At 51.5% G+C, this 114,565-nt stretch carries 117 protein-coding genes, 2 pseudogenes and 1 riboswitch (1 of these 120 cut by a window edge); of the genes and pseudogenes, 97 read left to right on the top strand and 22 right to left on the bottom strand.

Features of this window, described 5'->3' with window-relative positions:
• The 15 genes from PDUR_RS22805 to PDUR_RS22735 all read left to right on the top strand — a co-directional run.
• On the top strand, nt 1–103 hold the 3' portion of the coding sequence (locus tag PDUR_RS22805) for an SDR family oxidoreductase (protein ID WP_042208322.1). It extends 683 nt beyond the left edge of the window; only the last 103 of its 786 coding nucleotides appear in the window; its start codon lies beyond the left edge, outside the window; its stop codon occupies nt 101–103.
• Nucleotides 100–1,281, top strand: a complete 1,182-nt coding sequence (locus tag PDUR_RS22800; RefSeq protein WP_052410359.1) for a M20 family metallopeptidase — start codon at nt 100–102, stop codon at nt 1,279–1,281. The genes PDUR_RS22805 and PDUR_RS22800 overlap by 4 nt, the downstream gene beginning before the upstream one ends.
• A gap of 19 nt (nt 1,282–1,300) precedes the next feature.
• The gene (locus tag PDUR_RS22795) at nt 1,301–2,503 is read left to right on the top strand and encodes a pyridoxal phosphate-dependent aminotransferase (protein ID WP_052410358.1); all 1,203 of its coding nucleotides are present in this window, start codon (nt 1,301–1,303) and stop codon (nt 2,501–2,503) included.
• 17 nt (nt 2,504–2,520) lie between these two features.
• Entirely contained in the window at nt 2,521–3,420 is a 900-nt protein-coding gene (locus PDUR_RS22790; protein WP_042208321.1) for a dihydrodipicolinate synthase family protein, read from the top strand.
• A gap of 202 nt (nt 3,421–3,622) precedes the next feature.
• Complete coding sequence (locus PDUR_RS22785; protein ID WP_052410357.1) at nt 3,623–3,946, top strand: ArsR/SmtB family transcription factor; 324 nt, start codon at nt 3,623–3,625, stop codon at nt 3,944–3,946.
• A gap of 91 nt (nt 3,947–4,037) precedes the next feature.
• The gene (locus PDUR_RS22780; protein WP_042208320.1) at nt 4,038–4,382 is read left to right on the top strand and encodes an ArsR/SmtB family transcription factor; all 345 of its coding nucleotides are present in this window, start codon (nt 4,038–4,040) and stop codon (nt 4,380–4,382) included.
• 15 nt (nt 4,383–4,397) lie between these two features.
• On the top strand, nt 4,398–5,693 hold the full coding sequence (locus PDUR_RS22775) for an arsenic transporter (protein ID WP_042208319.1): 1,296 nt from the start codon (nt 4,398–4,400) through the stop codon (nt 5,691–5,693).
• A gap of 21 nt (nt 5,694–5,714) precedes the next feature.
• Complete coding sequence (arsC, locus tag PDUR_RS22770; protein ID WP_042208318.1) at nt 5,715–6,134, top strand: arsenate reductase (thioredoxin); 420 nt, start codon at nt 5,715–5,717, stop codon at nt 6,132–6,134.
• A gap of 57 nt (nt 6,135–6,191) precedes the next feature.
• Entirely contained in the window at nt 6,192–6,554 is a 363-nt protein-coding gene (gene arsD, locus PDUR_RS22765) for an arsenite efflux transporter metallochaperone ArsD (protein WP_042208317.1), read from the top strand.
• A gap of 17 nt (nt 6,555–6,571) precedes the next feature.
• Complete coding sequence (arsA, locus tag PDUR_RS22760) at nt 6,572–8,356, top strand: arsenical pump-driving ATPase (protein WP_042208316.1); 1,785 nt, start codon at nt 6,572–6,574, stop codon at nt 8,354–8,356.
• 25 nt (nt 8,357–8,381) lie between these two features.
• Nucleotides 8,382–8,813 (top strand): protein-tyrosine phosphatase family protein, encoded by a 432-nt coding sequence (locus PDUR_RS22755; RefSeq protein WP_042208315.1) that lies wholly within the window; start codon nt 8,382–8,384, stop codon nt 8,811–8,813.
• A 224-nt stretch (nt 8,814–9,037) separates the two neighbouring features.
• Nucleotides 9,038–9,496 carry a nuclear transport factor 2 family protein gene (locus PDUR_RS22750; protein ID WP_042208314.1) on the top strand — a complete coding sequence of 153 codons (459 nt, stop codon included), beginning with the start codon at nt 9,038–9,040 and terminating at the stop codon, nt 9,494–9,496.
• 69 nt (nt 9,497–9,565) lie between these two features.
• On the top strand, nt 9,566–10,150 hold the full coding sequence (locus PDUR_RS22745; protein WP_042208313.1) for a TetR/AcrR family transcriptional regulator: 585 nt from the start codon (nt 9,566–9,568) through the stop codon (nt 10,148–10,150).
• Nucleotides 10,151–10,320: 170 nt separating this feature from the next.
• Nucleotides 10,321–11,745 (top strand): MFS transporter, encoded by a 1,425-nt coding sequence (locus tag PDUR_RS22740; RefSeq protein ID WP_042208312.1) that lies wholly within the window; start codon nt 10,321–10,323, stop codon nt 11,743–11,745.
• Between the two features lie 232 nt (nt 11,746–11,977).
• Nucleotides 11,978–12,376 carry a MerR family transcriptional regulator gene (locus PDUR_RS22735; protein ID WP_233277422.1) on the top strand — a complete coding sequence of 133 codons (399 nt, stop codon included), beginning with the start codon at nt 11,978–11,980 and terminating at the stop codon, nt 12,374–12,376.
• A 56-nt stretch (nt 12,377–12,432) separates the two neighbouring features.
• Here the strand turns inward: PDUR_RS22735 and PDUR_RS22730 are convergent, their stop codons facing one another.
• Entirely contained in the window at nt 12,433–13,458 is a 1,026-nt protein-coding gene (locus tag PDUR_RS22730) for an aldo/keto reductase (protein ID WP_042208311.1), read from the bottom strand.
• 222 nt (nt 13,459–13,680) lie between these two features.
• Nucleotides 13,681–13,774: riboswitch (cyclic di-GMP riboswitch) on the top strand.
• Between the two features lie 57 nt (nt 13,775–13,831).
• Between PDUR_RS22730 and PDUR_RS22725 the strand changes: the two genes are divergently transcribed.
• From PDUR_RS22725 to PDUR_RS22690, 7 genes are all read left to right on the top strand, one after another.
• Nucleotides 13,832–15,823: an S-layer homology domain-containing protein gene (locus PDUR_RS22725; protein ID WP_169744936.1), complete on the top strand. Its 1,992-nt coding sequence runs from the start codon at nt 13,832–13,834 to the stop codon at nt 15,821–15,823.
• Entirely contained in the window at nt 15,820–21,957 is a 6,138-nt protein-coding gene (locus tag PDUR_RS28955; protein WP_042208309.1) for a DUF6531 domain-containing protein, read from the top strand. Before PDUR_RS22725 ends, PDUR_RS28955 begins: the two co-directional genes overlap by 4 nt.
• Entirely contained in the window at nt 21,957–22,412 is a 456-nt protein-coding gene (locus PDUR_RS22715; protein ID WP_042208308.1) for a hypothetical protein, read from the top strand. The genes PDUR_RS28955 and PDUR_RS22715 overlap by 1 nt, the downstream gene beginning before the upstream one ends.
• A gap of 463 nt (nt 22,413–22,875) precedes the next feature.
• Entirely contained in the window at nt 22,876–24,258 is a 1,383-nt protein-coding gene (locus PDUR_RS22710) for an RHS repeat domain-containing protein (protein WP_169744935.1), read from the top strand.
• A 147-nt stretch (nt 24,259–24,405) separates the two neighbouring features.
• Nucleotides 24,406–24,948 carry a lysozyme gene (locus PDUR_RS22705; RefSeq protein WP_156130581.1) on the top strand — a complete coding sequence of 181 codons (543 nt, stop codon included), beginning with the start codon at nt 24,406–24,408 and terminating at the stop codon, nt 24,946–24,948.
• A gap of 12 nt (nt 24,949–24,960) precedes the next feature.
• Nucleotides 24,961–25,239: a hypothetical protein gene (locus PDUR_RS22700; RefSeq protein WP_042208306.1), complete on the top strand. Its 279-nt coding sequence runs from the start codon at nt 24,961–24,963 to the stop codon at nt 25,237–25,239.
• Between the two features lie 426 nt (nt 25,240–25,665).
• Nucleotides 25,666–27,240, top strand: a complete 1,575-nt coding sequence (locus PDUR_RS22690) for an IS5 family transposase (RefSeq protein WP_042208304.1) — start codon at nt 25,666–25,668, stop codon at nt 27,238–27,240.
• Between the two features lie 552 nt (nt 27,241–27,792).
• On the opposite strand, the gene PDUR_RS29945 is transcribed toward PDUR_RS22690, so the two are convergent.
• Nucleotides 27,793–27,942, bottom strand: coding sequence for an IS110 family transposase (locus PDUR_RS29945; protein ID WP_233277595.1), 150 nt, complete (start codon nt 27,940–27,942; stop codon nt 27,793–27,795).
• Between PDUR_RS29945 and PDUR_RS29940 the strand changes: the two genes are divergently transcribed.
• Nucleotides 27,871–28,101 (top strand): hypothetical protein, encoded by a 231-nt coding sequence (locus PDUR_RS29940; protein ID WP_233277605.1) that lies wholly within the window; start codon nt 27,871–27,873, stop codon nt 28,099–28,101. The genes PDUR_RS29945 and PDUR_RS29940 overlap by 72 nt on opposite strands.
• 180 nt (nt 28,102–28,281) lie before the next feature.
• On the opposite strand, the gene PDUR_RS29935 is transcribed toward PDUR_RS29940, so the two are convergent.
• A complete protein-coding gene (locus PDUR_RS29935; RefSeq protein ID WP_052410354.1) occupies nt 28,282–28,602 on the bottom strand; it encodes an IS110 family transposase in 321 nt (106 codons plus the stop codon).
• Nucleotides 28,603–29,089: 487 nt separating this feature from the next.
• On the opposite strand from PDUR_RS29935, the gene PDUR_RS22680 reads away from it, so the two are divergent.
• The 11 genes from PDUR_RS22680 (at nt 29,090) to PDUR_RS28300 (ending at nt 37,063) form a co-directional block, all read left to right on the top strand.
• The gene (locus tag PDUR_RS22680; protein ID WP_042208303.1) at nt 29,090–29,647 is read left to right on the top strand and encodes an RHS repeat domain-containing protein; all 558 of its coding nucleotides are present in this window, start codon (nt 29,090–29,092) and stop codon (nt 29,645–29,647) included.
• Between the two features lie 141 nt (nt 29,648–29,788).
• Nucleotides 29,789–30,289 (top strand): hypothetical protein, encoded by a 501-nt coding sequence (locus tag PDUR_RS22675; RefSeq protein WP_042208302.1) that lies wholly within the window; start codon nt 29,789–29,791, stop codon nt 30,287–30,289.
• Nucleotides 30,290–30,536: 247 nt separating this feature from the next.
• The gene (locus tag PDUR_RS28950; protein ID WP_156130579.1) at nt 30,537–30,896 is read left to right on the top strand and encodes a hypothetical protein; all 360 of its coding nucleotides are present in this window, start codon (nt 30,537–30,539) and stop codon (nt 30,894–30,896) included.
• Nucleotides 30,897–31,453: 557 nt separating this feature from the next.
• Nucleotides 31,454–31,903 carry a hypothetical protein gene (locus PDUR_RS22665; protein ID WP_042208300.1) on the top strand — a complete coding sequence of 150 codons (450 nt, stop codon included), beginning with the start codon at nt 31,454–31,456 and terminating at the stop codon, nt 31,901–31,903.
• A 577-nt stretch (nt 31,904–32,480) separates the two neighbouring features.
• Nucleotides 32,481–32,780 carry a hypothetical protein gene (locus tag PDUR_RS22660; protein ID WP_042208299.1) on the top strand — a complete coding sequence of 100 codons (300 nt, stop codon included), beginning with the start codon at nt 32,481–32,483 and terminating at the stop codon, nt 32,778–32,780.
• A gap of 11 nt (nt 32,781–32,791) precedes the next feature.
• Nucleotides 32,792–33,310 (top strand): hypothetical protein, encoded by a 519-nt coding sequence (locus tag PDUR_RS22655; RefSeq protein ID WP_042208298.1) that lies wholly within the window; start codon nt 32,792–32,794, stop codon nt 33,308–33,310.
• A 144-nt stretch (nt 33,311–33,454) separates the two neighbouring features.
• Nucleotides 33,455–34,198: a hypothetical protein gene (locus tag PDUR_RS22650; RefSeq protein WP_042208297.1), complete on the top strand. Its 744-nt coding sequence runs from the start codon at nt 33,455–33,457 to the stop codon at nt 34,196–34,198.
• Nucleotides 34,199–34,500: 302 nt separating this feature from the next.
• The gene (locus PDUR_RS22645) at nt 34,501–35,037 is read left to right on the top strand and encodes a hypothetical protein (RefSeq protein WP_042208296.1); all 537 of its coding nucleotides are present in this window, start codon (nt 34,501–34,503) and stop codon (nt 35,035–35,037) included.
• A gap of 47 nt (nt 35,038–35,084) precedes the next feature.
• Nucleotides 35,085–35,726, top strand: coding sequence for a hypothetical protein (locus tag PDUR_RS22640; RefSeq protein ID WP_156130577.1), 642 nt, complete (start codon nt 35,085–35,087; stop codon nt 35,724–35,726).
• A gap of 63 nt (nt 35,727–35,789) precedes the next feature.
• Nucleotides 35,790–36,605: a hypothetical protein gene (locus PDUR_RS22635; protein WP_042208294.1), complete on the top strand. Its 816-nt coding sequence runs from the start codon at nt 35,790–35,792 to the stop codon at nt 36,603–36,605.
• Between the two features lie 134 nt (nt 36,606–36,739).
• Nucleotides 36,740–37,063 (top strand): NUDIX hydrolase, encoded by a 324-nt coding sequence (locus PDUR_RS28300; protein ID WP_081949946.1) that lies wholly within the window; start codon nt 36,740–36,742, stop codon nt 37,061–37,063.
• A gap of 95 nt (nt 37,064–37,158) precedes the next feature.
• Here the strand turns inward: PDUR_RS28300 and PDUR_RS22625 are convergent.
• A pseudogene (locus tag PDUR_RS22625) lies at nt 37,159–37,410 on the bottom strand (integrase core domain-containing protein); the annotation flags it as partial.
• Nucleotides 37,411–37,611: 201 nt separating this feature from the next.
• Between PDUR_RS22625 and PDUR_RS22620 the strand changes: the two are divergent.
• The 3 genes from PDUR_RS22620 to PDUR_RS22610 are packed head-to-tail and all read left to right on the top strand — an operon-like array spanning nt 37,612 to nt 40,334.
• Nucleotides 37,612–38,148, top strand: a complete 537-nt coding sequence (locus tag PDUR_RS22620) for a DUF6431 domain-containing protein (RefSeq protein WP_052410173.1) — start codon at nt 37,612–37,614, stop codon at nt 38,146–38,148.
• A 40-nt stretch (nt 38,149–38,188) separates the two neighbouring features.
• On the top strand, nt 38,189–39,541 hold the full coding sequence (locus PDUR_RS22615) for a DDE-type integrase/transposase/recombinase (protein WP_042205201.1): 1,353 nt from the start codon (nt 38,189–38,191) through the stop codon (nt 39,539–39,541).
• Nucleotides 39,534–40,334, top strand: a complete 801-nt coding sequence (locus PDUR_RS22610) for an ExeA family protein (RefSeq protein ID WP_042205200.1) — start codon at nt 39,534–39,536, stop codon at nt 40,332–40,334. Before PDUR_RS22615 ends, PDUR_RS22610 begins: the two co-directional genes overlap by 8 nt.
• Before the next feature lie 85 nt (nt 40,335–40,419).
• Here the strand turns inward: PDUR_RS22610 and PDUR_RS28295 are convergent, their stop codons facing one another.
• Both PDUR_RS28295 and PDUR_RS28945 read right to left on the bottom strand, forming a co-directional pair.
• Nucleotides 40,420–41,001, bottom strand: coding sequence for an IS3 family transposase (locus PDUR_RS28295; RefSeq protein WP_169744934.1), 582 nt, complete (start codon nt 40,999–41,001; stop codon nt 40,420–40,422).
• Nucleotides 41,002–41,020: 19 nt separating this feature from the next.
• Nucleotides 41,021–41,314, bottom strand: coding sequence for a transposase (locus PDUR_RS28945; protein WP_042205154.1), 294 nt, complete (start codon nt 41,312–41,314; stop codon nt 41,021–41,023).
• Between the two features lie 342 nt (nt 41,315–41,656).
• Here PDUR_RS28945 and PDUR_RS22595 point away from each other — a divergent pair, with 342 nt between their 5' ends.
• Both PDUR_RS22595 and PDUR_RS28940 read left to right on the top strand, forming a co-directional pair.
• Nucleotides 41,657–42,004 (top strand): hypothetical protein, encoded by a 348-nt coding sequence (locus PDUR_RS22595; protein WP_042208292.1) that lies wholly within the window; start codon nt 41,657–41,659, stop codon nt 42,002–42,004.
• Between the two features lie 213 nt (nt 42,005–42,217).
• A complete protein-coding gene (locus tag PDUR_RS28940; RefSeq protein ID WP_156130573.1) occupies nt 42,218–42,838 on the top strand; it encodes a hypothetical protein in 621 nt (206 codons plus the stop codon).
• A gap of 64 nt (nt 42,839–42,902) precedes the next feature.
• Here the strand turns inward: PDUR_RS28940 and PDUR_RS22580 are convergent, their stop codons facing one another.
• Complete coding sequence (locus PDUR_RS22580) at nt 42,903–44,009, bottom strand: GerAB/ArcD/ProY family transporter (protein ID WP_042209626.1); 1,107 nt, start codon at nt 44,007–44,009, stop codon at nt 42,903–42,905.
• Between the two features lie 125 nt (nt 44,010–44,134).
• Between PDUR_RS22580 and PDUR_RS22575 the strand changes: the two genes are divergently transcribed.
• From PDUR_RS22575 to PDUR_RS22565, 3 genes are all read left to right on the top strand, one after another.
• The gene (locus PDUR_RS22575) at nt 44,135–45,538 is read left to right on the top strand and encodes a spore germination protein (RefSeq protein ID WP_052410352.1); all 1,404 of its coding nucleotides are present in this window, start codon (nt 44,135–44,137) and stop codon (nt 45,536–45,538) included.
• Nucleotides 45,535–46,671, top strand: a complete 1,137-nt coding sequence (locus tag PDUR_RS22570) for a Ger(x)C family spore germination protein (protein ID WP_081949624.1) — start codon at nt 45,535–45,537, stop codon at nt 46,669–46,671. The genes PDUR_RS22575 and PDUR_RS22570 overlap by 4 nt, the downstream gene beginning before the upstream one ends.
• Nucleotides 46,672–46,828: 157 nt before the next feature.
• Nucleotides 46,829–47,863, top strand: a complete 1,035-nt coding sequence (locus PDUR_RS22565; RefSeq protein ID WP_042208288.1) for an NADH:flavin oxidoreductase/NADH oxidase — start codon at nt 46,829–46,831, stop codon at nt 47,861–47,863.
• Between the two features lie 97 nt (nt 47,864–47,960).
• Here PDUR_RS22565 and PDUR_RS22560 read toward each other — a convergent pair whose 3' ends face one another.
• From PDUR_RS22560 to PDUR_RS22550, 3 genes are all read right to left on the bottom strand, one after another.
• Nucleotides 47,961–48,164 carry a hypothetical protein gene (locus PDUR_RS22560; RefSeq protein ID WP_042208287.1) on the bottom strand — a complete coding sequence of 68 codons (204 nt, stop codon included), beginning with the start codon at nt 48,162–48,164 and terminating at the stop codon, nt 47,961–47,963.
• A gap of 268 nt (nt 48,165–48,432) precedes the next feature.
• Entirely contained in the window at nt 48,433–49,638 is a 1,206-nt protein-coding gene (locus tag PDUR_RS22555; protein ID WP_052410351.1) for an N-acetylmuramoyl-L-alanine amidase family protein, read from the bottom strand.
• A gap of 25 nt (nt 49,639–49,663) precedes the next feature.
• The gene (locus tag PDUR_RS22550) at nt 49,664–50,761 is read right to left on the bottom strand and encodes an LLM class flavin-dependent oxidoreductase (RefSeq protein ID WP_042208286.1); all 1,098 of its coding nucleotides are present in this window, start codon (nt 50,759–50,761) and stop codon (nt 49,664–49,666) included.
• Nucleotides 50,762–50,939: 178 nt separating this feature from the next.
• Between PDUR_RS22550 and PDUR_RS22545 the strand changes: the two genes are divergently transcribed.
• The 9 genes from PDUR_RS22545 to PDUR_RS22505 all read left to right on the top strand — a co-directional run bounded on the left by PDUR_RS22545 (nt 50,940) and on the right by PDUR_RS22505 (nt 60,921).
• Entirely contained in the window at nt 50,940–51,713 is a 774-nt protein-coding gene (locus tag PDUR_RS22545) for a Cof-type HAD-IIB family hydrolase (RefSeq protein WP_042208285.1), read from the top strand.
• A 42-nt stretch (nt 51,714–51,755) separates the two neighbouring features.
• A complete protein-coding gene (locus PDUR_RS22540) occupies nt 51,756–52,619 on the top strand; it encodes a fumarylacetoacetate hydrolase family protein (RefSeq protein WP_042208284.1) in 864 nt (287 codons plus the stop codon).
• 349 nt (nt 52,620–52,968) lie between these two features.
• Complete coding sequence (locus tag PDUR_RS22535) at nt 52,969–54,291, top strand: outer membrane protein assembly factor BamB family protein (protein WP_042208283.1); 1,323 nt, start codon at nt 52,969–52,971, stop codon at nt 54,289–54,291.
• Between the two features lie 239 nt (nt 54,292–54,530).
• Nucleotides 54,531–55,757 (top strand): methionine adenosyltransferase, encoded by a 1,227-nt coding sequence (metK, locus tag PDUR_RS22530; protein ID WP_042208282.1) that lies wholly within the window; start codon nt 54,531–54,533, stop codon nt 55,755–55,757.
• Nucleotides 55,758–55,821: 64 nt separating this feature from the next.
• Nucleotides 55,822–56,688 (top strand): nucleotide-binding protein, encoded by an 867-nt coding sequence (locus PDUR_RS22525; RefSeq protein WP_042208281.1) that lies wholly within the window; start codon nt 55,822–55,824, stop codon nt 56,686–56,688.
• Nucleotides 56,689–56,699: 11 nt separating this feature from the next.
• Nucleotides 56,700–58,103, top strand: a complete 1,404-nt coding sequence (locus PDUR_RS22520) for a nitrogenase component 1 (RefSeq protein ID WP_042208280.1) — start codon at nt 56,700–56,702, stop codon at nt 58,101–58,103.
• 1 nt (nt 58,104) lies between these two features.
• Nucleotides 58,105–59,532, top strand: coding sequence for a nitrogenase component 1 (locus tag PDUR_RS22515; protein WP_052410350.1), 1,428 nt, complete (start codon nt 58,105–58,107; stop codon nt 59,530–59,532).
• A 183-nt stretch (nt 59,533–59,715) separates the two neighbouring features.
• Nucleotides 59,716–60,387, top strand: a complete 672-nt coding sequence (locus PDUR_RS22510; RefSeq protein WP_042208279.1) for a Na-translocating system protein MpsC family protein — start codon at nt 59,716–59,718, stop codon at nt 60,385–60,387.
• A 141-nt stretch (nt 60,388–60,528) separates the two neighbouring features.
• Nucleotides 60,529–60,921, top strand: coding sequence for a response regulator (locus PDUR_RS22505; RefSeq protein WP_042208278.1), 393 nt, complete (start codon nt 60,529–60,531; stop codon nt 60,919–60,921).
• Nucleotides 60,922–61,112: 191 nt separating this feature from the next.
• Here PDUR_RS22505 and PDUR_RS22500 read toward each other — a convergent pair whose 3' ends face one another.
• Nucleotides 61,113–61,745 (bottom strand): GGDEF domain-containing protein, encoded by a 633-nt coding sequence (locus PDUR_RS22500; RefSeq protein WP_042208277.1) that lies wholly within the window; start codon nt 61,743–61,745, stop codon nt 61,113–61,115.
• 158 nt (nt 61,746–61,903) lie between these two features.
• Between PDUR_RS22500 and PDUR_RS22495 the strand changes: the two genes are divergently transcribed.
• Nucleotides 61,904–63,340 carry an amino acid permease gene (locus tag PDUR_RS22495; RefSeq protein ID WP_042209622.1) on the top strand — a complete coding sequence of 479 codons (1,437 nt, stop codon included), beginning with the start codon at nt 61,904–61,906 and terminating at the stop codon, nt 63,338–63,340.
• A gap of 30 nt (nt 63,341–63,370) precedes the next feature.
• Here PDUR_RS22495 and PDUR_RS22490 read toward each other — a convergent pair whose 3' ends face one another.
• A complete protein-coding gene (locus tag PDUR_RS22490; protein ID WP_042208276.1) occupies nt 63,371–64,003 on the bottom strand; it encodes a LysE family translocator in 633 nt (210 codons plus the stop codon).
• 483 nt (nt 64,004–64,486) lie between these two features.
• Between PDUR_RS22490 and PDUR_RS22485 the strand changes: the two genes are divergently transcribed.
• The 9 genes from PDUR_RS22485 (at nt 64,487) to PDUR_RS22445 (ending at nt 74,873) form a co-directional block, all read left to right on the top strand.
• A complete protein-coding gene (locus PDUR_RS22485; RefSeq protein ID WP_042208275.1) occupies nt 64,487–65,566 on the top strand; it encodes a bifunctional 3-deoxy-7-phosphoheptulonate synthase/chorismate mutase in 1,080 nt (359 codons plus the stop codon).
• 158 nt (nt 65,567–65,724) lie between these two features.
• A complete protein-coding gene (locus PDUR_RS22480; protein WP_042208274.1) occupies nt 65,725–65,973 on the top strand; it encodes an HPr family phosphocarrier protein in 249 nt (82 codons plus the stop codon).
• Nucleotides 65,974–66,336: 363 nt separating this feature from the next.
• Entirely contained in the window at nt 66,337–67,167 is an 831-nt protein-coding gene (locus tag PDUR_RS22475; protein WP_081949944.1) for a prohibitin family protein, read from the top strand.
• A 231-nt stretch (nt 67,168–67,398) separates the two neighbouring features.
• Nucleotides 67,399–68,076, top strand: coding sequence for a deoxyribose-phosphate aldolase (gene deoC / locus PDUR_RS22470; protein ID WP_042208272.1), 678 nt, complete (start codon nt 67,399–67,401; stop codon nt 68,074–68,076).
• A gap of 204 nt (nt 68,077–68,280) precedes the next feature.
• Nucleotides 68,281–69,585 (top strand): homocysteine synthase, encoded by a 1,305-nt coding sequence (locus PDUR_RS22465; protein WP_042208271.1) that lies wholly within the window; start codon nt 68,281–68,283, stop codon nt 69,583–69,585.
• Nucleotides 69,586–69,906: 321 nt separating this feature from the next.
• Nucleotides 69,907–70,878 (top strand): hypothetical protein, encoded by a 972-nt coding sequence (locus tag PDUR_RS27505; protein WP_052410349.1) that lies wholly within the window; start codon nt 69,907–69,909, stop codon nt 70,876–70,878.
• A gap of 526 nt (nt 70,879–71,404) precedes the next feature.
• Nucleotides 71,405–73,456, top strand: a complete 2,052-nt coding sequence (locus tag PDUR_RS22455; protein ID WP_042208270.1) for a heavy metal translocating P-type ATPase — start codon at nt 71,405–71,407, stop codon at nt 73,454–73,456.
• A 176-nt stretch (nt 73,457–73,632) separates the two neighbouring features.
• Nucleotides 73,633–74,574 carry a thioredoxin-disulfide reductase gene (trxB, locus tag PDUR_RS22450; protein WP_042208269.1) on the top strand — a complete coding sequence of 314 codons (942 nt, stop codon included), beginning with the start codon at nt 73,633–73,635 and terminating at the stop codon, nt 74,572–74,574.
• Between the two features lie 62 nt (nt 74,575–74,636).
• Nucleotides 74,637–74,873: a glutaredoxin family protein gene (locus PDUR_RS22445; protein ID WP_025690422.1), complete on the top strand. Its 237-nt coding sequence runs from the start codon at nt 74,637–74,639 to the stop codon at nt 74,871–74,873.
• 86 nt (nt 74,874–74,959) lie between these two features.
• Here PDUR_RS22445 and PDUR_RS22440 read toward each other — a convergent pair whose 3' ends face one another.
• Nucleotides 74,960–75,160: a hypothetical protein gene (locus PDUR_RS22440; RefSeq protein ID WP_042208268.1), complete on the bottom strand. Its 201-nt coding sequence runs from the start codon at nt 75,158–75,160 to the stop codon at nt 74,960–74,962.
• A 350-nt stretch (nt 75,161–75,510) separates the two neighbouring features.
• Between PDUR_RS22440 and PDUR_RS22435 the strand changes: the two genes are divergently transcribed.
• Nucleotides 75,511–76,635: a transglutaminase domain-containing protein gene (locus tag PDUR_RS22435; RefSeq protein WP_042208267.1), complete on the top strand. Its 1,125-nt coding sequence runs from the start codon at nt 75,511–75,513 to the stop codon at nt 76,633–76,635.
• A 205-nt stretch (nt 76,636–76,840) separates the two neighbouring features.
• Here PDUR_RS22435 and PDUR_RS22430 read toward each other — a convergent pair whose 3' ends face one another.
• A complete protein-coding gene (locus PDUR_RS22430) occupies nt 76,841–77,980 on the bottom strand; it encodes a virulence factor (RefSeq protein ID WP_042208266.1) in 1,140 nt (379 codons plus the stop codon).
• A 269-nt stretch (nt 77,981–78,249) separates the two neighbouring features.
• On the opposite strand from PDUR_RS22430, the gene PDUR_RS22425 reads away from it, so the two are divergent.
• Nucleotides 78,250–79,875: an ABC-F family ATP-binding cassette domain-containing protein gene (locus PDUR_RS22425; RefSeq protein WP_042208265.1), complete on the top strand. Its 1,626-nt coding sequence runs from the start codon at nt 78,250–78,252 to the stop codon at nt 79,873–79,875.
• A gap of 108 nt (nt 79,876–79,983) precedes the next feature.
• Here PDUR_RS22425 and PDUR_RS22420 read toward each other — a convergent pair whose 3' ends face one another.
• Nucleotides 79,984–80,601 carry a cyclase family protein gene (locus tag PDUR_RS22420; protein ID WP_042208264.1) on the bottom strand — a complete coding sequence of 206 codons (618 nt, stop codon included), beginning with the start codon at nt 80,599–80,601 and terminating at the stop codon, nt 79,984–79,986.
• A gap of 155 nt (nt 80,602–80,756) precedes the next feature.
• Entirely contained in the window at nt 80,757–80,939 is a 183-nt protein-coding gene (locus PDUR_RS22415) for a hypothetical protein (RefSeq protein WP_042208263.1), read from the bottom strand.
• Between the two features lie 274 nt (nt 80,940–81,213).
• Between PDUR_RS22415 and PDUR_RS22410 the strand changes: the two genes are divergently transcribed.
• The 10 genes and pseudogenes from PDUR_RS22410 to PDUR_RS22365 all read left to right on the top strand — a co-directional run bounded on the left by PDUR_RS22410 (nt 81,214) and on the right by PDUR_RS22365 (nt 89,926).
• A complete protein-coding gene (locus PDUR_RS22410) occupies nt 81,214–82,038 on the top strand; it encodes a cation diffusion facilitator family transporter (protein WP_156130760.1) in 825 nt (274 codons plus the stop codon).
• Between the two features lie 184 nt (nt 82,039–82,222).
• On the top strand, nt 82,223–83,038 hold the full coding sequence (locus PDUR_RS22405) for a C40 family peptidase (protein ID WP_042208261.1): 816 nt from the start codon (nt 82,223–82,225) through the stop codon (nt 83,036–83,038).
• A gap of 191 nt (nt 83,039–83,229) precedes the next feature.
• The gene (locus PDUR_RS27500) at nt 83,230–83,847 is read left to right on the top strand and encodes a hypothetical protein (RefSeq protein WP_052410348.1); all 618 of its coding nucleotides are present in this window, start codon (nt 83,230–83,232) and stop codon (nt 83,845–83,847) included.
• 235 nt (nt 83,848–84,082) lie between these two features.
• The gene (locus PDUR_RS22395; protein WP_042208260.1) at nt 84,083–84,583 is read left to right on the top strand and encodes a DUF948 domain-containing protein; all 501 of its coding nucleotides are present in this window, start codon (nt 84,083–84,085) and stop codon (nt 84,581–84,583) included.
• A gap of 222 nt (nt 84,584–84,805) precedes the next feature.
• Entirely contained in the window at nt 84,806–85,966 is a 1,161-nt protein-coding gene (locus PDUR_RS22390; protein WP_042208259.1) for a PP2C family protein-serine/threonine phosphatase, read from the top strand.
• A 105-nt stretch (nt 85,967–86,071) separates the two neighbouring features.
• Nucleotides 86,072–86,941 (top strand): CheR family methyltransferase, encoded by an 870-nt coding sequence (locus tag PDUR_RS22385; RefSeq protein ID WP_042208258.1) that lies wholly within the window; start codon nt 86,072–86,074, stop codon nt 86,939–86,941.
• A gap of 18 nt (nt 86,942–86,959) precedes the next feature.
• A pseudogene (locus PDUR_RS22380) lies at nt 86,960–88,159 on the top strand (ATP-binding protein); the annotation flags it as partial.
• A gap of 190 nt (nt 88,160–88,349) precedes the next feature.
• Complete coding sequence (locus PDUR_RS22375) at nt 88,350–88,688, top strand: STAS domain-containing protein (RefSeq protein WP_042208256.1); 339 nt, start codon at nt 88,350–88,352, stop codon at nt 88,686–88,688.
• An 18-nt stretch (nt 88,689–88,706) separates the two neighbouring features.
• A complete protein-coding gene (rsbW, locus tag PDUR_RS22370; protein WP_042208255.1) occupies nt 88,707–89,159 on the top strand; it encodes an anti-sigma B factor RsbW in 453 nt (150 codons plus the stop codon).
• A complete protein-coding gene (locus PDUR_RS22365; RefSeq protein WP_042208254.1) occupies nt 89,156–89,926 on the top strand; it encodes a sigma-70 family RNA polymerase sigma factor in 771 nt (256 codons plus the stop codon). The genes rsbW and PDUR_RS22365 overlap by 4 nt, the downstream gene beginning before the upstream one ends.
• Nucleotides 89,927–90,004: 78 nt before the next feature.
• Here the strand turns inward: PDUR_RS22365 and PDUR_RS22360 are convergent, their stop codons facing one another.
• Nucleotides 90,005–90,337 carry a DUF5665 domain-containing protein gene (locus tag PDUR_RS22360; RefSeq protein WP_042208253.1) on the bottom strand — a complete coding sequence of 111 codons (333 nt, stop codon included), beginning with the start codon at nt 90,335–90,337 and terminating at the stop codon, nt 90,005–90,007.
• Nucleotides 90,338–90,481: 144 nt separating this feature from the next.
• Complete coding sequence (locus tag PDUR_RS22355; RefSeq protein ID WP_330217221.1) at nt 90,482–91,192, bottom strand: YtxH domain-containing protein; 711 nt, start codon at nt 91,190–91,192, stop codon at nt 90,482–90,484.
• 377 nt (nt 91,193–91,569) lie between these two features.
• Here PDUR_RS22355 and PDUR_RS22350 point away from each other — a divergent pair, with 377 nt between their 5' ends.
• Nucleotides 91,570–92,571: an asparaginase gene (locus tag PDUR_RS22350; RefSeq protein WP_042208252.1), complete on the top strand. Its 1,002-nt coding sequence runs from the start codon at nt 91,570–91,572 to the stop codon at nt 92,569–92,571.
• Between the two features lie 89 nt (nt 92,572–92,660).
• On the opposite strand, the gene PDUR_RS22345 is transcribed toward PDUR_RS22350, so the two are convergent.
• Nucleotides 92,661–92,882, bottom strand: coding sequence for a DUF1128 domain-containing protein (locus PDUR_RS22345; RefSeq protein WP_042208251.1), 222 nt, complete (start codon nt 92,880–92,882; stop codon nt 92,661–92,663).
• A 181-nt stretch (nt 92,883–93,063) separates the two neighbouring features.
• On the opposite strand from PDUR_RS22345, the gene yyaC reads away from it, so the two are divergent.
• On the top strand, nt 93,064–93,594 hold the full coding sequence (yyaC, locus tag PDUR_RS22340; protein ID WP_042208250.1) for a spore protease YyaC: 531 nt from the start codon (nt 93,064–93,066) through the stop codon (nt 93,592–93,594).
• Nucleotides 93,595–93,687: 93 nt separating this feature from the next.
• Nucleotides 93,688–94,479, top strand: coding sequence for an alpha/beta fold hydrolase (locus PDUR_RS22335; protein WP_042208249.1), 792 nt, complete (start codon nt 93,688–93,690; stop codon nt 94,477–94,479).
• Nucleotides 94,480–94,519: 40 nt separating this feature from the next.
• On the opposite strand, the gene PDUR_RS30360 is transcribed toward PDUR_RS22335, so the two are convergent.
• Nucleotides 94,520–94,762 carry a GNAT family N-acetyltransferase gene (locus PDUR_RS30360; protein ID WP_081949623.1) on the bottom strand — a complete coding sequence of 81 codons (243 nt, stop codon included), beginning with the start codon at nt 94,760–94,762 and terminating at the stop codon, nt 94,520–94,522.
• 145 nt (nt 94,763–94,907) lie between these two features.
• On the opposite strand from PDUR_RS30360, the gene PDUR_RS22330 reads away from it, so the two are divergent.
• The 4 genes from PDUR_RS22330 to PDUR_RS22315 all read left to right on the top strand — a co-directional run bounded on the left by PDUR_RS22330 (nt 94,908) and on the right by PDUR_RS22315 (nt 100,788).
• Nucleotides 94,908–95,582 (top strand): DUF6483 family protein, encoded by a 675-nt coding sequence (locus tag PDUR_RS22330; protein ID WP_042208248.1) that lies wholly within the window; start codon nt 94,908–94,910, stop codon nt 95,580–95,582.
• Nucleotides 95,579–96,385 (top strand): PhzF family phenazine biosynthesis protein, encoded by an 807-nt coding sequence (locus PDUR_RS22325; protein WP_042208247.1) that lies wholly within the window; start codon nt 95,579–95,581, stop codon nt 96,383–96,385. The genes PDUR_RS22330 and PDUR_RS22325 overlap by 4 nt, the downstream gene beginning before the upstream one ends.
• Nucleotides 96,386–96,464: 79 nt before the next feature.
• Nucleotides 96,465–97,652, top strand: a complete 1,188-nt coding sequence (locus PDUR_RS22320; RefSeq protein WP_042208246.1) for a class I SAM-dependent methyltransferase — start codon at nt 96,465–96,467, stop codon at nt 97,650–97,652.
• 541 nt (nt 97,653–98,193) lie between these two features.
• Complete coding sequence (locus tag PDUR_RS22315) at nt 98,194–100,788, top strand: O-antigen ligase family protein (RefSeq protein WP_042208245.1); 2,595 nt, start codon at nt 98,194–98,196, stop codon at nt 100,786–100,788.
• Here the strand turns inward: PDUR_RS22315 and PDUR_RS22310 are convergent.
• Both PDUR_RS22310 and PDUR_RS22305 read right to left on the bottom strand, forming a co-directional pair.
• Nucleotides 100,767–101,420, bottom strand: coding sequence for an SdpI family protein (locus PDUR_RS22310; RefSeq protein ID WP_042208244.1), 654 nt, complete (start codon nt 101,418–101,420; stop codon nt 100,767–100,769). The two genes, PDUR_RS22315 and PDUR_RS22310, sit on opposite strands and share 22 nt — an antisense overlap.
• Nucleotides 101,421–101,451: 31 nt before the next feature.
• Nucleotides 101,452–101,772, bottom strand: a complete 321-nt coding sequence (locus tag PDUR_RS22305; RefSeq protein WP_042208243.1) for an autorepressor SdpR family transcription factor — start codon at nt 101,770–101,772, stop codon at nt 101,452–101,454.
• A gap of 250 nt (nt 101,773–102,022) precedes the next feature.
• On the opposite strand from PDUR_RS22305, the gene PDUR_RS22300 reads away from it, so the two are divergent.
• From PDUR_RS22300 to PDUR_RS22220, 17 genes are all read left to right on the top strand, one after another.
• Nucleotides 102,023–102,640 carry an undecaprenyl phosphate transporter UptA gene (locus PDUR_RS22300; RefSeq protein WP_042208242.1) on the top strand — a complete coding sequence of 206 codons (618 nt, stop codon included), beginning with the start codon at nt 102,023–102,025 and terminating at the stop codon, nt 102,638–102,640.
• Nucleotides 102,637–103,203, top strand: a complete 567-nt coding sequence (locus tag PDUR_RS22295; RefSeq protein ID WP_042208241.1) for a thioredoxin family protein — start codon at nt 102,637–102,639, stop codon at nt 103,201–103,203. Before PDUR_RS22300 ends, PDUR_RS22295 begins: the two co-directional genes overlap by 4 nt.
• A gap of 4 nt (nt 103,204–103,207) precedes the next feature.
• The gene (locus tag PDUR_RS22290; RefSeq protein ID WP_042208240.1) at nt 103,208–103,834 is read left to right on the top strand and encodes an MBL fold metallo-hydrolase; all 627 of its coding nucleotides are present in this window, start codon (nt 103,208–103,210) and stop codon (nt 103,832–103,834) included.
• 183 nt (nt 103,835–104,017) lie between these two features.
• A complete protein-coding gene (locus PDUR_RS22285; protein ID WP_042208239.1) occupies nt 104,018–104,302 on the top strand; it encodes a hypothetical protein in 285 nt (94 codons plus the stop codon).
• Nucleotides 104,303–104,379: 77 nt separating this feature from the next.
• Nucleotides 104,380–104,916 carry an RNA polymerase sigma factor SigY gene (gene sigY, locus PDUR_RS22280; protein ID WP_042208238.1) on the top strand — a complete coding sequence of 179 codons (537 nt, stop codon included), beginning with the start codon at nt 104,380–104,382 and terminating at the stop codon, nt 104,914–104,916.
• Nucleotides 104,903–105,310: a YxlC family protein gene (locus PDUR_RS22275; protein WP_042208237.1), complete on the top strand. Its 408-nt coding sequence runs from the start codon at nt 104,903–104,905 to the stop codon at nt 105,308–105,310. Before sigY ends, PDUR_RS22275 begins: the two co-directional genes overlap by 14 nt.
• Nucleotides 105,301–105,510 carry a hypothetical protein gene (locus PDUR_RS22270; RefSeq protein ID WP_233277421.1) on the top strand — a complete coding sequence of 70 codons (210 nt, stop codon included), beginning with the start codon at nt 105,301–105,303 and terminating at the stop codon, nt 105,508–105,510. The genes PDUR_RS22275 and PDUR_RS22270 overlap by 10 nt, the downstream gene beginning before the upstream one ends.
• A gap of 61 nt (nt 105,511–105,571) precedes the next feature.
• Complete coding sequence (locus PDUR_RS22265) at nt 105,572–105,760, top strand: PLD nuclease N-terminal domain-containing protein (protein WP_042208236.1); 189 nt, start codon at nt 105,572–105,574, stop codon at nt 105,758–105,760.
• Nucleotides 105,760–106,680: an ABC transporter ATP-binding protein gene (locus PDUR_RS22260; RefSeq protein WP_042208235.1), complete on the top strand. Its 921-nt coding sequence runs from the start codon at nt 105,760–105,762 to the stop codon at nt 106,678–106,680. The genes PDUR_RS22265 and PDUR_RS22260 overlap by 1 nt, the downstream gene beginning before the upstream one ends.
• Nucleotides 106,677–107,459 carry an ABC transporter permease subunit gene (locus PDUR_RS22255; RefSeq protein WP_042208234.1) on the top strand — a complete coding sequence of 261 codons (783 nt, stop codon included), beginning with the start codon at nt 106,677–106,679 and terminating at the stop codon, nt 107,457–107,459. The genes PDUR_RS22260 and PDUR_RS22255 overlap by 4 nt, the downstream gene beginning before the upstream one ends.
• A gap of 153 nt (nt 107,460–107,612) precedes the next feature.
• The gene (locus PDUR_RS22250; RefSeq protein ID WP_042208233.1) at nt 107,613–107,996 is read left to right on the top strand and encodes a hypothetical protein; all 384 of its coding nucleotides are present in this window, start codon (nt 107,613–107,615) and stop codon (nt 107,994–107,996) included.
• 232 nt (nt 107,997–108,228) lie between these two features.
• The gene (gatC, locus tag PDUR_RS22245) at nt 108,229–108,516 is read left to right on the top strand and encodes an Asp-tRNA(Asn)/Glu-tRNA(Gln) amidotransferase subunit GatC (RefSeq protein WP_042208232.1); all 288 of its coding nucleotides are present in this window, start codon (nt 108,229–108,231) and stop codon (nt 108,514–108,516) included.
• Nucleotides 108,517–108,541: 25 nt separating this feature from the next.
• Nucleotides 108,542–109,999: an Asp-tRNA(Asn)/Glu-tRNA(Gln) amidotransferase subunit GatA gene (gene gatA, locus PDUR_RS22240; protein ID WP_042208231.1), complete on the top strand. Its 1,458-nt coding sequence runs from the start codon at nt 108,542–108,544 to the stop codon at nt 109,997–109,999.
• A gap of 29 nt (nt 110,000–110,028) precedes the next feature.
• Nucleotides 110,029–111,468 carry an Asp-tRNA(Asn)/Glu-tRNA(Gln) amidotransferase subunit GatB gene (gene gatB, locus PDUR_RS22235; RefSeq protein ID WP_042208230.1) on the top strand — a complete coding sequence of 480 codons (1,440 nt, stop codon included), beginning with the start codon at nt 110,029–110,031 and terminating at the stop codon, nt 111,466–111,468.
• An 82-nt stretch (nt 111,469–111,550) separates the two neighbouring features.
• A complete protein-coding gene (locus PDUR_RS22230) occupies nt 111,551–112,021 on the top strand; it encodes a GNAT family N-acetyltransferase (RefSeq protein WP_042208229.1) in 471 nt (156 codons plus the stop codon).
• 35 nt (nt 112,022–112,056) lie between these two features.
• Nucleotides 112,057–113,973 carry a DUF4097 family beta strand repeat-containing protein gene (locus tag PDUR_RS22225; protein ID WP_052410347.1) on the top strand — a complete coding sequence of 639 codons (1,917 nt, stop codon included), beginning with the start codon at nt 112,057–112,059 and terminating at the stop codon, nt 113,971–113,973.
• Between the two features lie 132 nt (nt 113,974–114,105).
• The gene (locus tag PDUR_RS22220) at nt 114,106–114,537 is read left to right on the top strand and encodes a Fur family transcriptional regulator (protein WP_025690305.1); all 432 of its coding nucleotides are present in this window, start codon (nt 114,106–114,108) and stop codon (nt 114,535–114,537) included.
• Nucleotides 114,538–114,565 lie beyond the last annotated feature (28 nt).

Here is a 114,565-nt window from a genome sequence, read left to right as displayed (position 1 = left end):
GGATGAATTCGCCCGCGTGGTAGCCTTTCTCTGCTCCGACGGAGCGAGCTATGTAACGGGCCAGACGCTGCTGGTCGATGGCGGGATGGTGAAATCGCTATGAGTGAAGACGTTCGCATAGTGGAGCCGGTCATTCACCCCGAGCGAACGGTTGAGATACTGGCCGATCTGATCCGCTTTCAGAGCGTGAACCCTAGCGGTACGGAGGAAGAAGCGGCTGCTTATGTCGCCCAAGTCATGCGGGAAGCGGGCTGTGAAGTCGAGCTTCAAGAAATCGAGCCGGGACGGCCGAATGTGATCGCCCGCCTGAAGGGTACGGGCGGCGGGAAGACGATTATTCTGAATACGCATATGGATGTCGTGCCGGCCGGCGAAGGCTGGAGCTCCGATCCGTTCACCATGCTCCGCAAGGGTGACCGGGTCTACGGCCGGGGCGTCATGGATGCGAAGGGACCTTTGGCCGCCATGATGGCTGCCGTCGAAGCGATTGCCGCATCCGGCGCGCAGCTTCCGGGGGACATCGTGCTTGCGGCGGTCGTGGATGAAGAGGCGGCGAGCCTAGGAGCCCGCAGGCTTCCGGATGATCTGCACGGTGATCTGGCGGTGATCGGCGAGGCTACTGATGGCAGCCTTGCGATCGCGCACCGGGGCAGCATACGCCCGGTTCTCCTCGCCGAAGGGGTTTCGGCCCATTCGTCAACGCCTCATCTTGGCGTCAATGCCGTGTCCCTTATGGCGCGGACGCTTGTAGCGCTTGAAGACTTCGCCGAACAGGAGCTGACGAAACGGATTCACCCGTTGACGGGACAGTCGACCTTGTCTGTCACGATAATTAACGGGGGAATCAAGGAATCGATGATCCCGGACCGCTGCGAGGCGCTGATCGACCGCCGGCTTATTCCCGGCGAAGCGGAAGATGACGCTCTGCGGGAGATCGAGCAGATCATTGCCGGTCTGCCCGCGCTGGACGGCCGGGTCCGCATCGACCGGCTCGTTCTGACAACCGGGGTGGCGTCGGAAACCCGTCCCGATCACCCGATGGTCGAGCTGGCTTCCGCCGCGATCGAACGGGTATACGGACGTAAGCCGGAGCTTACGGGACTTACGGCCAATTGCGATATGACCCACTTCGTCAAACGGGGAATTCCGTCCGTCATCTACGGGCCAGGAGATTTCAGCGTGGCTCATAAAATTGACGAATGGGTGACATTGTCAGAACTGGAGAATGCAACACGGGTCTACACCTCCATTGCGGTGGAAGTCGCAGGCTCGTATAGATAAATAGAAGAGGTGATGGACGTTGTTGAACCAACATGTTCAGTTGGCGGATTGGGTGGAGCGCGTCCTGCCGTCCCCGACTGCAATGCTGGAGTCCACGGTGGCGCAGTACCAGCGGGAAGGCCGAACCGTGTACCGCTTGGGCCTCGGACAGCCGGACTTTCCAACGCCTGACCGGGCCAAAGCGGCCGCGATTCAGGCGATTCAAGATAATTTCACGGGATACACCGATACGAGCGGCATCCTGCCTCTGCGGGAAGCGATATGCAGAGCGCTTCACCGGGATATGGGACTCAGCTATGAGCCGGGGGAGATTGTAGTTACCGTTGGAGGCAAGCATGCGTTGTTCAACGCGATTTGCACGCTGTGCCGTCCGGGGGACGAGGTGCTGATCCCGGTTCCGTATTGGGTGTCGTTTCCTGAGCAGGTTAAATTCGCCGGCGCCAAGCCGGTCTTCGTTCAGACCGATGCTTCCGCCGGATACAAAGTGACGCCGGAGTCGCTCGCACCGTTGGTGAATGAGTCGACCCGTCTGCTGATTCTCAACCAGCCGAATAATCCTTCCGGCGCGGTATACAGCGCAGAGGAGCTGCTCAGGCTAGCCGAGTTCTGCCGCGAGCGGGATCTTTGGGTCATCAGCGACGAGGTGTATTCCGCGTTTGTGTTTAAGCCGGAAGGCTATACGAGCATCGCATCATTTCCCGGTATGCGGGAGCGGACTGTCGTGATCAACGCAGTATCCAAGTCGTACGGAATGACCGGTTGGAGAATCGGTTATTCGGCCGCACCGGCGGCTGTTACCGGGGCGATGCTTCGTCTGCAGTCCCATACGACGAGCAACCCATCATCCATTGCCCAACAAGCGGCGCTGGCCGCTATTGATGGCCCCCAGGACGATCTGACGGATATCCGGGACGAATACGCGGCACGCCGCGACATTCTGGTTGAAGGGGTTCGGCGGATCAAGGGTCTGGAGTGCAGCGTGCCGGACGGCGCCTTCTATGTATGGGTTGACGCCTCCGCCTGGCGCGGTCAAGCCTTGGAGGGACGAACCATATCCACCGCCGACGATCTGGCGGATATCCTGCTGACGAAGGCTGGAGTCGCGGTGATGCCGGGAACCGGGTTCGGCAGCCCGTATCATATCCGCCTGTCCTATGCCGTTTCCCGGGAAGAAATGGAGAACGGAATCGCGGCCATGGAATCGATTCTAGGGAGCAAATAAGGGAGGAAGTTTAAGACATGTCCACAACTGATTTGAAAGATAAGCTTAAAGGAATTTACGTGCTCGCCATCACTCCGATGACGGAAACGCTCGCCTTCGACCCGGACGCGCTGCGCCGGAATATCGACCACTATATCGCCTCGGGCGCTCACGGCGTTATTGTTGGGGGCACCTACGCGGAGTATCCAAGTCTGACGATCGACGAACGGAAGCAGCTGTTCACCGCCGCTGCGGACGCGGTAGCCGGCCGGGTTCCGCTGCTGTGCTGCACGGCGGCCAGCGGCACCGACGAAGCCAGCGAGCTGGCACATGCGGCCAAGCTGGCCGGAGCCGACGGCGTGATGGTAACTCCTCCGTATGTATCCGAGGTGCGGCCACAGGATATTCTGTATCACTTCCAGCTGCTGAACGAAGCGGCCGAATTGCCGATCTTCATCTACAACAGCGCGAGCATCGGCGTCCATCTGTCGCCGGAAGAAATCGCCGAGCTGGCCAAGCTGGACAACGTCGCGGGAGTCAAGCAGGGTGCTACTGATTTGCATGCGCTGGTGCGGACCGTCGCATACGCCGGTAAAGACATCTCGGTTATGTGCGGCTCGGACGGCCTCATTCTGGGCGGGCTGGCTTCCGGCTTGCCTGGCTGCACATCCACGAACGCCAACTTCATGACTTCCGAGTTTGTCGCGCTCTACAACGAATTCCAGCAAGGCGAAAATGCCCGTGCCATTGAGCGGTACTACCGCTGGCAGCCGATCCGGGATTTGGCCCGCAAATACGGACAACCCGCGATGGTCAAGGCCGCGCTGGACATTATCGGCCTGCCTTCGGGGCCGGTCCGGGCGCCTTTCCGCACGCTGGGGGAGGAAGCCAGAGCGGATATCGCGCGCACCCTGCAGCAGACCGGCATCATAGCATAAGCACCGGCATAGGAACCTCGCCGAAAAGCCATTCGAGCTTTCGGCGAGGTTTTTTGCCTTATACTTTTACGAGAAACCGAGGCCTCCCCTAAAGAGGACGGCGCAGCCGTTTCGTCTTACCTTTCTTGATTTTAAATGAAATGAATTTTAGTATATTATTATATTTTTATGCAGCATTACGTTCGTACTCTCGAGAGGACATATGTTCAATATGGAAATATCCGACAAACTCAAATTATTAGGCGACAGAACCAGACTGACGATCCTTGGACTGCTAAAAGACAAAGAATGGTGCGTCTGCGATTTGGTCGAAATCTTAAATATGTCGCAGCCAGGCGTGAGCCAGCACTTGAGAAAGTTAAAAGCTCAGGGCATTGTCAATGAGACGAGACGCGGGCAGTGGGTGTACTACTCCTTAAATGTGGAGGATAAACCCTATATTCAAGCCGTTCTTGATGAATTGCCGGATACTCAAACCTTGCTGTCCCTGTTAAAGCCAAACTATACCCCGGCCGATTGTGATTGAAGCCAAACTCTAGACCGGAGACAGCCTGTATATTAGTCATTGTTTATATAAGCATATAGTTATATAATGATGAGGTGAAAGGAGGCGGAGCATGAGTTTTGATCTGAAGGAGTTAGACGAAGTATCGCAGACGCTGAAGCTTTTGGGAGATAAGACAAGGCTGACGATCATGAAGCTTCTGGAGAAGCAGGAACGCTGCGTATGCGAGCTCGTTGAGTTTTTTAAGACGAGTCAGCCGTCAATCAGTCAGCATTTGCGGAAGCTGAAGGATGCGGGGCTGGTTAAGGAGAATCGGAAGGGCCAGTGGATTTTTTATTCGATTAATCCAAGCAATGCTCAGTATGAGCTCATTCAAAAATTAATTGCCTTCGTTCCTTCACAAGATCATGCACTGGAAGAGCTGAGTATGAAAGGCATGAAAATTTCATGTGATTAATTGGAGGTCGGCGGATTGGTTTCAGTATTGTTAGCGGGTTTTATTTTTGTTGTTACTTTAATCTTTGTCATTTGGCAGCCCCGGAATTTATCGATTGGATGGTCGGCATGCGGCGGGGCGGTTTTGGCTCTGCTTGCGGGTGTAGTGACTTTTAACGATGTGCTCGATGTGACCCTGATTGTGTGGAATGCCACGTTAGCTTTCATTGCGATCATTCTCATTTCCTTAATCCTTGATAAAATCGGGTTTTTCGAATGGGCTGCCCTACATATGGCGAGAGCGGCGCGCGGGAATGGAATCCGGATGTTCATTTATGTCACCATTCTTGGTGCGGTTGTGGCCGCCTTTTTTGCCAATGACGGTGCGGCGCTCATCCTGACTCCGATTGTGCTGGCTATGGTGCGTGCGCTCCATTTTGATGAGAAAAAGGTGTTTCCATTCATCATCGCCAGTGGATTTATTGCCGATACAACCTCGCTGCCCCTCGTCGTCAGCAATCTGGTCAACATTGTGTCCGCTGATTTCTTCGGGGTGACCTTTATGGAATACGCGGGGCATATGATTATGCCTACCTTGTTTTCCCTGGCGGCCAGCATCTTGGTTCTGTACCTCTTTTTCCGCCAAAGCATCCCGAGACAGTTTGACGGCTCACAGCTAAAAAATCCCGAAGAGGCTATCAAAGACAAGAAAATGTTCAAGCTGTCCTGGATTGTCCTTGCGGTTCTGCTGGCCGGGTACTTCGTCAGTGAGTTCCTGAATATTCCCGTTTCCGCTATAGCCGGGGTGATCGCGATCATTTTCCTGCTTATGGCAAGAAGAAGTCCTTTCGTACCTGCAATGGAAGTGGTTAAAGGGGCGCCTTGGGCGATCGTGTTCTTCTCCATCGGGATGTATGTCGTGGTGTACGGGCTGCGAAATGCCGGTCTCACGGATGTCCTGGCTGACGTGATTCAAGGCGCTGCCGGTCAAGGGCTGTTTGCCGCGACGATGGGGATGGGCTTTATTGCAGCGGTCATTTCATCGGTGATGAATAACATGCCTACGGTTATGATTGACGCGCTGGCCATAGATGCTTCGCATGCCACGGGACTTATTAAGGAAGCTTTGATTTACGCGAATGTCATCGGTTCGGATTTAGGGCCGAAGATTACGCCGATCGGTTCGCTCGCCACACTGCTGTGGCTGCATGTGCTTTCGGCCAAAGGTGTGAAGATCTCTTGGGGGACGTATTTTAGAACAGGCATCATCCTGACGATTCCTACCCTGTTTATCACCCTTTTGGGCCTCTATTTAAGGTTAACCCTATTTTAAATTTAAAGGAGATAATTACCGATGGACAAGAAAACCATTTACTTTTTGTGTACAGGAAACTCCTGTCGAAGCCAGATGGCGGAAGGCTGGGCAAAGAAATACCTCAGTGACGGGTGGAATATTTATAGCGCCGGTATTGAGGCCCATGGCCTTAATCCGAAAGCTGTACAAGCTATGAGTGAAGTGAGCATTGATATCTCGGGGCAGACCTCTGATATTATTGATTCTGAGCTGCTGAATAACGCCGATCTGGTCGTTACGTTATGCGGAGATGCCGCGGACAAATGTCCGGTTACCCCTCCGAAGGTGAAACGTGAACACTGGGGATTTGACGATCCCGCCAAGGCGCAAGGAACGGAAGAAGAGAAATGGGCGGTGTTCCAGCGGGTCCGTGATCAGGTTGGAGCACGCATTAAACAATTTGCCGAAACCGGCGAATAATGAAAAGTCAGGCTGGGAGAGATCCCGGCTTTTTTCAAAGAAGGGAGACCCGTGTTTATGAAATCCATAGAGATTTATGATCCGGCCATGTGCTGTTCCACTGGAGTTTGCGGCCCTGTCGTTGATCCGGAATTAATCCGTATCTCTGCGGTGGTTCATAATTTGAAGAAGAGAGAGTTTAGCGTATCCAGATATAATTTGACCAGTGAGCCGGATGCCTTTGTGGCCAACAATGTGATAAGACAATTGCTTGCTGATGAAGGTCCGGATGTATTGCCTGTAATTATCGTAGATGGACAAGTGGTTAAAAAGCAAAGATACCCCTCGAATGAAGAACTGGAAGAGTGGACGGGGTTCCCGGCATCCGAACTCATACAGAAGCCTAAAGTGCGTCTGCCGTTAAAGGTGAAATCACTATAAGGGAAGGAGAGGGCGGCATGTCCATCCGGTTTGATCCGCTTAATATCCTGAGCACCCCATATTTGTTCTTTACAGGCAAAGGAGGGGTAGGCAAAACGTCAACAGCCTGTGCAGCGGCGGTAGCGCTGGCCGACTCGGGTAAACGGGTCCTGCTTGTTAGCACCGATCCCGCCTCCAATCTGCAGGATGTCTTTGGTATGGAGCTCTCCAATCATCCGGCATCAATTGAGGGTGTTCCCAATCTTTTTGCCGCCAATTTAGACCCGGAGTCAGCTGCGGAAGAGTATAAAGCGAAGGTGGTCGCTCCCTACCGGGGTGTCCTGCCTGATTCGGTTATCTCCACTATGGAAGAGCAGCTGTCAGGCGCATGCACGGTAGAAATCGCTGCTTTTGATGAATTTACGACACTTCTGACCGATGCACATGTAAAATCCCAATTTGATCATATCCTGTTCGATACCGCACCTACGGGCCATACGCTGCGTCTGCTGCAGCTTCCCGCGGCGTGGAGCGGATTCCTGGATGAGAGTACACATGGCGCATCTTGCCTGGGTCCGCTAGCCGGTCTGGAAGCTAAGAAAACATTATACCAACAGGCCGTTCAAACCTTGTCGGATGATGAACAGACCACGCTGATTCTTGTTACCCGTCTGGAACACTCTCCCTTAATGGAGGCGGCCCGCGCGTCATCCGAGCTGAAGAGCACCGGGATTGAGAACCAGATTCTGGTAATTAATGGTTTGCTCTCTTCATGCACCGAAGAAGATCCTGTATCCAAAGGATTTGTTAAGAGGCAGGTACGGGCTTTAGAGCAAATGCCGACTGAACTCCTAGCGATGCCAATGTACCACATTCCATTAGCTCCTTTTAACGTGACCGGGATTAAGAGCCTTCGTGATTTTTTCAACCCGACTCCTGCAGCTGCCGAAAATAATGCATCCGCAGATATTGGCAGTTCGATCCCGCCGCTTGGAACCCTGATTAATGATCTGGACACCGATGGTATCCGAGTCATTTTTACAATGGGAAAAGGCGGTGTAGGAAAGTCAACGATTGCATGTGCCATTGCGGTTGGGCTTGCCGAACGCGGACACCGGGTTCATCTGAGCACGACTGATCCTGCTGCGCATTTGCAGCATGTTTTTGGTGAGACTGCGGATAGGATCACCCTCAGCCGGGTCGATCCCAAGGTTGAACTGGAAAGATACCAGAATGAAGTCTTGAGCCAAAATGCCGATTCACTCGATGAAGAAGGGCTCGCCTTTTTGGAAGAGGATTTAAGATCCCCATGCACAGAAGAAATCGCTGTATTTCGGGCATTTGCCAATTTGGTGGAGCATTCCAAGGAAGAAATTGTAGTAATAGATACGGCGCCGACAGGTCATACCCTGTTATTGCTGGATGCGACCCAGGTGTATCACAAGGAGATTGCCCGTTCCTCCGGCTTGATTCCGGATTCGGTTCAGCATTTGCTGCCAAGGCTCCGTGATCCGAAGGAAACGAGTGTTGTTATCGTCACGTTAGCGGAGGCCACCCCTGTCTATGAAGCCTCGCGTCTGGAAAAAGATCTGAAACGTGCTGGTATCCCTACAAATTGGTGGGTGATCAATCAAAGCTTTGCCGCAGCAGGAACAACGGATCCAATCCTTAGCGGGCGTGGTTATGCCGAGCTGGAATGGATCAGGATGGTTAATCAAGTTTCTGACGGCCATGCTGCAATTATTCCTTGGGAACCGAATGAAGTTGCGGGTTATGAACAACTGAAGATGCTTGCTGAAAGTATTCCTGGACAGAAAGACTAATAATAACGCATAGGAGAGAACTGCAATGGCAAATTATCATGAGCTTGTTCAAGGCAAAGTATATATTGGCGGGGAGAATGGGCTGCTTGAGGCTCTGCAGGAACAGGAGATTTCAGATGTTTTTGATTTGAGAGATAACGGAACAGAGGCGGAAGGCTTTCCGGTACAAGTAACCCGTCATCATTATCCGATTGTGGAGGATCAAACCGGCCAGGAGGGTTCTGTGCATGCGGCCATACAGGCTGTAAAAGAAGCCGTGAATAGCGGGAAAACGGTGTATTTTCATTGCTCAGGAGGACGAAACCGGACAGGAACAGTAGCCACTGGTCTATTACTGGAATTGGGTTTGGCTGCTACCGTGGAAGAGGCGGAAGGCTTTGCCAAAGAAAAGCGCCCGGATATCAACATTAAACAAGAAATGCGTGATGTGCTGAAGGGCTTGTATCCATCCAAGTGATCACATATGAAGCTGAGAGACTGTTCCTCATGGGAATGGTCTTTTTCTTAAGGCAGAAAATCATTTAAAAATAATTCTTGACCAAACGATCTGGAAAGTGTAAGATGAAATCACAAGGAGGTGGTCAACGATAATCACAGTAGGGAATTTTAATACTTAATGGAAGATGTTATTTTTTTGAACATTACAGACTGAATAGTCTAAATTAAAAGGAGGAAAATAAAATGAACAACAACAAACTTACAGCAGGAGTCATTCGCGAGCGGGCACAGGAGACATTTCGGAATCATTTGAAATATTTGTCGGGTGGAGATATTGAAGCGTGGATCAGCCTTTGGCACAAAGACGGTATCCTGGAATTCCCTTACGGCCCGGCAGGATTTCCTGAATATAAACAAGGTAAAGCCGACATGTACGAATATATGCTGAACTTCCCGAAACACTTCGAGGTGCAATTTACAGATCTCGAGTTCCATCCGGCCGTTGACCCCGAGCTTGTGATTGCGGAATTCAAATCCGCCGGGAAGCACAGAGAGACGGGGAACCCTTACAATCAGACGTACATTAGTGTCGTTGAAACGAAAGATGGCCTCATTACGCGCTACCGGGACTTCTGGAATCCGCTGGTGGCGATTGAATCGGTTGGCAGTATGAATGAAGCCGTTGAATTCTCCGGGGTTTAAAAATAATATTGACTGAATAATCTGGAAAAGATAATATAAATGTCACAAGGGAGGAGTGTTCGTTAGGCAATGGCAAGAAGCAAGGAATTCGATACAACGCTTGTTCTGCACAAGGCTATGGAGGTATTTGGGCATTACGGTTACGAAGGCACTTCGCTGCAAAATTTACTCGATGGGCTAGGGATAGCGCGCCAAAGTCTGTACGATACCTATGGTACCAAGCGGGATCTCTTCATCAAGGCTGTAAAACATTATGTAAATGAGAAATCGGATGCAGTCATTTCGTATTTGGAACGCTCAGATTCGGTAAAAAAAGCGATTGCTGATATTTTTCATGAAATTGTGGCCGTTCTGCAAGATGAGCTACGCCGCAAGGAATGCTTCATTATGCATAGCGCCATTGATCAGGTTCCTCATGATCCGGAAATCGCAGCGTTTTTTGAACGGGATATGACACGTTTGGTACAAGCCTTTTATGAAGCGCTGGTTCGCGCCCGAAATCAGGGTGAACTAAGCGGAGACCGTGATTTGCTTGCTCTTGCACGGTATTTGTACCATGAAAGATATTCGCTGACCCAAGTGGCTAAATTAACCACCGATCCTAAAGTTTTGGATGATATTGCTGCCGTTACACTTTCTAAGCTGGATAATTAATGGAGCGCATAAAAGACGCTTCATTATATTTTCGGATTTTTAGATCGATTGGTCTGGAATTTGACGGGCTCTTATGTAGGTGGAATTCGGGGGTAGAGTCGACCATTTGTTGACCCTATTCCCGCTGTATTAATTAGACTGAAAGGTCTGATAAAAAAGGAGTGGATTTCATGAATTCGACTAGACACAAAGGATTGGCTTTGACGATTCTTGCTTTATCCCAATTAATTTTGGCTCTTGATTACACGATTATTTTTGTAGCTCTGCCTTCCCTTGCAGCAGACTTGGGCTTTAGTGCGAACCAGCTGCAGTGGGTCATCAGCGCGTTTTCCCTGGCCTTTGGAGGATTCCTCCTTATCGGCGGAAGATTGTCTGATTTGCTGGGCAGACGGCGGATGTTCATTATTGCCATGGGGATCTTCGGTTTAGGCTCTCTGCTTGGCGGTCTCGCAGACTCTCAGCTGTTCCTCATTATTGCAAGGGGACTCCAAGGCCTAGGCGGAGCGCTGCTGTCACCGGCTACGCTGTCACTGATCATGTCCAACTTTGAAGAAGGCCCGGAACGCAACCGTGCATTAGGCATTTGGGCGGCAATGGGTGGAGTGGGCATGTCCATTGGGTTATTGCTTGGCGGCGTGTTAACCAGCTTTATTGGATGGGAAGCCACCTTTTTTGTCAATGTGCCAATAGCTATTTTCGTTATTATCCTCGCTCCGATCACGCTTTTGGAGAGCAAGGCGGCATCTGTAAAACGCCATTTTGACGCAGCAGGCGCTATCTCCGTAACGGCCGGCATGATCTTGATTGTAAATTATCTTATTCAAGCCCCGGTCGTTGGCTGGCTTCATCCATCAGCTATTATTCCTGGCATTATCGGCGCTATTCTGCTACTGCTGTTCGTGGTCATTGAAAATCGTACAAGAGATCCTTTGATCCCCTTCAGACTGTTTCGGATACGGAGTTTGACTGGGGCCGCGATTACCGCAGCGTTGTTCTCCGCATCATTCGGTACGCTATACTACTTCCTCACGCTATACACGCAAGAGGTACTGCATTACTCTGCCATTCAATCCGGCTTAAGCTTCCTGCCGCTGACCATTAGCGCTTTTATAGGTGCGAAGCTGATTAACAAAATGCTGGCAACCGTAGGTACAGCCGGTACCATTGCAAGCGGTATGGGACTTGGCGCGATTGGTTTTATGCTGCTCACCCAGCTCTCTGAACACGGATCGGCATGGGGGATCATTCCGGGTACCGTTATCATCGGTATTGGTCAGGCCTTTATTTTTACAACGATGTTCATTGCGGCAAGCACAGGAATTGATATGAAAGAACAGGGGGTTGCATCCGCTATCGTCTCTACCGGGCAGCAAATTGGCGGAGCGATCGGATTGGCTGTCATCATGGCCATTATCTCGGCAAGCCTCGGTACTAACGCTACTCTGGAAACGATGGAGCCCTCGGATTTAACCGGAGCGATTCATATGGCCTTTATTATTGACGCTGTGATTGCGATTATTGGCATTCTCGTATCGTTTATTGGGCTTAAGCAAAAAAAGGCCGCTGTTATGGAAGCGAAATCGCTGCGCGAGTAAAAGGGTGCTTAAATGACAACATTTTTTCAATGATCACAAAAGGCCATGAATGTCTGCGCGAGTAGAGTTCAAGGCCTTTTTCGGCGCAAGCCGGCAAGGGAAGACTGCGATGGGTATTGACCAGCCCGCCGCCCCCCATTGGAAGCTTGACTTCGATCTTACTCTAGGACCTATAATGAAGATAACGTACCTGAATCCAAGGTTCACCTAAAATAAGGCGGAGGTCAAACCAATGAGCCTCAAAATGCAGTATACGATCGGCCAAGTGGCAGAGAAGTCCAATTTGTCGATCCACACCTTAAGATATTATGAAAAAGAGGGCATTCTGCCGTTCATCAAACGCAACGAAAGCGGCATCCGCATTTATGAAGATGAGCATATCGAGTGGCTTAAATTCATATGCTGCCTCCGCGAAACGGGCATGTCCATTTCACAGCTGAAGGAATTTGTCGAGCTTACCGTGCAGGGCGACGCAACCACTGAAGAGCGTATACAAATGCTTGAGCTGCAGAAGAAAACCGTTCAAGATCAGGTCAACACCCTGATGTCCTACATCGGGATGATTGACTTCAAGATCGATATGTATTCCAAGGAAAAAGACGGAATCAAAAGCACCGGACAACCAGGTTAATCTAAGCTAAAAGGGACGAACCGAAGTATTTCGGCCCATCCCTTTTTTTCTGCTGCTTAGTTCTGATTCGGGTAACGATCCTCAATATAAACGCTGGGGTTCCATAATGGATACTCCGGCTGCAGACGGCTGACTTGATCAAGACGGGACAATTCTTCCTCGTTCAAAATGATACCGGATGCCCCAAGATTGTCCTGAAGCTGGTCAGGCCGTTTGGCTCCAACAATAACGCTCGTCACGGCAGGTTGATTCAGCAGCCAGGCCAGGGCGATTCTGGCGACCGAGGTTTCCCGCGCCTTTGCGATTTCCTGCAAGACGTCAATCAGGACATAGCCTTTCTCCCGGTCAACCGGAGGAAAATCAAATTTGTTGCGCCGGTCATCCGCCCCGCCTTGATTGCCCCGCGTATACTTGCCCGACAGAAATCCACCGGCCAAAGGACTCCATACGAGGAGGCCCATCTTCTGATCCTGAAGCACAGGGATAATATCCCGCTCAACATCGCGCCCGGCCAGCGAATAATAAGATTGGGTTGTTTGGAAGTCATGCAGGCCTAGTTGCCGGGAAATGCCGTTCGCCTTCATCATCTGCCAGCCCTGCAGGTTGGAGCAGCCGATATATCGAACCTTGCCGCTGCGAACGAGATCGTCCAGCGCACGCAAGGTCTCTTCCCAATCCGTAAGCGGATCGGGGCCGTGAATCTGATACAGGTCGATGTAATCTGTTCCAAGACGCTTGAGGCTCTCTTCCGCTTGCTGGATAATATGACCCCTCGATAATCCTACCTGGTTCGGACCCGGTCCCATCCGGAATCTTACCTTGGTCGCGATCACCGCTTCATGCCGCTTGCCTTTAAGCGAACGTCCCAAAATCTCTTCCGACTCACCCACGCCGTACACATTAGCGGTATCAAAAAAATTAATGCCTGCTTCGAGCGCTTCATTCACAAGCAGCCCAGCCGCCTGCTCATCAAGAGCCCCCATTACAGAACTCATCGGATCATTTTTGCCGCCGAACGTCATAGTGCCGAGACAGAATTCCGATACCATCAGACCTGTGCCGCCTAGCTGTTTGTATTTCATGCTTCATCTCTCCCTTGCTGGTTGATTATGTCCTAGCAAAATCATCATAATACCTAGAGTTCACTCTAGGTCAAGGCTAGTATTTTGGCGTTCATCCCTTCTGGTAATAAAGTATTATTTTCAGGAAAAAGGCATGCAAAAATTTGTAACCTATTGTACAATTTTGGGGAAAGTCAGACTTTTTGACTACATATAAAGCACTAGTCACAAAGAAACCAAGTGCTTGAACAAAGGCAAACCCGTTCGAAAGTCGGGGACGCAAAGCCACGGGCCTTCCGTCATGATCCAATCATGACCTGGCAGCCGGGTTGCTCAAGAGGCTTGGTTTTTTGTTGTCGTTAGTGGGGGGGATTGGAGACTTATGAGGAACGGCTTGAAAAAATGGGTGGCAGGATTACTGGTCATGGGATTAATGGCGGCAGGGACAGTATCCTCCGGGCAGCAGGTATCCGCTGAGACGGTCTACACCTACAAGGATGAATTGACCTCGTTCACTGTTGAGGGAAGCAATGTCCGGATATCGGGGACACATGTGGTCTGGCGGTCCAATGCCGCAAATTATGCCGGACAAATCTATTACGGCAATAGAGGTACCGGTCAACAGCTACAGATAACGAGCCATGGCAAACCAACCGATACGCCTGTCGTCGGCGTTAATGGAAAAGGGGAGCCAATCGTGGTATGGGCCGACAAAAGAGATCAAAACGACGGCGCCGGCAATCTGAACTGGGATATCTACAGCTACAATGTCAGTACAAAAACCGAGTCCAAGCTAAATACGGATGCCGGCCAGCATCGCATACCTTCCATAGACGGCAATTATGTTGTCTGGCAGACAAATCCTCAATACGAAATGTACTTGTATGACCTGGCGAATGGTACCTTGAAGGATTTAGGGGAAGGGCGAGACCCGGTTGTTGGGAAAGGGCGCATTGTCTACAAAGGGGCTTTGGACGGCGATCTGTATGAATACGGGATTTCGTCCGGGACGAGCCGGAAGCTTCTTGACCTGCCGGGCACCTCTTATGTAGAGCGGTTCGTATTCAATGGCGAAGAAATTCTGTGGAAGCAGCGTGATTTGGATGGAAATGGAAAGTATACGTTTCTTGATCTGGGAGTAAGTAATCCGCAGCCGGTGGATTTGACCCAGCCGGTTCCGCTAGGCAAAACCGAATACGCGGAAATGAGTATTTCGGGCGGAACGGCAGCCTGGCTGGAGGCTAGCGGCGACAAGGCAATTGTGCGGAGTGCGGATTTAGCGACCGGGAACCTGTACAGCTTGGGCGTCATCGCGCCGTCGCAATTCATCGGCTTCAATGGAGAAGAGCTTGCTCTTATTGCGGGCGGCAAGCTGATTAGCCGGGAAATCGTTCGGAGCGAATCGGCTGCTTCGACGCCTGGAAGCATTGGGGCTGCTGCGCTTCAGCAGGAAGGCGATCTAATTGGTCCGGGCGGCGGAGTGGCCGCAGGAGGACAAGCCGCACGGCTCGTGTTCGAACCGGGAACCTTCGGCAGGGAGTCACGAGTCGTATTGAAGCCAAGCGGAGCGGTCACAGCGCCTAATAAAGAAATGACATGGCTTGGAGTAGCCTGGACATGGACGTCCGAAGCGAAGCTTGAAAAGCCGGCCCTGCTTACCATTGAATTGGAGCAAGCCGCCGCAACGGCTGGCCGTGCTAACCGGACAGGCATTTACCGTTATAACGGGGATACCGGAAAGTGGATTTATGCCGGCGGAACATTCGACGTCTCTTGGCGGAACATTCGGACCCAAGTTCAAGAGCCTAGTTTGTACGCTCTGTTCCTATACGAGCCTTCATTCACGGATATGAAGAGCCATTGGGCAAAAGACGAGGTCGAAGTGCTGGCATCCAGATGGATCGTGAATGGCATGAATACAGGACGCTTCGAGCCCGGACAATCGGTTACGCGCGCCCAGTTTGCCAAGATGCTGGTTGAAGCTGCGGGTCTCAAAGGCCCAACGCAGGGGACAGCCTCATTTAAAGATGTTCCTGCGGGCCACTGGGCGTCAAATGCCGTGGAACAAGCGGCAGCGGCGGGCTGGATCAAAGGCTACGAAGGAAGTTTGTTTAAACCGAACGCCTCCATCACTCGTGAGGAAATGATGATCATGCTGACGAATGCCGCGTCACTACGGAAGGAAGAGGCAGGCGAAGCGTTGAACGCCTACGCCGATGCTGCCAAGGTCCATTCATGGGCCCAGCCGTCTGTATTGGCTGCGATCAAGAGCGGACTTATTCAAGGCAGCGGCGACCGGTTGAATCCAAGAGCTACATGCACAAGAGCAGAGGCTGCAGCCGTTATTTACAGATGGCTGGGTAAGAAAGGGGAAGTGTTTCAATGACTAAGAGAAGGTATGGAAGAAGCGTATTACGGAGGCGGGTCAAGCGTCTTGGTCCGGCAATGAGATATTTTCTGTCCGTTATTATCGTGCTGACAGGATTGCCGCTGCTGCCGAGTCAAGAACTGCCGAGAGCCTATGCGGACACTTCGCTGCAGATTAACCCTGCCAGCTTTAGTTCGGTTTATGGCGGACAGACAGCGGTAAATTTCCGTTTTGACAATCCTGATCCGACGGATCCAACGCAGGCATCCCATGATACGGTCATCAAACTTGAGCGTAGCGGTTCCACGGTGGCTACACTAAATTCCAGCAGCTATCCGACCGAGACGAATAACACCTTTGTTTGGAACGGCAAGATAAGCGGCGAGCCCGCACCGGAAGGCAGCTATACGATTCGAGTAGCGCCCACCCGGTTTCCCAATAACGGCAATTCGGGACAGGTTGAGGTTGTCAATCCGAATCCGCCGGCGCCCAAAGGCTTGCAGGTTATTCCAAACCCGGCAAGTGAGACGCATATCATCCGCGGCATTGCCGAGATCGGCACCAAAGTTGAGCTCAAGATGAAGCGGATTCGGCGGGAAGGCAATAATACGACCGTTGATGACGGCCGGGTGGAGACCTTGGTTTCGGGAGTTGAGGTTAAGCCCCGAACGTCTTCCTGGGCGCTGGACATACCTGCTGACATGACTTACTTTGGCGAGGGTGTGTTCCCGGAACGGGCGGACAACCCGGCCTCAAAATATATCGGGGAGTGGGAAATAGAGGTCAAGCTTCCCGCGTACGAGATTGCGGAGATTCAGGCCTTTGCGGTAAGGGATTTTGACAACAAACGGTCAGCAGGATCGGAGACGCTTCGTGTGCTTCGTTATCCCGCTCCTTCCTGGGGCATCAACTGGGCTGTTGTAGCGAGCTATTATTATAATGTAATCGAGAAGAACGATATCGTGCGAAAAATCGGCGATATTGCCAGCTTCAACGGCTTCCCGGTTGAGGACTGCAACGATCAGATCTGCTACGGTCCAATTGATGAGGGCGTTAACCTGTTGATCATAGACCCGCAGCAGGCGGGGGAGATCGGGCGTAAAGACGATGAGCGAATAAAAGAAGAGTTTGCAAACCGAAACGGATATCCGATCTCTGACGCGTTTGACCCGGTTAACCTGGCAACAGGCGACTTTGTTTTCACACAGACGAATATCAGCGTACAAGCGGTCATGCCGCTTGACATGACGCTTACCTACCACAGCAGGGAACGGTATGACGGTGATTTTGGAGTGGGCTGGCATCACACCTATGAGCGTAAGCTCGAATTCCGGGAGAACGGCGTGCTGTATGTCGTATCCCCGGAAGGTGCAAGCCACCGGTTCGACCCGCTCGGTGACGGTCATTACGAAGGACCGGATGACTTGTACGATACCCTTGTCCATAATAGCGACGGTACTTATACACAGCAAACGCCGGATAGGCTTACGTATACCTATCGCAGAGACGGGAAACTGTACCGTATCGAGGATAGCAACGGGAACCGAATTCAGCTGTCTTATCATGGCAGTCTGCTTACCGATATCGCCACGGAGGGCGCGAAGCTTACGCTCACTTACGGATCGGGCGGCAAAATCGTCCGGGTAACCGATCACACGGGCCGGCACGCAGACTATGAATACGACGCCGTAAATCATGATCTGACGGCGATGATTTTACCGGACGGCGCCAAAATCGCCTATACCTACGATGAGAAGCACCGCATGACAGGCATCAAGAACCCGAATGAAACGTCGGAGCTGCTTAACGAGTACGACGATCAGGACCGGGTTGTGCGGCAGCGGGATTTTGCCGGCGTCTGGGGAGACATGCAATATATTCCTGATTCCAACAAGACAGTAACAACGGATGCGCTTGGCCGAAAGACCGTATACGAGTATGACGAGCGGTATCGTAAAACATCGGTAACCTATGACGATGGCACGACCGAGCGGTTCCAGTACGACAAGAACGACAACGTGACTCGAATGACCGACCGCAACGGTTCGGAATGGGATTACCAGTATGATGGAAACGGCAATCTTATTCGAGCGCAGGACCCGGAAGGCTATCAGACGGAAATCCGCTACAATGCCTTCAATCTTCCAGAGGAGATTGTCGACCCGCTCGGACGCAAGACAGTAATGGCCTATGACGGAAAAGGAAATCTCACCGCCATCACCGATGCACTCGGTGGTGTTTCCAAGATCACTGTCGGTGATAAGGGAGTTGCGGAATCAACCATTAACGCCAAGGGCGAGACGACATCGATTCAGAACGATCCGAACGGATTCGCCAGCCTGATTACGGACCCGCTTGGCAATCGGCAGGAGTTGGTGCGTGACCCGCTTCACCGGGTTACCGAGATCATGGATGCGCTCGGGCACCGGACGAAGCTCCAATACGATCCGAGGGACCGGGTTACGGCACGGATTGATGCGCTGGGACATACGGAGCGATATGAGTACGATAAGGACAGCAATCTTATCGGCTATACCGATGTTGGCGGTTCCCGAACCGCATACGGCTACGATAGCTTTACCAGGCTCTCGTCCGAGACCGATGCCCTGGGGAACACGACCCGTTATTCGTATGATAAGGTCGGAAATATGATCGAACAGACGGATGCAGCAGGCTCGAAGACAGTTTATGAGTATGATTCGAGCAACCGGATCGCGTCCATGACTGATCCGGAAGGGAATGTCAGCACATATGAGTACGATGGCAACGGGAACGTAATTGTCGTAAATCAGCCTAATGACAGCACGATCCGGATTGAATATGACAAACGAAATCTGCCTGTGAAGATGACCGATGCGGCTGGCGGAGTAACCACCTTCAGCTACGATGCGGCAGGCCAGCTAACGCAGGAGATCGACCCGCTCGGTCACGGAGTGCACTATGCTTATGACGCATTGGGACGGCTGACCGAGGAGAAGGACGCGCTGGGCCAAGTTACGTCCTATGGATATGACGAAGCCGGCCAGTTGGTTCGAACTGTGAAACCGAACGGTGCGGAATGGAAGCTGGATTACGATGCCCGGGGCATGCTGGTGAAGGTTACCGATCCTCTTGGCCAGACATCGACAATGAATCGTGATGCATTGGGCCAAGTGACCGGACTGGCCGATGAAGCCGGCAAGGTAACGTCTTATGAGTATGACGCGCTTGGCAGGGTAACGAGACTTGTTGACCCTCTGGGACATGCAACGGAACTTACCTATGATGCCCGTGGACAACTGACAGGTCTGAAGGATGTCAAGGGACAGTCGACCCGATATGGCTACGATGCGCTGGGCCGCCTGCTTGAGGTAACGAATGCGCTTGGTCATACGACAGCCTATAAATATGACGCGCTAGGCAATATTACATCTAAGACGGATGCTTTGGGCCGGGTCACCACATATGGTTATAATCGCCGCAGTGAACTGACTCGTGAAGCGGGTCCGTTGGGACGTATAACGGAACTTGCCTACGACAGTATGGGCAACATGACCGGTATGACATCGCCGGATGGTAAGCTAACCAGTTATGCTTATGACAAATTGAGCAGATTGACGGGTATTGCATACCCGGATGGAAAACAAGTCGGTTACGAGTATGACGCTGCCGGCCGCAGAACTCGGATGACGGATGAGCTGGGAACGACAACGTATGCTTACGATGCCCTGAACCGTCTGACTCAGGTTACAGATTCTAACCAGAGAACGATTAAGTATGACTGGACGGCAACCGGTCAGCGGAGCCAGATCGAATATCCGGATGGCACTTCCGTCACCTACCAGTATGATCTGCTGGACAGAATGACCGGCGTGACCGATGCTGAGGGCCGGACGACGACCTATGACTACGATGCCCGGGGATTGCTTGTTTCCAAGAAGCTTCCGACTCTGGGAGAGAGCACCTACACCTATGACGACGCTGGACAGCTGCTTCAACTGACACACAGCAATCAATTCCAGAAGGTCATGGAGCAGCTGACGTATTCGTATGATCCTGTTGGCAACCGTATACGGAGTGAACGGAAATCAGACGGCAACGATGAAGAAGATTCTGATGAAAATGACAGTGAGGAACGAATCGTAACGGATTATGCGTATGATGCGCTGAACCAACTGGTTGAGGTACAGACGCAGAATCCGCAGGCCGCCGGTCTGTCTGCAATCACTCATTATGATTATGATGCTGTGGGGAACCGGATGCAGAAGACAAGCCAGTGGGGCGAATTGGCGCAGACGGAATCCTACACCTATGATCAGGCGGATCGTCTGACGGAGCTGGCAACCGATGACGAGATTAATAACTACCTGTATGACCCACGCGGCAATCTGCTTGAGGTCCTGCAGAAGCGCCTGCAGCTGCCGGAGGTTAACCCAGAAAGTGATGAGGAGAATCCTTCGGTAACCGATGACGTTTATGAAGCGCCGTCCGACACGGCCGCCGAGGAGACGGGTACTGACCCGCTTCTTGCCGCTGAGGACGCTGAGTCTTGGTCGGAACCGGAAGCCATCGAGCAATATGTATGGAACGGAGCCAACCGGCTGATCCAGCAGACCAATGCCAAAGGCGACATTACCCGCTACGCCTACGACGGCGATGGCAACCGGATGAAGATGACCATCGACTACGTCCACGGCGGAACAGGGAATGGCAACGGAAATGGTAATGGCAACGGCAAAGGTAACAATGGAAACGGAAATGGCAACGGTAATGGTAACAATGGAAACGGAAACGGTAACGGTAATGGGTGGGATAACTGTAAAGTCGTACCGCCAGGCTTCATTCCACCAGGGCTTGCTAAGAAGTGCGGTCAGACGGATGAGGAATATCCGGATCTGCATCCGGGCGGACCGCGGGACGGATGGGAGAAGCAGTATAAGAAAGAGCATTGGGAACTGAACTTCACCAATGACGTCAGTCTGGCGCTGCCTGAGCCGCTTCAGGTCACGGAAGCAGACAGTAGTAAATGGAAACAGTCCTATGTATACGGAGCCGAGGGCGAGCGCCTCAGCATGACCTACCTGCCGGCTTACGATGATAACAACGGCTGGGAACCGACACCGGGTGATGGCGGAGCCGAACCGGGCGTACAGCCGAAGACGCTATGGTACATGCAGGATGCGCTTGGCAGCACCTTGGGCCTTGTGGAGAAGGACGGGCGTGTATCCTCCCGCTACCATTACGACGAATTCGGCGTGCCGCTGGACGCGAAGAAGTTCGATCTCAACTGGCCGGGGCCGGATAACCTGTTCGGTTATACGGGACTGGGTTATGATTTTACCAGCAGCAATACGTATGCCAGAGCGCGCTACTACGAGCCTGAGATTGGCAGGTTTGTAAGTGAGGATACGTATAGTGGCACTTTGGGGAATCCACAGAGTCAGAATCTTTATGCGTATGTGGAGAATAATCCTCTTCGATATATTGATCCAACAGGAAACACAAAATATCAAATCGGAGGACTTTCCTTAAAACCTAAATTTCGCTTCGATAGTGATTTTACTTATGATCCAAAAGCCAAAGCAACCTTTAGTGATCGAGCGAATTGGGTTAAGTGGGGAGTTTTTCAAAAGGGAGCTTATTTAAAAATTGGAAAAGATGCTGCCAGATCCTATGGCCATTATCGTTCAGGTTCAGGGGAAAAATTGGAAATAAACTACGAGAAAGCTTATAAAGACGATAGTATTATAAGGAAATATATTGATGCTGAAATTGTCTTCGCTCAGAAGAGTGCAGAGGGTTATTTTGGAAAAGGCGTTGGAAATAGCTTTGAGATGATAAGTGATTTAATAGGTATTCCAAATGGAAGTTCTGAAAATTGGCAAAAGACGATTGGTGCACATTATGTTTATGCTCATTCTCAAGTGAGTACTAACCAGCAAACTGGCATGGCAACAATGGTTATAACTTTTTATATGGAGGATATGTATAATTTTAATAAAGGTATGAGTGACATAGCATCAGGGACCCCTGATGATGTGAATGGTCGGTTCGCTGAATTGGGTTGGGCAAAAGAGTTTTTAACGGTTGGTTCTATGACTAGGACAGTAACATGGTCAATAGGAGATATATCTGGTTCATCAACTGTATCGGGCGGTGGTGGAAGAAATTAATGGATAAAAAAAGAATCTTTAGTATAATACTAGTGTTATTATCTATTATCATTATTATTCTCGTAGTGAAAGTTAATGTATTAAATTCTGAGTCGAATAATCAATATAAAACAGAGATACAACCAGTAGTTGATAGATTCCCACGATTGGAGATAGTAGAGAAAGTTTACTGGAAAGCTGAAGTAATTGGTGACCACGGTTTTGGACCAAGCTCATACTGGATGAAGGGGTATGTACATCTTAACAATGAGGTGATGGAGAGATTTAGAAGTTCTTATACTTGGAAAGATGTATCTAACTTTAAGCCGTATTTCAATTTAGATTTCGATCAGGAACATGAACCAAGTTGGACATTTAGTGAGGAGTTTAATAACTATATTAAGTCTTCAAGTTTCATTGGGAAATTTTATCTCGATGTAAATAATGGACTATTTTATTTTGAAGTTGAAAAATAAATATGAATTGAAAAATTAATTTTTCTGCCACAATGCGATAACCTCGTATTGTGGTTTTCTTTTTGTTAGCGCGGCGGATTCAGTAAGAGCATAACGTTGGATATACCTTCACAAACAGCATCCTACAATGGTCTTCATCGACTGTTAGAATCAGCGACTAGGAGAAATTTAATTCCGATTTTAATACAAATGAGATTATAGAAAAAGATCAATCCAGAAACAGGGTTATCAAGCCCGTTAAATTGTTCCAACAGGAAGATACACCAATCTTACAGTTGTATAGTTTAGTTGTAGGTTATGAATCTTTGATGTATTAAATAGAGAAAGGAAGAACCAAGAATGATATTTACAAAAAATAGTTGGATTAGGTGGAAACATTTGAATGAAATCATAATAAATTCACGACGCTGGCCAGCTGCTTCAGCTGACACACAGTAATCAGTTCCAGAAGGTCATGGAGCAGTTGACGTATTCGTATGACCCTGTCGGCAACCGGATACGGAGTGATCGGAAATCAGATGGCAACGATGAAGAAGATTCCGATGACAATGACAGTGAGGAACGAATCGTAACGGATTATGCGTATGATGCGCTGAACCAATTGGTAGAGGTGCAGACGAAGAATCCGCAATCCGCCGATCTGCCTGCAATCACTCATTATGAGTATGATGCTGTGGGGAACCGGATGCAGAAGACAAGCCAGTGGGGCGAATTGGCGCAGACGGAATCCTACACCTATGATCAGGCGGATCGTCTGACGGAGCTGGCGACCGATGACGAGATAAATAACTATCTGTATGACCCGCGCGGCAATCTGCTGGAGGTCCTGCAGAAGCGTCTGCAGCTGCCGGAGGTAGAAGGTGATGATGAACATCCTTCGGTAACCGATGACGTTTATGAGACGCCGACCGGGACGGCCGCTGATGAGACGGGTACTGACCCGCTTCTTGCCGCTGAGGACGCTGAGTCCTGGTCGGAACCGGAAGCCATTGAGCAATATGTATGGAACGGAGCCAACCGGCTGATCCAGCAGACCAATGCCAAAGGCGACATTACCCGCTACGCCTACGACGGCGATGGAAACCGGATGAAGATGACCATCGACTACGCCCATGGCGGAACAGGGAATGGCAACGGAAATGGTAATGGCAAAGGTAACAATGGTAACGGCAACGGAAACGGTAAAGGTAACAATGGTAATGGAAATGGCAACGGTAACGGTAACAATGGAAACGGAAACGGCAATGGGTGGGATAATTGCAAAGTCGTACCGCCGGGCTTCATTCCACCAGGGCTTGCCAAGAAGTGCGGTCAGACGGATGAAGAATATCCGGATCTGCATCCGGGCGGACCGCGGGACGGATGGGAGAAGCAGTATAAGAAAGAGCACTGGGAACTGAACTTCACCAATGACGTCAGTCTGGCGCTGCCTGAGCCGCTTCAGGTTACGGAAGCAGACAGCAGTAAATGGAAAGAGTCCTATGTATACGGAGCCGGGGGCGAGCGTCTCAGCATGACCTACCTGCCCGCCTACGATGATAACAACGGCTGGGAACCGACGCCGAGTGATGGCGGAGCTGAACCGGGTGTGCAGCCGAAGACGCTGTGGTACATGCAAGATGCGCTGGGTAGTACCCTGGGACTTGTGGAGAAGGACGGACGCGTATCCTCCCGCTACCATTACGACGAATTCGGCGTGCCACAGGACGCGAAGAAGTTCGATCTCAACTGGCCAGGGCCGGATAACTTGTTCGGTTACACGGGACTGGGTTATGATTTTACCAGCAGAAATACGTATGCCAGAGCACGGTATTATAAGCCTGAAATTGGCAGGTTTGTAAGTTAGGATACGTTTAGAGGGGATATTTGGAATCCGAAGAGTTTGAATTTGTATACGTATGTGGAGAATAATCCATTATTGTATACTGACCCTACTGGACACTATACGTTTAAAGACGATCCCAGTAAGCCGGCTGTAGTACAAGGTTATATAGTGAGCAGTCAGTATGAAGTTAGTGACGATCTAGTAGCATTTATTGCAGAATATGAGAGATTTCATGCTACTGCATACCGAGGGCAGGATAATCTAAATCAAACTATCGGATATGGGCATGTTATTCAACCAGGCGAATATTTCAGTAATGGAATTACCAAAGAAGAGGCGTTAGCATTACTGAAGAATGAGTTGAACGGAAAATATGCAGATGCTGTTAGGAATTGGATGGAGGATAATAATATCACTTTAACCCAACAGCAATTTGATGCGCTAGTTTCTTTTTCATATAATGCAGGTGAAGATGCATTAAATCAAGCAACCACTTTAACAAATTTACTTAAATCTGGGGTGACTTCACAAGAAAAAATTAAAGGAGCCTTTTTATTATGGGTTAAGGTAAAGGTAAAAGATAAAGATACAGGTAAAGTTTATCGAGTCAACTCAAAAGGCTTGTATAGAAGAAGAATGGATGAGTGGCAGATGTTTACATTTGGAGATTATAGAAGAGATTATCCAACTGCACCTAAAGGTTATCAATAATAGGATAGAAGTATGAGGGTTCTGAATGCGATCGGAATATTAATCATTGTATCACTGCTTAGTTCCTCTTGTGTAAATAATGTGGGCAATAATAATATAACTCAAACTGAAATGGCAGAAAGTAAGGTGACTGAAGCTAAAGCAGTGAATGACGAGGAGTTTTTTGGGGATTGGAAAATTGATTCTGTTGCCGCATATGGAAGAGTTTCTACACTGGAAGACATTGCTATAAACGAATTACTTGGAAAAAAGCTAACATATAGTTCTCAATCAATAATATTCAATGATTAGAGTCGTTCTTGAGGAGCCTGTGTATAAAAAAACAACTCTTTCAGAACAAGATTTCTTTACATTAAATTATGTTAACTTAAAAGAATTGGAATTTACAGGAGACCAGGTCCAATTCGTGGAGGTATATACGAAATCAGATGAAGCTTGGTATACAACAAATCAACAAGGCACTTTTATTGTATTAGATAAAGACAGATTAGTGCTGCTTATAGGAGGTGTCTATTTTAATTTGAAGAGAATTTAGGGAATTTATGGCATTGCTCGTGGTAAATGGGCTAAGAATTTTATGGAGGTGTTCCTAACTAGGGCTTGCTGAATAAACAAAAACTCTTACTCCCACAAGGAATAGAAGCCGTTTTTGTCGAAATCATCTGCAAGGAAATACTCGAAAAATGCAAAAAAACCTTGCAGATGGAGTGAATTATCATGTTTGAACGGATAGAATCGACCGACGATCTTCTCAAAGATTTTTACCTGCCCTTTGGCGGCAAACTGAACCCCAACAATCGGTGGGTGAAGCTGGCCAAGCTCGTTCCCTGGGAGCAAGCGGAAGAAAAATATGTAAAGGTGTTCGGCGCACCCGACGAAGGGCAAAAGGCGTATTCGGTACGTTTGGCTTTGGGCTCCCTGTTGATCAAGGAACGTCTAGGCTTAACCGACCGGGAAACCACTTTGCAGATCATGGAAAACCCCTATTTGCAGTATTTTCTGGGTTTTGGCGGTTACGTGGACAAAGAGCCCTTCCATCATTCCTTGATGACTCACTTTCGCGACCGGTTGGGTCCCGACATCCTTCACGAGATCAATGACTGGATCATAAAAGAAGGGCTGAAGGCCGAGCAGGAAGCAGCAAAAGCAGCGGCTAAAGCCAAGGAACAAACACGTGATGACGACGATGATCACCCGGGGGGTGGACAAATGGTCATGAAAATGGACGACACCCTAACGATTCTGGAAGTGGATACCACGCCGGAAAAGTCTCAACAAAAGGGCAAGGCCAAGTCCCTCTTTCGTCTTCTTCCCAATCCCGACGCACAAACCCATCGCGGCACGTTGATGCTGGATGCAACCTGTGCGCCTGCCGACATCAAGTATCCGACAGATCTGGGGCTATTGAATCATGCTCGTGAAATCCTGGAAGGTATCATTGACGCATTGCATCAGCCGCTGATCGGTCTGGCGGAGAAGCCGCGCACGTACCGCAGACAAGCCCGTAAAGCGTACCTGCTTGTATCTAAACAACGCCAGCCCAAAGGTAAAACGATCCGCAAAGCGGTCAAGAAGCAGCTCGGCTATGTGGGTCGGGATCTGCGAATCATTGAAAACCTGAGCCAGCAAACCTCGCTGAGTACTTTGAGCAAAATGACCTATCGCCGTTTGCTAGTCATTCGCGAACTGCACCGGCAGCAACAAGAAATGATGAATGGCGGAGTGCACCGGGTGGAGCATCGAATCGTAAGCATCGAACAGCCGCATGTCCGACCGATTGTCCGGGGAAAAGCCGGAGCGTCCGTCGAGTTTGGAGCCAAGATAGCAGCCAGTCTGTCCAACGGATACGCCTGGATCGAAACGATGCAATGGGACAACTTTAACGAATCGGGCACCCTGCAAGATGCGGTGAAATCGTACAAAGAGCGTTTTGGCGCGTATCCGGCGGTGATCCTGGCAGACAAGATCTACCGGAATCGAGAGAACCTTGCCTACTGTAAAGGGGTGGGCATTCGTCTCAGCGGCCCCAAACTGGGCAGGCCTTCAACAGAAAACCAGGCGACACACCGTAAGCAAGAACGGCAAGATGCAGCGGAACGCAATGCGATCGAAGGCAAGTTTGGAGAAGGCAAACGCCGCTACGGGTTAGGCTTGATTCGAGCGAAAGGCGCGGCAAGAAGCCTGACAGTAATCGCCCTTTCATTCATGGTCATGAATTTGGAGCGCCGGTTACGGGCTCTTTTTGTCCATTTTTTCGGCTGGATTTTCTATAGGCCACTTACCGGGTGTTAACCAAAACCGATATGTTGTTCAGCAAACTCTAACTAAGAATCCAAACATTTAGCAGAACTCCATGCCTGTGATACAACTGAACAGTTATCCCGAAGAACTTACGAATATGAAACTTAAATTGAATATAAATGCATTCTTACCACATGTGAGTGTATACTCCATGTGGTTTTTTTATGAAAATCTCTAAGCAGGTATGCCCATTCTAGTGCATGACAAAGTAGAACTATCCATTAGCAGTTCTTGAATGGAAGTTAATGTAAATAGAGGGGCGGACTCTCGTCACCACAAACCCATTAGCTTCAAGCTGTTTAATCATTTGGCTCTGCTTACGCTGTGCCATTTGAGAGCGGAAATGATCCAAATACTCGGGTCCGAATTCTTCATAGGGACATTGGTGAAGGAGCATGTGGTAAATAATCCGTAGTAGGGTGTGTCCAAGTGAGACCAATGCTTTCTTCTTTCCTAATCGTTTGACCCAGGACCAGTAGCGAGTCAAAAGGCGGGTTTCCCGGGTCATGGAAGCGGCCTAGGCGCATTCGCAGAGGACGGCTTTCAGCATGCGGTTTCCGGACCTTGCCCACCCGCACTTTCATGGATACCGGGGCTTACTCCGGCCCAGGCGGCAAGGCTGTGGTCACTTTTGAAGGCACTCCTGTCTGTTCCGATTTCGGTCAAGATAATCGCGGCTGCGTTCTCATTCACGTCCGGAACCGTGAGCAGAAGCTTAAAGGCCTCCTGCTTGTCGGCCAAATATTAGTGGATCTGTTCCTTCACATCGGCGATGGTCTTCTCGACGTACAGCAGGTGCTCCCAGGAGAGACGGATCATACAGCGATGATGGGGGCGAAGCCGGCCATTTAGGGATTGGAGAAGTTTTGAGGAATTGTGCTTCAGAGCGCCTTTCATCTGTGTCTCCAGAAAGTCCATCGTAACGACCTCGCCGTCTACGATCTTTTGGAGTAACAAGCGTCCGGACACACCAAAGAGTTTCGACATATGGAAGGCTAGCTTGACGTTGGCGTCTTGCAGAAGCTTGGTGATCTAATCGGCGTCTTTCATAACGGTCTTGCGTCCAGGCAAATTTTTGATATGGTGGGCATTGGCCAGAAGCAGTTCCAGATCGAACGCTTCAAGCACATTCCAGACGGGTTTCCAGTACACGCCGGTGCTTTCCATGGCGACATGGGTGCAGCCTAGCTCCGTCAGCCACTCGCCCAGTTCCAGCAATTCGTCCGTCATGGTGCCAAAGGTGCGGATTTCAGCGCGAGGCCGCTGGTCAAGGGGACTGGAAAGAACACAGGTGACGACGGTTTCCTGATGAAAATCGAGTCCGGCACAACATTCAAAAATCGCTTCCATCATGAAAATCGACCTCCTTCTGAAATTGGGGACCAGAAAGATAACCCGAGAGATGAAAATTTTTTATCCGGACTCGCAGTCCAATATCTTGTGCTTCAGGGGCTATCCATGCAGTTTTTGTTTCGGGGTATGATCCACCGCAAAAACCCACGAACTGGTTCTGGTTCCTTTCAGTATGCCGGATGGAAGGATAAAAGAAAAAGGCAATGATGACTAATTTTCATCATAGCCTGTGACCTTAGGGTCATGAACGTTTTTGTTTAAAGCCATAGTTGAAGTCGTACCGCCGGGCTTTCCCGCTGGGACTTGCCCTTCAGGTTACGGAAGCAGACAGCAGTAAATGGAAAGAGTCGTATGTCTACGGAGCCGGAGGCGAGCGCCTCAGCATGACCTACCTGCCGGCTTACGATGATAACAACGGCTGGGAACCGACGCCTGGCCTGGAGCCGGCGGAACCGAACCGGGCGTACAGCCGAAGACGCTGTGGTACATGCAGGATGCGCTTGGCAGCACCTTGGGACTTGTGGAGAAAGACGGACGCGTATCCTCCCGCTACCATTACGACGAATTCGGCGTGCCGCAGGACGCGAAGAAGTTCGATCTCAACTGGCCAGGACCGGATAACTTGTTCGGTTACACAGGACTGGGGTATGATTTTGCCAGCAGCAATACGTATGCTAGAGCGCGCTACTACGAGCCTAAGATTGGCAGGTTTATAAGTGAGGATACGTATAGAGGGCAGATTGATGATCCGCAGAGTTTGAATCTTTATGCGTATGCCTTAAATAATTCAATAAATAGAATTGACCCGAGCGGACATGATAGTTACGTATTTTATGAGCCAAAAGATTGGTCTGGTCAGGCTGAGTCCGAAGCTGCAAGATTAACAGCATTATATGGAACCCCAGTCCATTTGACAGCAATTTCAAACACGAAGGGATTTGAAAATGGGTGGAACTCCATGGGGGGATATGATGCAAATGGAAAGGAAATAAAAATAGAAGGAGTTTCACTTTTATTTCATGGTCATCCTACAACAAAAAAGTAACTGCTTGGGATGGAGAATTGGGTTATACAAAAAAAGGAAATAAATATATACCTAGATTAGGAGGGAATCAATGGTCATTCTTTACAAAATGGATGAAAGGAGCATTCCGTATGCCGGTTGGAGAAGTAGTATATACAAAGAATGCTAAGGGATACTTTACCGTTCATTATACTTCTGCTGAGTCATGAAAAATCCACCATCAGGGGAGATAATTATTACGAATATAAAAAAAAAATAGTATTTACATCTATTTGTTTTATCTTTGCTATTATTTTTATTTTTTCATGGGAATATGTCAAAAAAAATTATATCAGCTTAAATCTTGTCACGGAAATAAAAGTGGATGAAGAACTACCTGGTACTGCTTGGGGGTTTGTAAGTAATCCAGAAGATGATTCCGAATTAAAAAATTACATTTCAATGCTGCCTGCAATAAATTATAATGAAAATTTACTTATGATATCTGAGGGAAGGAGAATTAATAGTCTTTGGTTTAGAAAATATAGTAAACTGCTGACAAATTCACATTATAATAATCCATATTTGGGCAGTGTGGAGTTAGATGATGAGCTACATTCACATACTATTTTTGTTTATACAATAAAAAAAATAAATATTTTAGACGATACGTACGGATGGTAAAAGAAGTTTCTTTAATACTACGATAAAGATTGATAATTACTTTACAAGGCTACATGCGAGCTAAAGTCTCCATGTGGTCTTTTTTATTTTAAAGAGAAAATTTTAATATATAACGGATATGAAGACCGAATTTACTATTTAAACTAGGGTCACGCCTGTTGATTAACCACTAAATGGTAGAAAAAGAGCCGTCAACTCGGTAAAATGTTTGTACCCCTACAAACTCAACCGAAAGATGACGACTCTCATGAAAAAGTCTATCACGATCCCGTTCATCCTTCAATCGATTTTGACGCCGGAAGAAGTGACAACCGTAGTCAAAACGGCGGGCTATCATCACAAGGCACGAAAATTCACGCGACATACCTTGTTGCAGTACTGGTGTGTCGCAGCAATCCATGAATGGTTCGGGTATCGTGCTGGAGCGGACTGTGCATTAGCCAGCGGTTTGCCTGCCGTTCATTATTCCAGTTTTTCGGGAAAAGCAGCCGAGGTACCTTTTGTGGTGTTCAAGGACCTTTTTCACCTCATCGTCCGTAAATGTAATCGGGAAACCCGCCGAATCGTATCCCCAAAGAACTGCTGCTGGTGGATTCCACGACCATGACCGTGGGGAAATCCAGCTTGCCCTGGGCCCCGTTTCATGGGGATTGAGCCGGGGATAAACTACATGTTATGGTGCTACAAGATGTCAAGACAGAGATTTGAACTTATCAGCCGTTACGAAACCCATGGCTTCGCCCCTTCGCAAGGAATCATGCCCACAGAGGCTCCATGTCCAACCTATGCATAAACACTACTTCTTGCTGCATATTTACAAAAATCGTCACTGCAAATCTCGGCACTTTTCCATTGCCAAAAACTGACACACAGCAATCAGTTCCAGAAGATCATGGTGCAACTGACGTATTCGTATGATCCTGTCGGCAACCATATACGGAGTGAACAGAAATCAGACGGCAAAGATGAAGAGTATTCTGACGAAAATGACAGTGAGGAACGAATCATCACGGATTAAACAATATCAAGCAGCAAAAGCAAGGCTGAATTTGCTTGATGACAATGGGTTTACTGAGGAACAAGCCAAACTGTATAAATAATATAGTTAGTTAAGAGATGGGGGAAAAGCATGCTCAAAATTTTTAAAAGTATGAGCATTTCAAAATGAAAATGTTAACTGTTATAGTTACACTAATATTTATTGTAGGCTGTGATTTTAATATTAAAATGAGCGATAAGATAATAGATAGTAAATGTTCTACAAATAATACTTGCGTTATTTCCATTGATGATTTTACGGATTTTGAATGGGATAAAATGGTTTTTTTCCAGGTGGGAAGTTCCAATACTGAAATAAGTAATGCTTTAGGTATAGAATATACCGGCCAGACGGATTTAATGAGTGGAATGATTTTTGTATTAAAAAATAAAGTTGTTCATGAAGAAAGGGTACCCTATGACCCAGAACATCCCAATAAATTACAGTATACTATTGAAAAAAAACCTAAAGATCCTAATTATGTAATTTTCACTTCTAAAAAAGCTGAATTAGAAGGAAAGAGAGAAAAAATAGACGGAGTTTTATATTATACTTTTATTGCTAAAAAAGAATAATATGTCTTAGCTATTTTAAAGGTTTTGGTAGTTTACGACTACCGAGACCTTTTTATTTAAAGATACAAGCGTGAATGACCAAACGTTATTGTCTGGTTAATAATAACATTAGGGGTTTGGTAGTTCGACAATTTAGTTTCCATGTGCCAAGTCCTATTTTTTGTGGGTTTGAGGGCTAACCAGAGATTCGTTTTATTCATCAAGAGCCGCATGGACAAATGGCTTTCTTAAAGATTTGGACAGGATATTTTGATTCAATAATGTCCATTGTTCATCCGCCCCCCGCTATGAAGTAGCTTATTACCATTCGGATACAGGTTAAATTTAATATAATTATTGGAATTGAAGGATATAAGAGCAAACTCCATCTTGCGCCATGTTGAAGAACAAGTTAAATAGGTGATGCCGAATATACTTATATAGCAAGCAGGATGATAGAATTGTTGGTGATTGTGAAAGTTTTCTCGGTTGCCACCTTCCTAATACAAAGCTCCGCTTTATAAACTATGATACGTATAGAGGGGATATTTGGAATCTGAAGAGTTTGAATTTGTATACGTATGTGGAGAATAATCCTTTGGGATATATTGATCCGAATGGACATGAAAGACTAGTTCGGGGGGATTATTCTGACGATTCCGAACATGCAGGATATGATAATAAAAATATGAATAGTAATGCTTTGATAATCCTACTTCATGGTTTTATTCGTGCAATACAGGAACAGGTGGAAAAGATAGTTTTGCTCAAGCTTGGATGGGCTGATTATTCAGAAGCTGTTGAAGTATTGAGGATGAAATATAGATTTTCCTTAACTGGATCCATAAGATATCCCGAAGCTGCAAGTGGAGCGACTTTGTTGAAGTTTACAAGATAAGGGGGATATAAATGGTACTGGGAATAGTTGGTAGGGTGAAAAGAACAATATTTACATTTGCGTTAATTGTAATAGTAACTCCAATTGTACTAAACTTTATTCCTATAAAGTTTGCGGTTAAGCTCGATGATGCACAACAAAATTTAGAGTTCGGAAGATATATTTGTGTAACAGAGTCTAAATATGTAGATGATACAGGATGGATTGCAAAAACAGACATTAATTCACATTTAGAAAAAGATCTTGCTGTAAGAATGTCTGGAAATAGCCCCAACAAATATTTATCTGAAAAGGAGTTCGATTTTAAATGGTTTGAAGTAGAAAATAGATTTTTATTGATAGGTAAAGTTGAACGTTTTGAGGAAGATAAGGAACTCGAAACTATATTATATGCCAATCTAAATGTGGATAAATGGAAAATAGTATATCCGATCAGGAGAGCATCTATTAGACAATACATTACGCCTAAAAGCTATCTCAACATCTATGATTATGACCTGAGAAAAGTAATAAAAACAATATGGCAATAGATAATTGACTTGAATATTTCTATTTATTGATAAAACAGTCATAAATGGACATTTGTTATAAGTTGCCATAAACGAGACTAACTCTTGCCTGTAGTTCTTTTTTGGCTACCTCGTTATAGTCTGTTTGTTAAGGAGTTCTAATTCATGTGCGAAACTCATTCAAAAATTCTTATTTTCTTCAAAAATGAGCATCTACATCTTCCTAATATTTCAAATTGGCTGCGGACAGCTCCGGAATTTGATGCATATAAATTTCATTCCATTACCTCTACGAAACACGATGGGTTGTCCTTTAAGGAGGAACTTTTTACAAAGTGTGTTGAGAAAGATATGCTGCAAAAACCGCCAATTTATATAACTATATTTGACAAAAAGGGTCATGAGATTTTAATCAACAAGGGTAGACAGATTACTTGCTTATCTATAAGTCTTCATTCCTTAACAACACAAAGAACATTTGAGGACTGGTTAAAATTCACGGATGGATTCTTTGAGAGCAAAATAGGGATTGCTGCATGTGTGTATCCAAAGGACGATTTCTTTTGGCAGCGTAATACCGATCTTGGTCAGTATAAAAAGTATGGAAAATCAACGGAGGGTCTTCAAACCATTCAAAAGAATAAGTCCACAACAATAATCAACCCTAAGACACTTCCCGGATTTCCAATGTATGTAGATGAAATATGGTTTGGTTCAACTTGGATGATGTGGTTTGGTCCGGAGTATTATAAATATATTCCTCGCGAACGCCTTCTTCAGTTTAAGCAGGCTTTTCAAACGATGGTATTCGATAATGGCTCCATATTCATTCAATTATACGAATCGGTAGAGGATGTTGAGAAAGAGGAGTCCCGGCAGGTACAATGTAGAACATTTACGTCAAAATGAACAATGCAGAATGGAGGATCACGACCCTGTCCTTGAGATTTTCACGCAAAATTGTCAACATGGAGGGGTACGGTTGCTGAAAATGTATTTGAATGAGAGCAAACGGAATGTTCCATGTTCGGAGGCAAAAACAGTGGTTGCTTTTGAGATCAATGCTCATGGAGAGACGATCTGGTCTGAGGAAAAGGATTTGGAATAACCGATAAGTCTTATGTAATATGCTTTTAGTGCTGTCGTAATATTTTTTTGGCGGCCTTTTTTGATAATTTTCCTAAATTAAGTTTATTGTGAGGACTAGCCATATGAAAATTGGATTATTGGCAGTAATACTGATTATGAATACCTTTTTAAGTACCGCATGTGGAACAAAGATAGAGAGTACAAAGCCGGTTATACCTTCAACTGTTGCTGAGACTTCTGACTCCTCTCTAAGTCCCAAGCTTGATTCGATACAAAGCATTATGGGTACGTGGAAGATTGTTCATGTCTATGCATATGGTCAAGGTGGATCAAGTAATGATGAGGACGATATTAAAAAACTTATAGGAACGGAAATTTCCTTTTCTTCGAATTCAATAAAATTTGGTGGAGAAGCAGAGGTAAAGCCTATTTATTACAAGGTTAGTAAGAGTTCAGATGAAAAATTTTTGTCTGATATTTATTGGTTACAGGAAAGCACTGATCTTAATGTTGAAACGCTTAAAGAAATTAGTATTTACCATGATGAGTCATTAACAGATTTTTATTATGGTAGTGGGAATATAACTTATCTTAGTGATAAGGGAGATTTCTTAATAGACGAAGGTGGGGATATATTTGAATTAGTAAAAAAGAAATAAAATCATCGATCTATTGACCACAATACTTTGGGGAACTTACCAGCTAAATGGAAAAGACTGGGAGAAGTGTATCTTCAACCTCTTTAATTTTGAACGACATAAAAGGTGAATATATGAAGAAATCAAATTATTTCACAGTTCTAGTATTTATATCCGTTATTTTTTTCTGCATTTCCTGCGGAAATCGAGACGAAAAAATTGTATATTCAGCCGGTACTATTTCTCTAAGTAATGAAAATTATATGCAGATTAAAAAAATAAGTGAGGATAACTTCAAATTAACTCTATTTGATAAGACCCACCAAGTCATTTTCGAAGAAGAATATCCAAAAGAGCCTATGACCAAAATATTAAGTAACAATGTAATCCAAGTTACAATAAGTTTAGGCAGCCCCAATCGCTATGTGTTTTTTTATGATACAGAAAGCACTAAAATTTCGAATACGTTTTACAATCCTATATTAATAGAAAGCGGGAATATATTATTTTTAGACGATGAAGGAAAATTGATTTTTAGAGATATATTCGATCAATCCTTATTGTATACAAAAATTATTAGGGATTTCTCCCCAACTGCTGTACCTTCTAATGCAATATATAAAGCAGAATTATTAGAAAATACTTTATATATTGAATACTATGAGGGACCAGAATTTAAAGAAAAGAAGGAAAATATTAAAGTTAAATAATATACTTGCATCCCGAAACCATAACGCACCTAAATTTGGAGATCCTGTAAGGGAGTTGGGATTTTGTTGAAAGATAAGCACAAGAAAGAACTGGCCCTCAATAAACGCTTAGACTATGAGACTTATGCTCTTATTACTGGTTTAGCACGTACACGCAGAATGAAGAGAGACGTTAATATGCTGCAATTACAGGGGGATGTCGAGGGTAAGTATGGTGTAGAAGGAGAGTTTTATTTTGATCCCAATGATTTCAGGAATAATGGTCAAACAATAGATGGTTCTATTCTGGATTACAATACCCCTCCGGGTTGCCAGCCTGACCTATGGTTGTTTTGGATACCTGCTAATGATGGTCGCAGTTTAATATGGGAGGGGCCTGATGACTCTGATTATATTTTAGATTGGATAGCCTATTTAATTCAAAAAATTTTTGAACCCAGAGAGTATGTACTAAACGGGAAATTTCAAATTTTTGCTGAGAGAGGATTAGAAGCAATAGAAATTAAAGATAATCATATCGTGATGGATGGAAAACCAGTAGAGTTGGATGAAGTATTGTTAAATATAATGATGAAAAGGATGCAGCAATCGAACTCCTCAAATATAAAAGGGAACAAAATAATCAAAATGGAGATGAGTCTAGATGAAAATTGGGCTATAGAGATCGAGGATCGAGATTGTAAAATCATTGCTGTCCTATCACGTGTTATCAATGGTGCATCCTTAGAACCTTTCGAGATTTATGATTTAGATCGTTACAGGAATGAAATTCTTCAGACCGGTCGCAAGACTCTTCTTATTCAATGGTTTGATAGCTCTTTTCAAGTCATCATTCAACCTGGAAGTGAAGAGGAGATACAATTAGATTTACCTTTTTAGTGTTCTATTTTTAATTTTGGGTTGTCGCAGTCTTAAACGGTTTACAGGTGATAATAATATGAATAGTCAGTAATCTACTGAGAAAAGTTATGTTGATTTTGTTAGATTTGTTTAACATCCTGAAAGGAATCAATATGCCACCATCAAAAACAGTTCTGGTCGTTAGCGTATCGATCCTGCGGGACGGGAAGGTGCTGATGATCAAGGAAAATAAACCGTCCGTCCGGGATATGTGGAATTTTCCATCTGGCCGGATCGAGCCGGGAGAAGATATTCCGGAGGCCGCGCGGCGTGAGGTCAAAGAGGAAACCGGATATGAGGTCAGGCTTACAGCGGCGACGGGGATCTATAATTTTGTCAGCAGCATGGGTGATCAGGTTATTTTGTTTCATTTTACCGGGGAAATTTATGGTGCTACAAGATGTCAAGACAGAGATTTGAATATATTTAAGGTGTGAAAAAAAGTGCAAAGTGAAAAGTAGAGCTGTTGTAGGTGGAGGACAAGGCCCAAGCGAAGGCGCGGGAGGGGAACAAAGTTCCCTTCACCTTATTCCTATGTGGATGAAAGCATGACCTCCTGGTTATACACAGCAGCCGGCGTATGGTTTTGCAGGGACTGATGAGGCAGGTAGTGATTATGCAAATGGATATATCCTCCTACACCCTGCCGGGTCTCTCTTGGACTGCCATACTCGTTGATGTAAATTTCGTTGTACTTTAGGCTGCGCCAAAAGCGCTCAATGACAATATTGTCTGTCGCTCGGCCCTTCCCGTCCATGCTGATCCGAATCTCCTTTTCCTTGAGCAGATCAATGTACTTGTGTTTCTGCTAAAGCATAACGCCGCGAAGCTGGCGGGATTGCCTGTCCGGAAGTTGCCAGATATAATGACCGTATTCTAGCAAAGGAAAAAGGATACTTCCATCGCGTGTATGCCTGCTAGCACAGGCCGCACCGGAAATATCCTTCATCATTAGACATGGTCATTGTAACAGAGTATGCGCTGGTTGAAAAGATCCCTGGTGTTTTTCGTCAGGGGTGCGGAGGAGGTGCCCTGCCCGTGCTGCACAGAGAACCTGGAGATTATCGGTAGCCGGGAGCGGAAGGTCCGGGGTGGGGGTGGTGAGCTGCGCCAACTGGTGATTCGCAGACTCCGGTGTGCGGGATGCCGCAGGATTCACCATGAGCTCCCGGATCTACTCATTCCCTATAAACGGTACGATTCCCGTTGTATCGAACAGGCGGTCACGGAGCCGGAGGCGTCCGTGACCGCCTGCGCGGAAACCTCTACGTTACGGCGTTGGAAGGTCTGGTTTCGCGTGCTCTCTATCTACTTCATCCTCGTTCTGCAGGCGCTGGAGGCTCGGATGTCCGGCCTCGCTCCCGGGTCCCCCGAAGCTTCGGATCACCTGCGTATGACCTCCGCCCCCGCCTTTCGTCAGCAAGGACCCGGCTGGCTGGCCAGACTTGTCCGCCCCGTCGCAAACGCTCATTTGTGGGTACATACCCGTTTTGCCTATCTGTCCGCCCCGGCTCTACGGTAGACTCTCCTTGAGTTCATTTCAGGAAGGAGTTTACCGACCCATGAAAGACCAAAAGAAAGCCGAAGCCCTCGCCGCAGAGCGGATGCAGCTTCTCGCTCCCCTGCTTGCCGAAGGGCTGGACCCGGCCAAAGCCCGGGAGATGAAAGCGCAGATTTGTAAGCAAACCGGACTCTCCGAACGTACCTTGCGCCGGTATTTGGCGAGTTACCGGAGCGAAGGATTTACCGGCCTGAAGCCCAAAGGCAAAGGGCGGCAGCCCTCCGAAGAGATTCTTCCTACCGCCGTGCTCGAGCAAGCGATTCTCTTGCGCCGGGAGGTCCCCGGCCGCAGCGTCGCACAGCTCATTCAGATTTTAGAATGGGAAGGGCGGATTTCGCCGGGCCAAATTAAGCGTAGTACCCTGCAGGAGAGACTGACTGCCTGTGGCTACAGCTCGCGCCATCTGCGGATGTACGCCGAATCCGGGGTTGCCGCCAGACGCTTCCAGCAGCGCCACCGGAACCAGCTGTGGCAGTCAGACCTCAAATACGGACCGTATTTGCCCCTTGGCGAAAGCGGGACGATGAAACAGGTGTATCTGGTCGTGTTCATTGACGACGCTACAAGGTTTATTCTGCATGGGGAGTTTGTGCCGGTCATGGACCAGCGGCTGGTCGAATCGGCGTTTCGCCAAGCGATCCAGAAGTATGGGGTACCAGAAGCGGTCTATTTTGACAACGGCAAGCAGTACCGTACCCAAGCCATGACCCGGATATGTTCCAAGCTCGGAACCCGGCTGCTCTATGCGAAGCCCTACTCGCCTGAATCCAAAGGCAAGGTCGAACGGTTTAACCAAATCGTCGATTCGTTTCTGAGCGAAGTCGCCTTGGAGAAGCCGAAGACACTCGAGCAGTTGAATGAGCGCTTCGAGGTATGGCTCTCGGAGTGCTACCAGCACAAGCCCCACTCCGCCCTGCCGGACAAGCAAAGCCCGGAAACGGCGTTTCGGAGTGACAAGAAAGCGCTGCGGTTCATGGACCCGGATACCTTGGCGGACGCGTTCTTGCATAGTGAAAAGCGGAAGGTCGACAAGTCGGGCTGCATTAGCTTCATGAACCGAAAGTACGAAGTGGGCCTGACGGTCATTGGCTGTACGGTCGAGGTGGTTTATGACCCGGCAGACCCCACGGAACTGACGATTGAGTATGAGGGACGAGCGCCGTGGCGGGTGCGCGAGATGGAAATCGGTCAGCGGGCGGGAACCCGTCCGGCGTTGCCGGAGCACCTGGGCGCATCTATGACCGACACGTCGAGACTGCTGGAGGCGGCAGAGCAGCGACACCAGCAGCGCAAACAGCGGGAAGCACCTGCGGTGACGTACCGCAGAGTGCAGGCGGAGGATGGCCATGTTTGAGTCCTTCTACGAGTTGCACCGTGCTCCGTTCTCCAGAGATCTTGCGGTAGACGAGTTATATGCGTCTGCGTCGCAGGAAGAAATGCTCGGGCGTCTGGCCTATGTCGCGGAACGCCAGTGGTTTGCCGTGCTCACAGGGGACTGCGGGACCGGGAAAACGACTACGATCCGGCGGTTAGCCAAGGAACTGGACGAGGCGCGCTTTAAGCTACTCTACCTGTCCGATTCGAAACTGACCCCGCGCCACTTCTACAAAGGGCTGCTGGAGCAGCTCGGCTGTGAGTCGAAATTTTACCGGGGGGATGCAAAACGGCAGTTACACCGGGAGATTGAACTCATGCGTGGGATTCACCGGCTACAGCCCGTGGTCGTGGTCGATGAAGCCCATCTGCTGGACCGGGAGATGCTGGAGGAACTGCGATTTCTACTAAATCTGAAAATGGATTCACAGAGTCCGATGGCCCTGATTCTGGTGGGGCAAAGCGAACTGTGGGACCGGCTGGGGCTGCAAGCCTATGCGGCGATCCGCCAGCGAATTGATATGCAGTGTTATCTTCCGCATATGGACCGGGCGGAAGTGGGGGCCTATATGAAGAGGCATCTGAGTGCAGCAGGTGCCGAGCATGAACTGTTTACGGAGGCGGCGATGGATGAAATCTACCGTTTTTCCAGCGGAGCCGCCCGGCTGGTGAACAAGCTCTGTACCCACGCGTTGATCTACGGCGCACAGAACAAGCACCGGATTGTGGACGACCATATGGTAAAGCGCGTGATCCAGGGAGAATTGTCATGATTCTCCCTGCTTTTCTATCCTACTGCGGACAGCATGGCCGTCAATAGCAGGACAGCTTACACCGTCAACCTCCGGTCATTATGGGTTAGCAGTAACAGTACTTGGGACTGGTGAAGTGGCTGCCCTGGTCGCTGTTCACGATGGACGGAACACGACGGGCCAAGGCGCGTTTCATGGTTTCCAGGACAAAGTCAATTTCCAGACTTTGATCCAGTTGCCAGTCCACAATGAAGCGCGAATACCAGTCCATGACGGCATACAGATACATCCAGCCCTGTTTCATGCGGATATAGGTAATATCGACACTCCAGACCTGATCCGGCGCTGTAATCGGCAGCTTACGCAGCAGGTACGGGTAGATCCGGTGCTGTAGGTCTCGCTTACTCAGGTTAGGACCGGGGAAGATCGCCATGATCCCCATTTCCCGCATATACCGCCGTACGGTGTTGGGATGAATAGCATCCCCTTCCCGGTTCATGATGGCCGCAATCGTCCGGTAACCCATAAACGAATGGCGGGTGTAAAGCTCGTCAATCCGGTGCTTGAGGCGAATTTCCTCCGGGGAGGGAGGGACCGGCTTGTAATACAGGCTGGAACGATTCAGGCTGAGCAAGTCCGCCTGCGTTTGAATGGAAAGTTCAGCGTTCCCATACTCGACGAGGAGCAACCGTTCGGCACGGCTGAGATTATCGGCCAGATTTTTTTTTGAGCCACGACAATTGGGTGGTCAGTTTACCCACTTCGGCGTAGAGGTCTTCGATCTGCTGCTCGTATTCTTTTTTCATCTTCGTGATCCCTTTCCGGTCGTCTACAAAGAGCTGAGCCAGATTTTGAGTCGCTTCATTCTTCCAGCGATTTAACACATTGGGATGGATTCCTTCTTCCGAAGCCAGCTGCGAAATGGACTTTTCTTCTCTTAGAATCTCCAGTACAATTCGTGCTTTTTCTTCCGGCGTGAATGTTCGTCTTGATGTTGGCACAACTAAGAATCTCCTTTTTTGCTGTCTAGATTCTATGTAGCATTATAATTGTCGGAGGCTCTCTTCAACTGGAAGAGAACATTATTATAGATAGCCGATGGGTGAGCGTACCCGAATTAATAGACTGGGACCCGAAAGAAATACGTGAGGCCGGGGTTATCGAACAGATTGTAAGCAACCTTATTGCCGGCATAGCGTATCCGATGGCTGTATTTCATCCGCAACTGCCGCCCTGCATGCGCAATGTCACATCATCATTTTCAGAAATACGATAAAATTTTCATAAAAATTGATGGTTTTTGATGGAAACCACAGTAGCAAAGCTATAGAGGAGGCATCTAGATGATTAATAAAGAGACGCTCGTCAGCTATTATGAGAAGAAGGGCAGACTGCAGCAGAATTTTCTGACGAAACAATTTCAGGTTGATCTTCCTAAGTTTTCGACACATGAGGAGGCAGCGGGCTGGTTCAAGGAGCTTTTCGGGGACGACTTCATCTTTGTAGAGAAGACGAAAGCAGCGAATGAAACAGAATTCTACTACCTGTACGACATTATTCATGACCGCGAGAGATGGGAACGCAGAGAAAGAGATATTAAGGAAAAGGGTTTTGCGAACGGTTTGGGCATGCTGATGTGCGCCCAGCGGGTCGATATTTACGAGGACGGTGCGGTAGAGCTGGCATTTTAATAAGCTTCATTGAAACAGGATTCAGGACAAGCAACCGGTCAATGCGCAGGCAGAGTGCATGGCTGGTTTTTGTTTAAATATAAGAATCTATAAGTTTTACGCTTATAAATGGCCTTATATTTCTACGAGAAACGGATGCCCTCCTCCTGCGAGGACGGCGAAGCCGTTTCTTCTTGTCCTATCAGGATAAAGTTCAAGCTAGGGGTCGTTGATATGAAACTACTGAAATGCGTTTTGATTCTTATTATCCTTCTTGCTTCGTCCGGATGCGGTAACGGTACCACTTCAGCGTCGAAGCAGGGTCCAGACGGAACGGCGGCTCCGGGGGCGGCCGTATCAGCGGCTCCAACGGCAGTCCCGTCGGCGGCGCAGGCACCAGTCGTATCGGCAGCACCGACGGCAGCAGCAACAGCGTCTCCGACGGCAGTCCCATCGGCGGTCCCGACGGCAGCTCCATCTGCAGTCCCATCGGCGGTCCCGACAACTCCATCGGCGGCTGGGGAGGATGAGGAGTTTTGGGCGAAAGTGGATAAACAGCTCGAAAGTGAAGATTACCGCTCCATTGAGGCGGAATTTAAGAAAGTTCCCCATCCAAGCGAAGACCTTACGGCCATATATAACTTCGCCATGTACAATATTTACGGGCAGGACGGGGACGATGAGAAGTCAGTCGAATATTTATACAAAATTCCGGCAGACTACCAGGGCAGACACGCGGATCTCGTATCCTATTGGAAGTTCGTTCATGAATCGTATGCTGAAGGCCAGACGGAGAATATTACGTTTGACGAGTATAAGCAGAAATACTATAAATCCGGCAAAAGCGCATTCTAGCACAAATTAAGGTTCGGACTGTCGATGCGCCACTAGCAAGCTAAGAGAGACGGATGCCACCCTTCTAAGGAGCGGGCAGCCGTTTCTTTTTGTTTGAATTTAAGCTTTCAGAGGCCCGCGCCTCCTTGAAATAGTAAAGAATGTAGATGATCAGCGGAATCACGAAGAAATTGATCAGCTGAACATACAGCAGGTAGTCAAGAATGTGAAACATATCGAACAGATTTTTGGAAAACAGATAAGAGAAGATGATCGTCAGCGCGCAGATATAATACTCTTTGAATCTTATCTTCATTCCCGACTGCCTGATCAGCTCCATGAGCGCAAACAAGCAGACGACGTACCGGATATACCAGCCCGCGACAACCTGCAGCATGACAAACAGCTCACCGGCTTCCAAGAAGCCGAAAGCGCTGATAATCTGTGTCTGGATCAGTTTAGGAAAGAGAAGGTCTTCCGCCCGCTCAGGGCCAAAAGTAGTGATAACCCCCAGCATGGAGAAAATCAGCATCTGGATGATGAATAATAGAGCGAGGGTGCTGTGCTTGATGAGCTTGGTCTTGTCCCGCACACTGTCAAGATAGGGAACGAAAATAATGACGCAGCTGAGCGCGCCCAAAATTTTCATGGTGGATAGAAAGAAACCGACGGTCATTCCATGCTCCAGAATGGGATAGATATGCTTCATTTCTTTATACTTATGCGTAAGGAATCCCAGTATGATGCCGGATATGCTGATGAAAAAGATGACAATGATCGTCGTAATGGTGACGGAGGCAATCCCCTTTTTGACAATATAAACCGCAGACAGGGCAGTAACGGCAATAAACACCCATACCGGAGTAAGCAACTGAAAGCCCGAATGAATGACAATGGCCTCCGCCCCGGCGCTTTCAAATATAGTTAATAGAATGGTCAGCAGAAATAAGCATGAGAAAAAAGCCCCGACCCACTTCCCCAGCGTTTTTGAATAAATATCCAGCAGATTATAGTTTCCTGATTTCTTATGGATCTTCAGAAGCAGCCAGATATACAAAAGGATGATCGGGGACGCCAGAATCATCGCAATCCAGGTGTCTCTCCCGCCAAGCTTGATAAAAGCCGTAGGAAATGTCTTCAACGTTACAACAGCCAGACTGGTGATAATAAAAAATAAATGTTTTGAATTCATGCTTCCCACATCGGATACCTTCTTTCAGAAAAGAGATACATCTTGTCAGCAGTATCGTCAACTATCAGGAATATTATTCCGGAATCTTGGCATACTACACCAAAAGGCAAAGAAGGGCGGGGAGGATGATGGCAGTAAAAGAAGCTGAAATAACAGCCAAGCTAAACGGTTGTTTCGATTTTATTAAGCGGGAAATTTATGTTAAGCAGAGCAAGATCATCTTGTTCTATATCGAGACCATCTGCGATTCAACCTATATCAGCCAATATATCATCGATCCTTTAGCTCAATTGCAGGAGTACCCTGTGGCCAAAGAAGATATCACCACGGCCATACTTGCCGCTAAATTTGACGAAGTATCGGATGCCGGGCAGGCATTTGAGTATATTCTGTCAGGGAGCCCGGTGGTCATATTTGAAGCAATGGATTATACCATATCCTGTGACGCCAAAAAAATTGAAACCAGAGCTATCGAGAAATCACAATTCGAGTCCTCCCTGGTGGGTTCCAATGAAAGCTTCAACGAGCTTTTGGTCGACAACATCAGCTTAATAAGAAAAAGAATGGCTACAGAAACGCTCAAGGTGGAGGGCTATCTACTGGGCAAGCAATCGAAGACGCAGGCGGTGCTGTTATATGTTGAAGGGTCTGCGCCCGATGATCTTGTAGAAACGGTACGAAAAAAGCTGCAAGATATGGACAATGAGTTTGTGCTGGATATTCACTATGTAGCGGAAACGTTAAGTCCGGGGGGCACTTTGTTTGACACCATCGGTTATTCCGACAAGCCGGACTCAGTGGTCGCCAAGCTTTTTGAGGGGAGAATTTCAGTTATGGTGAACGGAACGGCTTTTGCGCTGACCGCGCCGTGCTTTTTTTTTGAGAACCTTCAGGCTACGGATGACTATTCCACGAACATGCTCTTTGCCTCCTTGCTGCGCTTCGTAAGATTGGGGTCTGTTATGATCTCGCTGCTGCTGCCGGGGTTTTATGTCGCGTTGACCACCCATCATTTTTCACTCATCCCCTCGGCATTTGTCTTTAAGCTTGCGGTATCCCGCTCAGGGGTTCCCTTTCCGACTGTCGTTGAGGTTATATTGATGTTTCTATTCTTCGAGCTCTCAAGAGAAGCCGGACGGCGGCTTCCGAATCAGATTGGGCAGTCGCTCAGTATTGTCGGCGCTTTGATTCTGGGAGACGCCGCCGTAGGCGCGGGGCTTACTTCGCAAACTACGGTTGTGGTCACCGGGGTTTATGCCATAACCTCTTTTATTAACCCGAGATTTAACTCCGCGGTGTCTGTGTGGTCGATTTTCTCGATCATTATGTCGGCTTGCTTCGGGCTGCACGGATTTTATCTGGGCTTCATTCTGCTGGTCGCTCATCTGGCTTCGCTTAGAAGCTGTGACTACCCCTATTTATTCCCGCTTGGCACCGAGAAGTCATTTCGTGCTGCGAACAAGGATATATTTGTACGGGGTCCTCTGAGAAAGATATCCAAATCTTTTGTTTACAGGGGTAGAAAATGATGAGGTACATAAGAAAAATAGCGGTGCTCCTGCTGATTCTATCGATCCCGTCGTGCTTGCTGACCTCGTGCCTTGGATACAGGGATCTGGATCATATCGTGTTTGTAACCTCCATTTTGCTTGATCGGGATGAAGAGAATAATATCGTGTTCTATTTTGAAACTCTTAACTCTATCCGCAGTTCTTCAATGGAATCGAACCAGGAGAGAAGAATTGTTTACAAAATAGGAATTCAGAACCCCGGCGATGCGCTCAACGAGCTTGAATCTCATACGAGCGCACCTGTCACCCTGGCTCATAATAAAGTGCTGATGTTTACGGAAAGATTTGCCCGCGGCGGACTTGACCAAGCCTTTGAACTGTTCGAAAGATGGCAGGACTCCAGTGCGCGCACCCTGCTGGGGATTTTCGCGGGGGCTACCGATTTCTATGTTAAACCGAACCATCAGGACGAAACGATAACAGGACTGTACCTGTACGACATGCTGGGCGATATGCAGTCCGTGACATCGAATGGGGTCAAGATCAATATTAAGGAATTCATGAGCCAAAAATACATTGGGAGCCGCATAAACTCCGTCCCGATTATCAATGTGTCCAAAGACGAGGTAACTGAGGGACAGTATTATCTCGATGGCCTGGGGCTGATCAAGGAATATAAGCTCGTAGGCAAACTAAACAGCGAGGAGACCGGTTACTATAACTTTTTGGTGGGCAAAGAGGTTTCCGGTAATATCAACACTAAAAATCCCGAAGACGAGACGAAGACGGTATCGATGATGCTGCAAAATAACAAGCGCTATAAGTCTGAGGTGAAGCTTGAAAATGATGTCTTGAAGCTGAAAGTCAAGTTAAAGCTCAGCACAGACATTTCCGCTGTCCAAGGAAAGCTTGAACTGACGGACGATACAATCGCTAAAATGGAGGAAACGATGGAGGAGAAGCTTGAGCGGAACTGCCAGAAGATGTTTCGGGAATGGAAGGATAAAAAAATCGATATTTTTGGCGTCCAGGAAAAATTTGAAAGGAAATATCCGTCGGACAATAGGAAGAACATTATTGAAAATACGGAACTGGAAGTGGATTTTAAGGTGAATATTACCGGGACATCTGCGGTTAGGGATGCAACCTAAAGGAAGGCGTCATAGCCGCAGCAACTGTAAATCAGCGCTGATCTATCGCCGTCTGTTTAATGCGGGAGAAGACTGCCGGAAGGCAAGTTGACTTTCGCTATCTTCATGCGATACTATATGCATGAACATGCATTTTGCATAATAAGGAGAGATTCCATTGACCGATTTATTTACTCCGTACAAGCTTAAAGGGTTGGAACTCAAGAACCGGATTGTTCTGCCCCCGATGTGCCAGTATTCGGTAGCGAACAAAGATGGGATAGCCAATGAGTGGCATCATACCCACTATGTCAGCCGGGCGGTTGGCGGGACTGGACTAATTATTATTGAAATGACCGATGTCGAGCCTGACGGCCGGATTACGGATTATGATCTGGGGCTGTGGTCCGACGAGCAAATTCCGGCTCTTGCCCTGATTGTGGAGGACTGCCACCGGTATGGCGCGAAGGTCGGCATCCAAATCGCGCACGCTGGCCGCAAGGCTGAGGATGCGCCGGTTCCCGTCTCATCTTCGCCATTTCCGTTCAACGAGCAGTCGAAGACGCCGCGCGAGCTGTCGACTGATGAAGTGAAAGAGATGGTGGAGAAGTTCCGGCTGGCGGCGCGCCGGGCGGTGCAGGCGGGATTTGATACCATCGAGCTGCATGGCGCTCACGGGTATTTGATCCATCAGTTCACCTCACGGCTTACCAACCGGAGAAGTGACGAGTACGGGAAGGATCTGACGAAATTCGGCTGTGAAGTGATCGCTGCGGTCAAGGGCGAAATGCCGGAAGACATGCCGCTCATTCTGCGTATTTCCGCTCAGGAGTACGTTGAAGGCGGTTATGACATCGAGGATAGCTTAAAATTCAGCAAGGTATTTAAGGATGCCGGTGTAGACATGTTCCATATCAGCGCCGGAGGCGAAGGCCCGATCACTGCGGCCGGCCGCCCGGGAACGCATGCCGCTTACCAGGTGCCGCTCGCAAGAGCCATCAAAGAGGGACTGAACGTTCCGGTGATCGCGGTTGGCCGTCTGGACGATTCCGCCCTTGCCAATGCTGTCATCGGCAACGATGCAGCCGATCTGGTTGCCGTAGGGCGCGGCATGCTGATGAACCCTTACTGGGCTCTGACAGCAGCCGTCGAGTTGCATAAGGAGACGGCAATTCCAAGACAGTATGAGCGCGGCTTCTCCTTGTTCAGATAAGAGCGGATTACAAGTTTCATTAAGCCCGCAGCAAACCGAAAACCCCGTTTCAAGACGAGTGTCCTGGAACGGGGTTGTTTTGTAATAATGTATGCGCCTAATTGGCGAAGCTGTTGGCGATGACGTTCTCTACGCCTTTCATCTGAGACAGCAGATCAGCCAGACGGGGCTTGATGCTTCCGGCCATGCCAATAATTGTCCGGTGGGTTTCGCGCTGCGTATAGACCTTCAGACCCTCACTTTCAAGAATGTTAACAATGGCCTGCAGTTCTTCCTTTTGATTGGATGCAACGATCATCATAACTGAAACCTCCCTTTCCCGGATATAATAAAATAATTTTTCTTTCATGCTTTTAAGCTTTTATGCTTTTGTGCTTTTAGGCGATAAAGTAAATTTAACCGATCTCATGAATTTAGTCAATAGATTTTCGCATTTTTTTCTATGAATGGATGAAAAAAAGCCTGAACGCTTTCTGGACAGAAACGTTCAGGCTGATGAGGACAGCGCCCTCTGATACCGGATGCTGCCTGGTACTGGGACATTATTCGCTTTCCTGCGGCTTGAAAGGCTATTGTGAGAAGTAGTCGGCGATGCCGTCTGCGATTGCCCGGGCCGCTTTCCTCTGGTACGAAGATCTCCGGACGATGGACTCGTCGGCTGAATTGGTCAGAAACCCGAGTTCGACCAAGGCCGCCGGCGTTTCGTTTTCCCTTAGAATTAGATAATTGCCGAAGGATAACCCGTTGCTCTTTAGGCCGATGCCCTCGCTGAGCCGGTTCTCAATGGCCCGGGCCAGCTTCATATCATCCGATTCCGAATAGAAAAATGTCAGCGTTCCCGATATTTTTTTCGGCGAGGAATTGAAATGCACGCTGATAAAAGCGCTCGCCGAAACCGATTGGGCAAGCTCTGCCCGGGAGGACAGCGCAGGCCGCTCATTGCCCCGTGTACGCGTCATGGTCACCCGTGCGCCTGCCGCTTCCAAATAATCGCGCAGATACAGCGCCGTCTGCAGATTTAAGTCTTTTTCCATCGTGCCGTAGGTCGTGCCGATCATCCCCGGATCGTCTCCGCCATGGCCGGGATCGACGACAATCCGCTTGCCGCGAAGACCGGCTGACGCAGGTCTGCTGACTGCGGTGCTGCTGCTCGTCCGCCTTATGCCGGCGGCGGAGGCTGCCGATGCTCCGGCGGTCACATACGGCTCCGCGACCCAGCCGATCGCGCCGCCCTTGGTCCGTATCTTCAGCCATCCGGATCGGCGGGAGAGGATGGTAACGGCGTCGCGGGCCTCCAGCGATCCTATAACGTCATAGCCGGTCCCGGGTCCGCTGCGGATGCGCAGCGAGTCTGCCGTAACTACCGCCGTAGTGGAGCGGGGGCTTGTACGCTTTTTCGCCGCAGTAACGGTTGCTTGGCTTGAAGCCGCTGTGCCGCCAGCCTTCTTGAGATAATAACCCGCTACCCATCCGGTTGTATTTCCGGTCTGAATTTTGAGCCAGCCATGCTGCTCCTTCGAGACGGTAACAAGCGTTCCTCCTCTGACCGACCCTGTGACCGCCGCTCCGCCCGCCGGCTCACTGCGAACATTAAGCGAAGTTGCGTATACCTTGGCGGTATAGCTGTCCGCCTGTGCCGTAGGTGAAGTAAGTATAATGCCTAGAAGGGCTGCGCCCGCTGCGGCGGCTATCCGCTTGAACACTGCTGGACGGTCAGGCCAGGTCGGCTGCTTGGCCTCATTCGGTTTGAGTAAATGATATAATTGTTTATTCATCTTTAGCCTCGCTTTATGTTGGAATTTAAGACTGGGAAGAACTCTTCTTGCGGGCAATCTCCCGGCGGACGACCGGCGCGACCTCCGCCGCGAGCAGCTCGATGGCCGAGGCGACCTTGGAGAAAGGCATGCCCCCGACATCCATCTGGGCCATGAAGCGGGTATGTCCGAACAGCTCATGCTGGTACAGAATTTTCTCGATGATCTGCTGCGGGCTGCCGACGGCCAGCGCTTCGCCAGGCTGGGTATAGCCTTCGAAGTCTTCGCGCGTGAACCGGAATTCAGTACCCGGCCGGGCCATGAAGCCGTTAAGATAATTCAAATAGTAAGGGTAGAAATCATCAAGCGCCTGCCTGGAAGACTTGGCGATATACCCGTGGCTGGTGACGGCAACCCTGAGGCTCTCCGGCGAGCGTCCGGCCTCGGCGCCCGTCTGCCGGTACAGCTCCGCCAGATGCCTGAACCGTTCCGGACGGCCGGAGAGGATGGCGATCGCCATACCGGTTCCAAGTCTTCCGGCTCGTTCCGCGCTTGCCGGAGTGCCGCCTACGCCGATCCAGAGCGGCAGCCTTGGCTGCAGGGGGCGGGGAGAAATCTCGGCGTCCTTGAGCGGCGGACGGTACGAGCCCTTCCAGTTCACGGTCTCATGCTCGCCAAGCTGCTGAAGGAGAGCGAGATTCTCGGCGAAGAGCTGCTGGTAGTCATTCAGGTCATAGCCGAATAGAGGGAAGGATTCCGTGAACGCGCCGCGTCCGGCCATGATTTCCGCGCGTCCTTCCGACAGGAGGTCCAGCGTGGCGAAATCCTCGAACAGTCTGACGGGATCAATGGTGCCAAGCACCATCGTTGTGCTGGCCAGCTTGATCCGGCTCGTCACCTGGGAAATGGCCGCAAGCACGACGGGAACCGAAGAGACGGCAAAATCCAGCCGGTGATGCTCTCCTACGCCGAATACGTCAAGTCCCGCCTCGTCGGCCAGCTTGGCGGCGGCTACGATATCCCGGAGACGGCGGTGCTGGCTCACGGCCTGTCCCGTTACGGGGTCTGGGACGATATCTCCCAAGGTATATACACCCAATTCGAAGCTGCCGGGAAGTGCCGATGCATTATTTTGAATAGTCATAAAGATGGCTCCTTTTGCGGTCTATGAACTTGATTGGTTGTGATTATTATAACAGTTTCCTGGTGAAACGCCTTCATTTTCTTGCCCTTGGGAAATAAATCATGGTAAGTTAGGGATTGCGAGAGGAATAAGAAACCGCCGGCATTTCCCGCTGGGCGAAGGGATAGGAGCAGGAAGAATGGCTTATAAAATTGTGTTCTTTGATATCGACGGAACATTGGTCAATGAGGAGAAAGAGATTCCGAAGGATACGCTTAAAGCGGTTTCCGAGCTAAAGCAAAATGGGGTAGAACCGGTAATCGCCACAGGGCGTGCACCTTATTTTATCAAGCCTTTGGCGGAAGTGCTGGGCATCGACTCTTATGTATGCCTGAACGGAGCCTATGTCGTGTATAAAGGGAAGACACTGCACAAGCGGCCTCTATCCAAGGAAACGATCCAGGCGCTGATTACGCTGGCGGCCCGGAACCGACATGCGCTGGTGTTCGAAGGCGAACATACTTATTTCGCGGACAGCGAGAACCATCCGTTCGTGACAGAGTCCGTCGATACCCTCAAGGTGGATCAGCCGGGATATGACCCCGAATTCTGGAAGAATAACGAGATTTATCAGATGTTCCTTCACTGTGAGAGCCATGAGGAAGCGCTGTACGAAGAATTGCTGTCCCAGCTCCGGCTGATCCGTTGGCATCCGCTTGCCATGGATGTGCTGCCGCCGGGAAGCTCCAAGGCCAAGGGCATCGAAGCCATGCTGAACATGCTTGGCATAAGCACCGAGGAGTCGGTTGCATTCGGCGACGGCTTGAACGATAAGGAGATGCTGGAGCTGGCCGGTATGGGCATTGCCATGGGGAACGCGCATGAAGAGCTGCTTCCCTATGCGGATTACGTAACCAGCCATGTGGACGAAGGCGGCATTTATAACGGCCTGGTGAAAGTGGGATTGATTTAACTTTAGGGAGTGTCCCGGACGCAAAGATGAGGAGGAAGGACAATGAAGCTGCTGCAATTTATGAAGAACGGACAGGCAAGACTTGGAGTAAAGACCGCAGAAGGAATTATGGATGTGGAATCAACGGCTCGCCGCAGCGGGCTGGAGCTCCCTTTATCTATGGAAGAAGTCATCAGGGACAGAGCGGCGGCCGTTCCCCGGCTTCAAGCGCTGCTGGGCGGTGACCCGCAGTGGCTGAAGGAAGAGGAGATTCGTTATGCGCCCTGCGTCACGCGCCCGCAGAAAATCATCTGCGTAGGGCTGAATTACAGAAGCCATGCGGCTGAATCGGGGCTTGAGGCGCCTTCTGATCCGGTGCTGTTCAGTAAATTTAACAATAGTCTGGCCGCTCACCGTGAGACGATCGCCCTGCCGGATGGAGCGTCCCAGATAGATTACGAAGCGGAGCTTGTGCTGGTCATCGGAAAGCGGACATCCGGGGTGACGAAGGAGGAGGCTCTTTCCAGCGTATTCGGTTATACGGTCGGTAACGATCTGACCGCAAGAGATTTGCAGTTCCGCACAAGCCAGTGGCTGGTCGGCAAATCGCTGGACGGCTTTGCCCCGGTTGGCCCCTATATAGTTACCGCTGATGAAGTCGATCCTGGCAGCCTGAACATTGAATGCAGAGTTAACGGCGAGCTGCGCCAGTCGGCGAATACGCGGGATATGATCTTTGGCTGCGCGGAGCTGGTCAGTTATATTTCAGCATACATAACACTTGAACCGGGAGATCTGATCTTTACAGGCACGCCGGAAGGTGTCATTCTTGGATATCCCGAGGAAGAGCGGATATGGCTGCGGGCCGGTGATGAACTGGCGGTTACGATTGAAGGACTGGGTACGCTGGAGAACCGGCTTGGATAACGAATATTATTCGTGATGCCTATGCCGCACACCGGACGAAGGCATACCGTTCCACCTTCGCATCGCCGGATGAGCAGCGGGTAGTGGTTTCTTTGTGTGCTACTAACGAAGTGAAGTGTTAACGGTATTAAGATTTTACGGCCTGAATGCGGTCGGTCCTGAAGCTCAGGCCTTTAAGCATTGACAGGCCGTTTTCTTTTTTTATTAAAAATTATAGAAGGGATGAGGTAGGATGGAGAATAATCGGCCGGACGGCTTTTGGGATGACGGGCTTGACTGACTGATCGTAGCGGAGAGGATTGACCGATATCAGGCAAGCTTGATGAAAAGATTGGGAGGGAACTAAGCAATGGAACCTTTAACATGGAAAATCCGCCTAGCGGCGGCAGCGGTCTCTCTATGCCTGCTGGCCGCAGCCGGAACGGCGTCGGCTCAAAGCGATCCACGTACTTCGTACGTGGGAAATAATTATGATACGTCCTCGGCATCCATCCCGGCGAAAGAAATCAAGGCGCAGTGGACGGCGGCAATGGATACGGTATCCGACGATTATGCTATGGGTAAGGGCGTCGTGGCGACCGGCGGGGGAAAGGCGTTTATTATTCAATCCGGACAATTGGCGGCCCTCAATGTGCAGACCGGAGCGCGGGTATGGAAATTCGGCTCGGGTCTTCAGGCTCCGCTGCTCTACCGAAGCGGCGTGCTATATGCGGCATCGAAGACGGGAGCGGTATATGCGGTTAATGCTTCGAACGGCAAAAAGGTGTGGGCTTCTCAAGCGGCCAGCCAGGGCGCAGTGCAGCTTGTGACGGACGGGGAACGGTTGCTGGTGAACAACGGAGACATCCAGGCTTATGGGCTGAAGGACGGAAAGATGCTGTGGCGTATCCATGAAGAAACTGGTTTCATCCGGCCGATTGTGGCGGAGGGCGGCCTGGTACTGGGCCAAAATTCGGTGTCCGGAGCCTATACATACGATGTTTTGCATGCCTATGATCCGGCGACGGGCAAGAAGTTGTGGGAGGCGGCCAAACATGATCTTCCCGCAGCAGTCAAGGACGGGACGGTCATTTCCCAAAGAGAAAGCACTTTGGTGGAGGCGGTGGACTTGACCACGCTCGATATTCTGGACGGCAAGACCGGCAAAGTGCTCAAGACGGTGATCTATAATCCGCAGAATATGAACCTTAAGGATCAAGGGCCTGGGGCAGGGGATTTCCCCGCCTGGTATAGCGGCAACAGGATTTATCTGAACGCCGGGAACAAATTATACAGCTACCCGGCGGATGCCGATCCCGCCAAGACGACCAGAGATACATATTCCGTTGAGAGCGTGGACTTGAGGTATGCGGCCGGACCCTATGATGAACGGATTCTTTTTACGAATAATTCCAGGTTGTATGGTGTTAAAACTACCGATAAATCGACGGTATATTACGGAGGACTCCGAAATGACATTGCCCGCTTTGATCTGATCGGACACGGCGTATATATTATTCAGACCGACGGCAGGCTGATCGCGATGCATCTCCGTACGGCCAAGCCGGTTGTGCAGTTGAAGACGGGCGGCAATGTATTTGGTCCTAGCCTCTCCGTGAACGGAATGATTATTGTGCAGAGTAAAGGAAAGGTGCAGGCTTTCAAAGAGCCGGACAGTCTCAAAATGAAATAGGGAACACGAATTATTCTATTGACAAACTTTGTCTGGCAATCGTAAAATATGTTTATTAATCCTATAAACTTAGTTGGATAAAAGTTGACCGGATAACCGGAGGCTCTGAAGAAACAGCACTGTATCTATGCGTATAGCTGCTGTAATATTCAGGGCCTTTCTTGTTTATTATCCGGAGGCATACACATCATTGTCGTCTTCAGGAGTGAATAAAATCACAATGAAACGGGGTAGAAGCAATGACGAAGTATCTGTTCACATCGGAGTCTGTAACGGAAGGACATCCGGATAAAATTTGCGACCAAATATCGGATGCGATCCTCGATTCGATTCTGGAGCAGGACGCAAACGGCCGGGTGGCCTGTGAGGTAGCGGTGACTACGGGGCTCGTACTGATCGCTGGAGAAATTTCGACTTCTGCGACCGTCAATATTCCGGCAATTGCCCGGGAGACAATCGTGCGAATCGGTTATGACCATTCCTCTCTTGGCTTCGACGGCAATACCTGCGCCATTCTCAGCTCGCTCGACGAACAATCGGCTGATATTGCCAGAGGCGTAGATAACGCTCTGGAAACCAGGCAGCTTGAGAACGCGGAAGAGAACGGCAGCGAAATCGGTGCAGGCGATCAGGGTCTGATGTTCGGCTATGCGACGGATGAGACGCCGGAGCTGTTCCCGCTTCCGATTTCGCTGGCCCACCGGTTGGCCAGAAGACTGGCGGAGGCAAGAAAGAGCGGACTGCTGCCCTATCTGCGGCCGGACGGCAAGACGCAGGTGACCGTGGAATATGATGGAGACCGTGCGGTCCGGGTAGATACCATCGTTGTTTCGACACAGCATGCCCCTGAAATCGGACTCGATCAAATCTGGAAGGATATTGTTCAGCATGTGGTGGAGCCGACGGTTCCGGAAGAACTGCTGGATGAGAATACCAAATATTATATCAATCCGACGGGACGCTTTGTTGTGGGCGGGCCGAACGGTGACGCCGGGCTGACCGGCAGAAAGATCATTGTAGATACTTACGGCGGTTACGCCCGGCATGGCGGGGGCGCGTTCAGCGGGAAGGACCCGACGAAGGTGGACAGAAGCGCCGCGTACGCTGCGCGTTATGTAGCGAAGAATATTGTGGCAGCCGGTCTGGCGCACAGAGCCGAAATCCAGCTCGCCTATGCGATTGGAGTGGCAAGTCCGGTTTCCGTTACGGTCAACAGCTTCGGAACCGGCATTGTACCGGATGACCGGATCTCGGAAATCGTGAAGGAGACGTTCGACCTGAGACCGGGAGCCATTATTAAGGCGCTTGATCTCAGACGGCCGATCTACAGACAGACGGCGGCCTACGGGCATTTTGGAAGAAGCGATCTGAATTTGCCTTGGGAGCGCACAGATAAGGCGGAGGCGTTAAAAGCGGCAGCCGCTGAGCAAGTTATTGGCGCGGGCGAATCATCGTCCGCCAAATAATTACAGAGCTGGACCGGAGTAATGGCCGGCAGATCAGAAGGATATGCTGACAGGAGGATATAGGATGGCGAAAGCAACAAAGCATATTGCAATCTACGGCAAAGGCGGCATCGGGAAGTCGACAACTACGTCCAATATCAGCGCCGCTCTCGCGGAAGCGGGCTATCGGGTGATCCAGATCGGATGCGATCCCAAAAGCGACTCCACCAATACGCTAAGAGGCGGCGACTATTTGCCGACGGTGATTGACAGCCTAAGGGACAGTTCCAAAGTGAAGCTGCAGGATGTGTCGGCGATCGGATTTAAGGGTGTGCTCTGCATCGAAGCGGGCGGACCTGTACCTGGCGTGGGCTGCGCCGGGCGCGGCATCAACGCCGCTGTCGGCCTGCTTCAAGAGCTTAATGTCTTTGAAGAATACGAAGCCGATTATGTGCTGTATGACGTTCTGGGAGATGTCGTGTGCGGCGGCTTCGCCGTACCGATCCGCGACGGGATTACCGACAGAGCCTATGTGGTCAGCTCCTCGGACTTCATGGCGATCTACGCCGCCAACAATCTGTTCAAGGCGATCGGCAAATACGCTCCATCCGGAGGAGCGAAGCTCGGAGGCATCATCGGAAACAGTATTCTGCCCGGTTACCCGGAATCGCTGATTACGGATTTCGCGAAGCGGACAGGCGCAGCTGTAGCCGGGTTCGTTCCGCGTTCACCAGTCGTTGCCCAGAGCGAGCTCTACGGCAAAACGGTGATTGAAGCGAGCCCTGGCTCGGAGCAGGCCGATGTGTACCGGAAGCTGGCCGCGCATGTGGCCGGCAACGAGAACCTGTCCGTTCCGAGCCCGCTGAATGTCACCGACCTTCGCGATTGGGCCAGAAGCTGGGGAGACGCTATCAACCAGGAGGCGGCTTCTTTCTCCGCCTCAGCGCGGTAAGGAGCAGAATAATGAACGAGATCAGACAACGGCTTCCCCGTACGAGGGAAAAGCGCAGGGGGGCGCTGACCGCTTACTACGGCGACAGCGCAGCCCTGGCGGATGAACTGGAGAAGGAAGAGCCAAGACAAAGAATCCGCACGTATTCGGAAACGGACGATGACGAGGTTACCTTCGCCATTCGGCTTCTGGGCCGAATCCGCGGCAGTGTCACCATTATTCACAGCCCGCCGGGTTGCGGCGCAATCAAGCTTGAAGATGAGCTTAAAGCAGGCGGCAGTCCCTGGCTGATTACGAATATTGAAGAGAACGACTCGATCCTGGGCGCCGATGACAAGCTCAGAGAAGCGGTGGACCTTGCGTACCGGACATGGCGTCCTGAAATTATTTTTATTCTTGCGACGCCCGTGGTGGCCATCAACAATGACGATATCCAGTCCGCAGCGACGGAAAAGGAAGACCTCTATAACATTCCGGTAGTACCGGTATATGCCGCAGGCTTCCGCTCCAGGACTGCTGTGTACGGCTATGATCTGGTATTTCATGCGCTGGCTAAATACGTATTGAAGGGTGAACCTGGCGCACCCCCCATCCCGGTTGTTAACTTAATCGGCGCAGCCGGAACAAGAACGGGCAATATTATCACAGATCTGAACGGAGCAGGAATTTCGTATAACAACGTATCGGGAAGCTTTTCGATTTCTGCATTACAGCGATCGCTGGGCGCCTCAGCCTCCATTGCCATTGATAAGGATGACGCCCGTTTCCTGCTGGAATGGCTGGAGGAGGCGCATAGCGTCGTTCATTTGGAGGAGATCGCGCCGATCGGGCTTGCCGGAACGGAGCGATGGCTGCTCGCTGCCGCCGGAGCCGGGGGCTCAACCGGTCAGGCGCGGGCTTATATTGAAGAGGAGAAAGCTGCGGCAGAGCAAGCTTTGAAGCGGCTGCGGTTGGACGGAGTCTCCGTCATTGTCGACCTCCCTCCTGAGCAGGCGTTCGGAATAGCGGAATTCGTGGAAGAGCTGGGGGGAGTTGTGGCGGCGTTAAGTTTGACTCACGCCGACAGTTCGCATGCCCCAAGACTGAGGGAATGGGCCAGCCGGAGCAATCCGCAGGTATACATTCAGCCGGGCCAGCCTTTCGAGAAGATCAACGCGCTGGGGAAATTGAAGCCTGCTCTGTATATCGGGAAGGGCGAGGCTGCCGTATGGGCGGCAAGAGCGGGGATCACCGCGGCCGCAGTCGATTCGGTGGATTTGTACGGATTCAGGGGCGTTCAGGAGCTTGCCCCGCTGTTAGCCAAAGCGCTGCGCAATCCGTCACTCAGCCGCTATTTAAGCGCCGGAGGCTCCTCTTACCGAGCGGGCTGGCTGAGTAAAAGCGCGAACTGGCATATCAAGCAGGAGGTGAAATAGGATGAAAACGACGACGGTGGGAAACCGGAACAGCTGCATGCTGCATGGAGCGGTCCAGACGATCAAGTCGATTGAAGGCGCTGTGCCGATCATCCATTCCACCTCGGGCTGCGGCGTTCAGCAGTATGCCGGGGTCAGCGGCCTAAGCGGAAACGGCGGTTCCGGTTATACGGGCGGGCTCGGCATTCCGTCGACCAATTTTCTGGAAAGACAGGTCGTGTTCGGCGGAAGCTCAAGACTCAGAGAGCAGCTCAAAAATACGGTGAAGATCAAGGACGGCGACTTCTACGTGGTGCTGACCGGCTGTACGCCTGAGCTTGTCGGCGACGATGTGCCGGCGATGACCAAGGAGCTGCAGGAGCAGCAGTACAAAGCCATTCATATCAGCACTCCCGGCTTTAAGGGGAGCGTCCATAACGGTTATACGGCTGCGTTGACCGGCCTGCTGCGCCAGTTCGGCAAGATTGCCGGCACGGACGGAGACCAGCAGCCTGCCCGGAAAAATGACCGGCTTGTGAATCTGCTTGGCATCATTCCCGAGCAGGATGTGTTCTGGCGCGGAAATCTGAAGGGACTGAAGGATAGCCTGAAGGGGATCGGAGCCGACGCGAATGTGCTGTTTGGACCGGAAGCGGACGCGCAGGAGTGGACAACCATTTTTAACGCGGCACTGAATGTCTCTTTCTCCGCGCACAGTCTGGAAGTCTGTGAATGGCTGGAAAGCAACGCGGGCATCCCCTATGTTCACTTCGACGGATATCCGGTAGGCGCACAGCAGACTGGGGAGCTGTTAAGATGCATCGGGAAGCAGCTTGATCTGGAGCAAGAGAAGGTCGAGGCATGGATTGCCCGCAAGGAAAATAGCGAGAGATACTACATTCTGCAGTTTCTGGATGCTTACTACAAGTATGGCTTCCAGAAAAGGTTCGCCCTCGTTGGCGACAGCGCAGCTGTGCTCGGTCCGGCCCGCTTTCTGACCGATCCGCTCGGCCTGTTACCTTCCTTGATTGTCGTTACCGACGATCTCCCGCAGCAGGTTCGCGATTCGATTGTCGTGCAGTGGAAGGAATGGCAGCCGGATACCGAGGCGAGAATTGTGTTTGAGAGCGATGCGAAAATCATTGAGGAACTGCTGATCGCGGAAGAAATTGAGCTGCTGCTCGGAAGCTCGATTGAGCGCCGCGCGGCGGAGCGCAAAGGGATTCCGTTTGTTCCCGTGTCGTTTCCGCTAGCCGAGAGAATCGTGCTTACGAAAGGCTATGCCGGCTTTGACGGCGCGTTCACGCTGCTTGAGGATGTGGGAGACGGCATTCTGAGCAATGCGGGGAGTGACAGGGATGAGCAGGGAACAAATCCGCAGCCGGCTTTTTCAGGAATTGGCGGAGAGATTCAGCTTCAGGAAAATGAAATTGAGCGAATGCGGGTATGATAAAACCAAAGGAACAGGCCGGGAATCCCGGTCTTTCCTTTTGTTGGGCCGAGAAATCAAATGCATTTTTCTATATACGAAGCGCGCAGAAGATATTATACTAAGTTAGCAAACCGTTTTTTTCAGCAGGCTCCTCCCCCAGGGCTACCAAGAACTTGAGAAAATGATGCTGGAGGAAAATGAATGAGCACTATAGACCTGGCGGGCCAGCTTTCCAGTTATACGGGAAGATTGCTTCGGGAAAGGTTCGGCAGAGGACCTGAGTCCGTGCACGCTTCTATCGCGAAACAATGTATTGCACTGCATATTCGCAATTTTATCGGACCGGTAGAGCGTTTTTTACTGAGTAAGGAGGAAGAGCAGGCTTTCCGCTACACGCGCGAGCTGCTGATGAAATCCCTTCTGCCCGAATTGTCCTCTTATGTAAAGGATCAGCTGGAGATTGAGGTCAGTGAGATTTTTTACGATTGGGGTATACATAATGCTTCAGGAATGATTGTGGCTCTGATCAAGGGCGGTGAAGCTTACACTGAGAAATATGCCAAGCAGGATGAAGTCCATAACCAGATTAATGAGGTAAGCAGTAAAGTTCAGAGGTTTCCTGATTTTACGACTTCCTGGTGGATAAATCCGCGAACGCTGATGATCAAGCGCGAAGGCATAATGATCCCGCTAGAGAAAGAATTGATTGAGCTGGGCTACGAGAATACGCTTAAGACGACCAAGCGGAAGATGGAGAAGCGTTATTTGGAGACGACCACCATCGCGCCTTTGCTTGGCAAAGAATTGGCCGATATCTACGTGGACTGGGATTTTGAAAAAGATAAGAGCGTCATCGCATATACGTTCAAATAATATATGGTTAAGGCGGAAATGAGTCGGACATGCAAATGAGCCGAACATAAGTCGAAGGAAGGGGAAAACATCCCTTTCTTCGGCTTTTTCATTTTTGCTGAAATCATAAAATAGCGGGACAGTTATTAGGAGGGTTGGCGAGTGGGGGAACATATTCAGAAGGTTCTGTATGTGGAAGATAATCCGCTGAATATGGCGCTGATGCATCATCTATTCAAAAAGAACCTGCCTTCCGTCCTGCTTCTTGAAGCCGATACGGGTGAACTGGGACTTGAAATGGCTGAGCAGCATCAGCCGGACCTTATCATTCTTGACATCGGTCTTCCGGGTCTGAACGGATATGAGACGCTGGAATGCCTGCGCCGGGACAGCCGTACCGAGCGGATCTCGGTTCTGGCCATTAGCGCATTCGCTCAATTATCGGACATCGCCCAGGCGCGGCAAGCGGGATTCGCCGGATATATAACCAAACCCATTCGGGTGAAGGCCTTTACGGAAATCGTACAGGGACTGCTTGCCGAAAGAGGCGGATAGGTTTAGCTGCTTCGAGTTAATTCATTGTAAGCAATAGAGCTCTGGGGAGAGGGCTCGCGCTCTAATAAAGAGTGTCGGTGCTCGGGGTTGCTGAAAGGAACAGGGGACGATCCGGGAGTAGGCTCGAATATAAGCCGGATCTATAGCAGGCTGTCTCAAAGTAGACGATTCTACGGATGAGGCAGCCATTTTCATGACTTTTTCTGGGTGTACATATTGAGGTCGGCGAGATTAATCAGTGCGGATACGGTCTTGTCGTCGTCGGGATAGAGGGCGGAGCCAATGGAGATATTGACGGGCAGATTCATCTTGCCAGACAGGCGGGAGATGCTATTCTTGATCCGGAGTTTGATCTCTTCCACCTCGGATGAACTGGAGCATAGTCCGCACAGCAGAAACTCATCTCCTCCCCAGCGGATGGCAATTATGCGCTTGCCCTTCTCCAGCAGCAGGATTTTGCTGATTTCAATAAGCACGATGTCTCCGGTCCCATGATTCAGCGTATCATTGATCCACTTGAAATTATCGCAGTCGATGGCGAGAATAAATACTTTATGCCCGGTGCGGTCTGCGGCCGCCATCATTTTGGCGATTCGGGCTTCCGTATTTCTTCGGTTAAATAGCCCTGTCAAAGGATCTCTCTCGGAATTAAAAACGGCCCGGTCGAATTGAAGACCCGCCAGGTAGCATATCGCCGTAAATAGGGGATAACCTAACCAGTCCAGCATTGTGATGCCTCTGCCGCTAAGAACGTAATAAAGGAGGTAGAAGCTGTGCGCCGTAAGATAAATGCTTATGGTTAGAATCCTTCCTGTATATTTCATATAGAGCACCTCGCAAGTAGGCTAATAGACCTATTTTAGTAAGTATATCATACTGTTTATCGAATTATTATTTGAAAATTTTAATAGTTGACACATGAAAAAACGCAAAGAAGGCATGATAAAAAAGTATGAAAATGACTTCAAGCGAGGAAAGAAATATGGGAAAACCATCGGCTTCGAAAGACAGCGGGAAACTCAAGTGGTGGCAGCTGTCTTTGCTGGGAGTTGCGGGAACGATCGGAACGGGCTATTTTTTGGGGTCGGGCCTGGCGATTATGATCGGAGGGCCATCTGTACTGATCGCTTATCTTCTGGCAGCGGCTGGAACCTATGTTGTCTTTGACGCACTGGCACGGATGACGGCGGATCACCCGGAGCAGGGTTCGTTCCGTTCCTATGCGCTGAAGGCGTTCGGGGGATGGGCGGGACTTGGGAGCGGATATGTTTACTTGTGCTCCGAGCTGCTTATTATGGGCAGTCAGCTTACGGCCTTGTCCATCTTCTCGCGGTTCTGGTTTCCGTCTGTTCCGATGTGGATATTCGCAGCAGGTTTCGCTTTGCTCAGCCTGATTATCGTCTTTTTTGGGAACAAGGGGTTTGACAAGGTTGAGAATGTGCTTGCCGCTATCAAAATCGCCGCGATCCTCATGTTTCTGATTATTGCGGCAGGACTTCTTGCGGGGTGGATCGACGGCGGGCGGTATAAGCCGAATCCGCCGCTTACGGCTGCCGAGATTTTCCCAAGGGGCGCAGTGGGACTGTGGTCATCCTTTATTTTTGCCTTTTACGCTTATGGAGGCATTGAGGTGCTCGGCATCATGTCTTACCGGCTCCGCAAGCCGGAGGAAGCTCCCAAAGCGGGAAAGATCATGCTGCTGACCCTGGCCGTGGTATATGTCCTTTCAATCGCCCTGGCCGTTACGATGGTGCCGTATTCTAAATTCAACTCGAAAGAAAGCCCGTTTGTACTGGCTTTAAGCAGCGACCACTTGGCTTTTGTTCCCCATGTCTTTAACGGGGTGCTGATTGTTGCCGGCTTCTCGACGATGACTGCTTCGCTGTATGCCGTTACTTCCATGATCATCACGCTTGCGCAGGAAGGCGATGCTCCAGGGGCGTTCTCCCGGAAGCTGAAGGGCAAGTATCCGCTGCCTGCGCTCGGGCTGATCGCAGCTGGTCTTTCGGCGACCATCGTTATGTCTCTCCTGATGCCGGGAAAAGTATATGAATACATCACCACGGCGGCCGGTTTGATGCTGCTTTACAATTGGGCGTTTATTTTGCTGTCTTCCGCCAAGCTGCTGAAGCCCGCCAAGCTCAGCGCCGTCAAACGCTGGTGCGGGCTGATATTGATATTCGTTGCGGCGTCCGGGACGCTATTTCACCATGAGAGCCGGCCCGGGTTGTTCATCAGCCTGCTGCTTGTGGCGCTGATTGCCGGCTGTGACGCCATTGTCCAGCATGTGCGCAAAGGCCGGAGCGGCAAGCAGGGGGAAATGGATGAACAGCAGATAGAGGCCGATGTTCCCCTGCACGGAAGCTTGGGCGGCGGCCTTCGCATTAAGGCGATCCGTCTGCGTAAATCGCGCTCTTAAATATGCGGGTTGCCCCGGGCCTGTGCAGCTTTAGTTGGGAAAGAGCAGCTTGGCCGCTTCCAGTCCAAAGTAAAGACCGAAGCCGACCAGCGACAGTCCGGATAATACGGACAGACCTTTTAGCACACGACTCGTCAAGAGTTTCCGGAAAAAGCTGGCGGCGCCAGCCATGCTGACGTCCCATAGAAGAATTCCCAGAACTATGCCGCTGCTGTAAAGAAGCAGCTGCCGCATTGGATATTCTTCGGCTGCTTTGGCCAATACGGAACCGTATATACCCAGCCAGAATAGAATCGACAGCGGATTGAACAGCGACATCAGAAATCCGGACAGCAGCGATTTGCTGAGCCGGTTATCCTCCCGTCTTGATCCGGAAAATGAAATATGCCCGGCATCCTTAATACTTTCAATGCCGGTGTAGGTCAGCACAAGGAAGCCGAACAGCCAAAGGAAAGCCTTGATATAAGGGGACTCCAGCAGATGAATGACGCCTAGATAGACAAGCAGCATATATAAAATATCCGCGCAGATGGCGCCAAGCCCGACAAACCAGGCATGCCAAAAGCCGCTGCGTATGCCTTTGTCCAATTGTGCGGCGTTAATGGGTCCTATAGGGGCGGAAAGGGATAGACCAAGAATAATGTAGCCGATAAAGATTTCCATGGTCACGTCTCCTCGTCAGCCGAATGGATGGTACATTTTATCGTATTCAGCGCGATGGACAGGTACTACATTTTTTAGGGAAAAAGGATTTTTAGCCCTGATGAATTATTCGGCACTTTAACGCGTTGATTAAATCTATTGCAACAAGACATAATATCCATTAAGATACCAGAAGAAATAACCGTAAAGACGTTGACGAAGAGAGTAAGCGCAAATTCCGGATCTGGACAGGGAAGGCATGCCGAAGACTGAGAGCTGCCTCTGAGACGACTGCCGCCGAAGTTCACTTCGTAGTCGGTTCCTGAAGTGCCCTTTGCAGGGTATGTGTAGGGATTCCCGCGCCCCGCGTTACAGGGTTTAAGACAGAGCTAATTCTTTCACCTTGGAAGAACGGCTCTAAATAAGGGTGGTACCACGGCTCCTCGTCCCTTGACGAGAGCCTTTTTTGCGTTGGTATAAAAGAGAAGAGGAGTGTAACACATTATGAGTAATGCCGAATTGGAACAATTAAGAAACCGGCTGGATGAGATTAACAGCGAACTGCTCGCGCTTATTTCGGAGCGGGCGGAGATTGTCCGTGAGATCGGGGCTGTCAAAGAGAAGCAGGGCGTGCCGAAATTCGATCCCGAACGGGAAAAGAAGATGCTCGAGAAGCTCGTTGCCGAAAACAAGGGACCATTCTCTGAAAGCACAATCCGCACGCTGTTCAAGCAGATCTTCAAGGCATCGCTTGACCTGCAAAGCGCCGAGCACAAGAAGAGCCTGCTGGTCAGCCGCAAGACCCGCAAGGAAGACACCGTTATCCTTCTTCCTGGAGACGTTGTGGTGGGCGGAGGCGCTTCGCTGATGGTGGCCGGCCCCTGCTCGGTCGAGAGTGAGAAGCAGACCCGTGCGGTAGCCGCGGCGCTGCAAAAAGCAGGTGTTCGCGTTATGCGCGGCGGCGCGTTCAAGCCTCGTACTTCGCCTTATGATTTCCAAGGGCTCGGCATGGACGGACTGCGTATTCTGCGTGAAGCCGCAGATGAATACGGCCTTCTGACCATCAGTGAAATCGTAGACCCGGCGCATATCGAGCCGTCGCTTGACTATGTTGATATTATTCAGATCGGCGCGCGCAATATGCAGAACTTCGAGCTGCTGAAGGCTGCCGGCGAGGTGAACAAGCCGGTGCTGCTGAAGCGCGGACTTGCGGCGACGATGGAGGAGTTCCTGCATGCGGCGGAGTATATTATGTCCCGCGGCAATACACAGGTCATGCTGATTGAGCGCGGCATTCGCACCTATGAGAAATGGACGCGCAACACGCTTGATATTTCCGCCGTGCCGATTCTGAAGCAGGAGAGCCATCTGCCGGTGCTGGTCGACGTAACCCACTCCACCGGCCGCAAGGATATTCTCGTTCCATGCGCGAAGGCTGCGCTTGCGGCGGGAGCCGACGGCATTATGGTCGAGGTTCATCCCGATCCGGCGACGGCGCTGTCCGATGCGGCGCAGCAGCTTAACTTCGACGAGTTCAACACGTTCTTCGACGAAGTGAAGGCGTCGGGCTTGTATCGTCAATAATCGTCCGTAAAAGCGTCATGGGGCTGTTTTACAGCTTCACCCGAAGCCGGCGGACGGTAGAATGTCCCGATTTTGTCATGATTAATAGGCCGGATTCCCTTTCAAGCTGCTGCGTCCAGTGCTAAAATTTGGGGTAACAACCTTGGGAGGGATCTCTTATGCGCGTGCATGATATTACCTTGACCCGCGACTTTTCCTCCGATGACCTCAAGTGCATATCCATGAAAGCGGGAAGTTACCTTTCCGAGATTATTCTGCTCAAGCCGGATGCGGTCATCGATGTGAAAAGCTTGCTGGGAATGATGCTGTATCCGCTCAAAAAGGGCTTTGTCATTACCATCCGCACAAAAGGCAAGGATGAAGAAGAAGCGCTGGACTTTATGTGCGAGATTATGGATTCCCGCTAAAGCGGCGCCGCCCTAAAAGGCGGGAGAAATAGCTGGGAAGCTGTTTTGTGAAAAACAGAAGCCGTGCTTTGTGAACCGGAAAGCGCAAGCCCATGGGCTGTACAGCCCTTGAGCCTGCGCTTTTTTGCATTCAGGGATTGAGCCGGGGCCGCCGGACCGTGTTGGATACGCGGCTTGCGCGCTTCGTTTATGAATGGCCCGAGCCTTTTTTCTTGCGGGCGTGCTACCTTTTACGCGGGTCGGCCGTATACTTGGTTATAGCGGAAGGCCTGAAGAGGCTGGGACAAATGACTTTGGGTATTAGGGCACACAATATCCCGGCAAGGGCTTCCCGCAAATTATTTAGGGGGAATGGTTGTGAATATGGAGATCAATCCAAAGCAAAGGTCGTTTCGTTCCGGAAGAATTATCAGTACGGTTGCTGCCATACTCATCGTGCTGCTGATCGGGGGAAATGCATTTTCGACGGTGGAATACGGACATGTGGGGCTGTACAAGACGTTCGGGAAGCTGAATGACAATGTGCTGTCGCCGGGTATTCATTTTAAAATCCCCTTCATCCAGTCCATCATCCAGGTCAACACGCAGGTGACCAAGGCGGAAACCGACACATCGGCTTCGTCGAAAGATCTTCAGCCCGTATCCACGCATGTAGCGGTTAACTTCTCCGTGAACAAGGAGTCGGCTTACAACCTGATGAATAATATCGGCGGAAGCTTCGATTCGGTCATCATTAATCCCGCTATCCAGGAAATCGTCAAGGAAGTTACGGCCAGGTATCCTGCCGAGGATCTGATTACCCGCCGCGACGTGGTTTCCAGCGAGATAAGCGAGCATTTAAAGAACCGGCTAGCTAAATACGATCTGATTGTAAACGATATTAATATTGTGAATTTCAAATTCTCCGAAGCGTTTAACGATTCGATTGAAGCAAAGCAGGTGGCTCAGCAGCAGGCGCTGAAAGCGGAGAACGATCTGAAGCGGATTGAAATCGAGGCGAAGCAAAAGATCGCGCAGGCGCAGGCGGAAGCCCAGTCGCTCAAACTGAAGAAGCAGGAAGTGACGCCCGAGCTGGTACAGCTGAAGCAGATCGAGGTTCAGGAGAAGGCGCTGGACAAATGGGATGGGAAGCTGCCTGCCGTTACCGGAGGCGCGACTCCGTTTATCGACATCAATCCTTTGGCCGCCAAATAAGCCGATCCTCATCACCGGCGCATGGTTGAACCAAGCTTGAACCACAAGAGAACCTCTGAGCAGCGAGAGCTGAATCGGAGGTTCTTTAACTGTTTTTATTGTAACCGGCTGATTTGGGATAAAATGACTATCTGTAGGACCTTTGTAAGCTATCCGCTTTGCAAAAAGGTGCCCAATTGGTATGATTAATAGAAGTGCAAGAAGTCATATTTATTCTGGAGGAACGTGCAAATGAGCGAAATCAATCTGACCCGAATGATCGATCATACGCTGCTGAAAGCGGATGCTCGAAAAGAAGACATCGTAAAACTGGCGGAAGAAGCCAAAAGCTATAAATTCGCCTCCGTATGCGTTAACCCCGGGTGGGTTACTGTTGCCCATGAGGTGTTGAAGGACACGCCGGAGGTAAAGGTATGCACGGTAATCGGCTTTCCGTTGGGCGCTACGACGCCGGAGACAAAGGCTTTTGAAACGGTGAACGCGATCCGAAACGGCGCGGAAGAAGTCGATATGGTCATCAACATCGGCGCTCTAAAGGACGGCAACGACGAGCTGGTGAAGCGCGATATCGCCGTCGTGGTGGAAGAGGCGCGCGGGAAGGCGCTAACCAAGGTCATTATTGAGACTAGCCTGCTTACGGAAGAAGAGAAGATCCGGGCCTGCAAGCTGGCTGTGGAAGCCGGGGCGGATTTTGTGAAGACATCAACCGGGTTCTCTACCGGAGGGGCAACCAAAGAAGATATTACGCTAATGCGCAGTATAGTAGGACCGGACATCGGCGTCAAAGCCTCAGGCGGCGTGCGCAGTGTGGAAGACGCTCTGGTTATGGTTGGCGCAGGCGCAACGCGGATCGGCACCAGCGGCGGTGTGGCGATCGCCAAAGGAGAACAGAATATTTCCGGCTATTAAAGGGCATTTCGGACAAAAAAAGCTGCGGCTGAAGCGGGAAACCACTTCGGCTGCAGCTTTTTTTTGAATTTTATTCACTCTTTCTGATAATTCTTAGTGGAATAATAAGAATAAGTCTTTTCAAATGACATTCTTTGTGAGAGAATAGGTGCAACTCTTACTTCTAACCATTTTTTTCAAATTGAAATTAGGGAGGAAATAACTATGTCAGAACAAGCTAATCTGTCGTTTGAAACGCTCGCCGTCCATGCCGGACAGCAAATCGATCCTGCTACGTTCGCCCGCGCCGTTCCGCTTTATCAGACCACTTCTTACGGATTCAGGGATGCGGAGCATGCGGCCAATCTGTTCGGATTGAAGGAGTTTGGGAACATTTACACGCGTTTGACGAATCCGACGACCGATGTGTTCGAGCAGCGGATTGCGGCGCTGGAAAGCGGGGCGGCAGCGCTGGCGACAGCTTCTGGCGCGGCGGCTATTTCCTTTTCTATTCTGAATATTGCCGGAGCCGGAGATGAAATTGTATCCTCGGCAAGCCTGTACGGAGGCACATACAATCTGTTCTCCACTACACTGCCTAAGCTGGGCATTAAGGTCCATTTCGTGGATTCGGATAATCCGGAGAATTTCCGCAGCGCCATCACCGAGAATACCAAGGCGCTGTTTGCGGAAACGATCGGCAATCCGCAGGGGAATGTGCTGGACATTGAAGCGGTGGCCGCCATCGCGCATGAGCACGGTATCCCGCTTATTGTTGACAATACGTTTCCGAGCCCTTATCTGCTCCGCCCGATTGAGCATGGAGCCGACATCGTCGTCCATTCGGCGACCAAATTCATCGGGGGCCACGGCACCTCTATCGGCGGAGTGATTGTGGACGGAGGCAAATTCGACTGGAAGGCCAGCGGCAAGTTTCCCGGCCTGACGGAGCCCGATCCCAGCTACCACGGTCTGGTCTACACCGACGCCGTAGGGCCGATCGCTTACATTATCAAGGCCCGCGTTCAGCTGCTCCGTGATATTGGCGCGTCGATCTCGCCGTTTAACTCCTGGCTGCTGCTGCAGGGGCTTGAGACGCTGCATCTGCGGGTGGAGCGCCACAGCCAGAACGCGCAGAAGGTGGCGGAATTCCTGGAAGCTCATGAAGACGTGGAATGGGTAAGCTATCCGGGGCTGCAGAGCCATCCATCCTACGAGCTTGCGCAGAAGTATTTGCCAAAAGGACAGGGGGCGATCCTGACCTTTGGCATTAAGGGAGGAAGCGAAGCGGGCCGCAAGGTGATCGAGAACGTGAAGCTGTTCTCGCATCTGGCGAATGTCGGCGATTCCAAGTCGCTGATCATTCATCCGGCCAGCACAACGCATCAGCAGCTGTCGGAGGATGAACAACGGTCCGCGGGTGTAACGCCCGAGCTGATCCGCCTGTCGATCGGTACGGAGGCGATCGGAGATATATTGAATGATTTACAGCAGGCCATTGCAGCCAGTCAGGGAGTAACCGTCGGCTAATTAGGTCCGTCTCTTAAAGGCCCGGCTGTCATATTGCCGGGCCATAACCTTCAACATCCGGCAATCGTTAAGCTCGTACGGCGCGGACGATACTGTCCGGCATGATATGTCCGCGCCGCTCCCTGAGCTCTTCCCTGTTGGAGGCGCCGGGAGAAGGCTGCGGAGGAGGCAGACATTCTCATTCAATAAGGAAAGCCCGTACCCGCATATTTCATGACCCTGCTCCGTAAGCATTAGAGAGGCCGTAAAATAACAGCCGGAGGAAGTAAGGGCAGAAAAGGCTCCGGCGGCAACTCATAACCGAAAAAGGTGGGTGCGAAGATGAGGGATAAACTTGGGCAGGATAACGTAAGAACTGGCAGAGAATATCCGTTTTCATCCGGAACGGCGGCGGAAAAACCGGCAGACACGGAAAGCCCGTATTTGCTTGATTCTTCCCGCGTGTTGCGTCCGGCTTTTCTAGTGCTGCCGGAAGGCCGCGAGGACCGTCCGTCTGTCCGCGAACCAGGCACCACTGCGGCAGGACCCTGCCTGGTTAGAAGTGAAGACTGGCTGAAACAGGCGGACCCGCTCTTTGCCGCCTGGCTTGCAACCGGGAATGGACAGGAGGCGGATCTGGCGCTGCGCCGGATTTATTACCGGCTGCGCGACGAAGCGGCCGCGCTGCTGGGATCGGCGGACGGAGAGTGGGCCGCGGTGAGCCTGCCTGCCGCTCCGGAGCTTGACTCCCGTCCTGATCGGCTCGCCAAGCTTCAGGACATATTATTGGAAGCGCTTTTTAACGCACTGGCGGAGCGGCAGCGCGAGGGCGGCGACTGCCGCCTGGATCTGCTGGCGCCCCATCCCGCCAGCGCGCATGAATTCGCTGCTGCGCGCGAATTCATCGAGACGGTGGCCGAACAGACTCTCGGCCACCGCTTCGCGGCGGCGTGCCATATCGGGGCGCTGATCGCCCCCGATATTAGTCCCGCCGCCGCGGAGGAAATCGGGCGCATCGCCGATTTCCTCGTGCTGGACGGCGCGGCGGACGGGTCCGCGCCGGAGGAAGGCGCCGCCGCGGACCTGGTCTACGCGGCGGAGAGCATTCTCGCCGCCGTGCGGGGCGTGAAGCCGGCGGCGGTTGTGTTCGCCGCGGGCGGCTGGGCGGCGGCGGCGCTGGCCGATCTGTACCGGATCGGCCTGAACGGGATCTTTTGCGGCGCCGAACACCGGACAGAGGCTCTGCTTCGGGCGGCCTGCCTGGTCTGGATGGACCGCCACGAAAGCACGGACACGGCTACAGGCTGGCTGTAACGGCATGAGAGAAACGCGGTTTTTCGGTGAACCGACCCAGACGCTGATTTGCTGCTAATGGAAAGTTTATGACGAAGCCGTTTGCTCAGGGCGAGCAGGGAAGTCTGTCCGGTATTGGCCGGAACAACGGGAGGATGCTTGAATACAAGGAGGGAGCGCTGCAATTTGACGCTCCCTCCTGTATTCATTAGGTACGCTTCCCCATTCCCCATAATGGCAATCGAAAAATCAGGCATGAACATGGATCACCAAAATTTGTTAAAATTCAGGCTTGTACAACGGTTTACAATCCGCAGATAGGGGTATATTATATTTATATAAGTTGCACTAAGGCAAACATGTTGTACTAATAAAACAATGAATTTCATTCTCACTTATCATGCTGTCCCGGCGTAGCCGGGGCAGCATGTGTCATTTTAAGGGCTGTAAGAATGGCTTTCATTATCAGGCGGGGATGAATTTCAATGAAGTTCCGCACAGTCCGTATGGAATGATCCAACATCAAACTTTGAGGAAGGTGTCTGCTATGCAAGCAACGAAACAACTGCAGCGTATCTCTTCATATGAGGGGCAAGCGAAGAAACCCGGATCACCCAAAGGAAGAAAGTTTGATCCAAAAGAAATGATTCAAAATACGGAAATGCAGGCTGCGCTTGGAAGCGGGCTGCTTATGCTTCTGGCTTGGGGACTCAGCGGCTGGCTGCCGGTGCTGTCGGTCGTCGTCTACGCTGCCGCGTATACGGTCGGAGGGTGGATCAAAGCCAAAGAGGGAGTGAAGACACTCGTCAAAGAGCATGATCTCGATGTCAACCTGCTCATGATCGCTGCGGCGCTTGGAGCGGCGTCGATCGGCTACTGGAACGAAGGGGCGATGCTGATCTTTATTTTTGCCCTCAGCGGGGCGCTGGAGAGCTATACGATGGACCGCAGCCGCAAGGACATCTCTTCACTGATGGCGCTCAAGCCGGCGACGGCGCTGCGCATCGATAAGGGTGCCATGAATGAGGTGGCGATCGACGAGCTCGCCATTGGCGATCTGCTGCTGGTGCGTCCAGGCGAGCTGATTCCTGCTGACGGAACCGTGTACCGGGGGGAATCGTCGGTTGATCAGGCCTCGATTACCGGCGAATCGGTGCCGGTCGAGAAGGTTTACGGGGATGAAGTATTCGCGGGCACGCTGAACGGTGAAGGCGCCCTGTATATTGAGGTGACAAAATCAGCGGAGAACTCGCTATTTGCCAAAATCGTCAAAATGGTGGAGGACGCGGAAGCCGAGGTTCCGGAATCCCAGCGCTTTATCAAGCGCTTCGAGGCCATTTACGCCCGGGCTGTGGTCGCTCTGACGCTGCTTCTCGTTTTCCTGCCTCCATTTGCGCTGGGCTGGTCTTGGGGCGCTACGTTCTATAAAGCGATGGTCTTCCTTGTTGTCGCCTCTCCATGCGCCCTGGTATCGTCCATCATGCCCGCGATGCTGTCGGCGATTTCGAGGAGCGCGCGCAAAGGCATTCTGTTCAAGGGCGGAGCGCATCTGGAAAATATGGCGCGTACCGCCGTCGTCGCCTTTGACAAGACCGGGACCTTAACGGCAGGGACGCCCGAGGTGACCGATTTCATCGTCGGTAAAAGATACAATCGGCTTCAGCTGCTGACGGTCAGCGCTTCGATAGAGAGTATGTCGCGGCATCCGCTGGCCGAAGCGATTGTCCGCAAAGCTGAAGATGAGTGCCTGGAGCTATGGAACGTGCAGGATTCCCGTTCCTTGACTGGCTGGGGAGTGGAAGGCATGGTTAACGGCAAGCTGTGGAGGATCGGCAAATCCAACATTTTGGATGATGGAAAAATTCCGGTTCAGGGCGCAGAGACAGCAGCGGATACTGCCCCCGCTGACGGAGCCGGGTCTGACGGCAGCATGACCGGCGGCGCACCGGCAGCACTGCGCAGCGAAGATCTGGCGTTCTGGAGAGAACAACGCACTAGCCTGGAGAAAGACGGCAAGACCGTATCCGTTATTCTGGACGGAGATATAGTGGCCGGTATGATCGCGCTTCAGGATACGGTTCGCCCGGAGGCGGAGGATGCGGTGCGGAAGCTGCAGGAGCTGGGCATCAAGGTCGCGATGCTGACCGGGGACCGGGCAGCCACGGCGCAGGCCATCGGGGCGAAGACGGGGGTCGATCTCGTCTTTTCCGACCTGCTTCCCGAAGACAAAGTGAAGCATATCGCCTCGCTGCGGGAGCAGTACGGCCATACGATCATGGTTGGCGATGGCGTCAACGATGCGCCCGCGCTTGCGCAGGCGACGGTAGGCATGGGAATGGGCATGAAGGGGAGCGGCGCGGCGCTTGAAGTCGCCGATGTGGTGCTGATGAACGACAATATCGAGGAGATTGCTTCGACCATTTCGCTCGCCCGCCGCTGCCAGCGAATTGTGAAGCAGAATATGATTTTTGCCGTAAGCGTCATTGCGCTGCTCATTGCAAGCAATTTTATCAAGGGAATCGCTCTTCCCTTTGGCGTCATCGGCCATGAAGGCAGCACCATTCTCGTGATCCTGAACGGATTGCGGCTGCTGCGGTAATTGGAACACGTTTGACTAAATATTTTTAAAAATTAAATTGTTCACAAAATATTCCTCGGACTATGGAGTCTGGCATATTGACATTTTCATCCTAGTCGAGCATAATGGAATTACTTTAGAATAATTCTAATTAAGATTTCACATATGTGGTAGTTCATTATGAGGAGGATGTTATGATGTATAAATCCATTATTGTCGGTACCGGACCTGCGGGTCTGACTGCCGCTATCTATTTGGCCCGGGCCAATATGAATCCGCTGGTTATTGAAGGTCCGCAGCCGGGAGGCCAGCTTACCACGACCACCGAGATCGAGAACTTCCCGGGATTCCCGGAAGGGATTCTGGGTTCGGAACTGATGGACAATATGCGCGCGCAAGCTGAGCGTTTCGGAGCGAAATTCGTTACCGGCTGGGTGAACAGCGTGGAGCTGGGAGAGCGTCCGTTCAAGCTGAACGTTGAAGACATGGGCACACTTGAGACCGATACGCTGATTATTTCCACCGGAGCTACCGCGAAATACCTGGGCATCCCGGGAGAGCAGGACAATGTGGGCCGGGGCGTCAGCACCTGCGCGACCTGCGACGGCTTTTTCTTCCGTAACAAGGAGATTATCGTTGTGGGCGGCGGGGATTCGGCGCTGGAGGAAGCCGGCTTCCTGACCCGTTTCGCCTCGAAGGTGACGCTGGTGCATCGCCGGAATGAACTGCGCGCTTCCAAGATTATGCAGGATCGGGTGCGCGACAACGCGAAAGTGGAATGGGCGCTGAACCGTACACCGCTTGAAGTAATCGCGGGCGATAGCGGCGTAACCGGGCTGAAGGTGCTGAACAATGAGACCGGCGAAGAAGAAATCATTGAAGCGGGCGGCGTGTTCGTGGCGATCGGCCATAACCCGAATACGGCTTTCCTCGGCGGTCAGATTACCATCGATTCGAGCGGTTATATCGTAACGAATCCGGGTACTTCCGAGACGAACATTCCGGGCGTATTCGCCTGCGGCGATGTTCAGGATACCCGGTACAGACAGGCGATTACGGCTGCGGGCAGCGGCTGCAAGGCTGCTATGGACGCTGAGAAATACATTGAGAGCCTGGAGCACAGCGCGGTGGCGCTGTAAGTTTCATCGAAACGCCGCAGGTGATATAATATTAAGCAAAAATTACTAGGAGGGAATCAACTATGGAAAATGTTGTGGTATATACATCGACTAACTGTCCGCACTGCCGTCAGGTCAAGAGCTTTTTGAATGAAAAGGGAATTTCTTTCGAGGAGCGCAACATCGAGCAGAACGAAGAGTTCGCGCAGCAGGTATGGGATATGGGCATGCGCGCGGTTCCGGTCACCGTGATCGGCGAACATAAAATCGTGGGCATGAACAAAACGCAGTTCGACAAAGTATTGGCGGCTGCGCAGTAATATACAGCTATTGGTCAAAGGGAAGGGCGTCTCCGGCAGCGGAGGCGCCCTTTTTTACGAGGGATTAAACGGGAGACGAAGTACAGCTAGGCCGGTATAAGGGACATTGCGATCTGAAATACCGCGTACACGGCGATGCCGCTGCCGATTAGCAGGAGCCCCGCTTTTCTTCTGGACTGGAATAGACGCAGCACGCCGAGACTGATCATCGGAGCGATGATAAGCAGAAAGAGCAGTACGGTGATAAACATCCGGACTGAAACATCGGAAGTATCTACATAGGTCATGAACGCTCACTCCATTTTATATTATCAATAGGGTTGGGATCGCTCTGCGCGCTGCTGAAGTTACCGCTTTCAAATATATTCCGCTGAACTCGATTACATGTGTTTAATATAGCATTTTCACTCTTGGACCGCGAGATGTTGAGCGCCGCTTCAGCATGTTCAGTACATCTGAGGACTTATGGAAATACGGTCTTCAGCCGATAATAGAGTAACTAAGACGCAATTTATTTGTGAATTTTGGCACTTAAGAAGTATTGGAAATGTTGTTGCACGCATCTAATATATGGAAGTGTAAACGAGGACTCAACTGTTGAGCAGGCAAACTCGCGCCAAGGAGGGCTAAAGCAAGAATGGGTAAGATGACGAAGGCGATTGTTTTGGGCATGCTGGTTGCCGCCGCTGTGCCGCCGGCTGTGTATTGGGGGATGGATTATGCCTACGCCGCGGTGAAGGGAACCCCTATACGTTCCGTCAGCGATATGACCCAGCAGCTGACCGCCGCGATGAATAACCGCAGAGAGAGTGTTGCTTTTACATATGAGGGAAATACCTCGCGCTTGAAGTCGCAGCTGCAGACCGCGCTGGATCAGGCGATGTCGAACGATCCTTACTTGAACTATATTGTGAACAGCTACAGCTTTTCCTACCGGGGCGGTTCCCGCTCGGCGGCGGTAAGCGTCAAGCTTACCTATCGTGAGTCGCTTCAGCAGACCGCTTATGTAAACGGGCGGGTCAAGACGATTTTGAACGAAATTATAACCCCGGGGATGACGGGCGATGAAAAGGTAAAGGCGGTCCACGATTGGGTGGTGCTGCACCTGAAATATGACACGACCTACACCAAATATACGGCTTACGAAGGCTTAAAAAGCGGCAGCGCCGTTTGCCAGGGCTATTCCCTGCTGACCTACAAGCTGCTGAAGGGTGCTGGAATTCCGAATAAAATCGTGGAAGGCACCGCATGGCAGGACGGCTCAGGCCAATCGCACGCGTGGAATCTGGTTCAGCTGAACGGACGCTGGTACCATCTGGATACGACTTGGGACGATCCCTCTCCGGATAAAGCGGGGGCCGTCAGCACGGCCTATTATCTGCGCACAGACAGCCAGATGCGCCGGGACCACACTTGGACCCGTTCCTATCCGGCAGCGGCTGTGGAGTACTCCCGTACGCTTAGTGAACTGGCCAGCCTAAAGGGAGAGAAGCAAGTGGCCTATCAGAATCTGCAGAAGGAGCTCCGGTACGACCTGTACGAAGAGAGCGGAATCGTCGATAACGCTGCCGAGCTGACCGCACTAGCGCAGCAGGCGCGGAAGAAGGGAGAAGCTTCGCTGATGTTCCGCTATAACGGAAGCGAGAGCAGGCTGGTGAGCGACCTGCAGCAGCTGTACGAGAAGGGCTTCAAGGGCTTGAGCTATAAGACATCCGCGTTTGAGGATACAGGGGATTTAAAAGTGGAGCTCTCCTGGCAATAATCCTGATGGCATAAAAAGATCGCTCTGCCATCCGTTCGAAAGGACGGGGGAGGGCGATCTTTATTCATAAATAGGCTTGAGAGTGCCTGTGTCACTCTGGATGCAGAGTTAGGCCGCATTCGGTTAACGGCATGATCTGCTCATGCTTAACAGGTGGGCGGCTGCCGGGAAGTAATGGCAGATGCTGCTTATTGATGCCGCAGCCTTAGCTGCGTCCGCGTCCCGCCATCTGCTGCCAGACCGTTCCGGCCGCTTCCTCACCGGACTCAATGCGTTCCAGCGCCATGCGCGCCTGGAGCCCGACCTCGAATTCGGGATCATTCACCGCAGCTTCCAGTGCTCCCCGCGCTTCAGCTGTTCCGACCTCGTACAGAAATCTGGCGGCTCGCCAGCGAACGATTTTGCTGCTGTCCTTCAGCGCCCGGGTCATGACCGGCGTGGCGGCGGGATTGCCGATATCGGACAGGGTATCGCCAGCGGTGCGCCGCACGGCGGGAGCTTTGTCTCTCATAGCCTCGTACAGCAGTTCCTGCGCTTCGGGTGTGCGCAGATCGCCGAGGTAGACGACGGCCAATCGGCGGATCAGCAGCTTCGGGTCTCGCAGCGCCGCTGATATTTGCTGGATCAGCTCGGGCGTAGGCGTCAAATCTTCAAGTGCTGCGTAGCGTACCCGCCAGTTTTCGCTCGTCAGGTCGCGCAGCAGCTCATCCTGACCGCGCTTGCTGCGCTGCTCAATGAATTCGCTGCTGGTTACCCCATGCGCAATAGCCTGCTGCACCAGCGAATCAAGGCGCTCCTGCGGATACGCGGCCTCCAGTTCCTGCTCGACTTCGCGCGCGATCTCGGGCAGCTCGCCGTAGCGGACGCCGTAATCCGTCAGCTTGCGCTCTTTGATCAGGACCGCGCTCGCCACATTCGTCACCGCCTCGGTGAATCGAGGCGACAGCGCGATGCGTTCCTCGCGCGCTCCGCTTTTTACCCGGATCTGCATCGGAATAGCGCGGAACATTTGGACGAACACCTGCGCCTCGCCGAAATGCGCTCCGTCGTTCTCACCTGTTAGCGCCCAGTCCTGCGCTCCGGCCGCTTCCCCGCCGAAGCGGGCCTGCAGCTCCCGGAATATCTCCGCCCAGTCTGCGGAGGGCCTCCGCTCCAGTGCCGCGAAGTCGGCGGTATGAAAGACGCTTTCCACTCCCGGAATGGTCAGCATCTCACGCGCCCAGGCTGGCGCGGCGTGATGACTTTCCTGGGTATAGGTTCGGCGTATTCCCGGCTCCAGACTTTCATCCAGATGAAGCTTCATCGTATGTGGACTCGGTGTCGGTTCAATAAATGTAATCTTCATTCGGGTAAACCTCCTTAGGACGGCAGCCGCCGCATTTACTCATATAGCCTGCAAGGGGTGTTTACTCGCAATTTTACATCAAATTTGATTGAAAATACAAAACAGCCCGGCACGTTCCGGCCCGCCTGCGGCGTCAAGCCCGGAATCTCATTGCCGCTGTCTGCCCATTTTTGCCCTTTTCGCGGCAAATCAAGGAGTTTACGGGCTTTTCGGTCCATTTTTGTGCTATAATATGCCGGAAACCTATGTGTAAAGGATGGTATGCAAAAATGATCAGTACAAGCGGCGTGACACTCCGTTACGGAAAGCGCGCACTTTTTGAAGATGTAAATATAAAGTTCACTCCCGGCAATTGCTACGGCCTGATCGGGGCCAACGGCGCCGGCAAATCGACGTTTCTGAAAATTCTGTCCGGCGAAATTGAAGCCAATTCCGGCGAAGTTCATATCACGCCCGGCGAGCGCATGGCCATATTGAAGCAGAACCACTTCGAATATGACGAAAACCCGGTGCTGGAAACGGTCATTATGGGCCACGCGCGTCTGTATGACATTATGAAGGAGAAGGACGCGCTGTACGCCAAGTCCGACTTCTCCGAAGCCGACGGCCTGCGGGCCGGCGAGCTGGAAGGCGAGTTCGCCGAGCTGAACGGCTGGGATGCCGAGCCGGACGCCGCCGCGCTCCTTATCGGCCTTGGCATTCCGCGTGATCTGCACGACAAAAGAATGGCGGAACTCAGCGGCAACGAGAAGGTTCGTGTTCTGCTTGCCCAAGCGTTGTTCGGCCGTCCGAACAACCTGCTCCTTGACGAACCTACCAACCACTTGGATCTCGAATCGATTGGCTGGCTGGAGAACTTCCTCATGGATTATGAAGGCACCGTTATTGTCGTATCCCATGACCGTCACTTCCTGAATAAAGTATGTACGCATATCGCGGACATCGACTTCGGCAAAATCCAGATGTATGTCGGCAACTATGACTTCTGGTACGAGTCCAGTCAGCTGGCCCTCACGCTTCAGCGGGAATCGAACAAGAAGAAAGAAGAGAAGATCAAGGAGCTGCAGGCATTCATTCAGCGCTTCTCGGCCAATGCCTCCAAGTCGAAGCAGGCGACGTCGCGGAAGAAACAGCTCGATAAGATCACGCTCGACGACATCCGTCCGTCCAACCGGAAATATCCGTTTCTTAACTTTAAACCTGAGCGCGAAGCCGGCAAGCAGCTGCTGACGGTCAGCAATTTGACCAAGAGCATTGAAGGCGAGAAGGTGCTGGACGAAGTCGGCTTTGTCGTGAATAAAGGCGACAAGATTGCTTTAGTCGGTCCGAACGGGCTGCCTAAATCGACGATGTTCGATATCATCATGGGCGAAACGGAGGCGGAATCGGGCGAATACACCTGGGGCGTTACGACATCCCAAGCTTATTTCCCGAAAGATAACTCCAATTATTTCGACGGCGTGGAGCTGAATCTGGTGGAATGGCTGCGCCAATACTCGAAGGACCAGGACGAGACCTTCCTGCGCGGCTTCCTGGGACGTATGCTGTTCTCCGGCGAGGAAGCGCTGAAGAAGGCAAGCGTATTGTCCGGGGGCGAGAAGGTGCGCTGCATGCTGGCGAAGATGATGCTGAACGGCGCGAACGTCCTCGTGTTCGACGAGCCGACCAACCACTTGGACCTCGAGTCCATCACGGCGCTGAACAACGGGCTGATCGACTTCGACGGCACCATTCTGTTCACTTCGCATGACCATCAGTTCATTCAGACGATTGCGAACCGGATCATCGAGATTACGCCAAATGGTATTATCGATCGCGTGATGAGCTATGATGAGTACCTCGAAAGCGACGAAATCAAGGAACTGCGCCAGCGGATGTATCCGGTGGAAGTGTAAAATAAAGCCGCAAGCAGGCGCGGGGCGGGAAGTCTCGGCGGCACACTTGGGGCGGGCATATGCTTTTTATAGAATAAGGCCGACCGGATGATCTCCGGCCGGCCTTATTTACTGGAAGGTACGGGCAACCACCCGGGCGATGGAAGAATCGGCGTTGATATTCAGCGGCAGAGCGATCACTTCAAACCGGGATAAGGGGAGCAGCGCCGCAAGATTCGTTAGATTCTCGATGATTGGAATACGGCAGCTGAACAGCATCCGGTGTATATCGAAAGGATGTCTGTCCGGCGATGGAGTGTCCATGCCGACCATTTTAATCTTTTTTCGAATGAGAAGCTCCGCAAGCTCCGGTGTCAGCACCGGAAAATCGGCAAAATAGGCGGGTTCTCCGAACAAATCGCCATGTCCCGTGTACAGAATTACGATCTGCCCTTCTCGAACGAGCTGTTCATATTCGGGCTTGTATCCGATTACTCCGGCTCCCCGGACATCCAGCAAGCAGCCCTCCCCGATAAACGTGCTCAGCGGGTACCCGTTCAAATATTCCGTGCAGTCCGTCATGTGCATATGCCCGTCGATATGCGTTCCCGAGTGCATGTTGATGGTCAGAAGATGATTGTTATAGCCGTCCCGGGAGAATTCGGTGGACCTTGCTAGCTGCGTTTGCAGATCCCCCGGATAGACCGGCAGCCCGTCTCGGATGGGGTGGGTCAGATCAATGATCATGGCTTCTCGACTCCTCTACTTTGGCCTCAAAATAAAAACGAGGCGGTTCTGAAGGCAGCGGGAGTTAAATAAAGCTGCGTTTAGGACGACCTCGTTTGACTTTCTAATCCCTTAATAGGCTGCATCAGTGCAAGCCTGCTGTGAAACCGCCCGGATCAGGACCCGCCGGTGCGGCGGCGCTGGTTATTCGGTTTCTTGTTGTTCTGGGTTTTGAACGTTTTGGCTGCGCCCGCTTGAAAAGCGCCCGGTTTGGAGTTGTTCTGCTGCTTCTTCTGCTCCAGCTTTTGCCGGATGGCATCGGCGAGGTTGATTTTGGGCTTGTTGCTGCTCTCGGTCATTTGCATTAATCCTCCTTGAAGCTTGTAATGAGAATATTTTAATGGTTTTTGAAAACGCCGACAAGGGCAAGAATAGTTAAAAGCGTTCTTTGATTCAAGCGTTTTTATATTGAGGCGATCTTTGTAGCAGGCCAACACTGTTGCTCTAGACCCACAGGTATGCGCTTTGCTAGGATAGAGTGAAACTGGAAAATATGTGCTTTTGTATTTTTAAAAAGGAGTGTCGGAATTGGCTGATATTTATGAGGACATTCGAAAAGGCGAGAGGGGGGCGATGATCAGCATAGCAGCTTATCTCATTCTGTCCTCCTTCAAGCTGGTCTGCGGTTATCTCTTTGCATCCAGCGCGCTGCTCGCGGACGGGTTCAATAACCTTACCGATATTGTCGCTTCTTTCGCCGTTCTGATCGGTCTGCGTATTTCACGCAAGCCGCCCGATTCAAATCATGCTTACGGACACTTTCGGGCGGAGACGGTAGCCGCGCTGGTTGCCTCTTTTATCATGGCGATGGTCGGTATCCAGGTTATCATTGAATCGGTGCGTTCCCTCTTTCAGGGACATGAATCCGTTCCGGGCCTATGGTCGGCGGGCGTGGCGATTGTGTCCGCCCTGGCAATGCTTGGGGTGTATTATTATAACCGCCAGCTTGCGCTCAAGATCAACAACAGCGCGCTGATGGCCGCCGCCAAGGATAATTTCTCGGACGCGATGGTCAGTATCGGCGCGGCGCTCGGCATCATCGGTGCGCAGTTCGGACTTCCGTGGCTGGACCCGGTCGCGGCGTTCGCGGTCGGCCTGCTGATCTGCAGAACGGCATGGGAAATCTTTCGCGACTCGACATACCGCCTTACGGATGGATTTGACGAGAGCCGGCTGATGGATTTGCGCAGCACCATCGAGCGGACGCCTGGCGTTGAAGCCATCAAGGACATGAAGGCGCGGATTCACGGAAACCAGGTGCTGGTGGATGTAGTCGTCGAAGTTGATGCGGATCTGACCGTTATGGAAGGCCATAATATCAGCGACTCCATCGAGGAGCGCATGCAGAACAAGCACAACATTATGAGCGTGCATGTTCATGTGGAACCCAAATGTTAACAATTCCCGCCAAATCCAAGTAGAAATCAAGACTATAGACCCGTCATTTGCCATGAATTGGCATTCCGATTTGTGAAATTTGGTGCATGTTCCCATATCCGGGTGAGCCTATAATGAGTGCAGAAAACAATAACGGCGGCGCCACCTTTGTTGATTTCTGATCATATCCATTCGGGGGAACGGTATGAACCAATTAACCAAGCAGCTACTTGCCGCGTTATTATTATCAACCGCAGTTTGCGCTTCTTCGGGCGAGTTCGGAGCTAATCCTGTCCATGCGGCAGAGAATCCGGCCGCTGTTCTGCCCGGTGCCGCCTCGCAATCAGCCGTCATTCAGTCAACGGTCCGGCTCCGCAGCGCGCCTTCCATTGGCAGCAAGGTGCTCTCCTATTTAAAAGAAGGGGAGAAGGTACTGATTCTGGAAAAGACGAATGCTTATTTCTATAAGGTCCGCAACAAGGACGGCGAAATCGGCTATTGCAGCTCTCAGGACAAGTATATTGCTCTGCCGGCTGCCGGAGCGGCTCCGCAGCCTTTACCGGCTGCTCCTGCGGCAAGCGCAGCGAATATCGAGCCGGTCATTGCCAGAGGGATGTCCTATCTCGGCACACCTTACGAATTCGGGTCAAGCCGCAGCGACACATCCACCTTCGATTGCTCGGATTTTGTCCGGCAGATTTATCTTGAAGCGGCGAATATTAAGCTTCCGGCCGATTCCAGACAGCAGGGGAAATGGGTCAGGGAGAGCAGTTCGGCCGTAACGGATATATCGGGTCTCAAGCGGGGCGATCTGATGTTCTTTATGAGCTACAAAGGAAGCTCTGCCGCCGCTTATGCCGGGATTGACAAGTCGGCGGAAAGGATTACGCATGTCGCTCTATATTTGGGAGACGGACAGATTCTCCACACGTATTCCGTATCTTCCGGGGGCGTGAGGGTGGATAAATTAAGCGCTTCTTGGACCAAGCGGTTCCTCTTCGGAGGTCCGGTTATCCACTGATTATACAGCTTGCCTAGTGCGGAAGCGACAGCAGTACAGTTTGTGACGGGTGCAGTACATGAAAAAAGGGTGTCTCCATCAGCGGATGTTCGGCTAATGGGGATACCCTTTTTGCGCTGGGGGCAGGCAGCCCGGTATACTTAGAGATAGTTAGAGCAGAACGCTACTGGACAACGAAGGGAAGAGAAAATATGCCTCATAACAATAAAAAAAGTACGCCGGGCAAAATTCTTTTCCGGGTGTTTGCCGGATTTGTGCTGTTCCTGGTCCTTGCCGGAGCGGGCGCAGCCTGGTACGCCGCGCCGGTGAATAAGCTGGATATGTCTTATAACCGGGTAGATTTTGATCCGAAGCTGCTCCAAATGGCAAAAGACAGAAGCCCCGTGCTGACGCTGACCGAAGATGAGCTGAACAACCTCTTTAAAAAAGGGCTGAACGACTATCTGTCCGAGCATCCTTCATCCCTAGTCCGGATTACCGGAGCCCGGTTCCGGCAGAGCGGAGACCGGCTGACTGCGGATATTAACGGGCAGGCCGGTCCGGTACCGTTCGGTGCGGAAGTCGGCATGATCATGGAGGTTTCACCGGATTCGGGCGGAACGATTAAGCTGCATCACGACTATACATCGATCCGGAACCGGAAGGTACCGAAAGGCGTTCTGTCCTTTCCGCCGATTTCGGTCCGCTTGCGGGAGCATATGCCGTTTATGGTCGAGGTCCGCAAGATTGAACTGCTGGAGAGCGGAATGCGCGTCACCTTTGCTGTAGATTGGGGAGATCTTCTCCGTTTGCTGATGAAGCTGAAATAAGCCTGGGAATCCACCCTTTACCGAGGGGGGGCCCGGACTTGCTTCAGCTTATTTTAGTTTGCCGAGCAGTAGGATGCCCTTTTTTTCAGCATGCGATCATACAATTACATTGACCGCCCCTGCGTAAGGCGCCTGACCGAACGGTTGTTTCGGCTGTAGACCCTAGGGGTAACTATCCAATATTAAGGCAGACTTGAGGCCGATAATATTACGGAATCGGAAGGAGTTTATACCCATGATCATTAGTCTCAGCGTGGCGCTTATAGCTGTCGCATTCGCATTTCTCGTGTTCTTTCTGATTAAGACTCTGAATTCCGCCAAGGATTCTCTCGACAAAATGAGCCAGACGCTTCAGGAGGTACAGAAGACGGTCGATGAGCTCACTTATGAAGTGAAAACTACGGTAAGACACGCCAACAAGATTACGGCGGATGTACAGGGCAAAATAGAGAAAATCGATCCTATTATGGACTCGGTCCAGAATTTGGGCGAGGTGCTCAGCGAGCTGACATTGACCGTGAAGCAGGTATCGGTAACGGTCATTGAGAGATTCCGCAAAAACCGGGAGCTGAAAGAGAAAGCGGAGCTTGTATCGATCAACAGCGCAAAGGCGACCCCTGCTGAGGAGCGGACGGTAAATTCCTACAATGCGGTAAACAGCAAGAAGGGTAGATTGGACGCCGTCCTCAAAGGGGTCGACGTCGCCGCCGGTCTCTGGCAAAGATACCGGAAATAGCGTTCAGGCCTCCTGATGAGAAACGTCCAATAACGCAACCTCCAGCTCCACTGTGGGACTGGGGGTTAATTTTAATGGGAAAATGTCCTTTTGTCTATTAAAGGAAAGAAAAGGCGATGTCTGCAAATGTTGCGGATGGAAAATACCAGGCCAAATATCGTATGATAACATTATGCGTATTTTGGATTTTTCGGTCGAATTATGAGACTGTGAGGTGAAGTAATGAAAATACTAATTGTTGACGACAATCCTACCAATATTATCATCATCCGTGAAATCCTGAAAAAAGAGGCTTATCGCAATGTGATTACGGCGGCTTCCGCTATTGAAATGCTGGAGCTGCTCGGGGCCCGCGGCGAGAATAGCGAACTTAGGCCCAAGCATCCCGATGTCGATCTGATTCTTCTCGATATGATGATGCCCGAAATGGACGGTATCGAGGCCTGCCGGATCGTGCAGCAGTACGCGAATTTGAAGGATATTCCGATTATCATGGTAACCGCAGTCGGCGATTCCAAGAAATTGGCGGAAGCGCTGGATGCCGGCGCGGTCGATTATGTAACCAAGCCGATCAACAAGGTGGAGCTGATGGCGAGAATTCGCTTGGCTCTGCGGCTGAAGGCCGAGAAGGATTGGCATAAGGAACGGGATCAGCGCATTCAGTACGAATTGAAGCTGGCGGCGCTCGTGCAGAATGCAGTGCTCAGCCTGCCGCTGAAAGAGGAATTGTTCGAAGTGCATGCCATTTATCAGCCTTCATCTGAACTGGCCGGAGATTTATATGCCTGGTACGCGCTGGGAGACGGGCGTTATGGGGTCATTTTGCTGGATATGATGGGACATGGCATTTCATCTTCACTGTTCTGTATGTTCATCGCTTCCGTGCTCAAGGATACGGTTACGACTTACGTCGAGCCGGAGAAGGTCATCCAGGAACTGAACCGGCGCTTTAACCAGCTCTATATCGAAAAGCAGCTTGTGCAATACTATTTTACAGCCATTTATCTTGTTATTGATACCAAATTGCAGCGTATTGACTATGTGAACGCGGGCCATCCCCCTGCCCTGTTCTTTGAAGGGAACGCCGCCGAACCGGTGCTGCTGAAGAGCAACTGTCATCCGGTAGGGGTGTTCGACCGAATCGAGGCTTCGCCTCAAACCCTTACTTATGAGCAGGAAGGCCATTTGGCGATGTATACCGACGGCCTCATGGAGATGGTGGAGGGGGATCAGGAGGAACAGCTGAAATTCCTGATTCGCGAGCTTACGGGGGAGCATGAGTGGCGGGAAGAGCCGATGAAGGCTGCTTTTTTCGATAACAAGGCCCCGGGTGACCGTGATGACGACAAGTGTCTGGTGTGGATTTCACTGAGAACTCATTAATGCGGATATGCCTGTATTCGTAATTCCGGATTTGGGGTAATAGTCTTACAGGCAGAATAATCAGCCGTTTGCCAAGAAGACGGCGTCGCAAGGGAGCCGGAATCAATGACCACAGGAGAACGAGGAAGCGGTGAGCAGCCCCTTGCAGGAACCGATAAGCATGAGCTGGAAAATATTGAAATCGAGCTTCTGCTCTACGGTATTCATCGCCTATACGGATACGATTTCCGAAATTATTCGCTGCCGTCCCTAAGAAGACGAATCTGGCATCGTGTTCATGGGGAGAACCTGTCCAGCATCTCCGCGCTGCAGGAGAAGGTGCTTCATGACAGGGCCTGCTTCGAACGTCTTATTTACAGCCTTTCCATACCGGTCACGGAGATGTTCCGGGACCCCGGCATGTTCCGGACGTTCCGCCAGAAGGCCGTTCCGCTTCTGAGGAATTACCCTTATATCCGAATCTGGCATGCCGGCTGCTCTACGGGCGAAGAGGTCTACTCCATGGCGATTCTGCTAAAGGAGGAGGGCTTGTACGGCAAAGCGCGTATTTACGCCACCGATATTAATAACAGATCGCTTCAGCAGGCCAAGGAAGGCGTGTACGAAATCAGTAAAATGCAGCAGTACAGCCAAAACCATATGGAGGCGGGAGGTAAGCGCGCCTTTTCGGAATATTATACAGCGAAGTCTAATTCGGTCATTTTTCAGCCGGACTTACGCAAAAATATTATTTTTGCCGAGCATAACCTGGCGACCGATACTTCATTCAACGAGTTCAATGTTATATTTTGCCGGAATGTCATGATTTACTTTAACGATGAGCTTCGAGAGCATGTCCACAGCCTGTTTTTCGAGAGCCTCAGCCGATGCGGATTCCTTGTTCTCGGAGCCAAAGAGTCCATTCATTTCACCAGGTACAGCGACAGTTACGAGCCGCTGGGCAGAGTGGAAAAGATCTATCGTAAAATCAAATGATGTGTTTAGGAGGGGCCTATGGTGGGTCAAGAACCGATTCACATTCTGCTGGTAGACGATCGTCCGGAGAACTTGCTGGCGCTTGAGGCGGTGCTAGAAAGCAAGAAATACAATTTAATTAAAGCAAATTCCGGTGAAGAGGCCTTACGCTGCCTAACAAGGCATGAATTTGCCGTCATCGTCCTAGATGTTCAAATGCCGGGAATGGATGGAATTGAGACAGCCAAGCTGATAAAGGCCCGGGACAAGACGAAGGATATTCCGATCATTTTTATTTCGGCGGGCAGTAAGGAAGCGGAGCAGCTGGTTGCCGGATATTCCGCCGGCGCCATCGACTATATGGCCAAACCGTTTATTCCGCAGATTCTGAAATCGAAAATCGAAGGCTTTGCCGATATGTTCCTGACCAATAAGAAGCACCAGAACCAATCGATGCTGCTTCAGCAGAAGACGCAGGAATTGGAGCGGATCAATAAGGAACTGCTTCAAGCGAAGGAAGATGCGGAGAGCGCCGCTAAGGCAAAGACTGAATTTTTGGCAATGATGAGCCATGAAATACGCACGCCGATGAACGGTGTCGTGGGAATGATCGACCTGCTGATGGATACGGCGCTCACGTCCGAGCAGCAGGAATACGCGGATGTTATCCGCAGAAGCGCGGATGCTCTCGTCACTGTCATTAACGATATTCTGGATTACACCAAGATGGAATCTGGCAAAATGGAAGCGGAAATCCAGATGTTCGAGCTGCGCAGCTGTATACAGGAAGTGTTCAGCCTGTTCTCGGTGGAAGCAGGCAAAAAGAATCTCGAGTTGGCTTATTTTATCGACCATAACATGCCAAACCTGCTGCACGGGGACATGGCCCGGCTTCGCCAGGTGCTGATGAATCTCATATCCAATGCGATCAAGTTCACAAGCCGCGGCGGAGTATATTTGGTTGTCACCGGCATGGAAAGAAGAGATAATCAAATTGTAGTGGAATTTATGGTCAAGGATACCGGCATCGGTATATCCCCGGAAAAATGCGACCGTCTGTTCCAGCCGTTCTCCCAGCTTGATTCATCGATGGCCCGCAAGTACGGAGGCACCGGGCTCGGGCTGGCTATTTGCAAATCGCTGGTGGGTATGATGGGAGGCGATATTCGGGTGGAGTCCATGGAGAAGAAAGGCGCCGCCTTCATATTTACCATTACCGCGGGGCTGCCGGAGGAGGACTTGGGCGGAAGCGGCTATCAGGAGGAAGGAACCGGTTCCTCACTTTGCAAGGAGTCCGTACCACGGCTGTGATACCACGGTCAATCCCGCATAACCTAGCAATTTCCAGAGTATGAAGTCCGATTTTTTGTTTCATGAGCATGTCTTTAGGGTTATTGTTAAAGAAAACATGAATCAGGAGAGATTGTCTATGACTACAAATAAGAGCGAAAAGTTTCATGCAACGACAAAAACCGAGGATGGCGTTTGCACAGTCCGCTTGAGCGGCGAACTCGATTTGTCGGTTGCTGACGATTTTCGGTTGGTGATGGAGCCGCTTGTGGGGGATACAGGGCTAAATCTGGTCATTAATATGAAAGAATTGAAATATATCGACAGCACGGGAATCGGAATTCTTCTATCGATCCTCAAGGCAAGACACGGCTTGGATGTCAAATTCACCGTGGAAGAAGTTCCGCCGCATATACAGAAGCTGTTCGATATGACCGGCATCGCCAAATTTTTTGCCTCCCAAGAGAACTCCCACTAGGAAAGGACCGAACTAAGAATGAGTGATGATATACAAAAAGTGATAATCCAGTTGCCGGCCAGTGCAGAATATGTCGATATTGTGAGACTCAATTTATATGGAATCGCCTCGAAGATGGGCTTTTCGTACGAAGATATAGAAGATATGAAAGTAGCGGTTTCTGAGGCCTGCAACAATTCAGTTCTCTACGCCTACGAGCAGGAGGATGGATTAGTCGACGTCATCTTTGAAGTAAGTCCGGATGCCTTGTCGATCACCGTCAAAGACGAGGGGGAGAGCTTTGACAATGTGAAAGCATCTGGAGAGCGCATGACCCTGCATGACAAGGAACTAAACGATGTTCAAGTCGGGGGGCTCGGCTTCTATCTGATGCAGGCGCTTATGGATGAGGTTAACGTCATAAGCGAGTCCGGGAAGGGGACAGTCGTAACTTTGACTAAAAAGCTTCATCTCAGCGAGGAGAGAGTATGAATGAGAGAGTGACTCCCCCAGAGTCCCTGGACGAATCCGTCTCTCTTATTTGGGAATATCAGCAGACCAAAGATAATGATATAGCCACCGCATTGATTCATAGATACGAACCGATGGTCAAGATGGCCGCAGGCAAGATTGCCCGCAACCGCCCCGATCTTTATGAAGACCTCTATCAGGTCGGTCAGATGGCTCTGATCCGCCTCCTGCAGCAATACGATATCAGCCTGGGCATTCCTTTTGAGCCCTATGCCATGAAGAGCATGATCGGGCATATGAAGAATTTTCTCCGCGATAAATCCTGGTACATACAGGTTCCCAGACGGATCAAGGAAAAAGGCGCCTTGGTCCAGCAGGCGATTGACGAATTGACCGTCAAGCTGGAGCGTTCACCCGATGTGGGGGAAATCGCGAGGTACCTTGATCTGTCTGTGGAGGAAGCGGTGGAAGTTCTTGCCGGAAGGGAATGTTACCATTACGTATCGCTCGATTCCCCGCTGTCTCAGGAAGAGACCGGCGCCACGCTAGGCGAACTGATCAGCTCGGATGCGAACGACTATGATACCGTAGAGCGGCGCATGGACCTTCAGCAGGCGCTTGGACAATTGAAGGAGCAGGAGCAGAAGGTGCTGCTGCTGGCATTCCAGGAAGGGCAGTCTCAGCGGGCGATCGCCCAGAAGCTGGGTGTATCGCAGATGAGCGTATCGCGAATTCAGAAACGGGCTACCGAGAAGCTGAAACAGATTATGTCCAATTCGGCTTATTGATGGATAAAGATCTCTTTAAAATAGGATAGGGCATGGAACCGCCGGAGCGGAACCATGCCCTATATTTAGGTGCGCCCTTTAACTGTTGGCGTCAATATACTTCTTAATTTCGGCGAGATACTCGCCGATGACCGGCACGTTAACAAACAGACTGACGATATAACCCAGTATGCCCAGCACAATGAAGGTGCCGAGAGATAGGCCGAGCCCCCGGGAAATACCAGCCATGAGATTGGTAATGATCCGCTTCTTGGGATCTGTATAATTCTCGAGTATATCCTTGAACTCTGATTTCTCCAGGGAGTCGGCGATTTGGTCCAGCCGGGCGTTGAGCCGCTTCACTTCATGGCGGAGTTCGAACGGGTGATCGTCCACTTCGCAGTTTCTTGACTTTCCTGTCAAATTTCCCATAAAGTCCTCCTGCGTTCTTATAGCTGAGCGGGCGTTGGCTGCTCTGGGAATAAGGCGTCATGTATACCGGCAGTCAGCTGATTGCAGCAGGCTGCCGGCTGGAGGAAGAATAAAGTTTAAATCAACCGCGTATTAGTAAGCCGCTTAATAGCCAGCTTTGACCTCATCCGAAGCGCTCTTTGCTTCTTCGGAGATATCCTTGGAAGCCTCCTTAATATCTGCGCTTACCTCTGTGGAAGCAGCTTCGACCGTATCAGAGACTTTCTTCCCGGTTTCCTGCAAGGTAGCGGCAATTTCCTGCTTGCTGTCGCTGACGCTTGTCCTAATGCCGGATGCTTTGGACGACACGGTACTGGCCAAATCGGAAACCTTGCTGGATACGGTGCCGGCCAAATCGGCCACTTTTCCACCTACTGACGTAGCTAGAGATTTCGTCTTATCGGTAACCGTACCGGAGAATTCTTTGGTCTTGTCGGTCGCTATGCTCAGTTTACCGGAGAGGTCGCTGCGCATTTCGCGTCCCGGCTTGGGTGCAAAGAGGAGGGCAGCCGCCGCTCCGATCAGACCGCCAATAAGAAGACCTTTCGCGAAGGTTTTTCCACTATTCACAGGATATTCCAGTTCTTCGTTACTCATGACAATCACTCCTCGGGTAGAATAATGAGAATCCAAAGTCAGGCGGCGCGTCGCATGAATCTGGGGACCAGACCCAGCGGGAATATGAATAGCACGGTACCGATCATTGCCGAAAGCGACGGCGAAATTGCCAGGTAACGGAGCCAAAGCTGCCGAGTATGCTTCCAGCCTAGCACCGGTAAATCCGGCAATCATCGAACCGGGGATTCCGCCGGGCATGTCTCCTCCGGCTTTTTTATCACCAATAGCATAGCAGCGACGACGATTGTCATCACAATACTAATGGTGATTCCCTGTAACGAATCGCCTCCATCGTTTGGATGTCGGTATTACGATGAATTCAACTTAGGCTTCTTACTTCGTATATAAACTTTTGGCGTATGCCCTGAAACAGCAAGGACGCATGGGAAAGACTGGTGGAGCATAGCTGCTGAAAGAGAAGAACGGATACGAAAGTATAGAGTAAATCGTCTTTTTTGACCCTTTACAAAAGTCGTCACTTGATTGCTAGATTATATAGTTCTTTCAAAATTAGATGGTTCAAATAGTATTCAATATTATAGAAAAAACACATAGAACATGAGGGAGAGAGCAACATGGAGACGGTTTTGGTAAAGGAGTATCGGGCCAATCTGATGGAATGCGCCCACAGCGGGCATATTGCCATGGTGGGGGAGAATGGAGTGTTAAAAGGATATGCGGGGGACCCTGGCTTTGTTTCCTTTACCCGCTCTTCGGCGAAGCCTCTGCAGGCGATTCCGGGCATTCGCGGCGGAATTATGGATAAATATGGACTGAGTGCGGCCGAAATCGCCCTTATGACCGCTTCGCACCGCGGGGAGAGCTATCATCTTCAGGCATTGGAGAGCATAGCAGCCAAAACGGGTGTAACGGAAAGCTGCATGATCTGCGCTTCCAGCTATCCGCTTGACGAAGCGAGCCGCGAGAAGGCAATCCGCGGCAAAGGCAAGCGAAAGCTGTACCATAACTGCTCCGGTAAGCATCTGGGGCTGCTGTCTTACAGTAAATCAAAGGCATTGCCGCTCGAAGGATACGCACAGCCTGACCATCCGATTCAGCGGGAGATTCTCCAGACGGTCGCCTATATGGCCGGCCTGGCGCCAAAGGATATCAGCCTGGGAACGGATGGCTGCGGCTTGCCGGTGTTCGCTCTCCCTCTGACCGGATTGGCCCATGCCTATTTGAAGCTGGCCCGTCCCGAGCTGATCGAAGATAAGGCGACGAGAGAAGCGGTAAAGATCATCACATCGGCCATGCATGCCCATCCGGAGATGGTAGCCGGATACGGACGGCTGGACTCCATACTGCTGGAAGATGACAACATCGTGTCCAAAGGCGGCTTCAAGGGCGTCTACTGCTTCGGGCTGCGGAATGAACGTCTCGGGTTTGCCTTTAAGATACTTGACGGCTCCGAAGAAGAGTGGGGTCTGATTGTACGCGGCATTCTGGAGCAGATCGGATATGCGAACCGGTCGACGTTAAGTAAGCTTGCGGCGGCTTTCCCGGGCTATATCGAGAATGATGAAGGAACGCGTGTCGGTCGCGCGGAGACGGTATTCAAACTGGAGTTAATTTGATTGTTCCGGGCACAAGACACAGGCCCCTCCCGTCGAACCTTATTTTCACGGATCGATGGCGAGGGGCCTGTTCGCTGGGAGCGCCGTTATTATTTCCGCAAACGTCCCAGTTCGGAGACGAGAGCCTCCACCTGCGAGATGCTGAGTCTGTCGCTATCCATAACGACTTCGTAAATATCCCGGATGTCTTCATATTTGTCCAGCGAGAAGGCGGAGGACTGCATGGCGGCGGCGCTGGCCATTTTCAGTTTGGTCTTGATGCTTTCGATCATATATTCTACATTGCTCTGGGTCGGGGTCGATAGATCCATGAAGTTCACGTTCATCCTTTCTGCGCGTTAATCTATGTATTTTACCATGGTTAACCCTGCGGACACCATATTTTGTCGATCAAATTAAATTATTGTAGAATGTATTGAAAAAGCGGCTATCCGCTAAAGCGGTAACGGCAGTCTGCTTCACAAGTATACTACCAAAGGGGGAAAGCAGGGCATGGCAATCAGGGAACAGGGGCAGGGAGGCGGAAAGCGAAAGCTGGATGCCGGCGGCCTGACTGCTTTCTTTCGCGAAATCGGAGGGCTGCATAAGCCGGAAGAGATTACCTTCCTGTGCGTCGGCACAGACCGTTCCACTGGAGACTCGCTTGGACCGTTAACGGGAAGCCGGCTGCTGGAATACGGATTTCCCCATGTAATTGGCACGCTTCCGTCCCCTTGCGATGCGAATAATCTGACGAAACGGATGATCGAAATTCCTTCGGGGCATATCGTGATCGCCGTCGATGCCTGCCTTGGTCCGCACGCGGCCGTAGGCTATTATTTCGCCTCTATGGAACCGCTGCACCCGGCCAAGTCCGTAGGACTGACTCTGCCCGCAGTAGGGCATTACAGCCTGGCCGCCGTCGTTGACGCTAGCGGACCGAAGCCGTACCGGACGCTTCAGACAACGCCGCTGCACCGTGTAATGGGCATGGCGGGAACCATTGCCGCAGCAGCGGCCGCAGGATTCGGGCTGTCAAGCTAAAAACGTTTCAATTACAGCCGTTTAGCTTAAATAATTACTACCGAATTTAGGTAGATCATTAGGTAGTTATTAAGAAGAAAGAAGGAGGCTGTCATGGAAACAGTACGTCGTGAAGGAGTCCACATTAGTTACAGCGATCAAGGGCAGGGTGAAGTTATTGTTCTGCTTCACGGTTTCTGCGGCAGCGCGGAATACTGGGAGAAGATTATCCCGATTTTGAGCGGAAGCTACCGCGTCATTGCGCCCGACCTGCGGGGGCATGGTTCTTCCGAAGCGCCGCTTGGCGCCTATACGATTGAACAAATGGCCGATGACGTACTTTCGCTGCTGGACGCCCTGGACATTCCAAAGGTTACGCTGCTGGGTCATTCATTGGGCGGGTATATTACACTTTCGTTCGCGCAGCGGTATGCCTCGCGACTGAATGCCTTCGGACTGATTCATTCTACAGCCTATCCAGACAGTGCCGAGGCCAAGGAGAAGCGGCTTAAGGCGGTCGCGGCGATCGGGTCGGAGGGAATCACCGGCTTTGTGGATGGACTTGTGCCCGGACTGTTCGCGCCGGAGACGGCGATGTCTTCGCCGGAGCTGCTGCAGCGGGCGCGGGAAATCGGCTATAAGACGCCGCCCCAAGGAGCGGTTGGAGCCGCCCTGGCCATGCGGGAGCGTCCCGATCGCCGTGATGTAATATCCGCCAGCGAGCTGCCGGTGCTGCTTGTGGCAGGGGAGAAGGACGGCCTTGTACCGGTGGAGAGGACCTTCACCTCGGACAACCGGAACGTAACGAAGGCGGTTATTTCCGGTGCCGGCCATATGAGCCCGTTTGAAGAGCCGGAGCAGCTTACCGATGTGATTAAGGATTTTGCGGCTGTCCTGGTAAAATGACGATGAACGTATAAAAGAGGGCGCAAGCCCTCTTTTTCGCTTACCCACTGATTTGTTCATCATCTGCAGATCTTCGAACCCGAAAGGAATTAACCGCTTTGCCGCCTCTGCTTACGTAGCCCATTCCCCAATAAGATCTTCCCAGCCAATACCCAAGCTCCGCGTTTTGATGCGGTTTGACCAGATTTAAACTTATGCATCCCATTAAGGCATGATTGTCTTTGTCCACTATAGCGTAAGAAAATCCGTTGCATTCTTCTGATTTTTCATTGCGGTCACTTATCTAAAATTAGCCTCATACGCTAGAATATAAAAAAATTTAGGAGATTCGATTTGCAGCGGTCGGGCACGGGAGGACGGTGGAATTGCGCAGGGGAATCGTTTAAGATAAGGCGTGTGAAGCTATACTTCGGAGGGAGGAAAAGCGGATGTTCCGTAGAGATTATATCGTCCGTATGATCGAGGATATGACGGCGATGATTGCCAAGGTATTCGATCTGAAACAGCAGCGTAAGACCACGGAAGCGTTATGGGAGGTTGACGAGCTGCTGAACAAGCATTTCAGACTGAACTCCCGCTTGCTGAATTCGCTGTCCGTAGAGGATATTATCGAAATATTCCGCCTTGGCGGAGGAATAGAAAGCGACAAGCTTCAGGGGATGGCCCGTCTGTTATATGAGGAAGGAACTATTTATGCGGCGGCGGACCAGATCCCCGAAGCGCTGCCGCGAATGATGAAGGCGCTGCACCTGTATCTGTATGCCGCGCTTAATGGCGCCGACCGCGAGCTTCTGGGCCTGCCGAAGGAGATTGACGATTGTCTGAAGAATGTGGAAGCTTACCGCCTTCCGGCGAAGACCGAGCGGCTCCTCATGTCCTACATGGAATCCATCGGCCGCTATGGGAAGGCGGAGGATTCGCTGTACCGTCTGATGGAGCAGGGCGAGCCTGTCGCGAAGGAAGGCGAGGAGCTGTATGACCGGCTGATAGACAAAGATCCCGCCGAACTGGAGCGGGGCAATCTCCCCCTGGAGGAAGTAAGACAGGGACGGGAAGAATGGCTCAAGCTGAATAGACAGACAAAGGAGACAAGTATTCAATGAGCGTTCCCATTTATATCGTAGATGCCTTTACCGAGCATGCCTTTGCGGGCAATCCGGCTGCGGTATGCCTGCTGGAGCAGCCCGCCTCCGAACAATTCATGTCGCAGACAGCAGTGGAAATGAACCTGTCGGAAACGGCGTTTCTGTGGCCAGAGAACGGAGGCTACCGGCTGCGCTGGTTTACGCCGGCTGCCGAGGTGAAGCTGTGCGGGCACGCCACGCTCGCCAGCGCTCATACCCTGTGGGAGACCGGACGCCTTCCGCGTGACAAGCGAGCGGAATTTCACACCCTGAGCGGCGTGCTTACGGCGGAGCGGGAAGGCGATCGCATAACGCTTTGCTTCCCCGCATACGAACTGGTCCCGGCGGAGCCGATCCCGGGGCTGGCAGCCGCGCTGGGAGTGGAAGAGGGAGATATTAAGGAAGTGTTTTTCTATGCGGATAATGCGCTTGTTCTACTCCGGGATGAAGCTGTGCTTAGAACCTTAAGTCCGGATTTTGCCGCACTGAAAAGCCTGCCGTCCCGTGCTGTTGCGGTGACCGCCGAAAGCGGCGGGGAGGGGATCGACTTTGTCTCCCGTTTCTTCGCGCCCGGCATCGGCGTGAACGAAGACCCCGTAACCGGCTCCGCGCATACGGCTCTGGCCCCCTTCTGGGCGGACAGACTGAAACGCCGGGAACTGACCGCTTACCAGGCGTCCCGCCGCGGCGGCACACTCCAGCTTAGATTAAGCGAAGACAAAGTCTTCCTGTCCGGACACGCGGTGACGGTTGTCAGCGGATTGTTTCATGCCCGGCCTTAGCGGAAATCCAAGGGATCAAGCCGTCAGCCGCACATACGCTCCTGGCTCCATCTTAAAAAATTGAAAGCGGGTTGTAATTGTGGAATCCCTGAATACGTTGATTGAACGCATAATTGAAGACCGTTCCCTGATCACGGGAACCCTGAGCCAGCTGCGCAAAAAGGAAGGCACCGCTTATACCAAGGTAGTCGTCAAGCCCGTGCAGCTAAAAAATGGACTGCATTACCAGTTTGCTTACTATACCGGCACCCAGGTGGAGCATAGAAATATTCCCGCCGATTCAGCGGCGGAAGAGCTGAAATCGCTGCTGGGCGATACTTTCCGGCAGGGGCTCCTCAGTACGGCGGAAGCGGACTACCAGGTGCTGATCAGCAAAAAGCAAAAAGTGACGATCCTGACCAAACCGCCGACGAAAAAAGCGGCCGCCGACCTTTCCCATAACCGGCGCAAGCGCTATGTGCTGGAGGAGGGCGAACCGGTGCCGTTTCTCATCGAGCTTGGCATAATGAACGACAGCGGAAAGGTGCATGCCAAGAAATATGACAAGTTCCGCCAGATTAACCGGTTTCTTGAGATGGTGGAGGACGTGCTGCCTTCACTCCCGTCGGGCCGGCCGCTGACGATCGTTGATTTCGGCTGCGGCAAATCGTATCTCACGTTTGCGCTGTACCACTATTTGGCTGTTCGGGAAAAGCGGGAGCTGAACATTGTCGGGCTCGATCTCAAAGCCGATGTCATTGCCCACTGCAGCGCTCTTGCAGACAAGCTGGGCTATGACAAGCTCACTTTTCTTGTCGGCGACATTGCCGACTACAACGAGCTGGACCGGGTCGATATGGTCGTCACGCTGCATGCCTGCGATACCGCGACCGATGCCGCGCTGGAAAAAGCGGTCCGCTGGGGCGCCTCGGTCATCCTGTCGGTTCCCTGCTGCCAGCATGAACTGTTCGCCCAGATTGACAATGAAATCATGGAGCCGCTGCTGTCGCACGGCATTCTCAAGGAGCGATTTTCCGCTCTGGCGACCGATGCCATCCGGGCGAAACTGCTTGACCTCATGGGCTACCGCACCCAACTGCTCGAATTTATCGACATGGAGCACACGCCCAAAAATATCTTGATTCGCGCAGTCAAAAGCGGCAGCGGCGATCGCGAAGTAAAATGGCGCGAATATGCGGCGTTCCGCGATTTTTTGGGAGCGAAGCCTTATCTGGAGCGTGTGTGCGCCGATCTGCTTCCGGGGGAAGCTGCTTCAAGGAGCAATTGAAAGCCAGCGGAATATTATATCCGCCGATCAGCCAATAACCGGTTATGAAACGGGCAGTCTTCCGAACAGGAGGGCTCCCTTTTTTTGTTGCGGCCAGCGCCCCCTCTCAACAATTGCAAGGAGTTCTTGCAGAAAAAAAGCTTTGCGGCTGCTATTGCACGGCTCCATTACTTGGCGCAATCTGAAGTGGAAGCTTGGACTGTCTTTTCCGTCCCAATGATTAACAGCGTCTATGGGAAATACGGCGTTCTTGGAAATTAAAAGGGAAAAACTCCCCTCCAATTTCAACAAATCAGTTCTTTTCTGGGGTTGAAATGGAATTTCTCCCGCTTATTCCGGAGGAAATGGGGATGGACGAGGTTTTGGTCCAAATAAAAGGGAGGAATTCCCGTTTATCTCTGAAATATCGGGTTTTCCCCTTGAATAAGCTGGAGTTTTTCCTGTTTATTTTATGGCGTAGTGCCTGTGCCGGATCAAAAATGTTTTCCTCCGGGAAAAACCGGCAACAATGATGCTAATTAATCATTTGGGAGACAGGGCGATGCGAAAAAGCGGCGGGTACAATGGGCGCGCTGTGAAGTTAGACTTGAGAGACCTTTGCGCGGTCATGGCCACAGGGCTTGGGGCTGCGGCTTGTCTGAAGCGTGGACTGTATTTCTCCGAGGATTGGTATCCTGTTCTGACCGTCTGGTTCTTGCTGTGCGGAGCTGCTGCGGCAAGCCTGCTTCAAGGGAGAGTTGCGCGGCGGAGAGGATTCCGGCATACCGGCGGGCTGCGGGCGGCGGAGTCAAAAATGCCGGGCAGTCCCTCAAATGCACGGGGAAGCGGGCTGACGAGAAAAGAGCTTTGGGCCACGGCTGTGATGCTGTCCGGCCCCGGTGCAATGATCATTCTGTACGCGGCCGCCTGGATCAGAGGCCCTCTATCCGCGCAGGGCACAATGAACGAGCTGCTGCGCTGGAGCAGCTGCGCCAGCTTCGCAATCCTGGTATGGACGGCCGCGTCCAGTGTCAGCGCAGGCCGTCTCCTCCGGTGGGCTTGGCATGCAGCGGGCCTGATGTTATGCTGGAGCGGACTGCTGGCTTTCTTCAGGGCGCTGCCTATCCCGTACGCGGTATTGTACGGCGCTTCGCCCGAAGTCAGCACCTTGGGCGCAAGGCTTGGCGGGCTGCTGCAATATCCGAACGCTTTCGGGGCGGCGATGGCCGTGTTTCTGCTGGAGCGGCTGTTTGCAGCGGCTCAAGGCTACGCCGATTCGAGCAGCGGGCCGCCCGAACGAGTAGTAGGCGCAGCGCTTACTTGTCATAGAGGTACGGGCCTTGGGCAGAAGGGACGGGACGGGGGAGGGGGTCGTTCGGGATGGATCGGCAGCGGCGGAGTGGGATTCGGGGAGCTGCGCGGCGAGTGGCTTCGCCTGGCGCCGCTGTTCCCGTACGCCGCCGCGCTGCTGCTCAGCGAGTCGCGCGGCGCGTGGCTGGCGGCCGCCTGCGCTGCCGCCGCAGCCCTGCCCCTGCAGCGGCGGCTCGCCCTGCCGCTGCTGGCCGCCGGCGCCGCCCCCCTAGCGGCGGCGGCGCTGCTCTACCGCGGGCTGGCCGCCCTGCCCGCGGCTCCGCTGCCCGGCCTGCCGCTGCTGGCCGGGCTCTGGGCCGGCGCGCTCGCCGCCGGCCTGTGGCTGGGCCGCCGCGCGCAGCACGCGGCAGGCCGGGGGCGCACCGCCGCGCTCATACTGGCGGCGCTGGGCTGGACGGCGTGCGGAGCCGCCGTCCTGGCAATCGTGCGCGCGCGGGGAACGGGACCGTCCTCGACGGTCGCCGCGCGCGGGCTGATGTACCGCGACGCCCTGCGGTTCGCGGCGGAGGCGCCCTGGCTGGGCCGGGGCGGGGAGACCTGGCGCAGCGCCTGGCTCGCTGTCCAGTCCCGCCCCTATGTGGGCAGCCAGGTGCACAGCGGATACCTCGATCTCCTCCTGAACGTCGGAGTCATCGGAGCAGCGGCCGCCGCCGTAACCCTAGCGGCGGCGGGCTGGCTGATCAGCGCCCATTCCCGGCGGCTGCTGCCTGCGTATCTGGTCATCGTCCTGCACGGCGCCGTCGATTTCGACTGGAGCTACGGTCTGTTCTGGCTGCTGCTCTTCTGGCTGCCTGCGCTGGCTAAAGCCGAGGCCGTCAGGGCCGGAAGCCTTTCCAGCCGGCGGCCTTTCGATTGGGTAATGCCGGCTAAGCTGTTCCCAGCAAAGCTTCCCCCTGCGGAGCACTGGCTAATAAAGGTTTCAGAAGCTCCGAAGTATCGGCTTGCTAATCTTTTACGTGGTAAATCTTTAACTTTGAAGCCTCTGCCGATGAAATATTTACCCGGTAAATATTTCATCTCGAATCATCAGCTTGCAGATCCTTTACCTGCTAAATATTCAGCCTCGGAGTTTTTGCCTGGGGAACAGGTTTCGGCGGGTCGCGAAGCCCGTCGCCATAACCTGTGCCCGCTTGCCCGAAGGCTGGCGGCCGCCTTGGTCTGCGGTCTGCTGCTTGCGCTCAGCCTGCTGTCTTTCCGGGCATATCAGGGCGAAGCGCTGTACCGCGCTGCGGCATCGGCCCGCCAGCCGCAGGAGACGCTTGCGCTGCTGGAACGGTCGCTCTCCTGGAACCCGCTGTCTCCGAAGAGCGCCTTGGCCTTGTCTACTTTTGTTGAGCCGGAACAAAGGGAGAAAATATTAGCGGCAGGCTTGCGCTATTCGCCGATAAACCCTGCATTAACCTGGGCGATGGCCAAAGCCGTCTCGGAGGAAGGGCCTCCGGATAAAGCATTATACTGGCTCCGCCGCAGCCAGCAGCTTGACGTCTTTAATTACGTTAAACGAACAGAAGCGGTCAAGCGAATGCTGACGATGGGTGAGCGCTATCTGGCGAAAGGAGACGGGAACGAAGCGCTGCGCTGCGCGGAAATGGGACAAGGACTGCTAAGTCAGTATTTTAGGCTTGCGGCTGGAACAGCGGGAAGAGCTCAGCACAATGACCGGGATTTCCGTTTTACCGCGGCGGCCCACATCCTTGATCAACGAGTGGAAGCCCTGAAGCGGGAAGCTTCAGGGCTGAAGGGGAACAGCAGGGGGACCGGAGACTATGCTTTTAAACGGCGGTAATCGACCCAAGAGTATATACACGGGATCACGACGGCAATCAGCAGCACAGAGATCATGGTATAGGTGAACCATTTTCCCGGAAGAAACGCGCTGATAATGATAACGACGCCCGCCACAGCCCAGAGCGCACCGGCGAGACGATGGGTTCTGCGCCACACTTCCGGACTGGCCAGCGTCCAGGGCGTCTTCACGCCGAGGAAGTAGTTGTCCTTAACCTGCGGCATATAATTGCCGATGACTATAAAGGCCGCTCCGAGCACGACGGTCACAATTCTGGAACTCGGCAAGGAGACGCCAAGCCCGTATAATACGGAAGCGGCAAGCGCGGAGTCGATGATCAGGGATACGGCCAGGCGGATCATCGCATAGGCATTCTCGAATTTGGCATAGCGCTCTTTTTTCGGATCAAGGGAACGCGTAATCTGCATCAACACCGGCAGCAGAACCCCAAGCCCGCCAAACAGCAAAATGACCGAGCTCTTTTTCCAAAATTCGTCGAATTCTCCCGATATACCGATATGGGCCGGGAGCTGCGCGGGCAGCCGGTGATAGTTGACTAGCGCGAAGCCGACCGTAAGCAGACCCGCCGCAACGGCCAGGGTATCCTGCCATTTCCATTTGAAATCTTTCATCTCATAGTCCTCCTAAGAGCAGCCTGGAAGATTACTCTTCCGGTTTTGCGGATTTTGAATTTCCCCGCTTTTTTGTTTTTCCATTTTTGTCACCGGCAACATCCGTCAGCTCCAGCAGCCAGCTGAGCACCTCTTCCAGCACCGTGGTATTGAGCGTGTAACGGATGAACTGTCCCTGCCGCTCGTCCTGTACGAGTCCCGCAGTTTTAAGGGCGTTCAGATGATGGGAAATGCTCGGTTTAGACATGTTGAAAAATTCAGCGATTTCCCCGGCAGTCCGGTCCTTATCGCGCAGCAGGCGAATGATTTGCCGGCGTGTGGGGTCAGCCAGTGCTTTGAAGGATTCGTTCATCGTGTTCAATACCCTTTCGATATTTAGATAATTATTTAAATATATAATAATGGGTTGCTGCTCGCTTTGTCAATCGTTTTTAGACCTTCCCGCCGCCAAACTAGAAGTCGTAAGCATCCCTATGCTAGAATAAGCTAATGGTAGAAACCTACTGCATAGACAAGGGTGCGAGCGGGGGTCCGGGGTTGTACATAGGTGTACATAGGGCGCACGGATAGCATTCCGAAAATAACGGGAGGAGGAACGAGAGTTGCATGTCATTTCTGATTTAGTCGCGCAGCTGTTCGAATGGATTCAGAGTCTGGGTTACTTCGGTATTATGATTGGACTTATGATTGAAGTTATACCGAGCGAGATCGTCCTGGCCTACGGCGGATATCTGGTTCACCTGGGAGAGATTAATTTCTTCGGTGCCGTTCTCTTTGGTACGATTGGCGGAGTGGTGGCCCAGATTTTCGTGTACTGGGTCGGACGTTACGGCGGCAGGCCGGTACTGGAGCGGTACGGCAAATACATTTTAATCAGAAAGCATCATATCGACCACGCGGAAGCCTGGTTTGAGAAGTACGGCACGGGCGTTATTTTTACGGCGCGGTTTATACCGGTGGTCCGGCACGCCATTTCCGTCCCTGCGGGAATTTCCCGCATGCCGCTCTGGCGGTTCATTATGCTTACAACGCTGGCCGTTATTCCCTGGAGCGTATTATTTGTCTATCTCGGCATGAGCTTGGGTGAAAATTGGAAGAATATTGACGAAAAAGCAGCTGCGTATACGCATGAAATCATCATCGGCGCCATCGCGCTTATCGTCGTTTATTTTCTGTTCAAGTGGCTCCAATCCAAAAAGAAAAGAGGTAATGCGGCATGAAGCGAAATCTCGCTTCCAAATTCGGACAAGGCCTGACGCCCCGTCAATTTGTGGAGGGTATGACCAAGAACCAGCAGGCGTTTGAATCATGGTATGAAGCTTTTTCCTGGCAGGACGAGAGCGACCGGGAGTTTTTTGAAAGCCTTAACCACCGCGACGATCTGCGCTCGCTTATTTTGGCTGCCGACTGGTGCGGCGATGTCGTCCGTAATGTGCCTGCGGTATTCCACATTCTGGAGACGGCGGGCATCCGGGCGGAAGTGCTTATTCTGGAGGATAATCAGGATGTGATGGACGATTATCTGACGATGGGCGGACGCGCCGTGCCGATTGTCATTATCGCGGATACGGGCGGCCATGTTCTGGGACATTGGGGTCCGCGCCCGCAGCATGTGCAGAAGCTGATGAACGATTTTAAAAGAGAAAATCCGGACCGCGAGGCTCCGGACTACGAAGGCAAAATCGCGGAGGTCCGCAAGGCGATGGGCCAAGCTTACGGGGAAGGAACGGAATATCAGGCAGTGATCGCCAAGGAACTGCGCGAACTGATTTCCGGGTTTTAACGCGATGCTGAACATTCGGAATTTTAGTCTCGGCCCTTTGCAGACCAATGCCTATTTGCTAACGGGAGTGGACCCCGCCAAAGGCATTATTATCGACCCCGGAATGAACCCTGCCTCGCTGGTGCGGGCTATTCAGGATATGGAGATCGAGGCGATTCTGCTGACGCATGCTCATTTTGACCATATCGGCGGTGTTGACGAAATTCGCAAGCTGAAGAACTGCCCGGTCTATCTCCATGCCTTGGAGGGCGACTGGCTGACAAGCGCCAAGCTGAACGGTTCGCTTATGTGGCCGAACGTATCGCCTCCGATTACGACGGACCCTGCCGAGTTCGATCTGGACGAGGGACAGACGCTTGAGCTGATAGGGAATACGTTCCGCGTCTTCCACACGCCGGGGCATTCTCCGGGAAGCGTAAGCTTTTTGTGCGGAAACGACTTGTTCGCCGGCGATGTGCTCTTCCGGCTGGGGGTTGGGAGGACCGACCTGCCGGGCGGAAGAGAGCGCGACCTGCTGGATTCCATTCAGGGCAAGCTGTTCAAGCTGGATGACGATGTCACGGTATATCCGGGACACGGCCCGCGCACAAGGATTGGCTTTGAGCGGGTGAACAATCCTTATGTGTCTTGACAGAAGACAACGGTGATCGACAAAAAAGCGAGAAATAGGCTGGACAAAAGGATACAAACTTGCTACAATGACGTTAATTAAATGTAACATTTACCTAAGCGAAGCACGCAGACTGCGGAATCATCCCGGTTTGCGTTCTTTTTTTGTCTTTTTTAAGGTGAAGATCGAACGGAGGAGCTTTTGTTGAAGAGCAGGATACGCTATCTTTTTGATTATGATGAGTACTGCGGTAAACTCCCATTTGCCGGCGATGAAGAAAAAATGGATAACGGTGTAGTTGAGCATGCGGCATCAAACGGTGGGGACAGCATCCGGGAAGAAACGGCAGCCTATGATGGCAACGGGGATCACAGTAAATCCGTCTCACCGCAGCCAACCCTCCCTTTATTCTGGAGCTTCCCGAGAGGAAGAGGAGTAAGGCAGCCGTGGCGGATCAGGCTGTGGGAGCACCAGAGAGACCAGTTATAACTTTTTCTTGAAGCCTTTGAACGATTCAACCGGGCCAGACGTATTACATATGAAAAAAATAAACGGCGGGAGAACCGATGAGCGACGAGGAATCTCAAATCATCCGCAAGGCGCAGCGAGGTGACCGTCAAGCGCTGGCGCAGCTGCTTCAGAATCATTATTCCTTCATGTATAAATATTTGCTGAAGTTGACGATGGACCCTGCGCTCGCGGAAGATGTCACCCAGGATACGATAGTCAGATGTATGGAAAAGATCGCGTTATACAACGGCTCGTCCTCTTTCTCTTCCTGGATGATTACGATTGCGACCCGGCTGTATATCGACAGGATGAGGCGACGCAGCCGGGAAGAAGAATGGATTCGGCGCGAGCAGGGCATCCGGTCGATCCGCTGGCGGTTCGAAGCTCAAGGCGAAGAGTGGAGTGATGTGCTGGATGCCCTGTCCCGTGTTCCCTTGCCGCAGCGGGTAGCGCTTCTGCTCAAGCATTATTACGGCTACAGCTACGGAGAGATCGGCAGAATTCTGGGAATTCCCGAAGGGACGGCCAAGTCGCGCGCGGCGTATGGGCTGCGGCAGCTACGAGAGGAGTTGAAAGAGGATGACGAAGGATAATACCGGACCGGATAACGGCAGTAAATGGGGAGAAACGCCTGACAAGGACGGCAAGGCAAAGTCGGCAGAGGAACACGCACTCTCGGAATTTGCGCTGCCGGAGCTTATAGCGGGATTGGAACGGCTGGACCGCGCATATGCCAAGGAAGCTGCACCGCCTTCGCTTGGCGAGCTTCAGGCCCAGCTTATTGCCGCATCCGACAGACATAGGCGCCGCATGCTGAAGGAATGGCTGTTATTCTGGCTTATCTCCCTGATTCTTCTGGGGTTCTCACTGCTGGCGATTACTTCTGCGCCGCCGGTGTACTGGATGGTTCAGGGGCTTATTCCCATCGCAGGAATTATAGCGCTAGTAATGCGTCCCGGACGGAAAGGACGCGGTGAATGGAGATGAAAGAGCATTCCAATCTGCCGCTTTGGGCTTGGGCCGTCCTGGCTGTACTGCTGATGACCCAGGGCGCGCTGTTGTTCCGTGCCGCCCGCGACCTCGGGAGATGGCGCTGGTTCTGGGGATTATGGGGGATGACAACGTTTCCGCTGCCGACGATTCTTTACTTGCTGTTTGTTGTGTATCCCGAACGCCGCCGGAAATAGAGAGAAGTCGCGGAACAAGACAATAGGATCGGCAAATAAACGCCAAGGGTGGAATGCGTAAATGAAGACAATCGATCTGTCATTATTGTGGCCGCTCTTTGCGCTGCAGGCACTGCTGGCCGTGATCGGACTTGTCTCACTGGCCAGGGCGCGCAGTGTGCGCGGACCGAAATGGATGTGGGTATTCATTATTCTGCTTGGTAATCTGCTTGGCAGCCTAGCCTATTTTACGATAGGGAGGAAAGAATAATGCAGCCGCTGCTTCAAGTTTCGGGGCTTCAGAAAGTTTTTCACGGGCAGACTTCTGTGGACGGAATCAGCTTTGATATGGAGCAGGGACGCTGCGTCGCGCTGCTCGGACCTAATGGCGCCGGGAAGACAACCACGCTGCGCATGCTCGCGGGTCTCTTGAACCCCAGCCAGGGCAGTATTTTGTTCGAAGGGAAACCGATTGGGAAGGATTACCGCAAGCAGATTGGGTATCTTCCCCAATCGCCTTCTTTCTATAATTGGATGACAGGAGAAGAGTATATCCTTTTCGCATCAAGGCTCAGCGGCATGGGGAGGAAGGAATCAGTAGGCCGTGCCGCCGCTGTGCTTGAATGGATGGGGCTTCAAGACGCTGCAAGGCGGCGGATCGGAGGCTACTCCGGAGGCATGAAGCAGCGTTTAGGGCTGGCACAGGCGCTTGTCCACACTCCGCGTCTGCTGCTGCTGGATGAGCCGGTATCGGCGCTTGATCCTATCGGCCGGCGCGAGATTATGGATCTGCTGCGGGAAATCGGCAGAGAGACCAGTGTGATTTTTTCTACGCATGTGCTGCATGACGCCGAAGAAGTCTGTGACGACATTATTATGATGAACCGGGGAAGGATTGCCGAGCACGGAACGCTGTCTACCCTTAGAGCTAAGTACAACCGGCCGGTTATTACCCTGCGCATAGAAGAACGGAAGGAAGCCTTGCAGTGGCTGGAGACATTGAACACCCGCTCTTTCATCCTTGAGAGCCGTATGGAAGTTGACGGCTCCGTGCTTTTAAAGGTCCAGGACATGGAGTCGGCAAGGTCCGTGATTCTCCGGGAAGCGGCGGAACACGGAATCCCGCTGCTGCGTTTCGAAGCAGGTTCTTTGTCGCTGGAAGATGTATTTATGGAGGCGGTGGGAGGATGAGAAGCGCTTGGATTTTTTTTCGTAAAGAAATGCTGGAGATGATCCGCAGCTACAAGCTGCTGTGGATACCGGTCGTGTTCATTATCCTTGGCATCATGCAGCCGATTTCCGCCTACTATATGCCCGAGATTCTGAAAATGTCAGGTGATGTGCCGCAGGGGTTGCTGGAATTGTATAAAATGCCGGGAGCGGGGGAAGTCATGGCTAAGTCGATCGGGCAGTATGGCATGGTAGGACTGCTGGTGCTCGCGCTTTCGGCGATGAACAGCTTTGCCGGCGAGCGGGAGGGAGGAACCGCGGAACTGGTGCTGGCCAGGCCGCTGACTCCGCTTGCAGCCGCTTCCCCCAAATGGCTGGCGCAATTGACCCTGCTCGCGCTGTCTTTGGGGCTTGGCGCCGCATGTGCAGGCTATTATACCGTCCGATTAATCGGCGGCCTCTCCTGGAGTGCGGTGCTGGCGGCATCAGCGCTATACGGATTATGGCTTCTATGCGTGGTTTCTCTTACGCTTCTGTTCAGCGCCCGCCTCCGCGCTCCGGCTGCCGCTTTTCTGTCGCTCGCAGCGGCCGCGGGCTTAGGGCTGCTGCACACGCTGCTTCCCCGGCCGCTGCGCTGGTCGCCCGCTGCTCTGCCGCAGCTGTCGGCGGAGGCGCTTATGCAGCAGGGGGCCGCTGCGTATACTTGGGTTTTTCCGGTACTGTCGGGCATAGCGCTGATTGTTCTTTGCTTTTTGGGCGCTTCGCTTCTCCTAGGCCGCAATAAACTGCCACGGTTTTAGGCCCGGCTGCTAAATGTAACAACTTTTTTTCAATTTCATATTTTTGCGGATATTTTCAATTTTGCGCCGTTTCTTCCTGTAGACAGGTCTATCTTTTTTTAGTAGACTGTGAAAAAGCACAACAAGAAAGATATTGGCTCAGGAGGTAGGGCGATGCTGCGTTTAGGAGAAAAGGTTGTCATTGTCGCGGACGCTTTCGAGCAGAATCTTCCTATCGGGGACTATGGGTACGTGATTGCTTACGACCGTAATCCTGATAATGCGTTTGACTATGTCGTTCGCATCCCTCAGGCGAACCGGAACTTTTACGTCACGGCGGAAGACGTTGAGACGGAAGCGGATCTGCTTACTGAGGAAGCGGAGAGAACTACGCAAGAAGCATTGATCGATTATGCATTGTCCACGCACAACGAGAAATTGTTTTACCAATTGATGAACGGTGAGGCCGAACAGGCGGAAGATGTAGAGACCAGTCCCAAGGAGAACATGTCCCAGGCGGAATTCATCAAGCAGGTGAATCTTCGGGCCTGGATTTAAGAAAAGCCGGCGCAAGCCGGTTTTTTTGTAATATCTGAGAGCTAGGCTAAAGAAGGATTCGGCAGCCTTTTACAAAAGCACCCATCGGTGCTTTTCTTGTTTTCATCGGTTTCTGTAAGGGGTTGTTCCCGTCATCTGCTGGTATAACTGCATTGAATTGTCTACGTTTCTACAATATAATTAGTAACGTTATCCGGGCGCTTTAGCCCTTTAAACAGGAGGGATACCCAAAATGAGCATTACCGTCAAGGATGTGCAGCATGTGGCCGGTCTGGCCCGTCTGCAGTTAAGCCCGGAGGAAGAGGCTATGATTACGGAGCAGATGAACGCCATTTTACAATATGCGGAGAAATTGAGCGGACTGGATACGGAAGGCGTTCAGCCGACGACTCATGTGCTGCATGTCAGCAATGTAATGCGCGAGGATGTCGTAAAGGAGAGTCTTTCGCTTGAGGAAGCACTGCTTAACGCGCCGGAAGAAGAAGACGGACAGTTCAAAGTTCCGGCGGTTTTGGAATAATCTAAATAGGTAGGGAGATGACATTTTGAGCCTGTTTCAATATCGGTTATCCGAATTACATAACATGCTGCATGCGGGACAAACCTCGGTCAGCGAGCTGACCGAGGAATCGCTGTCCGCTATTGCGCGGCTGGACGATAAGGTGAACGCCTTTCTTACGCTGAATGAAGATGGCGCCCGCGCCGATGCCCGTACCCTGGACGACAAGCTAGCTTCGGGAGTGTCCCGGGGGCTGCTGTTTGGGCTGCCTGCCGGCATTAAGGACAATATTGTGACCAAAGGGCTGCGCACGACCTGCGCGAGCCGTTTCCTTGATAATTACCAGCCGATTTATGACGCGACCGTTGCCGCCAAGCTGCGCCAGGCGGACGCCGTGACGATCGGCAAGCTGAATATGGACGAGTTCGCCATGGGCGGCTCGAATGAGAACTCCGCCTACGGGGCGGTCCGCAATCCCTGGGATTTGGAGCGCGTACCGGGCGGCTCCAGCGGCGGCTCCGCTGCGGCAGTGGCTGCGGGCGAAGTGTTCTTTGCCCTTGGCTCCGATACCGGCGGCTCGATCCGCCAGCCCGCATCGTACTGCGGCGTTGTCGGTCTGAAGCCGACCTATGGCCTTGTTTCCCGCTACGGCCTCGTGGCGTTTGCCTCCTCGCTTGACCAGATCGGGCCGCTGACGCGGACCGTTGAGGATTCCGCCTATGTACTGCAAGCGATTGCCGGTTATGACGCCCAGGACTCCACGTCCGCCAAGGTCGATATTCCCGACTATTTGAGCGCCCTTACCGGCGACATCAAAGGCCTGCGTATTGCCGTACCGAAGGAATACTTGGGCGAAGGCGTTGACGCCTCCGTCCGCGAGACGGTGCTGTCAGCGCTTAAAGTTCTGGAAGACCTCGGCGCAGTCTGGGAAGAGGTTTCCCTGCCGCATACCGAATACGCGGTAGCGACTTATTATCTGCTTGCTTCCTCGGAGGCTTCCTCCAATCTGGCCCGCTTTGACGGGGTGCGCTACGGCGTGCGTGTCGACGAGGGCGGCGGTCTGCTCGATCTGTATCTTAATTCGCGCAGCCGGGGCTTCGGCCCGGAAGTCAAGCGCCGGATTATGCTTGGAACGTATGCGCTAAGCTCGGGCTATTACGATGCCTATTATTTGAAGGCACAGAAGGTGCGCACACTGATCAAGCAGGATTTTGATGAAGTATTTAAGAAGTATGACGTGGTAATTGGACCGACCGCCCCGACGACGGCATTCAAGCTCGGCTCTCAGACCGAGGACCCGCTTACCATGTATTTGAACGACATTTTGACCATTCCGGTTAATCTGGCGGGCATCCCTGCCGTCAGCATTCCTTGCGGTTTTGCCGAAGGGCTGCCTGTCGGGCTGCAGATTATCGGCAAAGAATTCGATGAGAGCACGGTGCTGCGCGTCGCGCACGCCTATGAACAGCATACCGATTACCATAAGCAGCGTCCGCAGCTGTAAACGGTCGATAAGGAGGGAACAAGAATATCATGCCATCATCCAAGTATGAAACAGTCATTGGACTGGAGGTTCACGTCGAGCTTCACACGAAGTCCAAAATTTTCTGCGGCTGCTCCACAGAATTCGGCGCGCCGCCCAATACACATACCTGTCCCGTCTGCCTGGGACATCCGGGCGTACTGCCCGTATTGAACCGCCAGGCGGTGGATTATGCAATGAAAGCCGCTATGGCGCTAAACTGCACGATCGGCGACGTCAGCAAGTTTGACCGGAAGAACTATTTCTATCCCGACTTGCCAAAGGCTTACCAGATTTCGCAGTTTGATCAGCCGATCGGCCTGAACGGATGGATCGATATCGAAGTGAACGGCGAAACGAAGCGAATCGGCATTACCCGGCTTCATCTGGAAGAGGACGCCTGCAAGCTTACGCATGTGGACGGCGGATTCGGCACGCTTATCGACTTAAACCGGGGAGGAACTCCGCTGATTGAAATCGTCTCCGAGCCGGAACTGCGCTCCCCTGAAGAAGCCCGCGCTTATCTGGAGAAGATGCGGGCGATTATACAGTACTGCGACGTATCCGACGTCAAGATGGAAGAAGGCTCCATGCGCTGCGACGCGAACATCAGCCTGCGGCCCGTAGGCCAGAAGGAATTCGGCACCCGCGCCGAGCTGAAGAACATGAACTCCTTCCGCGGTGTGCAGCGCGGTCTGGAGTATGAGGAGTTCCGCCAGGCGGATATTCTCGATGGAGGCGGCGAAGTCGTGCAGGAAACCCGCCGCTGGGATGACGCCCAGGGCAAGACTTTTTCCATGCGTGGTAAGGAAGAAGCCCATGACTACCGGTATTTTCCCGATCCGGACCTGATTGTGCTGCATATTGATGACGCTTGGAAGGAAGCCATCCGTTCTTCCATTCCTGAGCTTCCGGATGCGCGGCGGGTCCGCTACAGTGAAGAGTACGGTCTGCTCGCATACGACGCAGGGGTACTCACCGCATCTAAGCCGGTCGCCGACTTCTTTGAAAGCAGCTTGAATTTCACCAGCGATGCCAAAGCTGTCGCCAACTGGATTATGGGCGATCTGCTCGCCTACTTGAACGGAAACAACTTGGAACTGTCCCAGGTTAAGATCACGCCGCAAGGACTCGGCGAAATGATCGGGCTTATCGCCAAGGGAACCATCAGCAGCAAGATTGCCAAGACCGTATTCAAAGAAATGCTCGAATCCGGCAAGCTTCCGGCACAGATTGTGGAAGAGAAGGGGCTTGTACAGATCAGCGACGAAGGCGCGATCAAGGGAATCGTGGAAGCAGTCGTGGCAGCCAACCCGCAATCCGTGGAAGACTACAAGGCAGGCAAGCAGAAAGCGATTGGCTTCCTTGTGGGACAAGTCATGAAGGAAAGCAAAGGCAAGGCGAATCCGGGGCTTGTTAACAAGCTTTTGACTGAAGTATTGAACGGTTGACATAAGATACAATAAATGGGTAATTAATACTGAAGGCTTGTCGGCAGCGGCAGGCCTTCAGCAATATAAGGAGATACCCGGTATGAGCCAAATAGTAAAGCTGGACCTGCAGGATGAGGGGACGCTTAGTGACCTATGGAGCCTTCAGCATAAAGCCTACCGCCTGGAAGCGGAGTTGATCGGGTTTAATTCCATTCCTCCGCTGCTTGAGACTCGGGATACACTCAGAAATTGCGGTGAGGATTTTTACGGCTGCCTGAGTGAAGACGGGGAGCTGTCGGGTGCCGTAGCCACGGAAGCAGAGCGTCCGGAGACTTTAACGATTACACGTATGATGGTTAGTCCGGATCATTTCCGTAGAGGAATTGCCGGCCGGCTGCTGGAGCATGTATTTGCGCTTTATCCGGATAAGGAGCGTTTTATCGTGTCCACGGGCAAAAAGAATGCGCCGGCGGTCTCTTTATACCGCAAGCATGGCTTTGTCCCGATAACTTCTTCGGAAGTAGCCCCCGGCGTCGAACTGATCGAATTTAACAGGAGCGGCAAACGTTGATTCGGCGAAATTACACGAGAAAGGAGAAGGCCCGAATGAAAAATGAACCCCGTATTACGTTGCCTGCGAGAAAGCAGGAAAGTTATTCCGTAATGGAACGCGGTGACAAGCAGCTTGTCCCTGTAGAAGAGAGCGGCGGCACAGAAGTTATTCCTCCCCGCAAAAAGCAGCGTCCCGTCAAGCGCAAGTTCATAGCCGGTCTGCTGGCAGCTATGGTTCCCGGGACCGGTCATTTGTATTTGGGCCTTCTTAGGAAAGGGATTTCCTTTCCCTTTGTAATTGTGCTGGATATAGCGGCGCTGCTGTACTTTTCCTCCATCGGCATGCAGATCAATGTGCCTCTTCTTATTTTGCTGGCCCTGTTTATTCCGGCCGTCTATTTCTATAATGTATATGATGCCCTGCAATCGGCGGACCGGATGATTCGTCTCCGTAAAATGCCAGATGCTGCGGGAACCGCCACGGATTCCGCTCAGGAGCGGCGTCGGCGTTTCATCAGCGAACCGGGAATTTCATTTGGTCTGCTCCTGCTGCTCGGAGGAATAATGCTGTTCTTTTTTCGGCAAAGACCGGTCTGGCTTCACTATTTTATCGAGCATCAGGCAGGCGCGGCAACGGGAATTCTCTTGATTGCGGGAGGAGTGTTCCTTGCGGCAAGGGAGATTGGTATAAAAATGTTCCGCCGGCGGCATGAAGACCGGATCGGACGCTATACCGCTTCCTTCCTGCTGATTGGAGTCGGCGTTTTGCTGTTCCGGGACTGGCAATGGGGTGCCGACAATCTATTGCTGCTGCTGACATGGTGGCCGGCTCTTCCCGTATTGTTGGGTTTGGAGTACCTGTCTAATTTCTTTATCTCCCGGCGTCCCGGCAAAGCCGCAACCGGTCCAAGATTTCGTCTGGATTTTCGGGGGCTTCTGCCTGCTATCCTGCTTGGTGCAAGCGTGTTTTTCGTATCGGAGCAGGAGCATTACCTGCATCTGTGGAATAAGGTCAGCCTGAATTTGACAGCTGCAGCCGTTGACTACGGTGAGGCGAAAGGCAGCAAATTTCAGAAGCCTGTGCTGACGGTTCCGGTGGAATTGCAATCCGCCAAGCTTGCCGTTGACGCGATCAATGGGGATATCGTGGTGCACCGAAGTCCGATTGATCAAATAGAGGTTACGTCTACGGTGTGGGTTGACCAGCTGGAAGGGGCGAGAGCGGAAGCCATTTCGGATCAATCGTTCATTGAAGTTACCGAAGGGCCCACCATAAAGCTGACGACCAAGGGTAAAGCTTATGGTGAATCGGGCAAGCGTCAGCCGCGCATCGATTTGGATATTGCCCTTCCGGACAACCGCCGTTTTAATCTGGATATCAGAACAATGAATGGCGGTATTACGCTGCAAAATACAGAGGCGATCCAGGACATTTCACTTGAAACCGGCAACGGACCGATCATTTTGCATAAGGTATTCGGCAGTATCAAAGGGAAGACCCATAATGGAGAAGTAAAAGTCAGAAATATTGAGGGCGATGTGGACCTTTCCACAAACGGGGGCGATATGCGGGCTTGGGACGTTACGGGGGCTTTGAAGCTTTCAACGGCGGTCGGTAATATCAGTGCTGATCGGAGCGGAACCGATATCGACGTCTCCACCAAGAATGGCAATGTGGTAGTGAACGAGGCCAGATCGTCACTTACCGCTCAATCTCTAAATGGAATCATCGACATCCGTTCTCCTTATGTACAGGGTGACTGGAATATTTACAGCGCCGTTGGCGATATCAACCTCCACCTGCCTGCGGAAGGGAGCTATTCCTTGAAGGGTTCCAGCAGCTATGGCGACATCATTTCCGACATACCCGGGCTCGTCGTTGACAAAAAAACGATCTCCGGCAAAGTGGGTATGGGCGAATATAAGGTGGAGGTTGAAGGGAACAGCAATTTAAATGTGATCGAAAATTGAACAAACTAATTTATATTAAATAATAATCAATATAATTAACTGACTGCGTTGACAACATTGAAAGGTCGGTCTTACAATAAATACAAGAGCGTTTACTTACTACAAGATCGACATGTAAAGGCGGTGATAGGGATGGGAAGCGGCGTACAGCACGCATTGGAACAATTGAAGACAACCGGTGTCCGTATTACGCCTCAGCGTCATGCGATTTTAACTTATTTGATGGAATCGATGAATCATCCTACCGCAGACGAGATTTATCGTGCGCTGGAGCCGAAGTTTCCGAGCATGAGCGTAGCAACTGTGTACAATAATTTGAAAATGTTCATGGAAGCCGGAATGGTTCGCGAACTGACCTATGGCGACAATTCCAGCCGCTTCGATGCCAATGTAACCGATCATTACCATATCATATGCCAGGACTGCGGCAAAATCGAGGATTTTAGTTATCCGCCGCTGCATGAGGTCGAACGACAGGCGGAGTTAACTACCGGCTTCATCGTGAACGGTTTGCGTATGGAACTTTACGGTATTTGCAGCTGCTGTGCGGGCAAGCGGCACTGATGTTGAACTATAGCTTAATGATGCATAG

The organism is Paenibacillus durus (genome assembly GCF_000756615.1).
Taxonomy (GTDB): Bacteria; Bacillota; Bacilli; order Paenibacillales; family Paenibacillaceae; genus Paenibacillus_AQ; species Paenibacillus_AQ durus.
Note: the sequence above shows the minus strand (reverse complement) of the source record. Positions and strands in the feature narration are given on the sequence as shown.

Excerpts from the sequence above, each read along its gene's own strand:
- arsC (WP_042208318.1), top strand. The coding sequence starts at position 5,715 with ATGGACAAGAAAACCATTTACTTTTTGTGTACAGGAAACTCCTGTCGA.
- PDUR_RS22455 (WP_042208270.1), top strand. The coding sequence starts at position 71,405 with ATGCAAGCAACGAAACAACTGCAGCGTATCTCTTCATATGAGGGGCAA.
- PDUR_RS22665 (WP_042208300.1), top strand. The coding sequence starts at position 31,454 with ATGAAAATGTTAACTGTTATAGTTACACTAATATTTATTGTAGGCTGT.
- PDUR_RS22780 (WP_042208320.1), top strand. The coding sequence starts at position 4,038 with ATGAGTTTTGATCTGAAGGAGTTAGACGAAGTATCGCAGACGCTGAAG.
- PDUR_RS22575 (WP_052410352.1), top strand. The coding sequence starts at position 44,135 with ATGATGGCAGTAAAAGAAGCTGAAATAACAGCCAAGCTAAACGGTTGT.
- gatB (WP_042208230.1), top strand. The coding sequence starts at position 110,029 with ATGCCATCATCCAAGTATGAAACAGTCATTGGACTGGAGGTTCACGTC.
- PDUR_RS22410 (WP_156130760.1), top strand. The coding sequence starts at position 81,214 with ATGATCAGCATAGCAGCTTATCTCATTCTGTCCTCCTTCAAGCTGGTC.
- PDUR_RS22360 (WP_042208253.1), bottom strand. The coding sequence starts at position 90,337 with ATGGGAAATTTGACAGGAAAGTCAAGAAACTGCGAAGTGGACGATCAC.
- PDUR_RS22490 (WP_042208276.1), bottom strand. The coding sequence starts at position 64,003 with ATGGAAATCTTTATCGGCTACATTATTCTTGGTCTATCCCTTTCCGCC.
- sigY (WP_042208238.1), top strand. The coding sequence starts at position 104,380 with ATGAGCGACGAGGAATCTCAAATCATCCGCAAGGCGCAGCGAGGTGAC.
- PDUR_RS22255 (WP_042208234.1), top strand. The coding sequence starts at position 106,677 with ATGAGAAGCGCTTGGATTTTTTTTCGTAAAGAAATGCTGGAGATGATC.
- PDUR_RS22365 (WP_042208254.1), top strand. The coding sequence starts at position 89,156 with ATGAATGAGAGAGTGACTCCCCCAGAGTCCCTGGACGAATCCGTCTCT.
- gatC (WP_042208232.1), top strand. The coding sequence starts at position 108,229 with ATGAGCATTACCGTCAAGGATGTGCAGCATGTGGCCGGTCTGGCCCGT.
- PDUR_RS22335 (WP_042208249.1), top strand. The coding sequence starts at position 93,688 with ATGGAAACAGTACGTCGTGAAGGAGTCCACATTAGTTACAGCGATCAA.
- PDUR_RS22675 (WP_042208302.1), top strand. The coding sequence starts at position 29,789 with ATGCTAAGGGATACTTTACCGTTCATTATACTTCTGCTGAGTCATGAA.
- PDUR_RS28955 (WP_042208309.1), top strand. The coding sequence starts at position 15,820 with ATGACTAAGAGAAGGTATGGAAGAAGCGTATTACGGAGGCGGGTCAAG.
- PDUR_RS22395 (WP_042208260.1), top strand. The coding sequence starts at position 84,083 with ATGATCATTAGTCTCAGCGTGGCGCTTATAGCTGTCGCATTCGCATTT.
- PDUR_RS22330 (WP_042208248.1), top strand. The coding sequence starts at position 94,908 with ATGTTCCGTAGAGATTATATCGTCCGTATGATCGAGGATATGACGGCG.
- PDUR_RS22355 (WP_330217221.1), bottom strand. The coding sequence starts at position 91,192 with ATGCCCGGCGGAATCCCCGGTTCGATGATTGCCGGATTTACCGGTGCT.
- PDUR_RS22485 (WP_042208275.1), top strand. The coding sequence starts at position 64,487 with ATGAGTAATGCCGAATTGGAACAATTAAGAAACCGGCTGGATGAGATT.
- PDUR_RS22535 (WP_042208283.1), top strand. The coding sequence starts at position 52,969 with ATGGAACCTTTAACATGGAAAATCCGCCTAGCGGCGGCAGCGGTCTCT.
- PDUR_RS22540 (WP_042208284.1), top strand. The coding sequence starts at position 51,756 with ATGAAGCTGCTGCAATTTATGAAGAACGGACAGGCAAGACTTGGAGTA.
- PDUR_RS22415 (WP_042208263.1), bottom strand. The coding sequence starts at position 80,939 with ATGACCGAGAGCAGCAACAAGCCCAAAATCAACCTCGCCGATGCCATC.
- PDUR_RS22525 (WP_042208281.1), top strand. The coding sequence starts at position 55,822 with ATGGCGAAAGCAACAAAGCATATTGCAATCTACGGCAAAGGCGGCATC.
- PDUR_RS22690 (WP_042208304.1), top strand. The coding sequence starts at position 25,666 with ATGTTTGAACGGATAGAATCGACCGACGATCTTCTCAAAGATTTTTAC.
- PDUR_RS22480 (WP_042208274.1), top strand. The coding sequence starts at position 65,725 with ATGCGCGTGCATGATATTACCTTGACCCGCGACTTTTCCTCCGATGAC.
- PDUR_RS22445 (WP_025690422.1), top strand. The coding sequence starts at position 74,637 with ATGGAAAATGTTGTGGTATATACATCGACTAACTGTCCGCACTGCCGT.
- yyaC (WP_042208250.1), top strand. The coding sequence starts at position 93,064 with ATGGCAATCAGGGAACAGGGGCAGGGAGGCGGAAAGCGAAAGCTGGAT.
- PDUR_RS22390 (WP_042208259.1), top strand. The coding sequence starts at position 84,806 with ATGAAAATACTAATTGTTGACGACAATCCTACCAATATTATCATCATC.
- metK (WP_042208282.1), top strand. The coding sequence starts at position 54,531 with ATGACGAAGTATCTGTTCACATCGGAGTCTGTAACGGAAGGACATCCG.
- PDUR_RS22250 (WP_042208233.1), top strand. The coding sequence starts at position 107,613 with ATGCTGCGTTTAGGAGAAAAGGTTGTCATTGTCGCGGACGCTTTCGAG.
- PDUR_RS22790 (WP_042208321.1), top strand. The coding sequence starts at position 2,521 with ATGTCCACAACTGATTTGAAAGATAAGCTTAAAGGAATTTACGTGCTC.
- PDUR_RS27500 (WP_052410348.1), top strand. The coding sequence starts at position 83,230 with ATGCCTCATAACAATAAAAAAAGTACGCCGGGCAAAATTCTTTTCCGG.
- trxB (WP_042208269.1), top strand. The coding sequence starts at position 73,633 with ATGTATAAATCCATTATTGTCGGTACCGGACCTGCGGGTCTGACTGCC.
- PDUR_RS22755 (WP_042208315.1), top strand. The coding sequence starts at position 8,382 with ATGGCAAATTATCATGAGCTTGTTCAAGGCAAAGTATATATTGGCGGG.
- PDUR_RS22345 (WP_042208251.1), bottom strand. The coding sequence starts at position 92,882 with ATGGATCTATCGACCCCGACCCAGAGCAATGTAGAATATATGATCGAA.
- PDUR_RS22735 (WP_233277422.1), top strand. The coding sequence starts at position 11,978 with ATGAGCCTCAAAATGCAGTATACGATCGGCCAAGTGGCAGAGAAGTCC.
- PDUR_RS22315 (WP_042208245.1), top strand. The coding sequence starts at position 98,194 with ATGCGAAAAAGCGGCGGGTACAATGGGCGCGCTGTGAAGTTAGACTTG.
- PDUR_RS22305 (WP_042208243.1), bottom strand. The coding sequence starts at position 101,772 with ATGAACGAATCCTTCAAAGCACTGGCTGACCCCACACGCCGGCAAATC.
- PDUR_RS22230 (WP_042208229.1), top strand. The coding sequence starts at position 111,551 with ATGAGCCAAATAGTAAAGCTGGACCTGCAGGATGAGGGGACGCTTAGT.
- PDUR_RS22740 (WP_042208312.1), top strand. The coding sequence starts at position 10,321 with ATGAATTCGACTAGACACAAAGGATTGGCTTTGACGATTCTTGCTTTA.
- PDUR_RS28300 (WP_081949946.1), top strand. The coding sequence starts at position 36,740 with ATGCCACCATCAAAAACAGTTCTGGTCGTTAGCGTATCGATCCTGCGG.
- PDUR_RS27505 (WP_052410349.1), top strand. The coding sequence starts at position 69,907 with ATGAGGGATAAACTTGGGCAGGATAACGTAAGAACTGGCAGAGAATAT.
- PDUR_RS22385 (WP_042208258.1), top strand. The coding sequence starts at position 86,072 with ATGACCACAGGAGAACGAGGAAGCGGTGAGCAGCCCCTTGCAGGAACC.
- PDUR_RS22515 (WP_052410350.1), top strand. The coding sequence starts at position 58,105 with ATGAAAACGACGACGGTGGGAAACCGGAACAGCTGCATGCTGCATGGA.
- PDUR_RS29935 (WP_052410354.1), bottom strand. The coding sequence starts at position 28,602 with ATGATGGAAGCGATTTTTGAATGTTGTGCCGGACTCGATTTTCATCAG.
- PDUR_RS22580 (WP_042209626.1), bottom strand. The coding sequence starts at position 44,009 with ATGAATTCAAAACATTTATTTTTTATTATCACCAGTCTGGCTGTTGTA.
- PDUR_RS22750 (WP_042208314.1), top strand. The coding sequence starts at position 9,038 with ATGAACAACAACAAACTTACAGCAGGAGTCATTCGCGAGCGGGCACAG.
- PDUR_RS22270 (WP_233277421.1), top strand. The coding sequence starts at position 105,301 with ATGGAGATGAAAGAGCATTCCAATCTGCCGCTTTGGGCTTGGGCCGTC.
- PDUR_RS22500 (WP_042208277.1), bottom strand. The coding sequence starts at position 61,745 with ATGAAATATACAGGAAGGATTCTAACCATAAGCATTTATCTTACGGCG.
- PDUR_RS22510 (WP_042208279.1), top strand. The coding sequence starts at position 59,716 with ATGAGCACTATAGACCTGGCGGGCCAGCTTTCCAGTTATACGGGAAGA.
- deoC (WP_042208272.1), top strand. The coding sequence starts at position 67,399 with ATGAGCGAAATCAATCTGACCCGAATGATCGATCATACGCTGCTGAAA.
- PDUR_RS22595 (WP_042208292.1), top strand. The coding sequence starts at position 41,657 with ATGATTAATAAAGAGACGCTCGTCAGCTATTATGAGAAGAAGGGCAGA.
- arsD (WP_042208317.1), top strand. The coding sequence starts at position 6,192 with ATGAAATCCATAGAGATTTATGATCCGGCCATGTGCTGTTCCACTGGA.
- PDUR_RS22645 (WP_042208296.1), top strand. The coding sequence starts at position 34,501 with ATGAAAATTGGATTATTGGCAGTAATACTGATTATGAATACCTTTTTA.
- PDUR_RS22800 (WP_052410359.1), top strand. The coding sequence starts at position 100 with ATGAGTGAAGACGTTCGCATAGTGGAGCCGGTCATTCACCCCGAGCGA.
- PDUR_RS22475 (WP_081949944.1), top strand. The coding sequence starts at position 66,337 with ATGGAGATCAATCCAAAGCAAAGGTCGTTTCGTTCCGGAAGAATTATC.
- arsA (WP_042208316.1), top strand. The coding sequence starts at position 6,572 with ATGTCCATCCGGTTTGATCCGCTTAATATCCTGAGCACCCCATATTTG.
- PDUR_RS22290 (WP_042208240.1), top strand. The coding sequence starts at position 103,208 with ATGCTGAACATTCGGAATTTTAGTCTCGGCCCTTTGCAGACCAATGCC.
- PDUR_RS22465 (WP_042208271.1), top strand. The coding sequence starts at position 68,281 with ATGTCAGAACAAGCTAATCTGTCGTTTGAAACGCTCGCCGTCCATGCC.
- PDUR_RS22730 (WP_042208311.1), bottom strand. The coding sequence starts at position 13,458 with ATGAAATACAAACAGCTAGGCGGCACAGGTCTGATGGTATCGGAATTC.
- PDUR_RS22405 (WP_042208261.1), top strand. The coding sequence starts at position 82,223 with ATGAACCAATTAACCAAGCAGCTACTTGCCGCGTTATTATTATCAACC.
- rsbW (WP_042208255.1), top strand. The coding sequence starts at position 88,707 with ATGAGTGATGATATACAAAAAGTGATAATCCAGTTGCCGGCCAGTGCA.
- PDUR_RS22640 (WP_156130577.1), top strand. The coding sequence starts at position 35,085 with ATGGAAAAGACTGGGAGAAGTGTATCTTCAACCTCTTTAATTTTGAAC.
- PDUR_RS22295 (WP_042208241.1), top strand. The coding sequence starts at position 102,637 with ATGAAGCGAAATCTCGCTTCCAAATTCGGACAAGGCCTGACGCCCCGT.
- PDUR_RS22425 (WP_042208265.1), top strand. The coding sequence starts at position 78,250 with ATGATCAGTACAAGCGGCGTGACACTCCGTTACGGAAAGCGCGCACTT.
- PDUR_RS22495 (WP_042209622.1), top strand. The coding sequence starts at position 61,904 with ATGGGAAAACCATCGGCTTCGAAAGACAGCGGGAAACTCAAGTGGTGG.
- PDUR_RS28940 (WP_156130573.1), top strand. The coding sequence starts at position 42,218 with ATGAAACTACTGAAATGCGTTTTGATTCTTATTATCCTTCTTGCTTCG.
- PDUR_RS22545 (WP_042208285.1), top strand. The coding sequence starts at position 50,940 with ATGGCTTATAAAATTGTGTTCTTTGATATCGACGGAACATTGGTCAAT.
- PDUR_RS22275 (WP_042208237.1), top strand. The coding sequence starts at position 104,903 with ATGACGAAGGATAATACCGGACCGGATAACGGCAGTAAATGGGGAGAA.
- PDUR_RS22350 (WP_042208252.1), top strand. The coding sequence starts at position 91,570 with ATGGAGACGGTTTTGGTAAAGGAGTATCGGGCCAATCTGATGGAATGC.
- PDUR_RS28950 (WP_156130579.1), top strand. The coding sequence starts at position 30,537 with ATGAAAAAGTCTATCACGATCCCGTTCATCCTTCAATCGATTTTGACG.
- PDUR_RS22715 (WP_042208308.1), top strand. The coding sequence starts at position 21,957 with ATGGATAAAAAAAGAATCTTTAGTATAATACTAGTGTTATTATCTATT.
- PDUR_RS22420 (WP_042208264.1), bottom strand. The coding sequence starts at position 80,601 with ATGATCATTGATCTGACCCACCCCATCCGAGACGGGCTGCCGGTCTAT.
- PDUR_RS22520 (WP_042208280.1), top strand. The coding sequence starts at position 56,700 with ATGAACGAGATCAGACAACGGCTTCCCCGTACGAGGGAAAAGCGCAGG.
- PDUR_RS22265 (WP_042208236.1), top strand. The coding sequence starts at position 105,572 with ATGAAGACAATCGATCTGTCATTATTGTGGCCGCTCTTTGCGCTGCAG.
- PDUR_RS22560 (WP_042208287.1), bottom strand. The coding sequence starts at position 48,164 with ATGATGATCGTTGCATCCAATCAAAAGGAAGAACTGCAGGCCATTGTT.
- PDUR_RS22680 (WP_042208303.1), top strand. The coding sequence starts at position 29,090 with ATGCAGGATGCGCTTGGCAGCACCTTGGGACTTGTGGAGAAAGACGGA.
- PDUR_RS22225 (WP_052410347.1), top strand. The coding sequence starts at position 112,057 with ATGAAAAATGAACCCCGTATTACGTTGCCTGCGAGAAAGCAGGAAAGT.
- PDUR_RS22375 (WP_042208256.1), top strand. The coding sequence starts at position 88,350 with ATGACTACAAATAAGAGCGAAAAGTTTCATGCAACGACAAAAACCGAG.
- PDUR_RS22325 (WP_042208247.1), top strand. The coding sequence starts at position 95,579 with ATGAGCGTTCCCATTTATATCGTAGATGCCTTTACCGAGCATGCCTTT.
- PDUR_RS22655 (WP_042208298.1), top strand. The coding sequence starts at position 32,792 with ATGGTACTGGGAATAGTTGGTAGGGTGAAAAGAACAATATTTACATTT.
- PDUR_RS22650 (WP_042208297.1), top strand. The coding sequence starts at position 33,455 with ATGTGCGAAACTCATTCAAAAATTCTTATTTTCTTCAAAAATGAGCAT.
- PDUR_RS22550 (WP_042208286.1), bottom strand. The coding sequence starts at position 50,761 with ATGACTATTCAAAATAATGCATCGGCACTTCCCGGCAGCTTCGAATTG.
- PDUR_RS22610 (WP_042205200.1), top strand. The coding sequence starts at position 39,534 with ATGTTTGAGTCCTTCTACGAGTTGCACCGTGCTCCGTTCTCCAGAGAT.
- PDUR_RS22440 (WP_042208268.1), bottom strand. The coding sequence starts at position 75,160 with ATGACCTATGTAGATACTTCCGATGTTTCAGTCCGGATGTTTATCACC.
- PDUR_RS22745 (WP_042208313.1), top strand. The coding sequence starts at position 9,566 with ATGGCAAGAAGCAAGGAATTCGATACAACGCTTGTTCTGCACAAGGCT.
- PDUR_RS22785 (WP_052410357.1), top strand. The coding sequence starts at position 3,623 with ATGTTCAATATGGAAATATCCGACAAACTCAAATTATTAGGCGACAGA.
- PDUR_RS22260 (WP_042208235.1), top strand. The coding sequence starts at position 105,760 with ATGCAGCCGCTGCTTCAAGTTTCGGGGCTTCAGAAAGTTTTTCACGGG.
- PDUR_RS22570 (WP_081949624.1), top strand. The coding sequence starts at position 45,535 with ATGATGAGGTACATAAGAAAAATAGCGGTGCTCCTGCTGATTCTATCG.
- PDUR_RS22310 (WP_042208244.1), bottom strand. The coding sequence starts at position 101,420 with ATGAAAGATTTCAAATGGAAATGGCAGGATACCCTGGCCGTTGCGGCG.
- PDUR_RS22220 (WP_025690305.1), top strand. The coding sequence starts at position 114,106 with ATGGGAAGCGGCGTACAGCACGCATTGGAACAATTGAAGACAACCGGT.
- PDUR_RS22615 (WP_042205201.1), top strand. The coding sequence starts at position 38,189 with ATGAAAGACCAAAAGAAAGCCGAAGCCCTCGCCGCAGAGCGGATGCAG.
- PDUR_RS22430 (WP_042208266.1), bottom strand. The coding sequence starts at position 77,980 with ATGAAGATTACATTTATTGAACCGACACCGAGTCCACATACGATGAAG.
- PDUR_RS22435 (WP_042208267.1), top strand. The coding sequence starts at position 75,511 with ATGGGTAAGATGACGAAGGCGATTGTTTTGGGCATGCTGGTTGCCGCC.
- PDUR_RS22700 (WP_042208306.1), top strand. The coding sequence starts at position 24,961 with ATGAGGGTTCTGAATGCGATCGGAATATTAATCATTGTATCACTGCTT.
- PDUR_RS22555 (WP_052410351.1), bottom strand. The coding sequence starts at position 49,638 with ATGAATAAACAATTATATCATTTACTCAAACCGAATGAGGCCAAGCAG.